General features: G+C 74.2%; 113 protein-coding genes and 1 pseudogene (1 of these 114 cut by a window edge). 56 read left to right on the top strand and 58 right to left on the bottom strand.

Annotation, left to right across the window (positions count from 1 at the left end):
* Nucleotides 1-9, bottom strand: partial view of an NUDIX hydrolase gene (locus tag IE219_RS15925; protein WP_189977723.1) — the start only. 1,029 nt of this gene lie to the left of the window's left edge; 9 of the gene's 1,038 nt are visible here — the first part of the coding sequence; it begins with the start codon at nt 7-9; its stop codon lies beyond the left edge, outside the window.
* Between the two features lie 236 nt (nt 10-245).
* Nucleotides 246-1,202 (bottom strand): ROK family protein, encoded by a 957-nt coding sequence (locus IE219_RS15920; RefSeq protein WP_189977721.1) that lies wholly within the window; start codon nt 1,200-1,202, stop codon nt 246-248.
* Between the two features lie 352 nt (nt 1,203-1,554).
* On the opposite strand from IE219_RS15920, the gene IE219_RS15915 reads away from it, so the two are divergent.
* Nucleotides 1,555-2,565: a LacI family DNA-binding transcriptional regulator gene (locus IE219_RS15915; RefSeq protein ID WP_189978020.1), complete on the top strand. Its 1,011-nt coding sequence runs from the start codon at nt 1,555-1,557 to the stop codon at nt 2,563-2,565.
* 17 nt (nt 2,566-2,582) lie between these two features.
* On the opposite strand, the gene IE219_RS15910 is transcribed toward IE219_RS15915, so the two are convergent.
* The 6 genes from IE219_RS15910 to IE219_RS15885 form a co-directional block, all read right to left on the bottom strand.
* Nucleotides 2,583-4,460 carry a serine/threonine-protein kinase gene (locus IE219_RS15910; protein WP_189977719.1) on the bottom strand — a complete coding sequence of 626 codons (1,878 nt, stop codon included), beginning with the start codon at nt 4,458-4,460 and terminating at the stop codon, nt 2,583-2,585.
* A 102-nt stretch (nt 4,461-4,562) separates the two neighbouring features.
* Nucleotides 4,563-5,855 carry a DUF6986 family protein gene (locus tag IE219_RS15905; protein WP_189977717.1) on the bottom strand — a complete coding sequence of 431 codons (1,293 nt, stop codon included), beginning with the start codon at nt 5,853-5,855 and terminating at the stop codon, nt 4,563-4,565.
* A 156-nt stretch (nt 5,856-6,011) separates the two neighbouring features.
* Nucleotides 6,012-6,974 (bottom strand): electron transfer flavoprotein subunit alpha/FixB family protein, encoded by a 963-nt coding sequence (locus tag IE219_RS15900; protein ID WP_189977715.1) that lies wholly within the window; start codon nt 6,972-6,974, stop codon nt 6,012-6,014.
* Between the two features lie 56 nt (nt 6,975-7,030).
* Nucleotides 7,031-7,816, bottom strand: a complete 786-nt coding sequence (locus IE219_RS15895; RefSeq protein ID WP_189977713.1) for an electron transfer flavoprotein subunit beta/FixA family protein — start codon at nt 7,814-7,816, stop codon at nt 7,031-7,033.
* Between the two features lie 198 nt (nt 7,817-8,014).
* A complete protein-coding gene (locus IE219_RS15890) occupies nt 8,015-8,539 on the bottom strand; it encodes a flavin reductase family protein (RefSeq protein WP_189977711.1) in 525 nt (174 codons plus the stop codon).
* Nucleotides 8,540-8,765: 226 nt separating this feature from the next.
* Nucleotides 8,766-9,104 carry a TlpA family protein disulfide reductase gene (locus IE219_RS15885; protein ID WP_189977709.1) on the bottom strand — a complete coding sequence of 113 codons (339 nt, stop codon included), beginning with the start codon at nt 9,102-9,104 and terminating at the stop codon, nt 8,766-8,768.
* 269 nt (nt 9,105-9,373) lie between these two features.
* Between IE219_RS15885 and IE219_RS15880 the strand changes: the two genes are divergently transcribed.
* On the top strand, nt 9,374-10,102 hold the full coding sequence (locus tag IE219_RS15880) for a lysophospholipid acyltransferase family protein (protein ID WP_189977707.1): 729 nt from the start codon (nt 9,374-9,376) through the stop codon (nt 10,100-10,102).
* Nucleotides 10,103-10,108: 6 nt separating this feature from the next.
* Here the strand turns inward: IE219_RS15880 and IE219_RS15875 are convergent, their stop codons facing one another.
* The 6 genes from IE219_RS15875 to IE219_RS15850 all read right to left on the bottom strand — a co-directional run bounded on the left by IE219_RS15875 (nt 10,109) and on the right by IE219_RS15850 (nt 15,544).
* The gene (locus IE219_RS15875) at nt 10,109-10,801 is read right to left on the bottom strand and encodes a B3/B4 domain-containing protein (protein ID WP_189977705.1); all 693 of its coding nucleotides are present in this window, start codon (nt 10,799-10,801) and stop codon (nt 10,109-10,111) included.
* A 25-nt stretch (nt 10,802-10,826) separates the two neighbouring features.
* Nucleotides 10,827-11,429, bottom strand: a complete 603-nt coding sequence (locus IE219_RS15870) for a transglutaminase domain-containing protein (protein ID WP_189977703.1) — start codon at nt 11,427-11,429, stop codon at nt 10,827-10,829.
* Between the two features lie 68 nt (nt 11,430-11,497).
* Entirely contained in the window at nt 11,498-12,580 is a 1,083-nt protein-coding gene (locus tag IE219_RS15865) for a threonine aldolase family protein (protein WP_189978018.1), read from the bottom strand.
* Nucleotides 12,577-13,338 carry an SDR family NAD(P)-dependent oxidoreductase gene (locus IE219_RS15860; RefSeq protein WP_189977690.1) on the bottom strand — a complete coding sequence of 254 codons (762 nt, stop codon included), beginning with the start codon at nt 13,336-13,338 and terminating at the stop codon, nt 12,577-12,579. Before IE219_RS15860 ends, IE219_RS15865 begins: the two co-directional genes overlap by 4 nt.
* Before the next feature lie 35 nt (nt 13,339-13,373).
* The gene (locus IE219_RS15855) at nt 13,374-14,780 is read right to left on the bottom strand and encodes a DUF6421 family protein (RefSeq protein WP_189977688.1); all 1,407 of its coding nucleotides are present in this window, start codon (nt 14,778-14,780) and stop codon (nt 13,374-13,376) included.
* A 191-nt stretch (nt 14,781-14,971) separates the two neighbouring features.
* Complete coding sequence (locus tag IE219_RS15850; protein ID WP_189977686.1) at nt 14,972-15,544, bottom strand: GNAT family N-acetyltransferase; 573 nt, start codon at nt 15,542-15,544, stop codon at nt 14,972-14,974.
* A gap of 170 nt (nt 15,545-15,714) precedes the next feature.
* Between IE219_RS15850 and IE219_RS15845 the strand changes: the two genes are divergently transcribed.
* The 4 genes from IE219_RS15845 to IE219_RS15830 all read left to right on the top strand — a co-directional run bounded on the left by IE219_RS15845 (nt 15,715) and on the right by IE219_RS15830 (nt 18,924).
* On the top strand, nt 15,715-16,335 hold the full coding sequence (locus IE219_RS15845) for a DUF5134 domain-containing protein (RefSeq protein ID WP_189977685.1): 621 nt from the start codon (nt 15,715-15,717) through the stop codon (nt 16,333-16,335).
* A gap of 110 nt (nt 16,336-16,445) precedes the next feature.
* Entirely contained in the window at nt 16,446-17,387 is a 942-nt protein-coding gene (locus IE219_RS15840) for a M56 family metallopeptidase (RefSeq protein WP_189977683.1), read from the top strand.
* A 94-nt stretch (nt 17,388-17,481) separates the two neighbouring features.
* On the top strand, nt 17,482-18,174 hold the full coding sequence (locus tag IE219_RS15835; protein ID WP_189977680.1) for a phosphatase PAP2 family protein: 693 nt from the start codon (nt 17,482-17,484) through the stop codon (nt 18,172-18,174).
* Nucleotides 18,175-18,306: 132 nt separating this feature from the next.
* Nucleotides 18,307-18,924, top strand: a complete 618-nt coding sequence (locus IE219_RS15830) for a TetR/AcrR family transcriptional regulator (protein ID WP_189977678.1) — start codon at nt 18,307-18,309, stop codon at nt 18,922-18,924.
* 12 nt (nt 18,925-18,936) lie between these two features.
* On the opposite strand, the gene IE219_RS15825 is transcribed toward IE219_RS15830, so the two are convergent.
* Nucleotides 18,937-20,454, bottom strand: a complete 1,518-nt coding sequence (locus tag IE219_RS15825) for an LVIVD repeat-containing protein (RefSeq protein WP_189977676.1) — start codon at nt 20,452-20,454, stop codon at nt 18,937-18,939.
* A 175-nt stretch (nt 20,455-20,629) separates the two neighbouring features.
* Between IE219_RS15825 and IE219_RS15820 the strand changes: the two genes are divergently transcribed.
* The gene (locus IE219_RS15820) at nt 20,630-21,280 is read left to right on the top strand and encodes a DUF305 domain-containing protein (RefSeq protein ID WP_189977674.1); all 651 of its coding nucleotides are present in this window, start codon (nt 20,630-20,632) and stop codon (nt 21,278-21,280) included.
* On the opposite strand, the gene IE219_RS15815 is transcribed toward IE219_RS15820, so the two are convergent.
* Nucleotides 21,258-21,650, bottom strand: a complete 393-nt coding sequence (locus IE219_RS15815) for an ArsR/SmtB family transcription factor (RefSeq protein ID WP_189977672.1) — start codon at nt 21,648-21,650, stop codon at nt 21,258-21,260. The two genes, IE219_RS15820 and IE219_RS15815, sit on opposite strands and share 23 nt — an antisense overlap.
* Before the next feature lie 161 nt (nt 21,651-21,811).
* Here IE219_RS15815 and IE219_RS15810 point away from each other — a divergent pair, with 161 nt between their 5' ends.
* Both IE219_RS15810 and IE219_RS15805 read left to right on the top strand, forming a co-directional pair.
* Nucleotides 21,812-22,891 carry an NADH:flavin oxidoreductase/NADH oxidase gene (locus IE219_RS15810; RefSeq protein ID WP_189977670.1) on the top strand — a complete coding sequence of 360 codons (1,080 nt, stop codon included), beginning with the start codon at nt 21,812-21,814 and terminating at the stop codon, nt 22,889-22,891.
* A 136-nt stretch (nt 22,892-23,027) separates the two neighbouring features.
* Complete coding sequence (locus IE219_RS15805; RefSeq protein WP_189977668.1) at nt 23,028-24,110, top strand: WD40/YVTN/BNR-like repeat-containing protein; 1,083 nt, start codon at nt 23,028-23,030, stop codon at nt 24,108-24,110.
* 58 nt (nt 24,111-24,168) lie between these two features.
* Here the strand turns inward: IE219_RS15805 and IE219_RS15800 are convergent, their stop codons facing one another.
* The gene (locus IE219_RS15800; RefSeq protein ID WP_189977666.1) at nt 24,169-24,846 is read right to left on the bottom strand and encodes a uracil-DNA glycosylase; all 678 of its coding nucleotides are present in this window, start codon (nt 24,844-24,846) and stop codon (nt 24,169-24,171) included.
* Between the two features lie 118 nt (nt 24,847-24,964).
* Between IE219_RS15800 and IE219_RS15795 the strand changes: the two genes are divergently transcribed.
* A complete protein-coding gene (locus IE219_RS15795; protein WP_189978016.1) occupies nt 24,965-25,963 on the top strand; it encodes a BadF/BadG/BcrA/BcrD ATPase family protein in 999 nt (332 codons plus the stop codon).
* A 151-nt stretch (nt 25,964-26,114) separates the two neighbouring features.
* Complete coding sequence (locus IE219_RS15790; RefSeq protein WP_189977664.1) at nt 26,115-27,032, top strand: sirohydrochlorin chelatase; 918 nt, start codon at nt 26,115-26,117, stop codon at nt 27,030-27,032.
* Between the two features lie 131 nt (nt 27,033-27,163).
* Here IE219_RS15790 and IE219_RS15785 read toward each other — a convergent pair whose 3' ends face one another.
* From IE219_RS15785 to IE219_RS15770, 4 genes are all read right to left on the bottom strand, one after another.
* Nucleotides 27,164-28,180 (bottom strand): lactonase family protein, encoded by a 1,017-nt coding sequence (locus IE219_RS15785; protein ID WP_229849782.1) that lies wholly within the window; start codon nt 28,178-28,180, stop codon nt 27,164-27,166.
* A gap of 154 nt (nt 28,181-28,334) precedes the next feature.
* The gene (locus IE219_RS15780; RefSeq protein WP_189978014.1) at nt 28,335-29,831 is read right to left on the bottom strand and encodes an FUSC family protein; all 1,497 of its coding nucleotides are present in this window, start codon (nt 29,829-29,831) and stop codon (nt 28,335-28,337) included.
* A gap of 267 nt (nt 29,832-30,098) precedes the next feature.
* Nucleotides 30,099-30,734 (bottom strand): ankyrin repeat domain-containing protein, encoded by a 636-nt coding sequence (locus IE219_RS15775; RefSeq protein WP_189977660.1) that lies wholly within the window; start codon nt 30,732-30,734, stop codon nt 30,099-30,101.
* Nucleotides 30,735-30,908: 174 nt separating this feature from the next.
* Nucleotides 30,909-31,451 (bottom strand): GlcG/HbpS family heme-binding protein, encoded by a 543-nt coding sequence (locus IE219_RS15770; protein WP_189977658.1) that lies wholly within the window; start codon nt 31,449-31,451, stop codon nt 30,909-30,911.
* Between the two features lie 375 nt (nt 31,452-31,826).
* Here IE219_RS15770 and IE219_RS15765 point away from each other — a divergent pair, with 375 nt between their 5' ends.
* A complete protein-coding gene (locus IE219_RS15765) occupies nt 31,827-32,330 on the top strand; it encodes an Lrp/AsnC family transcriptional regulator (RefSeq protein ID WP_189977656.1) in 504 nt (167 codons plus the stop codon).
* A gap of 161 nt (nt 32,331-32,491) precedes the next feature.
* Nucleotides 32,492-33,121 carry a DinB family protein gene (locus IE219_RS15760; protein WP_189977654.1) on the top strand — a complete coding sequence of 210 codons (630 nt, stop codon included), beginning with the start codon at nt 32,492-32,494 and terminating at the stop codon, nt 33,119-33,121.
* 22 nt (nt 33,122-33,143) lie between these two features.
* On the opposite strand, the gene IE219_RS15755 is transcribed toward IE219_RS15760, so the two are convergent.
* Both IE219_RS15755 and IE219_RS15750 read right to left on the bottom strand, forming a co-directional pair.
* Complete coding sequence (locus IE219_RS15755) at nt 33,144-35,231, bottom strand: SpoIIE family protein phosphatase (RefSeq protein WP_189977652.1); 2,088 nt, start codon at nt 35,229-35,231, stop codon at nt 33,144-33,146.
* A 131-nt stretch (nt 35,232-35,362) separates the two neighbouring features.
* Nucleotides 35,363-35,860, bottom strand: coding sequence for an SSI family serine proteinase inhibitor (locus IE219_RS15750; protein ID WP_229849781.1), 498 nt, complete (start codon nt 35,858-35,860; stop codon nt 35,363-35,365).
* A gap of 298 nt (nt 35,861-36,158) precedes the next feature.
* On the opposite strand from IE219_RS15750, the gene IE219_RS15745 reads away from it, so the two are divergent.
* Nucleotides 36,159-36,701, top strand: a complete 543-nt coding sequence (locus IE219_RS15745; protein WP_189977650.1) for a carboxymuconolactone decarboxylase family protein — start codon at nt 36,159-36,161, stop codon at nt 36,699-36,701.
* Here the strand turns inward: IE219_RS15745 and IE219_RS15740 are convergent.
* The 7 genes from IE219_RS15740 to IE219_RS15710 form a co-directional block, all read right to left on the bottom strand.
* Complete coding sequence (locus IE219_RS15740; RefSeq protein WP_189977648.1) at nt 36,698-37,216, bottom strand: GNAT family N-acetyltransferase; 519 nt, start codon at nt 37,214-37,216, stop codon at nt 36,698-36,700. The genes IE219_RS15745 and IE219_RS15740 overlap by 4 nt on opposite strands.
* Nucleotides 37,213-37,815: an isochorismatase family protein gene (locus IE219_RS15735; RefSeq protein WP_189977646.1), complete on the bottom strand. Its 603-nt coding sequence runs from the start codon at nt 37,813-37,815 to the stop codon at nt 37,213-37,215. Before IE219_RS15735 ends, IE219_RS15740 begins: the two co-directional genes overlap by 4 nt.
* A 77-nt stretch (nt 37,816-37,892) precedes the next feature.
* On the bottom strand, nt 37,893-38,285 hold the full coding sequence (locus IE219_RS15730) for an STAS domain-containing protein (protein WP_189977644.1): 393 nt from the start codon (nt 38,283-38,285) through the stop codon (nt 37,893-37,895).
* 208 nt (nt 38,286-38,493) lie between these two features.
* Entirely contained in the window at nt 38,494-39,939 is a 1,446-nt protein-coding gene (gene rox, locus IE219_RS15725; protein WP_189977642.1) for a rifampin monooxygenase, read from the bottom strand.
* Between the two features lie 121 nt (nt 39,940-40,060).
* Entirely contained in the window at nt 40,061-40,267 is a 207-nt protein-coding gene (locus tag IE219_RS15720; RefSeq protein ID WP_189977640.1) for a cold-shock protein, read from the bottom strand.
* 105 nt (nt 40,268-40,372) lie between these two features.
* Complete coding sequence (locus IE219_RS15715; RefSeq protein ID WP_189977638.1) at nt 40,373-41,290, bottom strand: glutaminase; 918 nt, start codon at nt 41,288-41,290, stop codon at nt 40,373-40,375.
* A gap of 101 nt (nt 41,291-41,391) precedes the next feature.
* On the bottom strand, nt 41,392-42,804 hold the full coding sequence (locus tag IE219_RS15710; protein WP_189977636.1) for an aminopeptidase P family protein: 1,413 nt from the start codon (nt 42,802-42,804) through the stop codon (nt 41,392-41,394).
* Nucleotides 42,805-42,959: 155 nt separating this feature from the next.
* On the opposite strand from IE219_RS15710, the gene IE219_RS15705 reads away from it, so the two are divergent.
* The gene (locus IE219_RS15705) at nt 42,960-43,943 is read left to right on the top strand and encodes a helix-turn-helix domain-containing protein (RefSeq protein ID WP_189977634.1); all 984 of its coding nucleotides are present in this window, start codon (nt 42,960-42,962) and stop codon (nt 43,941-43,943) included.
* An 8-nt stretch (nt 43,944-43,951) separates the two neighbouring features.
* Here the strand turns inward: IE219_RS15705 and IE219_RS15700 are convergent, their stop codons facing one another.
* The 4 genes from IE219_RS15700 to IE219_RS15685 all read right to left on the bottom strand — a co-directional run bounded on the left by IE219_RS15700 (nt 43,952) and on the right by IE219_RS15685 (nt 50,157).
* Nucleotides 43,952-45,976: a prolyl oligopeptidase family serine peptidase gene (locus tag IE219_RS15700; RefSeq protein ID WP_229849780.1), complete on the bottom strand. Its 2,025-nt coding sequence runs from the start codon at nt 45,974-45,976 to the stop codon at nt 43,952-43,954.
* A 61-nt stretch (nt 45,977-46,037) separates the two neighbouring features.
* A complete protein-coding gene (locus IE219_RS15695) occupies nt 46,038-47,771 on the bottom strand; it encodes a serine/threonine-protein kinase (RefSeq protein ID WP_189977629.1) in 1,734 nt (577 codons plus the stop codon).
* Between the two features lie 69 nt (nt 47,772-47,840).
* Complete coding sequence (locus IE219_RS15690; protein ID WP_189977627.1) at nt 47,841-49,562, bottom strand: acyl-CoA dehydrogenase family protein; 1,722 nt, start codon at nt 49,560-49,562, stop codon at nt 47,841-47,843.
* A gap of 46 nt (nt 49,563-49,608) precedes the next feature.
* Complete coding sequence (locus IE219_RS15685) at nt 49,609-50,157, bottom strand: PadR family transcriptional regulator (RefSeq protein WP_189977625.1); 549 nt, start codon at nt 50,155-50,157, stop codon at nt 49,609-49,611.
* Between the two features lie 216 nt (nt 50,158-50,373).
* Here IE219_RS15685 and IE219_RS15680 point away from each other — a divergent pair, with 216 nt between their 5' ends.
* Entirely contained in the window at nt 50,374-50,556 is a 183-nt protein-coding gene (locus IE219_RS15680; RefSeq protein WP_189978046.1) for a hypothetical protein, read from the top strand.
* A 32-nt stretch (nt 50,557-50,588) separates the two neighbouring features.
* Here IE219_RS15680 and IE219_RS15675 read toward each other — a convergent pair whose 3' ends face one another.
* Complete coding sequence (locus tag IE219_RS15675; RefSeq protein WP_189977623.1) at nt 50,589-51,380, bottom strand: class I SAM-dependent methyltransferase; 792 nt, start codon at nt 51,378-51,380, stop codon at nt 50,589-50,591.
* A gap of 342 nt (nt 51,381-51,722) precedes the next feature.
* On the opposite strand from IE219_RS15675, the gene ectA reads away from it, so the two are divergent.
* The 8 genes from ectA (at nt 51,723) to ehuA (ending at nt 58,268) form a co-directional block, all read left to right on the top strand.
* Nucleotides 51,723-52,268, top strand: a complete 546-nt coding sequence (gene ectA / locus IE219_RS15670; RefSeq protein ID WP_189977621.1) for a diaminobutyrate acetyltransferase — start codon at nt 51,723-51,725, stop codon at nt 52,266-52,268.
* Between the two features lie 90 nt (nt 52,269-52,358).
* Complete coding sequence (gene ectB, locus IE219_RS15665; RefSeq protein WP_373298845.1) at nt 52,359-53,621, top strand: diaminobutyrate--2-oxoglutarate transaminase; 1,263 nt, start codon at nt 52,359-52,361, stop codon at nt 53,619-53,621.
* 42 nt (nt 53,622-53,663) lie between these two features.
* Nucleotides 53,664-54,098 (top strand): ectoine synthase, encoded by a 435-nt coding sequence (locus tag IE219_RS15660; protein WP_189977617.1) that lies wholly within the window; start codon nt 53,664-53,666, stop codon nt 54,096-54,098.
* 48 nt (nt 54,099-54,146) lie between these two features.
* Complete coding sequence (thpD, locus tag IE219_RS15655) at nt 54,147-55,046, top strand: ectoine hydroxylase (protein WP_189977615.1); 900 nt, start codon at nt 54,147-54,149, stop codon at nt 55,044-55,046.
* A gap of 56 nt (nt 55,047-55,102) precedes the next feature.
* Nucleotides 55,103-56,008: an ectoine/hydroxyectoine ABC transporter substrate-binding protein EhuB gene (gene ehuB / locus IE219_RS15650; protein ID WP_189977613.1), complete on the top strand. Its 906-nt coding sequence runs from the start codon at nt 55,103-55,105 to the stop codon at nt 56,006-56,008.
* Between the two features lie 13 nt (nt 56,009-56,021).
* Complete coding sequence (gene ehuC / locus IE219_RS15645; protein WP_189977611.1) at nt 56,022-56,789, top strand: ectoine/hydroxyectoine ABC transporter permease subunit EhuC; 768 nt, start codon at nt 56,022-56,024, stop codon at nt 56,787-56,789.
* Complete coding sequence (gene ehuD / locus IE219_RS15640; RefSeq protein ID WP_189977609.1) at nt 56,789-57,424, top strand: ectoine/hydroxyectoine ABC transporter permease subunit EhuD; 636 nt, start codon at nt 56,789-56,791, stop codon at nt 57,422-57,424. Before ehuC ends, ehuD begins: the two co-directional genes overlap by 1 nt.
* Nucleotides 57,414-58,268, top strand: coding sequence for an ectoine/hydroxyectoine ABC transporter ATP-binding protein EhuA (ehuA, locus tag IE219_RS15635; protein WP_189977607.1), 855 nt, complete (start codon nt 57,414-57,416; stop codon nt 58,266-58,268). The genes ehuD and ehuA overlap by 11 nt, the downstream gene beginning before the upstream one ends.
* Before the next feature lie 4 nt (nt 58,269-58,272).
* Here the strand turns inward: ehuA and IE219_RS15630 are convergent, their stop codons facing one another.
* Complete coding sequence (locus IE219_RS15630; RefSeq protein ID WP_189977605.1) at nt 58,273-58,758, bottom strand: hypothetical protein; 486 nt, start codon at nt 58,756-58,758, stop codon at nt 58,273-58,275.
* Nucleotides 58,759-58,904: 146 nt separating this feature from the next.
* Between IE219_RS15630 and IE219_RS15625 the strand changes: the two genes are divergently transcribed.
* The 3 genes from IE219_RS15625 (at nt 58,905) to IE219_RS15615 (ending at nt 61,714) form a co-directional block, all read left to right on the top strand.
* Complete coding sequence (locus IE219_RS15625) at nt 58,905-59,717, top strand: thioesterase family protein (RefSeq protein ID WP_189977604.1); 813 nt, start codon at nt 58,905-58,907, stop codon at nt 59,715-59,717.
* Between the two features lie 117 nt (nt 59,718-59,834).
* Nucleotides 59,835-61,061 carry a metallophosphoesterase gene (locus tag IE219_RS15620; protein ID WP_189977602.1) on the top strand — a complete coding sequence of 409 codons (1,227 nt, stop codon included), beginning with the start codon at nt 59,835-59,837 and terminating at the stop codon, nt 61,059-61,061.
* 122 nt (nt 61,062-61,183) lie between these two features.
* Nucleotides 61,184-61,714 (top strand): hypothetical protein, encoded by a 531-nt coding sequence (locus IE219_RS15615; RefSeq protein WP_189978010.1) that lies wholly within the window; start codon nt 61,184-61,186, stop codon nt 61,712-61,714.
* Between the two features lie 79 nt (nt 61,715-61,793).
* On the opposite strand, the gene IE219_RS15610 is transcribed toward IE219_RS15615, so the two are convergent.
* A complete protein-coding gene (locus IE219_RS15610; protein ID WP_189977600.1) occupies nt 61,794-62,216 on the bottom strand; it encodes a YjbQ family protein in 423 nt (140 codons plus the stop codon).
* A gap of 301 nt (nt 62,217-62,517) precedes the next feature.
* Here IE219_RS15610 and IE219_RS15605 point away from each other — a divergent pair, with 301 nt between their 5' ends.
* From IE219_RS15605 to IE219_RS15595, 3 genes and pseudogenes are all read left to right on the top strand, one after another.
* Entirely contained in the window at nt 62,518-63,135 is a 618-nt protein-coding gene (locus IE219_RS15605) for an ATP-binding cassette domain-containing protein (protein ID WP_189977598.1), read from the top strand.
* Nucleotides 63,136-63,138: 3 nt separating this feature from the next.
* A complete protein-coding gene (locus IE219_RS15600) occupies nt 63,139-64,269 on the top strand; it encodes an LLM class flavin-dependent oxidoreductase (RefSeq protein WP_189977596.1) in 1,131 nt (376 codons plus the stop codon).
* Between the two features lie 161 nt (nt 64,270-64,430).
* Nucleotides 64,431-65,486 (top strand): annotated as a pseudogene (locus IE219_RS15595) (NAD(P)-binding domain-containing protein); the annotation flags it as partial.
* Nucleotides 65,487-65,694: 208 nt separating this feature from the next.
* Here IE219_RS15595 and IE219_RS15590 read toward each other — a convergent pair.
* The 3 genes from IE219_RS15590 to IE219_RS15585 all read right to left on the bottom strand — a co-directional run bounded on the left by IE219_RS15590 (nt 65,695) and on the right by IE219_RS15585 (nt 68,148).
* On the bottom strand, nt 65,695-65,997 hold the full coding sequence (locus IE219_RS15590; protein ID WP_189977594.1) for a hypothetical protein: 303 nt from the start codon (nt 65,995-65,997) through the stop codon (nt 65,695-65,697).
* A gap of 137 nt (nt 65,998-66,134) precedes the next feature.
* Nucleotides 66,135-66,263 carry a hypothetical protein gene (locus IE219_RS32275; RefSeq protein WP_268256848.1) on the bottom strand — a complete coding sequence of 43 codons (129 nt, stop codon included), beginning with the start codon at nt 66,261-66,263 and terminating at the stop codon, nt 66,135-66,137.
* Between the two features lie 49 nt (nt 66,264-66,312).
* Nucleotides 66,313-68,148 carry an ABC transporter ATP-binding protein gene (locus IE219_RS15585; RefSeq protein ID WP_189977592.1) on the bottom strand — a complete coding sequence of 612 codons (1,836 nt, stop codon included), beginning with the start codon at nt 68,146-68,148 and terminating at the stop codon, nt 66,313-66,315.
* Nucleotides 68,149-68,327: 179 nt separating this feature from the next.
* On the opposite strand from IE219_RS15585, the gene IE219_RS15580 reads away from it, so the two are divergent.
* Together IE219_RS15580 and IE219_RS15575 are read left to right on the top strand one after the other, a co-directional pair.
* Nucleotides 68,328-68,831: a MarR family winged helix-turn-helix transcriptional regulator gene (locus IE219_RS15580; protein ID WP_229849779.1), complete on the top strand. Its 504-nt coding sequence runs from the start codon at nt 68,328-68,330 to the stop codon at nt 68,829-68,831.
* A gap of 33 nt (nt 68,832-68,864) precedes the next feature.
* Nucleotides 68,865-71,798, top strand: coding sequence for an FAD-binding and (Fe-S)-binding domain-containing protein (locus IE219_RS15575; protein WP_189977590.1), 2,934 nt, complete (start codon nt 68,865-68,867; stop codon nt 71,796-71,798).
* Nucleotides 71,799-71,879: 81 nt separating this feature from the next.
* Here IE219_RS15575 and IE219_RS15570 read toward each other — a convergent pair whose 3' ends face one another.
* Entirely contained in the window at nt 71,880-72,605 is a 726-nt protein-coding gene (locus IE219_RS15570) for a S1 family peptidase (RefSeq protein ID WP_189977588.1), read from the bottom strand.
* Between the two features lie 195 nt (nt 72,606-72,800).
* A complete protein-coding gene (locus IE219_RS15565) occupies nt 72,801-73,592 on the bottom strand; it encodes a metal-dependent hydrolase (protein WP_189977586.1) in 792 nt (263 codons plus the stop codon).
* A gap of 132 nt (nt 73,593-73,724) precedes the next feature.
* Here IE219_RS15565 and IE219_RS15560 point away from each other — a divergent pair, with 132 nt between their 5' ends.
* On the top strand, nt 73,725-76,238 hold the full coding sequence (locus IE219_RS15560) for a DEAD/DEAH box helicase (RefSeq protein ID WP_189977584.1): 2,514 nt from the start codon (nt 73,725-73,727) through the stop codon (nt 76,236-76,238).
* A 15-nt stretch (nt 76,239-76,253) separates the two neighbouring features.
* Nucleotides 76,254-77,120: an acyl-CoA thioesterase gene (locus IE219_RS15555; protein WP_189977582.1), complete on the top strand. Its 867-nt coding sequence runs from the start codon at nt 76,254-76,256 to the stop codon at nt 77,118-77,120.
* 15 nt (nt 77,121-77,135) lie between these two features.
* On the opposite strand, the gene IE219_RS15550 is transcribed toward IE219_RS15555, so the two are convergent.
* Complete coding sequence (locus tag IE219_RS15550; protein WP_189977580.1) at nt 77,136-78,206, bottom strand: RNA ligase (ATP); 1,071 nt, start codon at nt 78,204-78,206, stop codon at nt 77,136-77,138.
* Between the two features lie 112 nt (nt 78,207-78,318).
* Entirely contained in the window at nt 78,319-78,534 is a 216-nt protein-coding gene (locus IE219_RS15545) for a DUF6011 domain-containing protein (protein WP_189977577.1), read from the bottom strand.
* Nucleotides 78,535-78,571: 37 nt separating this feature from the next.
* Here IE219_RS15545 and IE219_RS15540 point away from each other — a divergent pair, with 37 nt between their 5' ends.
* Nucleotides 78,572-79,054 (top strand): glutathione peroxidase, encoded by a 483-nt coding sequence (locus tag IE219_RS15540; RefSeq protein WP_189977576.1) that lies wholly within the window; start codon nt 78,572-78,574, stop codon nt 79,052-79,054.
* Nucleotides 79,047-79,823: a putative protein N(5)-glutamine methyltransferase gene (locus IE219_RS15535; protein WP_189977574.1), complete on the top strand. Its 777-nt coding sequence runs from the start codon at nt 79,047-79,049 to the stop codon at nt 79,821-79,823. Before IE219_RS15540 ends, IE219_RS15535 begins: the two co-directional genes overlap by 8 nt.
* A gap of 140 nt (nt 79,824-79,963) precedes the next feature.
* Here IE219_RS15535 and IE219_RS15530 read toward each other — a convergent pair whose 3' ends face one another.
* Nucleotides 79,964-81,337 (bottom strand): cytochrome P450, encoded by a 1,374-nt coding sequence (locus IE219_RS15530; RefSeq protein WP_189977572.1) that lies wholly within the window; start codon nt 81,335-81,337, stop codon nt 79,964-79,966.
* 145 nt (nt 81,338-81,482) lie between these two features.
* Between IE219_RS15530 and IE219_RS15525 the strand changes: the two genes are divergently transcribed.
* Together IE219_RS15525 and IE219_RS15520 are read left to right on the top strand one after the other, a co-directional pair.
* Entirely contained in the window at nt 81,483-81,968 is a 486-nt protein-coding gene (locus tag IE219_RS15525; protein WP_229849778.1) for a VOC family protein, read from the top strand.
* 215 nt (nt 81,969-82,183) lie between these two features.
* Nucleotides 82,184-82,363 (top strand): hypothetical protein, encoded by a 180-nt coding sequence (locus IE219_RS15520; RefSeq protein ID WP_189977570.1) that lies wholly within the window; start codon nt 82,184-82,186, stop codon nt 82,361-82,363.
* A gap of 88 nt (nt 82,364-82,451) precedes the next feature.
* Here the strand turns inward: IE219_RS15520 and IE219_RS15515 are convergent, their stop codons facing one another.
* Nucleotides 82,452-83,666 (bottom strand): acyl-CoA dehydrogenase family protein, encoded by a 1,215-nt coding sequence (locus tag IE219_RS15515; protein WP_189977568.1) that lies wholly within the window; start codon nt 83,664-83,666, stop codon nt 82,452-82,454.
* 176 nt (nt 83,667-83,842) lie between these two features.
* Here IE219_RS15515 and IE219_RS15510 point away from each other — a divergent pair, with 176 nt between their 5' ends.
* Complete coding sequence (locus IE219_RS15510; protein ID WP_189977566.1) at nt 83,843-84,490, top strand: TetR/AcrR family transcriptional regulator; 648 nt, start codon at nt 83,843-83,845, stop codon at nt 84,488-84,490.
* Between the two features lie 120 nt (nt 84,491-84,610).
* On the opposite strand, the gene def is transcribed toward IE219_RS15510, so the two are convergent.
* Nucleotides 84,611-85,171 (bottom strand): peptide deformylase, encoded by a 561-nt coding sequence (gene def, locus IE219_RS15505; RefSeq protein WP_189977564.1) that lies wholly within the window; start codon nt 85,169-85,171, stop codon nt 84,611-84,613.
* A 124-nt stretch (nt 85,172-85,295) separates the two neighbouring features.
* Between def and IE219_RS15500 the strand changes: the two genes are divergently transcribed.
* The 5 genes from IE219_RS15500 to IE219_RS15480 all read left to right on the top strand — a co-directional run bounded on the left by IE219_RS15500 (nt 85,296) and on the right by IE219_RS15480 (nt 90,036).
* Complete coding sequence (locus tag IE219_RS15500) at nt 85,296-86,543, top strand: Mur ligase family protein (RefSeq protein ID WP_189977562.1); 1,248 nt, start codon at nt 85,296-85,298, stop codon at nt 86,541-86,543.
* 31 nt (nt 86,544-86,574) lie between these two features.
* Entirely contained in the window at nt 86,575-87,303 is a 729-nt protein-coding gene (locus tag IE219_RS15495) for a type 1 glutamine amidotransferase (RefSeq protein ID WP_189977560.1), read from the top strand.
* A gap of 176 nt (nt 87,304-87,479) precedes the next feature.
* Entirely contained in the window at nt 87,480-88,508 is a 1,029-nt protein-coding gene (locus tag IE219_RS15490; RefSeq protein WP_189977558.1) for a 6-phosphofructokinase, read from the top strand.
* Between the two features lie 117 nt (nt 88,509-88,625).
* Nucleotides 88,626-89,576 (top strand): cytochrome c oxidase assembly protein, encoded by a 951-nt coding sequence (locus IE219_RS15485; protein ID WP_189977556.1) that lies wholly within the window; start codon nt 88,626-88,628, stop codon nt 89,574-89,576.
* 226 nt (nt 89,577-89,802) lie between these two features.
* A complete protein-coding gene (locus tag IE219_RS15480) occupies nt 89,803-90,036 on the top strand; it encodes a hypothetical protein (RefSeq protein ID WP_189978044.1) in 234 nt (77 codons plus the stop codon).
* Nucleotides 90,037-90,141: 105 nt separating this feature from the next.
* Here the strand turns inward: IE219_RS15480 and IE219_RS15475 are convergent, their stop codons facing one another.
* The gene (locus IE219_RS15475) at nt 90,142-91,140 is read right to left on the bottom strand and encodes a DUF3048 domain-containing protein (RefSeq protein ID WP_189977554.1); all 999 of its coding nucleotides are present in this window, start codon (nt 91,138-91,140) and stop codon (nt 90,142-90,144) included.
* 96 nt (nt 91,141-91,236) lie between these two features.
* Between IE219_RS15475 and IE219_RS15470 the strand changes: the two genes are divergently transcribed.
* Nucleotides 91,237-91,914: a lysophospholipid acyltransferase family protein gene (locus IE219_RS15470; RefSeq protein WP_189978002.1), complete on the top strand. Its 678-nt coding sequence runs from the start codon at nt 91,237-91,239 to the stop codon at nt 91,912-91,914.
* 108 nt (nt 91,915-92,022) lie between these two features.
* Here the strand turns inward: IE219_RS15470 and IE219_RS15465 are convergent, their stop codons facing one another.
* The 8 genes from IE219_RS15465 to IE219_RS15430 form a co-directional block, all read right to left on the bottom strand.
* Complete coding sequence (locus tag IE219_RS15465; RefSeq protein ID WP_189977552.1) at nt 92,023-93,609, bottom strand: alpha/beta hydrolase; 1,587 nt, start codon at nt 93,607-93,609, stop codon at nt 92,023-92,025.
* Nucleotides 93,610-93,781: 172 nt separating this feature from the next.
* Nucleotides 93,782-94,564: an urease accessory protein UreD gene (locus IE219_RS15460; protein WP_189978000.1), complete on the bottom strand. Its 783-nt coding sequence runs from the start codon at nt 94,562-94,564 to the stop codon at nt 93,782-93,784.
* Nucleotides 94,561-95,262 (bottom strand): urease accessory protein UreG, encoded by a 702-nt coding sequence (gene ureG, locus IE219_RS15455; RefSeq protein ID WP_189977550.1) that lies wholly within the window; start codon nt 95,260-95,262, stop codon nt 94,561-94,563. Before ureG ends, IE219_RS15460 begins: the two co-directional genes overlap by 4 nt.
* Nucleotides 95,263-95,277: 15 nt before the next feature.
* On the bottom strand, nt 95,278-95,940 hold the full coding sequence (locus tag IE219_RS15450) for an urease accessory protein UreF (RefSeq protein ID WP_189977548.1): 663 nt from the start codon (nt 95,938-95,940) through the stop codon (nt 95,278-95,280).
* A gap of 16 nt (nt 95,941-95,956) precedes the next feature.
* Nucleotides 95,957-97,678 (bottom strand): urease subunit alpha, encoded by a 1,722-nt coding sequence (locus IE219_RS15445; protein WP_189977546.1) that lies wholly within the window; start codon nt 97,676-97,678, stop codon nt 95,957-95,959.
* Nucleotides 97,671-98,015, bottom strand: a complete 345-nt coding sequence (locus IE219_RS15440) for an urease subunit beta (protein ID WP_189977998.1) — start codon at nt 98,013-98,015, stop codon at nt 97,671-97,673. The genes IE219_RS15445 and IE219_RS15440 overlap by 8 nt, the downstream gene beginning before the upstream one ends.
* Nucleotides 98,016-98,030: 15 nt before the next feature.
* The gene (locus IE219_RS15435) at nt 98,031-98,333 is read right to left on the bottom strand and encodes an urease subunit gamma (protein ID WP_189977544.1); all 303 of its coding nucleotides are present in this window, start codon (nt 98,331-98,333) and stop codon (nt 98,031-98,033) included.
* A 378-nt stretch (nt 98,334-98,711) separates the two neighbouring features.
* Nucleotides 98,712-99,011: a type II toxin-antitoxin system Phd/YefM family antitoxin gene (locus tag IE219_RS15430; RefSeq protein WP_189977543.1), complete on the bottom strand. Its 300-nt coding sequence runs from the start codon at nt 99,009-99,011 to the stop codon at nt 98,712-98,714.
* Between the two features lie 58 nt (nt 99,012-99,069).
* Between IE219_RS15430 and IE219_RS15425 the strand changes: the two genes are divergently transcribed.
* The 4 genes from IE219_RS15425 to IE219_RS15410 all read left to right on the top strand — a co-directional run bounded on the left by IE219_RS15425 (nt 99,070) and on the right by IE219_RS15410 (nt 101,620).
* A complete protein-coding gene (locus IE219_RS15425) occupies nt 99,070-99,693 on the top strand; it encodes an ATP-dependent Clp protease proteolytic subunit (protein WP_229849777.1) in 624 nt (207 codons plus the stop codon).
* A 7-nt stretch (nt 99,694-99,700) separates the two neighbouring features.
* Nucleotides 99,701-100,006, top strand: a complete 306-nt coding sequence (locus IE219_RS15420; protein ID WP_189977539.1) for a hypothetical protein — start codon at nt 99,701-99,703, stop codon at nt 100,004-100,006.
* A 522-nt stretch (nt 100,007-100,528) separates the two neighbouring features.
* Nucleotides 100,529-101,005 (top strand): C40 family peptidase, encoded by a 477-nt coding sequence (locus IE219_RS15415; protein WP_189977533.1) that lies wholly within the window; start codon nt 100,529-100,531, stop codon nt 101,003-101,005.
* 306 nt (nt 101,006-101,311) lie between these two features.
* Complete coding sequence (locus IE219_RS15410) at nt 101,312-101,620, top strand: cytidine/deoxycytidylate deaminase family protein (protein ID WP_229849776.1); 309 nt, start codon at nt 101,312-101,314, stop codon at nt 101,618-101,620.
* A 13-nt stretch (nt 101,621-101,633) separates the two neighbouring features.
* Here IE219_RS15410 and IE219_RS15405 read toward each other — a convergent pair whose 3' ends face one another.
* Nucleotides 101,634-102,065 (bottom strand): ATP-binding protein, encoded by a 432-nt coding sequence (locus IE219_RS15405; RefSeq protein WP_189977531.1) that lies wholly within the window; start codon nt 102,063-102,065, stop codon nt 101,634-101,636.
* Nucleotides 102,066-102,326: 261 nt separating this feature from the next.
* Entirely contained in the window at nt 102,327-103,550 is a 1,224-nt protein-coding gene (locus IE219_RS15400; protein ID WP_189977529.1) for an 8-amino-7-oxononanoate synthase, read from the bottom strand.
* A gap of 143 nt (nt 103,551-103,693) precedes the next feature.
* Between IE219_RS15400 and bioB the strand changes: the two genes are divergently transcribed.
* The 7 genes from bioB (at nt 103,694) to IE219_RS15365 (ending at nt 110,611) form a co-directional block, all read left to right on the top strand.
* A complete protein-coding gene (gene bioB / locus IE219_RS15395) occupies nt 103,694-104,953 on the top strand; it encodes a biotin synthase BioB (protein ID WP_189977527.1) in 1,260 nt (419 codons plus the stop codon).
* 9 nt (nt 104,954-104,962) lie between these two features.
* The gene (locus tag IE219_RS15390) at nt 104,963-106,243 is read left to right on the top strand and encodes an adenosylmethionine--8-amino-7-oxononanoate transaminase (protein WP_189977996.1); all 1,281 of its coding nucleotides are present in this window, start codon (nt 104,963-104,965) and stop codon (nt 106,241-106,243) included.
* Between the two features lie 110 nt (nt 106,244-106,353).
* Nucleotides 106,354-107,076, top strand: a complete 723-nt coding sequence (bioD, locus tag IE219_RS15385; RefSeq protein ID WP_189977525.1) for a dethiobiotin synthase — start codon at nt 106,354-106,356, stop codon at nt 107,074-107,076.
* Between the two features lie 39 nt (nt 107,077-107,115).
* Nucleotides 107,116-107,460, top strand: a complete 345-nt coding sequence (locus IE219_RS15380; RefSeq protein WP_189977523.1) for a VOC family protein — start codon at nt 107,116-107,118, stop codon at nt 107,458-107,460.
* A 143-nt stretch (nt 107,461-107,603) separates the two neighbouring features.
* Nucleotides 107,604-108,029 (top strand): GNAT family N-acetyltransferase, encoded by a 426-nt coding sequence (locus IE219_RS15375; RefSeq protein WP_189977521.1) that lies wholly within the window; start codon nt 107,604-107,606, stop codon nt 108,027-108,029.
* 219 nt (nt 108,030-108,248) lie between these two features.
* Nucleotides 108,249-109,595 (top strand): hemolysin family protein, encoded by a 1,347-nt coding sequence (locus IE219_RS15370; RefSeq protein ID WP_189977520.1) that lies wholly within the window; start codon nt 108,249-108,251, stop codon nt 109,593-109,595.
* The gene (locus IE219_RS15365) at nt 109,592-110,611 is read left to right on the top strand and encodes a hemolysin family protein (RefSeq protein WP_189977518.1); all 1,020 of its coding nucleotides are present in this window, start codon (nt 109,592-109,594) and stop codon (nt 110,609-110,611) included. Before IE219_RS15370 ends, IE219_RS15365 begins: the two co-directional genes overlap by 4 nt.
* Nucleotides 110,612-110,731 lie beyond the last annotated feature (120 nt).

Genomic DNA, 110,731 nt, shown 5'->3' with positions numbered 1-110,731 from the left:
GACGATCACGATTCCCCCCTCATCGGTAGCCCCCTGTGGCTTGCCCGCAACACCCTGCCACGAAAACCACGAACGCACGTCCGGGCCGGTGTTCCCGCACGGGAGCGTGCGGGCCTCCCGAAGCACGCCCGAAGCACGCCGAACGGGCGTCCGGGGCGGACCGGCCGGGCGTACGGGACGGGCCGGGCGTACGGGACGGGGCGGGCAGGCGTACGGGACGGGGCGGGCGTACGGGACGGGGTGGGTCAGGCGCGGGCCGCCGCGGCGGCGCCGAGCAGGCCCGCGTCCGTGCCGGTGGCGGCCGGGACGACCGTCAGGCCGCGGGCGAAGGAGAGCGTGGCGTAGTCGGCGAGGGCGCGGCGGAGCGGGGCGAAGAGGACCTCCCCGGCGCCCGCGACTCCCCCGCCGACCACGGCGACGTCGATCTCGACCAGGTGCGCGGTGGCGGCGATCCCGGCCGCGAGGGCGCGGGCGGCCCGCTCGAAGGCGGCGAGCGCCGCCGGGTGGCCGGCCCCGGCGGCGCGGGCCACGGCGGCGGCCGAGGCGTCGCCGTCGGGGCCGGGGCGCCAGCCGCCGTCGAGGGCGTGGCGGGCGAGGTGCGGGCCGGCGGCGAGCCGTTCGACGCAGCCCCGGCCGCCGCAGGCGCAGGGGTCCCCGGCGAGGTCCACGCTGAGGTGGCCGATGTGACCGGCGTTGCCGGTGGGGCCCGGATGGAGGCGGCCGCCGAGGACGAGGCCGCCGCCGACCCCGGTCGAGACGACCAGGCAGAGGGCGTTGTCGTGGCCCCGGGCGGCGCCGAGCCAGTGTTCGGCGGCGGTCATGGCGACGCCGTCGCCGACGAGGCTGACCGGACGGCCGCCGGTGAGCCGCCGCACCCGCTCGACCAGCGGGAAGTCGCGCCAGCCCGGCACGTTGACCGGACTGACCGTGCCCCTGACCGCGTCGACCGGCCCCGCGCTGCCGATGCCCACGGCCCCGGCGGCGGACCAGAGCGGGGAGGCGGCCAGGTCGGCGAGGACGGCCTCGACCGCCCCCAGTACCGTCTCCGCGTCCTCCCGGGCCGGGGTGGGCCGCCGGGACCGGGCCAGGATGCCGCCCGCCGCGTCGACCAGCGCTCCGGCGATCTTGGTGCCGCCGATGTCGAGCGCGACGACCGGGCCGGGGGTGGTGACGGAAGGTACGGGTCCGGGTGCGGTGAGCATGCACGTAGGTTCTCACGGGGCGGCGCGGCCCCTCCGGCCGTATCCCCGCCCCGTCTTCCTTCCCCCTCCGGCCGTGTCCCCGCCCCGGCTTCCTCCCCCTCCTCCGGTCCGGCCCCTCCCCCAGCCACGCCTTTACCACCTCCCCGGGTGCGCGCGCCCGTCCTTCGGCCATGTCCCCGGCCGTTCTCTCCACCTCGGCTGGACAACGTTGTCCAGGCCCTATGCTCGGACCCGCTACACACGTTCGAATCGCGGTGGGGTGCCCGCCCCCGACCGCCCAGGACCGACGGAGGAACCCCGCACCGTGGCCGAGCCCCTCACCTCCGAACCCCGATACGGCAACCGGCCCACGATGAAGGACGTCGCCGCCCGGGCGGGCGTCGGCCTCAAGACGGTCTCCCGGGTCGTCAACGGCGAGCCGGGGGTGACCTCCGGCACCGAGCGGCGGGTCCGCGAGGCCATCGACGCCCTCGGCTTCCGCCGCAACGACAGCGCGCGGGTGCTCCGCAAGGGCCGGACGGCGACTATCGGTCTTGTCCTGGAGGACCTGGCCGACCCGTTCTACGGGCAGATAGGCCGGGCCGTGGAGGAGGTCGCCCGCGCGCACGGCACGCTGCTGATCAACGGCTCCAGCGCCCGGGACCCGGAGCGCGAGCAGGAACTGGCGCTGGCGCTCTGCGCGCGCCGGGTCGACGGGCTCGTCGTCATCCCCGCCGGGGACGACCACCGCTACCTGGAGCCGGAGATGCGGGCGGGCGTGGCCACCGTCTTCGCCGACCGGCCGGCCGGTCTGATCGACGCGGACACCGTGCTGTCGGACAGCTTCGGCGGGGCCCGGGACGGGGTGGCGCACCTCATCGCCCACGGGCACCGGCGGATCGGCTTCGTCGGCGACCGGCCCGCCGTCCACACGGCGGCGGAGCGGCTGCGCGGCTACCGGGCAGCGATGGAGGACGCGGGGCTGCCGGTCGACGAGCGGTGGGTGGCGCCGGGGTCCACGGACCCGGAGCGGGTGACGGCGGCGGTCACCGCGATGCTCTCCGGGCCGGAGCCGGTGACGGCGCTGTTCACCGGCAACAACCGGGTCACCGTCACCGCCGTCCGGGTGCTCGCCGCGCGGACCGCCTCCGGCGGCGGCAGGGCCCCGGTCGCCCCCGTCGCGCTGGTCGGCTTCGACGACGTCGAGCTCGGCGACGTCCTGGGCCTCACCGTGATCGCCCAGGACCCGGCGGCGCTCGGCCGGACCGCGGCCGAGCACCTCTTCCGGCGGCTGGCCGGAACGGCGGAGCCGCCCCGGCACGTGGTCATCGGGACCCGGCTCCTCGCCCGCGGCTCGGGCGAGACCCCGCCCCCGTCCCCCTGACGGCCCGCTTCCCTCCCTCAGCAGACCCGCAGGCCGTCGACCGGTCCGCCGGACGCCCCGCCGCGCAGGTGGAGCACGCTCAGGTAGACGTTGGTGTTGCCGCTGTCGTCGTCGGTGCGGGCGAACCAGCGGCTGCTGACGCCGCCGTACGACTCGCCGTGGTCGAGGTCCACCTGGCAGAAGAAGGTGTGCGGCCCGGCGCCGACGGTGCCCATCTCGCCGCCGTCGTGGCGGACCGTCGTGGCGGAGCGCACCACCTGGCAGGAGGCCCCCGAACCGGCCGGCGAGCAGCCGCCGGGCGGGGGCGGGGCCTGGGTGGCCGGCGCGGGCGCTTCGGTGGTGGCGCCCCCGGCGGGCGCGGTCGCGCCGCTCCCGGTGCCGCCGGAGCCCGTCCCCGAACCGCCCGGGGCGGCCGTGCCGGCGCCCGGCCGGGTGCCGCCCCCGGCAGCGCCGCCGGACGCCGTCGCGGTGCCGGACGGGCCGCCCGCCGTACGGGCTCCGCCGTCGCCGGGGCCCCCGGCCGCGCCCGCGTCCTTCCCGGCGCCGGTCGGGGCGGCCGAACCGTCCGGGCCGGTGGCGGAGGGCGCGGCACCGGGCGGCGCGGAGCCCGTACCCGTACCGGCACCGCTACCGGGGTCGAGGACCTGCCCGGGGTCCGCCGCCGTGCCGCCCGTGCCACCGCCGGTCCGCTCCCCGGCGGCCCGCGCGGTGTCGGCCCGGTCCATGAGGGCGTACGTGATCCCGCCGCCGGCCAGCAGGACGGCGGCGGCCGAGGCGGCGACGAGCGCCCGCGTCCGCCGTCCCCGCGCCGCCGGTCCGCCCCGGCGGCCGGCCCGCCGCCCGGCCGGGGCCGTGACCGCCGCTTCAGGCCCCGGCACCTCCAGCGGCGGCCCGAACCCGGCCCCCGGCTCCCCGCCCGGAGCACCGGCCCGCACCCCCGCCGGAGCCCCCGCCGGAGCCCCGAAGGCTCCGCCGGGAAGACGCGGATCGGGTACGGGTACGGGGGCGGGCTCCGGGACCGGCGCCGGAACGGCGGCCCGCGGTACGGGTGCCGGATCGTTTCCCTCCGCGACCTCCGCCAGGAGCCGGGCCGCCGCGCGGGCGTCCGGGCGGGCGGCGGGGTCCTTGTCGAGGAGGCGGAGCAGGACCGGGGCGAGCGGGCCCGCCCGGCGCGGCTCCGGCAGCGGGTCGGTGACGATGGCCGCGAGGGTGGACCAGGTCGAGGTGCGGCGGAAGGGCGAGGAGCCCTCGACCGCCGCGTACAGGGTGGCGCCCACCGCCCAGACGTCCGCCGCCGGGGCCGGGTCGCCGCCCCGGGCCCGCTCGGGGGCGAGGAAGTCGAGCGAGCCGATGATCTCGCCGCTGCGGGTGAGGCGGGTGGCCGAACCGTCGCCCGGGTCCTCCATGGCCGCGATGCCGAAGTCGGTGAGGACGGTGCGGCCCGAGCGGTCGAGGAGGATGTTGCCGGGCTTGACGTCCCGGTGCAGCACCCCGGCGTCGTGGGCGGCGGCCAGCGCTTCCAGCACCCCGGCGCCGATCCGGGCGGCCTCCCGGGGCTCCAGGGCGCCGCGTTCCTTGAGGACGTCGTCGAGCGAGGGGCCGTCGACGAGCTCCATGACGATGACCGGGCGGCCCTCGTGCTCGGTGACGTCGTGGACGGCGACCACCCCGGGGTGGCGGACCCGGGCAGCGGCCCGCGCCTCGCGGGTCATCCGCAGCCGCAGGTCGGCGAGTTCGTCCGCGGCGGTGTCCGTGTAGGTGCGGAGTTCCTTGACGGCCACCTCGCGGCCGAGGACCTCGTCGACGGCGTGCCAGACCACGCCCATGCCGCCGCGCCCGAGTGCGCGCACGACTCTGTAGCGGCCCGCGAGCCGCTCGTTCTCCCCCGAAGACACCGCTGCCCCGTTCCCCTGTCGATCATGTGAACTCGACAAGAGTACGGGGCAGTTGGCGGAAAAGTGACCGTTTGCCGATCAGTCGCGGCGGCTCCGGTGAGGTCAGCGCTCGGCGGTGGCCGTGAGGTCGCCGCGGCGCGGGGCCGCGAAGCGCTCCAGGGCCGCGCGGGTCATGCCGGTGAGGGCGTCGACCTCGGCGGTGTCGAGGGCGCCGCACTGGAGGCCGCGCAGCAGGTAGGAGGAGAGCGCCTTGGCGGTGGCGGGCTCGTCCATGACGTCGCCGCCGGCGTGGTTGGCGTAGGCGGAGAGGCGCTTGGCGGCGGCCTCGAAGCCCTCGCGGTAGAAGGCGAACACGGCGGCGTACCGGGTGGGGATGTGGCCCGGGTGCATGTCCCAGCCCTGGTAGTAGGCGCGGGACAGGGCGCGGCGGGTCAGGCCGTAGTGCAGCTTCCACGCCTCGTGGACGTGGGCGGTGGAGCCGACCGGGAGGACGTTGGTGGAGCCGTCGGAGACCCGGACGCCGGTGCCGGCGGCGGCCACCTGCATGATCGCCTTGGCGTGGTCGGCGGCGGGGTGGTCGCTGGCCTGGTAGGCGGCGGAGACGCCGAGGCAGGCGCTGTAGTCGAAGGTGCCGTAGTGGAGGCCGGTGGCGCGGCCCTCGGCGGCGTCGATCATGCGGGCGACGGTGGCGGTGCCGTCGGCGCCGAGGATGGACTGGCTGGTCTCGATCTGGATCTCGAAGCCGAGCCGGCCGGCGTCGAGGCCGTGGGCCTTCTCGAAGGCTTCGAGGAGCCGGACGAAGGCGGTGACCTGCTCGGGGTAGGTGACCTTGGGGAGGGTGAGGACGAGGCCGTCGGGCAGGCCGCCGCTCTCCAGGAGGCCGGTGAGGAAGACGTCGGTGGTGCGGATGCCGCGGTCGCGGACGGCGGCCTCCATGCACTTCATCCGGATGCCCGTGTAGGGGGCGGCGGTGCCCGCGGCGTACGCCTCGTTGATCAGGCGGGCGGCGCGGGCGGCGTCCTGGTCCTCGTCGGCGCCGGCGTAGCCGTCCTCGAAGTCGACGCGCAGGTCCTCGATCGGCTCGCGCTCCAGCTTGGCGCGGACGCGGCCGTACACGTCCTCGGCGAGGTCGTCGGAGAGGCCGAGGACGGCGGCGAAGGAGGCCGCGTCGGGGGCGTGCTCGTCGAGGGCGGCGAGCGCCCGGTCGCCCCAGGAGCGGACGGTGTCCGCGTCGAAGAGGTTGCCCGGCACGTAGACGGTGTGGACGGGCTGGCGGGTGCCGGGGTCGCCCGGGTAGCGGCGGTCGAGCTCGGCGTCCACCGCGGCGAGGGAGGAGCTGATGCCCTCGCTGACCGCGCCGGCGAGGCTCGTCGACACCTTCTCCTGCTGACCCATTCCCTGTTCCCTCCTATTTTCCGCTTCACGGAATCAACAATCCGCATAGCGAAGTTAATAGGCTCCCGGGCCCGCGTCAATGGTTGACCGAAACGGCCGGGGGCCGCACGGCGAAACTCGCCGTGCGGCCCCCGGACCTGCAAAAGCGCCGGATCGTCAGCCCTTGCGGGCCTGGACCTCCTGGGTGAGGGCCGGGACGACGTCGAAGAGGTCGCCCACCACGCCGTAGTCGACGAGGTCGAAGATCGGGGCCTCGGCGTCCTTGTTGACGGCGACGATGGTCTTCGAGGTCTGCATGCCGGCGCGGTGCTGGATCGCGCCGGAGATGCCCGCCGCGATGTACAGCTGCGGGGAGACCGACTTGCCGGTCTGGCCGACCTGGTTGGAGTGCGGGTACCAGCCGGCGTCCACCGCGGCGCGGGAGGCGCCGACGGCCGCGCCGAGCGAGTCGGCGAGGGCCTCGATGATCCCGAAGTTCTCGGCGCCGTTGACGCCGCGGCCGCCGGAGACCACGATCGCGGCCTCGGTCAGCTCCGGGCGGCCGGTGGACTCGCGGGCGGTGCGGCCGGTCACCTTGGTGCCGGTGGCCAGCGCGCCGAAGGAGACCGCGAGGGCCTCGACGGCACCGGCGGCCGGGGCGGCCTCGACCGGGGCGGAGTTCGGCTTGACGGTGATGACCGGGGTGCCCTTGGAGACGCGGGACCTGGTCGTGTACGAGGCGGCGAACGCGGCCTGCGTGGCGACCGGGCCCTCGTCACCGGCCTCCAGGTCCACGGCGTCGGTGATGATGCCGGAGCCGATGCGGACCGCGAGGCGGGCCGCGATCTCCTTGTTCTCGGCGGAGGAGGGGACGAGCACGGCGGCCGGGGAGACGGCCTCGTAGGCGGCCTGGAGGGCGTCGACCTTCGGGACGACCAGGTAGTCGCCGAACTCGGCGGCCTCGGCCGTCAGGACGCGGACGGCACCGTGCTCGCCGAGGACGGCGGCGGTGTCGGCGGCGCCGTTGCCGAGGGCGACGGCGACCGGCTCGCCCAGGCGGCGGGCGAGGGTGAGCAGCTCCAGGGTGGGCTTGCGGACGGCTCCGTCGACGTGGTCGACGTAGACGAGAATCTCAGCCATGGGACTTCAATCTCCTGCGAACGAAAAGGGGGCGGTCGGTACGGCTCGCGCGAGCCCTAGATGAACTTCTGGCTCGCGAGGTACTCGGCCAGCTGCTTGCCGCCCTCGCCCTCGTCCTTGACGATCGTGCCCGCGGTGCGCGCCGGACGCTCGTCGGCGGAGTCGACGGCGGTCCAGGAGCCCTCCAGGCCGACCTCGTCCTCGTCGAGGTCCAGGTCGTCGAGCTCCAGCTCCTCGACCGGCTTCTTCTTGGCCGCCATGATGCCCTTGAAGGACGGGTAGCGCGCCTCGCCCGACTGGTCGGTCACGGAGACCACGGCCGGGAGGGACGCCTCCAGCTGCTCGGAGGCGGTGTCGCCGTCGCGGCGGCCGGTGACCTTGCCGCCCTCGACCTTGACCTCGGAGAGCAGGGTGACCTGCGGGACGCCCAGGCGCTCGGCCAGGATCGCCGGGAGGACGCCCATGGTGCCGTCGGTGGAGGCCATACCGGCGATGACCAGGTCGTAACCGGTCTTCTCGATCGCCTTGGCGAGCACCAGGGAGGTGGCCATGACGTCGGAGCCGTGGATGGACTCGTCGTCGACGTGGACGGCCTTGTCGGCGCCCATGGAGAGCGCCTTGCGCAGGGCGTCGCGGGCGTCCTCGGGGCCGACGGTGAGGACGGTGACCTCGGCGTCGTCGGCCTCCTCGGCGATCTGGAGCGCCTGCTCGACCGCGTACTCGTCGAGCTCCGACAGGAGACCGTCGACGTCCTCGCGGTCGACCGTCAGGTCGTCGGCGAACTTCCGGTCGCCCGTGGCGTCCGGCACGTACTTCACACAGACAACGATCCTCAAGCTCACGCCGGCTCTCCTACTGCATCGTCATAACTGGGCTGCCTTGTTGCTCGCAGCATAGGCGCCTGAAGGGCGGGTTTCCGGTCGGGGCGCTGGACGCCCCGACCGTATATTACTCACCAGTACACCCAGTTCGTGACCATGGAGCAAGCGCACGGGCGTGTGACCTTGCCAACGCGCCCGGCGGGGCCGCGGCGGGAACTCTCAGTCGCGCAGCGCGTTGAAGCGCCCGTGGTGGTAGAGCAGGGGGCGGCCCGCGCCGTCGGGGTCGCCGGCGACGGCCTGGGCGATCACGATGCGGTGGTCCCCGGCGGGCACCCGGGCCACCACCCGGCAGACCAGCCAGGCGAGGACGCCGTCCAGCACCGGCACGCCCTCGGGGCCCCGGCGCCAGCGGGTGGGCTCGGCGAAGCGGTCGGCGCCGCTGCGCGCGAAGGTGGCGGCGAGCTGTTCCTGGTGCTCGCCGAGTATGTGCACGCCTATGTGCTCCGCCTCGGCCACCACGGGCCAGCTGGAGGAGCCGGTGCCGACACCGAAGGAGATCAGCGGCGGGTCGGCGGCGACGGAGTTGAGCGAGGTGGCGGTGAAGCCGACGGGGCGCTCGCCGTGGGCGGTGATCACGGCGACCCCGGCGGCGTGCCGGCGGAAGACGGAGCGGAGCAGGTCGGGCGAGGCGGGCCGGGAGGCGCCGATCGTGGGCACGGCGCGGAGCTCGGGCGAGACCGTCATGGAATTGTCCTTCGGGCGGGGCGGCATGGGAGGGGGGTCCGGGGGCGTCAGAGGCCCGGACAGCGCGCGCTCGCGTGGCGGCCCAGATCCACATGGACCCTGCCGTAGAGAAGGAGTTCACCGCTCACTCCGTCAGGGTGACGACGGGTGACCGTCCGGGTCAAGTGCGTACCGGAATGTGGGAGATGTGTCACCGCGTCAGGCCCCGGCGCTCCGGCCCCTTCCCTCACAGGGCGCGGCCGAGGGCCGCGATGACGTCGGCGCGGCGCGGCTGTCCGGCGGCCCGGCGCACGATCCGCCCCTCGGCGTCGAGGACGAGGACGGTGGGGGTGCGGGCGATCCCGAGCTCCCGGACGAGGGCGAGGTGCTCCTCGGCGTCGATCTCGACGTGGCCGACGCCGGGGACCATCGCGGCGACCTCGGCGAGGGTGCGGCGGGTGGCCCGGCAGGGCTGGCAGAAGGCGCTGGAGAACTGGACGAGGGTGGCGCGCTCCCCGAGCGGGGCGCCTCCGAGCCGCTCGGGCCCCAGCCTCGGCGCGCCGGCCGGCGCGGTCCCCTCACCCATGTCCCGTCTCCCTGTCTCCGCTTCCACGGCCCGGTCCTTCCCGGCGTTTCCCCCGGCACTCCCGGCTCCCGTCAGGTGCAGCGTCGCACGGGGCTCGAACAATTCCGGCCACGACCACCGGGAGTGACGAGAATCTCCCCGTACGAAGCCGCCTGGACTGGTCACGACGCCCCACATGCGGCACGATCTGCCCAAAGCCGAAAACCTACGGCCGCGTAACTTCGCCGGGAGAGCCCTCCCACAGGCAGAGAAGAAAGGGTTTCTCCCCCATGGCAGAACTCGTGTACCGACCGGTGATCGGCGCCGCGCTCACCATGTTCAAGGCGCTCGACCTCAAGATCGACACACAGGGTTCGGAGAACATCCCGAGGACCGGCGGAGCCGTCCTGGTCAGCAACCACATCAGCTACCTGGACTTCATCTTCAACGGCCTGGCGGCGCTGCCGCAGAAGCGGCTGGTGCGCTTCATGGCGAAGGAGTCGGTCTTCCGGCACAAGGTCTCGGGTCCGCTGATGCGGGCGATGAAGCACATCCCGGTGGACCGGGCGCAGGGCGAGCACGCCTACCAGCACGCGCTGGACGCGCTGCGGGCGGGCGAGATCGTCGGGGTCTTCCCGGAGGCGACCATCTCGCAGTCCTTCACGCTGAAGGGCTTCAAGTCGGGCGCGGCCCGGCTCGCCCAGGAGGCCGGGGTGCCGCTGGTGCCGATGGCCCTGTGGGGGACGCAGCGGATCTGGACGAAGGGCCGGCCGCGGAACTTCAAGCGCGCGCACATCCCGGTCACCATCCGGGTCGGGGAGCCGGTGGAGGCGCCCGCCGACCAGTACGCGGGGGCGATCACGCGGCGGCTGCGCGACCGGGTCCAGGAGCTCCTGGAGGCCGCGCAGCGCGCCTATCCGGTGCGCCCGAAGGACGCCGCGGACACCTGGTGGATCCCGGCGCACCTGGGCGGTACGGCTCCGACGCCGGAGCAGCTCAAGGCCGCCGGGAACCAGTAGCCGCCGTCACTCCGGGTCACGGACGGTGATCCGGGCGCCGGGGCTGACCCGCTCCAGCGCCCGCGCGAGTTCGTCGCCCGCCGCGAGCAGTTCCCCGCGGGTCATGGGGGCGAGGGACTCCAGGAGGAAGAGGGCGTCGGTGGTGCCGTCGTCGATGCGGGTGCGGGGGCCCTGGCGCCAGTTCCAGCGGCGGCAGGTGACGCCGCGCGCGTCGCACCAGACGATCTCGCCGGGCTCGGGGTGCTCGACGGTCTCCTCGCCGCCGGCGACGGTGGTGAACTCCTCCTCGCCGGTGGCCCGGACGAGCCTCATGGCGCCCTCGATCCGGTCGAGGTCCTCGCCGCCGACCGGGATGAGGTGGGCGACGCTGATCGCGTTGTAGGCGTCGACCAGCCGGTTGATCCGGGGCAGGCCGCCGTCCGCGAGGGCGCGCCGGGCGAGCGCCTCGGCGGAGTTGCGGGTGCGGGAGGGCTTGGCGCCGAAGGCGGTGTACGCGGCGCGCCAGGCGGCGACGTGCGGGTCCTGGTCGGGGGTGCGGCCGTCGAGCCGCTCGGCGAGCCGGCGGGCGGCCTCGTCGAGGAGGGCCGAACTGGCTTCGTCGCTGGGGCCGTTGACGAGGCCGCGGGCCTCGATCGCGAGGTGGGTGAAGCCGGGGACGAGGGCGCGCACCTCGTCGGAGACGGTGAGCGTGAGGGTCATGTTCCGCCGTTCGGTTCTTCGGAAGTCACAGTTCCGTGGGGAGCGTCCGCCAGAGGTGCGGTCGGTCGGGCGCGTCGTGCAGGCTCCGGAGCACCGCCGGATGCGGTTCATCATAGAGGACTGGATAGTCCACTTCATTGAACTCGGGCCGGACGGTCCAGGCCAGCCGCTCCTCCCCCGTCGAGAACTGGGCGTCCACGCCCGGCGGCACATTGCCGCGCACGTCCTGCCGGGCCCATCGCTCCGCGCCCGGCAGCCGGAGCGCCACCAGGCCGTGCACCATCGGGTCGGCGCCGTCGTCGTCGGTGAGGCGCTGGTAGCAGAGGGCGGCCGGGATGCCCCGGGCCCGCAGGAGGGCGGCGTACGCGGCGGACTTGGCGTGACAGATGCCGGTGCCCAGCTCCAGGACGTCGGAGGCGCGCCAGGTGACCCGGGGGTCGCCGGAGTCCTGGGAGTGCGGGATCGTGTCGCGGACGAACAGATAGGCCGCTTCGGCGTATGAGTATGCGTCGGGATGGTCGGCGGCGATCCGGTCCGCGAGGGCGCGGACCAGCGGGTGGTCGTGGTCGATGGCCTCACTGGCCGCCAGGTACGCACGAATGTCGGGGTTCCGCTGGATGAGTTCCATGCGCGGCAAGCATAGGAATGCGGCCGAGCGGAATCAATCTTTTTCCACTCGACCGCATAGTCATTCAACTACTGGCGGGCCAGTTCCTCTTTCAGGGCCTGGAGGAAGGCGTCGACGTCGTCCTCCGTGGTGTCGAAGGAGCACATCCAGCGCACGTCGCCGGCCGTCTCGTCCCAGAAGTAGAAGCGGAAGCGCTTCTGGAGCCGTCGGCTGACCTCGTGCGGGAGGCACGCGAAGACCGCGTTGGCCTGCACCGGGTAGAGGATCTCCACCCCGTCCAGGGCGCGGACGCCGTCCGCGAGGCGCCGGGCCATCGCGTTGGCGTGCCGGGCGTTGCGCAGCCACAGGTCCTTGGCGAGCAGCGCCTCCAGCTGGACCGACAGGAAGCGCATCTTCGACGCGAGCTGCATGGACAGCTTGCGCAGGTGCTTCATGTGGCTGACCGCGTCCGGGTTCAGGACCACCACGGCCTCGCCGAACAGCATGCCGTTCTTGGTGCCGCCGTACGAGATGACGTCCACGCCCGCCGCGTTGGTGAAGGCGCGCATCGGCACGTCGAGGGAGGCGGCGGCGTTGGCTATCCGGGCGCCGTCGAGGTGCACCTTCATGCCCTTGCCGTGCGCGTGCTCCACGATCGCGCGGATCTCGTCCACGGTGTAGACGGTGCCCAGCTCGGTGTTCTGGGTGATCGAGACGACCTGGGGCATCGCCCGGTGCTCGTCCTCCCAGCCCCACGCCTGCCGGTCGATCAGCTCGGGGGTGAGCTTGCCGTCCGGGGTGGGCACGGTGAGCAGCTTGAGGCCGCCCATCCGCTCCGGCGCGCCGCCCTCGTCCACGTTGATGTGCGCGGACTCGGCGCAGATCACGGCGCCCCAGCGGTCGGTGAGCGCCTGGAGCGCGGTCACGTTGGCCCCGGTGCCGTTGAAGACGGGGAACGCCTCCGCCAGCGGGCCGAAGTGGCTGTGCATGATCCGCTGGAGGTGGTCGGTGTACGCGTCCTCGCCGTAGGCGACCTGGTGGCCCTCGTTGGCGAGGGCGATCGCGGCGAGGACCTCCGGGTGGACGCCGGCGTAGTTGTCGCTGGCGAAGCCGCGGACCGCGGGGTCGTGGTGGCGGCGGGCGTCGGTCCGGTGTCCGAGGGCCGCGGTCACGGCGCGGGGGTCAGCCACAGGCGCTGTCCGTTCACTTCCCGGGCGGGCCGGTCCCACAGGCCGGCGATCTCGTCGGCCAGGTCCTTGACGTCGGTGAAGCCCGCGAACTTCGCGGTGGGGCGCTCGGCGCGCATGGCGTCGTGCACCAGTGCCTTGATCACCAGGATCGCGGCGGCGGCCTGCGGGCCGTCCTCGCCGCCCAGCTTGCGGAAGGAGTCGGCCATGGCGAGGGTCCACGCCTCGGCGGCGGCCTTGCCGGCGTTGTACGCGGCGTTGCCGGCCTGCGGCTTGTGCGCGCCGACCTGGCTGATCAGCGCGTAGCGGCCGCGGCCGCCGGAGCGCAGCAGCGCGTCGTGGAAGGCGAGCGAGGTGTGCTGGACCGTGCGGATCAGGAGCTTCTCCAGGAAGTCCCAGTCCTTGAGGTCGGTCTCGGTGAAGGAGGGGCTGCCGCGCCAGCCGCCCACGAGGTGGACGAGGCCGTCGACGCGCCCGAACTCCTTCTCCGTCTTGTCGGCCCAGGCGCGCGTGGCGCCCAGGTCGAGGAGGTCCACGGTGTCGCCGAGGACCGTGGCGCCGCCGTGGGCGTAGCGGGCGGCGTCGACCGCCTCCGCGAGGCGGGCCGGGTCGGCGTCGGCGGCGACCACGGTCGCGCCCGCCTCGGCGAGCCGGAGCAGGACCGCCCGGCCGGACGGGCCGGCCGCGCCGGCCACCGCGATGACGGCCCCGTCGAGGGATCCGCCGTGTGCTTCGGCATGCATGGACGCCGCCTCCTCCGTGTCCTCGCGGGGCCCGCTCACGCGGCGACCCGCCCGGTGCCCGCCATGTCGGCGGCCGTGATGCCCTTGGTGCTCGCGATGGTTCCCTTGAGCTTCTTGGCGAGGGCCTCGAAGAACATGCTGAGCGGAAACTCGTCGGGAAGCACGTCGTCGACGAGCTTGCGCGGCGGGAGGCTGAGGTCCAGGGCGTCGGGGCCCTTGGCCCACTTGGAGCCCGGGTGCGGGGCGAGGTAGCCGGCGACGAACTCGTACGCCTTGAACCAGTGGACCAGCTTCGGGCGGTCGATGCCGTCGCGGTAGAGGGTCTCGATGTCGGAGCAGAGGCGGTTGGTGACCTCGGGGGCGCGCTCCCAGTCGATGGTGAGGACGTTGTCCGTCCAGCGCACCACGTCGTTCTTGTGGAGGTACGCGAAGAGGAGCTGGCCGCCCAGGCCGTCGTAGTTGCGGACGCGGTCGCCGGTGAGCGGGAAGCGGAACATCCGGTCGAAGAGGACGGCGTACTGCACGTCGCGGCCGTGCTCGTTGCCCTCGGCCTCCAGCTTCACGGCCTCCTTGAAGGCGGTGAGGTCGCAGCGGAGCTCCTCCAGGCCGTACATCCAGAACGGCTGGCGCTGCTTGATCATGAAGGGGTCGAAGGGCAGGTCGCCGCGGCTGTGGGCGCGGTCGTGCACCAGGTCCCAGAGGACGAAGGCCTGCTCGCAGCGGGTCTGGTCGCCGAGCATGGCGGCGATGTCCGCGGGCAGCTCCAGGCCGAGGGTGTCGACGGCGGCCTCGGTGACCCTGCGGAAGCGGGCGGCCTCGCGGTCGCAGAAGATGCCGCCCCAGGTGAAGCGCTCGGGGACCTCGCGGACGGCGACGGTCTCCGGGAAGAGGACGGCCGAGTTGGTGTCGTACCCGGCGGTGAAGTCCTCGAAGGTGATGCCGCAGAAGCCCGGGTTGTCGTAGCGGGTGCCCTCCAGCTCGGAGAGCCACTCGGGCCAGACCATGCGCAGCACGACGGCCTCGAAGTTGCGGTCCGGGTTGCCGTTCTGCGTGTACATCGGGAACAGCACGAGGTGCTGGAGGCCGTCCGCGCGGCCGGTGGCCGGGTGGAAGACCATCAGCGAGTCGAGGAAGTCGGGGACGCCGAAGCCGCCCTCGGACCACGCGCGCAGGTCGGCGACGAGCGCGCGGTGGTACGCGGCGTCGTGCGGGACCAGCGGGGAGAGCTGCTCGACGGCGGCGACCACGCGGTCCACGGTCAGCTCGACGAGGGAGCGGGCGGGGGCGCCGTCGGCGCCGAGGTCGACGGAGCCGTCGGCGCTCTGCCAGGCGCGGAGCTCCTCCACGGCGTTCTTGAGCTCCGGCCAGGCGGGGTGGTCGATCACGCGGGCGTCGGCGGCTATCCCCTCGCCGGGCACGTCCTGCACAAGAATTTCCGACATTCCTCTTCCTCCACAGGAGAACCTTGCGTAAAGGAACCGTATCCGCGCAGGACGGATACCCGCAAGAGGATCAAGGGAAATTCTCCCGCAGGACACCCTGTCTACAGTAATTCTTCCTGTCGGGACGGGGGTGAGGGCGGCCTTCCGCCGGAAAGACCGGGGCGGTGGCCGGGTGGAAGCCGGAGCGGGGATCAGACCAGGGGCTTCACCAGGAGCTCGAAGCGGAGGTCGTCGCGCCGGGGCAGCCCGAAGCGCTCGTCGCCGTACGGGAAGGGGCTCGTCTCGCCGGTGCGCCGGTAGCCGCGCCGCTCGTACCAGGCGATCAGCTCCTCGCGAACGGTGATCACCGTCATGTGCATCTCGCGGACGTCCCACAGCTCGCGCACCCGCCGCTCGGCCTCGGCGATGATCAGCTTGCCGAGCCCGGCGCCCTGGAGTTCGGGACGGACCGCGAACATCCCGAAGTAGGCGGCCCCGCCCCGGTGCTCCAGCTGGCAGCAGGCGACCACGGCGCCGTCCCGCTCCACCAGCAGCAGCACGCTGCCCGGGGCGGTGATCACGGCGGCCACGCCCTCGGGGTCGGTGCGGCGGCCGTCCAGGATGTCCGCCTCGGTGGTCCAGCCGGCCCGGCTGGCGTCGCCCCGGTAGGCCGACTCGACGAGCGCCACCACGACGGGCACGTCGTCGAGGACCGCCGCCCGGTAGGCGACGGCCCCGGTCCCCGGGCTCGCGGCGGTCTCGGGAACGGGCGTGGCGGTGTCCATCGTGCGGGGCTCCCCTCGGGCGCGGGCGATCGGCGTGCGCGATCGCCCCGAGCCTAACGCGCGCCGCCGCACTCCCCCTCGTACGCCTGTGCGCTCCCGTACGCCCGCGTGCGCACGGCCGGCGGCGGGCAGCCCTCCCTGCGGGGACCGAGTCGAGGGGGAGGTGTGCCGTGCACGGACCGGCCCTGTCCGGATGGCTGCTCGTCGCGCTCTGCGCGGCGGTCGGCGCCTACTGCCTGCTGCGGATGCGGGCCTGCGCGGGCGAGGAGCGGCGGGCGGCGCGCGCGGAGGCCGTGATGGGCTTCGGGATGGCCGCGATGGCGCTGCCCGCGGCGGTCCTCGCCCCGCCGTCCTGGAGCTGGGCGGGGTACGCGGCGCTGTTCGGCGCGGTCGCGGCGGCGGACCTGGCCGCGGCCCGGCGCGACCCGCACCGGCTGCACCACGCCGTCGGCTCGCTCGCGATGGTCTACATGGCGCTGGCCATGGCCCCGGCGGCCGGGGCGCGGGGGGAGCACGCGGCGCACGCCGCCATGGCGGGCGCGGCCGGCGGGATCCCCGTGCTCACCGGCGGACTGCTGCTCTACCACGCGGTGTACGTGCTCCGCACCGGCGCCCGGCTCGTCCCGGTCGCCGGAGCGTCGCGCGCCGCCGTCGCGGTGGCGGGAGGCTCCGGCGCGGCGGTGGCGGCGGGGGGCGGGGGAAGACCCGGGTGGGCGACCCGGCCGGAACTGACCCTGGTCTGCCGGCTCTCGATGGGACTGGCGATGCTGGCGATGCTGAGCACTCTCTGAGTCCCTTTCACCGCACGGCCGTTCGGTACTTCCCGCGGTGAAACGTGGCGTGCGTCACTTGCCGGGTGAGGGCATACCCCCAGGGAGCACCCCGCTCATACGCTGACGGCATGTCGGTCTCCCTCGCACTGCTCCTGCTCGGCGTCCTGACCTCCCTCACCGCCCCCCGGCTGCTCGCCCGGGCCGACTGGGTGGAGCGAGAACCGGTCGTCGCGCTCTGGGTGTGGCAGTGCGTGGTGGCGGCCGTGCTGGTCAGCTTCGCGCTCTCGATGACCTTCAGCGCCGCCGCCGCGTGGCAGGCCGTCCGGGGCCAGGTCTTCGCCCCCGCGCCGCGCGCCGTGGTCGACGCGTACGCCCTCTCCACCGACGGCGGCCCCTGGTCGGCGGTGCTCGCGGTGGTCCTCGCCGCCGGTGGGCTCTGGTCCGGCGCGATGCTCGGCCGGGAGATCGGCCTGGCCCGGGCCCGCCGCCGGCAGCGCCGCGCGGACCTGCTGGTCCGGGCGCCGCGGCTGCCCGGCGAGGAGGCGGCCGGGGGGCGGCTCGTCGTCCTGGAGGGCGAGCGGCCCGACGCCTGGCTGCTGCCCGGCGCCACGCCCCGGCTGGTCGTCACCACGGCCGCCCTGCGGCGCCTCAAGGGCCGCCAGCTGGACGCCCTGCTCGCCCACGAGCAGGGCCACGCGCGGGCCCGGCACGACTGGCTGCGGCACTGCTCCGGCGCGCTGGCCGCCGGTTTCCCCGGCATCCCGGTCTTCGCCGCCTTCCGTGAGGAGATGCACCGGCTGGTGGAGCTGGCCGCCGACGACGTCGCCTCGCGCCGCTTCGGGCGGCTCACCATCGCGCTCGCCCTGGTGGAACTGAACGAGGAGCGCGGGGTGTTCGGCCCGGCGGGCGGCGGTCCGGCCGCCGGGCTCTCCCGGCGGGTGGACCGGCTGCTGACCGCCGCGCCCCGGCTGGCCCCCTCGCACCGGCTGCGGCTGACCGCGACGGCGGCCCTGGTCCCCGCCGTCCCGGTGGTCGTCGCCCTCTTCCCCGGCCTGACCGCGCTCGGCTAGCGCGGTGGCGCTCCGGAGTGCGGACCCGGCCGCCCCGGCCCGTGCCGGTGTTGCGCGCGGAGGTCCGGCGCGGTCCGTCCGGCAGGATCGTGGAATGCGTACTTCCGCCGTGGTGTCCGGGGGCCTGGCCCTGCTGCTGCTCGTCCTGGTGGAGGCCGGCTGGCCGCCGCTGCTCGACGCCGACCGCGCGATCGACGGGGCCCTGCACCGGCACGCCCTGGCCCACCCGGGCCTCACCCACCTCAACCGGGTGCTGACCGACTGGGTGTGGGACCCGTGGACGCTGCGCCTGCTGGCCCTCGTCGTCGCCGTGCTGCTCGTCCGCGCGGGGTGGCGGCGGCTCGCGCTCTGGCTGGGCGCGGCCTGCCTGCTGGCGGCCGGGGTGCAGCAGGGGCTGAAGGCCCTGGTGGACCGGCCCCGGCCGGTCTGGCGGGACCCGGTGGACTCGGCGTCGTACGCCGCCTTCCCGTCCGGGCACGCGATGACGGCGATGGTCGTCCTGGGGCTGCTGCTGTGGGTCTTCTCGCTCGTCGGGCGCGAGCCGTGGCGGGGCTGGGGCACGGCGGCCGGGGTGGCGGTGGTCTCGGTGCTCGGGGTCGGCTGGACCCGGCTCTACCTGGGCGTGCACTGGCCGTCGGACGTGCTGGCGGGGTGGCTGCTGGGCTGGTGCTGCGTGGTCGCCGCGATCGAGACGTACCGCTGGAGCCTGGTCCGCCGGCCGCTGCCGCCGCGTGCGCCGCTGCCCGGCCCCGGCAGGAGCCCGGCGGGGAAACCGGGCGGGGAATGACGACGCCGCCCTGCCTGGACGATCCCCCGTGTCGCCCAGGCACGACGGCCTCCTCGCCGTCGCACCTCGGGGGTGGTCCGGCGAGCCACGCTGAGTATATTGGCCGAGAGCCAGTCAACGCAGGAGCCCAGCATGACGCCGCGTAGCCCATCGGTCAACGAAGAGCTTCGCCGGCGTTCGCGCGAGCGGATCCTGGAGGCCACCGCGGAGCTCGTCGCGCGGGACGGCTACGAGGCCACCACCCTCGGCGACATCGCCGAGCGGGCCGGGGTGGCGCGCGGTCTGGTCTCGTACTACTTCCCCGGCAAGCGGCAGCTGCTCCAGGCGGCCGTGCACCGGATGATGCACCTGCGGCTGGCCGGGGCGCTGGAGCGCGAGCCGCGCACGGAGGACGGCGCGGAGCGGCTGGCGCGGGCGATCGACGCGATCCTGGGACTGGCGGTGGAGCGGCCGACGCTCATGCGCACCCACATGGCGGTGATCCTCCAGGACGACGGCTTCGTGCAGTGCGAGGAGCAGCGGCGGCTGGCGGAGCTGCTGCGGGACACCGTGGAGCGGTTCGGCTCTCCGGACGTGGGCCGGGACTATCCGCTGCTGCGGGCGCTGCTGATGGGCGCGGTGGTGGCGGTGCTGCTGCCGGGGGCGCCGATGCCGATGGCACGGCTGCGCGCGGAGCTGTTCCACCGGTACGGGCTGGCGTGGGAGAGCGGCGTGCCGCCGGACGGGGGTCCGCCCGACGGCATGCCGTGACGTTTCCTCAGATCATCGGCGCCGGTCGAAGTAGTCCGGCTGCGTCTGGACGTTCAGCTCGTCCATCCTGATCCGCTTGGCGGGGTCGGTGCGCTTGTCGGAGATCTTCAGGACGTCGAGGCCCTTGGCGATGTCGTTCGAGTAGATGTGGCCGTTGTAGTAGTAGGCGGACCAGGAGCCGCCGACCGAGAGGGTGGTGGCGGAGAGCGGGCCGCGCTCGAAGTAGCCGATCTCCTTCGGGCGGGAGGAGTCGGTGAAGTCCCAGACGGAGACGCCGCCCTGGTACCACGCCTGGACCATGAGGTCCTTGCCCTTGACCGGGATCAGCGAGCCGTTGTGGGCGACGCAGTTCTCGGTGTCGGCCTGGTGGCGCGGGATCTTGAAGTAGCTGCGGAAGACCAGCTTGCGCTTGTCGCCCTTGCCTCTGATGTCGTAGATGCCGTTGGCGCCCCGGTTCGGCCCGACGGTCGCGTTGCAGGTGGCGCCGCCACCGCCGCCGAGCTCGTCGGTGAAGACGACCTTCCTGGCCTTCTGGTTGAAGGTCGCGGAGTGCCAGAAGGCGAAGTTGACGTTGTCCTGGACCCGGTCGATCACCCGGGGGCGCTCGGGGTCGGAGACGTCGAAGAGGATGCCGTCGCCCATGCAGGCGCCGGCGGCGAGGTCCTGCTCGGGCAGGACGGTGATGTCGTGGCAGCCGGTGGTCTTGGAGACGCCCGGGTTGGTGGGCGCGCCGGGGTTGCCGCCGCCGTCGGGGCCCTCACCGGGGAAGAGGACGGGGAAGCCGACGACCTTCGCCCGCTGCGGCTCGGCGCGCGGCACCTTGATGACCGAGATGCCGTCGTGCGGCGGCAGGCAGTCGGGGAAGGCGGCGCTGGGCGAGTACGAGGAGACGTACACGTACACGTCGTCGCGCTTCGGCAGGAGCGTGTGGGTGTGGGAGCCGCAGGCGGTCTCGACGGAGGCGACGTACTTCGGGTTCGCGATGTCGCTGATGTCGAAGATCTTCATGCCCTCCCAGGACTCCTTGACCGAGGCGGGCTGCGTCGTGCTGGCGCACGAGTCGTCGCTGCGGGAGGAGTCGGTGGAGAGGAAGAGGAGGTTCCCGGAGACGGAGATGTCGTTCTGGGAGCCGGGGCAGAGCACCTGGACGACGCTCCTGGGGGCCTTCGGGTCGCTGATGTCGAAGATCCGGAAGCCGTCGTAGTTGCCGGCGAAGGCGTACCGGCCCTGGAAGGCGAGGTCCGTGTTGAGGCTCTTGAGGGCGTCGCTCGGGACGTTGGCGAGGTGCTCGATGTTGGAACTGCGGACGATCTCGTCGACGCCGGGTATCTCGCCGGCACGCATCTCGGAGCGGGTCTCGGCGGCTTGGGCGGCCGAGACGGGGGCCGGGGCCCGTTCGTCTCCGGGGTCGGGGGTGGCGACGGCCGTTCCGGTGGCGAGCAGGGCGGCCAGCAGGCCGGCCGCGGCGGTGGCCGCTCCCAGGCGTCTGATCCGGGACCGCGGGCTGAGCGGGGTATGCAACGAAGTCACTCCGTCCTCGGTGGTTTCCGTTCAATGCTGAACGGTGTGGGACCCCGGCAGTATGTTCCTTGGCATGCACATCCCAACAGATGGCAACACAGATGTCATGAACGAATCCGCTCGACTCCCCCGCAAGAAGTGCTAGGAACGGCCCCTGTGACCGCACATCCCCCTGGAGGTACCGTTGTTGACCACCCCTCGGCGCCCCGTCGCCGTCGCCGCCCTCGCCGCGCTGGCCGTCCTCGCCCTGGGCGCCTGCGAGTCGGAGGGCGGACGGGCCGCACCGGCCCCCTCGGCCTCCGGAGCGGCGTCGGTGGTGGTGCCGGGGAAGCCCGGCGAGCCGGCCCGGCGGGTCTCGCCGGAGGAGGCGAAGAGCCTGCTGCCCGACGAGCGGCCGAACGGCGCGGACTTCCGCTACGTGCAGATGATGATCGTCCACCACCGGCAGGCCCTGACGATGAGCGCGCTCGCCCCCGAGCGGGCCGCGTCGCCGAAGGTCAGGAAGGTGGCGGAGCGGATCGCGGCGGCGCAGCAGCCGGAGATCGGCGCCATGGAGGGCTGGCTCACGGCCAACGGCGGGCCGCGCGAGCAGGGCGGGCACGGGGAGCACGCAATGGCGGGCATGGCGACCGGGGAGCAGCTCGCGCGGCTGCGCGCGGCGAAGGGGGCGGCCTTCGACACGCTGTTCCTGGAGCTGATGGTGGCGCACCATCAGGGCGCGGTGACGATGGCGGCCGAGGTGCTGGGCGAGGGCAACAACGTCCAGGTGGAGGAGATGGCCACCGACGTGATCGCCCAGCAGACGGCCGAGATCAACCGGATGCGGTCGCTGTGAGCCCGGCGGCCGGGTCCCGCGCCGGGTCGCCGTGGCGGGCGGCCTGGGCCTCGGCCGCCGTCAGGACGGTGTCGAGGAGGCCGGGGAAGAGGGCGTCGAGGTCGGCCCGGCGGAGCGCGTTCAGCTTGGCGGTGCCGCGGTAGTCCTGCCGGATCACGCCGGCCTCGCGGAGCACCCGGAAGTGGTGGGTGGAGGTCGACTTGGTGACCGGGAGGACGAAGTGCGAGCAGCTCAGCCCGGTCTCGGCGGCGGCCATCTCGCGCACGATCCGGAGCCGTACGGCGTCCGAGAGCGCGTGCAGCACCGGCTCCAGGCGGATCTCCTCGCGCGCGGGGTGGGCGAGGCGGCGGGGGCGGGCGGGGGTCGTCATGGCGGCGGCTCCACTTCCTCGGGAGGGTCGGTCCCGGACGGGAGCCATTGTACGAGGATCCTCGTAGTTTGACAGATGCCGTACTACGATGGGTATCGTACGAGCATCCCGCCGGGCCCTGCCCTCCCGGCACCCGCCACCGCACCGAAACGGAGTCCGCGATGAGCGCCGCCCTGTTCGAGCCCTACACCCTCCGCTCGCTGACCGTCCCGAACCGCGTCTGGATGGCGCCGATGTGCCAGTACTCGGCGGAGGTCTTCGGGCCGAACGCCGGTGTCGCCGGCGACTGGCACCTCGCCCACTACGGCTCCCGCGCCACCGGCGGCGCCGGGCTCATCCTGGTCGAGGCCACCGCCGTCGCCCCCGAGGGCCGGATCAGCCCCGCCGACCTGGGCCTGTGGAACGACACCCAGACCGAGGGCCTGCGCCGGATCGCCTCCTTCGTCAAGGCGCAGGGCGCCGTCCCCGGCATCCAGATCGCCCATGCCGGGCGCAAAGCGGCCACCCAGCGCCCCTGGCTCGGCCGGGGGCCCGCCCCCGCCGAGGAGCGGTGGCAGCCGGTCGCCCCCAGCGCCGTCCCCTTCGACGAGCACCACCCGGTCCCCACCGAGCTGACCGAGGACGGCATCCGGGAGGTCGTCGGGCAGTTCGCCGACGCGGCCCGCCGCGCCCTGGCCGCCGGCTTCGAGGTCGTCGAGGTGCACGGCGCCCACGGCTACCTGATCGGCGAGTTCCTCTCCCCGCACAGCAACCGCCGCACCGACGCCTACGGCGGCTCCTTCGAGAACCGCACCCGGCTCGCGCTGGAGGTCGTCGACGCGGTCCGCGCCGTCTGGCCCGAGGAACTGCCCGTCTTCTTCCGTATCTCCGCCACCGACTGGCTGGAGGAGGCGGGCTGGACCGCCGACGAGACCGTCCGCTTCGCCGCGCTGCTGCGCGAGCACGGCGTGGACCTCCTCGACGTCTCCACCGGCGGCAACGGCGGCCCCGCCCGCATCCCCGTCGGCCCCGGCTACCAGGTGCCCTTCGCCGCCCGGGTCAAGGCCGAGACCGGCCTCCCGGTCGCCGCCGTCGGCCTCATCACCGAGAGCGCGCAGGCCGAGAAGATCCTCGCCAACGGCGAGGCCGACGCGGTCCTGCTCGGCCGCGAACTGCTCCGCGACGCCTCCTGGCCGCGCCGCGCCGCGCGCGAACTGGGCGCCGCCGTCTCCGCGCCGCCGCAGTACGCCTGGGCGATCTGACGGCGCCCCCGCGCCGGTACGGCCCCCGGGGACACTCCGCGACGGACCGGTCGCGGAGTGTCCCCGGGGGCCGTTGTCAGTGGCCGGGTGCAGACTGGCCCGTATCCGCGACAACGGCGTCCTGGAGGTGGGCACGATGCCCGACGTACTTCTCACCGTGGGCACCCGCAAGGGGCTCTTCATCGGCCGCGGGCGCGGCGGCCACTGGGAGTTCGACGCTCCGCACTTCCCCGCGCAGGCCGTCTACTCGGTGGCGATCGACACCCGGGGAGACGCGCCCCGGCTACTGGTCGGCGGCGACAGCTCCCACTGGGGCCCGTCCGTCTTCCACTCCGACGACCTGGGCCGGAGCTGGACCGAACCGCCCCGGCCCGCCGTCCGCTTCCCGGAGGACACCGGCGCCTCCCTGGAGCGGGTCTGGCAGCTGCACCCCGCCCCGGACCACTCCCCCGGCGTCGTCTACGCGGGCACCGAACCGGCCGCCCTGTTCCGCTCCGAGGACCGCGGGGAGAGCTTCTCGCTCGTCCGCCCGCTCTGGGAGCACCCCACCCGCTCCCGGTGGGTGCCGGGCGGGGGCGGCGAGGCCGTGCACACGGTCGTCACCGACCGCCGCGACGCCGACGCGGTCACCGTCGCCGTCTCCACCGCGGGCGTCTTCCGCAGCCGGGACGGCGGCGCCTCCTGGGACCCGTCCAACCACGGGGTCTCCGCCGTCTTCCTGCCCGACCCCGATCCCGAGTTCGGCCAGTGCGTGCACAAGATCGCGCAGGACGCGGGCGACCTGGACCGGCTGTACCTCCAGAACCACTGGGGCGTCTTCCGCAGCGACGACGCCGGGGCCGCCTGGACCGACATCGGGGCCGGACTCCCCTCCGACTTCGGCTTCGCCGTCGCCGCGCACCCGCACCGGCCCGACACCGCCTACGTCTTCCCCATCGCCGCCGACTCCGACCGCGTCCCGGCCGGCCGGCGCTGCCGCGTCTACCGCACCACCGACGCCGGGGCGAGCTGGGAGCCGCTCACCGAGGGCCTTCCCGAGGGCGACCACTACGGGACGGTGCTGCGCGACGCGCTGTGCACGGACGACGCCGACCCGGCGGGCGTCTACTTCGGCAACCGCAACGGCGAGGTGTACGCGAGCGCCGACGACGGCGACTCCTGGCGGCTGCTCGCCGAGCACCTGCCGGACGTGCTGTGCGTGCGGGCGGCGGTGGTCTGACGCCCCGTCGGCGGCGCGGGGGCTCCGGTCCTTCCGGCTCCCCCGCGCCGCCGCTTCGTCAGGGGAGGCGCCAGTCCACCGGCTCGGCGCCCTGGGCGGCCAGCATCTCGTTGGCCCGGCTGAAGGGGCGGGAGCCGAAGAAGCCCCGGTCGGCGGACATCGGCGAGGGGTGCGCGGACTCCACGGCCGGCAGGTTCCCGAGCAGCGGGCGGGCCCTGCGGGCGTCGGCGCCCCACAGGATCGACACCAGGGGCCTGCCCCGGGCGGCCAGCGCGCGGATCGCCTGCTCGGTCACCTCCTCCCAGCCCTTGCCCCGGTGCGCGCCCGCCTTGCGCGGGGCCGTGGTCAGCGCCCGGTTCAGAAGGAGGACGCCCTGCCGGGTCCACGGCGTCAGGTCGCCGTTCGACGGCCGGGGCAGGCCGAGGTCGGTGTGCATCTCCCGGAAGATGTTCTCCAGGCTCGGGGGCAGCGAACGCACCTCGGGCGCCACCGAGAAGCTGAGCCCCATCGGCATCCCCGGGGTGTGGTACGGGTCCTGACCCACGATCAGCACCCGTACGTCGTCGAAGGGCTGCTGGAAGGCGCGCAGCACGTTCGGCCCCGACGGGAGGTAGGTCCGGCCGGCGGCGATCTCCGCCCGGAGGAAGTCGCCCATCTGTGCCACCCGGCCCGCGACGGGCTCCAGGGCCTTGGCCCAGCCGGGCTCCACCAGTTCGCTCAACGGTCTCGCAGTCACGATCCGTCACTCTACCGGCCCACACCGACAACGCCCCTGCGCGCGGGGGTCCCCCGTCCCGGGCAGGACCTAGACTGCGGCCTCCACAGCCCCCTTCGGTGAGGACGGTCGCAGCGTGGTGTCCGGGAACAGGCACGTCGGCGAGGCGGCCGACGCGGTGGTCGTCGGGATCGACTCGGGCGGTTCGGGACTGCGGGTCGCCCTCGCGCGGGCCTCGGACGGGACGGTGCTCGGCCGGGCGGCCGCGCCCGGCCCCGTGCGGACCGGGCCGGACGGGATCGCCGCCGGTCACTTCCTGGAGTCGGCGCTGCCCGCCGTCGCCGCGCTGCGGGCACGGGTCGCGCCCGGACGGCCGGTGCGCGCCGTCGCCGTGGGCGCCGCCGGGATGGCCACCCTCGGCGCGGAGCTGCGGGCCGTGCTGCCCGGTGCCTTCGCCGACGCCTGGGGGGTGGCGGCGGGGCGGACCGCGCTCGCCGCCGACGCCGTCACCGCCTACGCGGGGGCGCTCGGCGCCCGGCCGGGCGTGGTCGTGGCGGGCGGCACCGGACTGATCGCCCTGGGCACCGACCTGGCCGGCTGGCGCCGTGCCGACGGCTGGGGCCACCTCCTCGGCGACTGCGGCGGCGGCGCGTGGATCGGCCGGGCCGGCCTGGAGGCGGCGCTGCGGGCGCACGACGGGCGGCGCGGGGGCTCGGCGGAGCTGCTGGCGCGGGCGGAGGCGCTGCACGGCCCGGCGGCCGGGCTGCCCGCCGCGCTCTACCCCCGGACGGACCGGCCGGCCGTGCTGGCGGCCTTCGCCCCCGAGGTCGCGGCCTGCGCGGGGCGGGACCCGGTGGCGGCCGGGATCCTGGGGCGGGCCGCCGAGGACATCGCCGACGCCGCCGCGGCGGCCTGCCCGCCGGGCCCGGACCGGGTGGTCGCGCTGACCGGGGGGCTGTTCCGGATGGGCGAGCCGCTGCTGGGTCCGGTGCGGGCCGCGCTCGCCGCGCGGCTGCCCGGGGTCCGTACCGCCGACGCCGCGGGCGACCCGCTGGACGGGGCGGTCGCGCTGGCCGCCGGGCTCGCCGGCGGCTCCGCCCGGTTCCCCGGGGATCCCGCGCTGCTGCGCGTCCTCTGAGGCCGCTCGGACGGCATCGTCGCTGGTGGGGGCGGTGATGGAGGGCCGGTCGGCGTTCCGGGCCGCCTCGGGGCGGACATAACGGGACGGAAGGCGCAGGGCCGTATCTCACCGAACGCTTCCATCCGCAAAGCCAGTAACATGCGGCGCCATGAGCTCCCCCACTGGGCCCGCCAACGGCCTGCCCGTACGAATGCCGCGACCCCGCCCGTCAGGGCGGCACCGCCGCCCCGACCCGGCGGCGGCGCCCGAGGGCGCTCCCGCGCTGGTGCTCGCCGTTCCCGGCGCGCCCTCCGACGCCATACGCGCGCTCGCCGACGAGCTGGTGAGCATCGCCCGGTCCGAGCTGCCCGGCCTGGAGGCCGCGGTCGGTTTCGTGGACGGCGACGGCGAGCGGTTCCCGACCCTCGCCGGTGTGCTGACCTCCGCCTCCGAGCTGCGCGAGGAGCGGTACCGGATCGCCGTCGCGGCCGGCCGCGAGGTCGGGGCCCCCGAGGGCCCGGCCGCGATCGTCGTGCCGCTGCTCGCCGGTCCGGACAGCGCCGTGATGCGCCAGGTCCGCCAGGCGATCATGGACAGCGGCAACACCGCCGAGCTGACCGACGTCCTCGGCCCGCACCCGCTGCTCGCCGAGGCGCTGCACGTGCGCCTGTCCGAGGCCGGGCTCGCCCGCGCCGACCGCGCCCGGCTGTTCACCGTCGCGACCGCCGCGGACGGCATCGTCCTGGCCACGGTCGGCGGCGAGGAGGCCGTGCAGGCCGCCGGCATCACGGGCATGCTGCTCGCCGCCCGGCTCGCCGTGCCGGTGATGGCCGCCGCGCTCGACCAGGAGGGTTCGATCGCCTCCGTCGCCGAGCAGCTGCGCGCCGCCGGTTCGGTGCAGCTGGCGCTGGCCCCGTACCTGATCGGCCCGGAGCTGGCCGAGGGCCTGCTCGACGAGGCGTCGAAGGAGGCCGGCTGCCCGGCGGCCGAGGCGCTGGGCGCCTACCCGGCCCTGGGCAAGCTGGTGGCCTCGCAGTACGCGGCCGTGCTCGGCCTCCCGCAGCAGCAGGGCGCCCCGGCGCACTGACCGCACGCGGCCTCGCACGGCCTCATGCGGCCTCATGCGGCCTCATGCGGCCTCATGCGGCCTCATGCGGCCTCATACGGAGGGGCCCGTACCGGAGATCCGGTACGGGCCCTTCGGCGTGTGCGGGCGGGTCAGCCGAAGACGACGCAGGTGACCGCCGGGACCGGGACGGAGCCGGCCCGGACCGGGCGGCCGGTCTCCCGGTCCACGTCGAACCAGGTGACGTCGCCGGAGCGCTCGTTGGCCGCGTACAGCCGCCGCCCGGAGGGGTCGAGGGCGAGGTCGCGGGGCCAGGCGCCGCCGCAGGGGACGGTGGCGGAGCGGATCGCCTCGTCGCCCTCCGGGGAGAGGACGAGGACGGCGATGGTGTCGGTGCCGCGCACGGCCACCCACAGGAAGCGCCCGTCGGGCGCGACGACGACGGCCGAGGGGTGGGCGGGGGTCGCGCTGCCGGTGCCGACGAGCGGGATCTCCGCCAGCGGGGTCAGCTCGCCCCGGCCGGCGTCCCAGCGGCAGACGGTGACGGCGGGCTCCAGCTCGCCCACGACGTAGGCGTGGCCGCCGTCCGGGTGGAAGGCCAGGTGGCGGGGGCCGTAGCCGGGCCGCAGGGCGATCTCCCGGTGGAGGCTCAGGGCGCCGGTGGCCGGGTCGAGGGCGCAGACGCGGACGGAGTCGGTGCCGAGGTCCACGCTGACCGCCCAGCGGCCGCTGGGGTCGGGGAGGACCTGGTGGGCGTGCGGCTCGGCCTGCCGGTCGGCGACCGGGCCGGAGCCCTCGTGCCGCAGGACCGCGGCGGCGGGGCCGGGGGTGCCGTCCTCGGCGAGCGGCAGCGCGGAGACGCTGCCGGAGGTGTAGTTGGCGGTGAGGAGGTGGCCGCCAGCGAGCGCCAGGTGGGTGGGGCCTGCGCCGTCCACCGGGACGGGCGCGCCGAGCGGCCGGGGCTCGGGGCCGGTGGCGAGGGCGGCGACGGCGCCCGGCGCGGTCTCGGAGACCGCGTACAGCACGCCGTCGGCCAGGGCCAGGTAGGAGGGGTCGGCGACGGCGTCGGTGCCGCCGGTGACGGTGAGGGCCCCGGTGGCCGGGTCGACGTCGGCGGCGAGCACGCCGCGGCCGCCCGCCGAGGTGAAGGATCCGAGGTAGGCGCGCACGCGTCCCGGCTCGTTCCCGCGCGTCTCGTCTGTCCCGCCCACGGCGCCTCCCGCCCCCGGGCCGGTCACCGCGACCGGCCTTCTCGGGGGCGACGTTAGCAGGCGGTCTAGACCAAGTTCGATCAGGTGGGGCGGGAGCGCGCCGCGGTGTCGGTCAGGGGCGGACCAGGAGGGAGCCGGGCGGGGTGCGGAGGGGTTCGTCGAGGGCCGCGAGGAGCCGTTCCAGGCCGCTGACGTGGCCGAGGGCCGCCGGGGCCGGGTGCGGCACGGCCTCGGGCGCGGCCGCCGGGACGGCCGGTTCGGGGGTACGGGAGGAGGTGAGGCGCTCGACGGCCGCCTCGACCCGCCAGCAGGCGGCGGCGAGCCGGGCGTCGTGGCTGGCGTCCGGGTCGGCGGCGACGGCCGCCAGGCCGCGCACCTCGGCGGCGCACTCGTCGAGCAGGGCGAGGACCCGGCGGGCCCGGTCCTTGCGGCCGCGGAAGGGGGCGAGGGGGTGGACCAGCGGGGCGAGGGAGAGCCGGACCCGGCCGAGGACCAGGTCGAGCTCGGCGACGTGCGGGCGCGGGTCGGCGGCCCCGTCGCCGGCCAGCCGCCGCTCGGAGGCGGCGGTGGCGGCGTGCAGCGCGCGCAGGGCGCGCTGGATCCAGGCGTCGTTCACGGCGTGGGTGGTGACCGGCAGGATCAGCAGCACGGCGAGGACGGCGGCGAGGGCGCCGACGGCGGTCTCCTCCAGGCGCAGCACGAGGAGCGCCGGGTCGAGGACGCCGAGGAGCCCGTACAGCAGCCCGGCCATCACGGTCACCGCGAGCATCATCCAGCTGTAGGAGAGGGGCGCGGTGTAGAAGATCCCGAAGACGCAGACGGCGACCAGGACGGCGGTGGGCAGCGGGGCGCCGTGCAGCGGGAGCGCGACGAGCATGCCGACGGCGATGCCGAGGAGGGTGCCGAGGAAGCGGCGGAAGCCGCGGACCAGGGTCTCGCCCCGGGAGACGGTGTTCACGAAGATCCACCAGGTGGTGCCGACGGCCCAGTACCAGCGGTCCTCGGAGAGGACCTGGCCGATGCCGAGCGCCAGCGCGCAGGCGGCGGTGGCCTGGACGGCCTGCCGGGTGGTGATGCGGGCGAGACCGGTGCCGGGCAGTGGGGCGGGCGCGGCGGGCGGCGGGGTGCGCCGCTCGATCGGCCACAGGGCGAAGCGCACGGTCCCGGCCGCCGCGAGGGCGATGCCGACGGCCGCGTACAGCTCGGGGAGCTGGCCGGGGACGGCGTGCAGGAACTGGGTGCTGAAGAAGTTCATGAAGGCGAAGATGCCGAGCGCGTGGCCGCGCGGGCCCCAGCGCCGGGCGTAGACGCCGCCGAGGACGACCAGCAGGAAGGCGGCGTCGCGGGCGAGCGGGTGGCCGTGCAGCAGGGTGGCCAGGGCCAGCACGGGGAAGCCGGCGAGCGGCAGCAGCAGGGTGGTGACGGCCTGTCCCCGGACGGTGGCGTCGGTGACGGTGAACAGGGCGAGCAGCGCCGCGAGTCCTCCGGTGATCGACGCGGTCAGGGAGAAGCCGGACAGTTCCGCGACCGCGACCGCGAGCGCGATGCCGAGCACCGCGCGCAGTCCGGTCCGCAGCCGGAGGAGCCCCGGGTCCGGAGCCACGAACATCCTCTTCACGGCGGTCGGCCGCCCCCTTGTCTCGCTGCTCGCCCGCCGTGCGCCCGCCCCGGGGGTGGTGGGGCGCGCACGGACACGACGAAGGCGCCGCGGTCCGGGGGGCCTCGTCGCCGTCCCGGCGCTGCGGCGCCGAAATCATCTGGATGCACACAGGAGAACACCGATCGGGCGCTTGGCTCAAATCGTGCGTGAAAGCCTGTGCCATTGGCCCGGTCCCGGCGGTTTCGACCGGCCCGTTCGCGGGCCGATGGACCACGGTCAGCCGACGGCGGTCCGGCGGGCCGGGAGCGCGGGGGCGCCGCGCAGCAGGGCGGCGAGCGCGGTGTGGCCGCGCCGTTCGGCGTGTTCCAGGGCGGTGGCGCCGTACGGGTCGCCCAGGCGGGGGTCGGCACCGGCGGCGAGCAGCAGCGCGACGACCTTCTGGTGGGCGGGGCCGCCGTCGCCGAGGATGACGGCCTCCAGGAGGGCGGTCCAGCCGAGGTCGTTGACGTGGTCGACGTCGACGGCGGTGTCCCGCAGCACGGCCCGCACGTAGGGGACGTGGCCGCGCTCGGCGGCGGGGATGAGGCTGGTGCCGCCGAAGCGGTTGGTGAGCGCCGGGTCGGGGCCGGGGTCGGCGGCGAGCAGGACGCGCGCCATGGCGACGCTGCCGGTGACGCCGGTGACCAGCCACGGGGTGTCGTGCCGGGCGTCGCAGGCGTTGACGTCGGCACCGGCGGCGACGAGCGCGCGGGCGGTCTCGACGTGGTCGCCGAGGACGGCGAGCAGCAGCGGGGAGCGCAGTTCCTCGTCACGGGCCTCGGTCCGGGCGCCGTCGGCGAGCGCCGCGCGCACCCCGTCGGCGTCGCCCCGGCGGGCGGCGGCGAGGAGCCGGTGGCGGGGTGCGGTGGTCACGGCGGTCTCCTCTGGGTCGGAGGCGGACGGAGGCGGGGAAGCGGGAGGGGCCCCGGGGAAGGGGGCCGTACCGGGGACGCGTCTGACGGGGGTGTACGCCCCCGGTACGGGTCCGGTGGTGTCCAGGCCGGGCGTGACCGGACACCACCGGGGTGGGGGTGCCGCTCGCCGGTGTTACTTGGCGAGGGAGGCGACGCCGGCCCGGGCGAACTTCTCGTCGAGGTCGCCGGAGGGGGCGCCCGCGACGCCGATGCCCGCGATCGGGGCGCCCTTGGCGGTGACCGGGGCGCCGCCGCCGAGGAAGAGGGTGCCGGGGATGTCCTTCAGGGTCGGAGCGTTCGTCAGGCGCTTGGCCAGCTCCGAGGTGGGGGCGTTCCAGGAGACGGCGGTGAACGCCTTCTTCTCGGCGGCCTCGTAGGACTGCGGGCCCGCGCCGTCGCCGCGCATCGTGAGGATGGTGTTGCCGTTGCGGTCCACGATCGCCACGGAGACGCGCTGGTTCTCCTTCTTCGCCGCGTCCAGCGTCGCCTGAGCGGCCTTCGTCGCCGCCTCGATCGTCAGGTGGGTGGAGTCGAAGGTGTTCTTGTTCTTCGCGTCGGCCTTCACCACCGCCGCCGGAGCGGCGGCCGGGGCGGAGGCGGAGGCGGAGACGGCGCCGAAGGTGCCGGCGGTCAGGACGGCCGCGACGGTGGCACCGAGGACGAGCTTCTTCTTCATGACGACTCCCGAGAGATCGAGGCGGACCCGTGCGGTCCGGCGGAGGGGGGCGGTTCCTTCGTTCTGCCTCCATCCTGGGCCCGGCTCCGGGGCCGCCCGGTCGGCCCGGCGGATGGACGTGCGGCCCCGCCCGGCGGACCGCGGGGTCAACCGATCGGACGACCCCCACCGGTCCGGGAGCGGGGTAGGCGCGCGGGGAGGACGGGGGTCGCGCTCCGTGGCGGCGGGCCGGTCCGCGCTGGTCAGCGCCGGGTACGGCGGGTGCGAAGGGGCCGTCCGCGCTGGGTACAGTCGGGACCGTTCCGGCGGATCGCCCTGCCGGGCGGACGAACAACGCCGGGCGCGCCCCGGCGGGCACGGAGAGGCCGGCACGCCATGGCGGTGGACGCACTCGACACCCGCATCCTGCGGCTCCTGATCGAGCAGCCGCGCACCAGTGTGCGGGAGTACGCGCGGATCCTGGGCGTGGCCAGGGGAACCGTACAGGCCCGCATCGACCGGCTCGAACGCGACGGGGTGATCACCGGCACCGGGCCGGTCCTCTCCCCCGCCGCGCTCGGGCACCCGGTGCTGGCCTTCGTGCACGTGGAGGTCACCCAGGGCCACCTCGACGAGGTCGGCGACGCGCTGGCCTCGGTGCCGGAGATCGTCGAGGCGTTCTCCATCACCGGCGGCGGCGACCTGCTGACCCGGGTGGTCGCCCGGGACGCGGGGCACCTGGAGGACGTCATCCAGCGGCTCATCCAGCTCCCGGGCGTGGTCCGCACCCGTACCGAGATCGCGCTGCGCGAGCGCGTCGCGCACCGGATGCTGCCGCTGGTGGAGTCGGTGGCGCGGGGCGAGGAGCGGCGGCCGGGGGCCGGGTCCGCGCACCGGTGAACCGGCGGGCGGGGTCCGTACGTTCCCCTGCTGTGACGGCGACTACGGCACCGGGAGCGGGGGTTCGCGGTGCGGACAGGTAACCCGGGTGCGGGGAAGGGGTGTTCATGGCAGGGTCGGACGGTCCGCCCACCCCTCCCCTTCCCGTACCGGAGCCGTTCATGACGCCGCCCGCCCGCCTCGCCCCGCTCCTCGCCCAGTTCGACTTCGCCCGGCAGCGGCTGTCGGAACGGCTGGCCGGACCGGTGGCGCACAGCGGCAACGGCACGGGCGTGCCGGTCGGCCCGCTGACCGACGACGAGTACCTGTGGGAGCCGGGGCCGGGCTGCTGGTCGGTGCGGCGGCGGGCCGACGGGCCGGGAGCGGCCGCGGAGCTGCTCACCGGGGCCGGGGCGTGGGGCCGGGACGCCGCCCCGTATCCGCACCCGGTGCCGCCGCCGTTCACCACCCTGGCCTGGCGGCTCTCCCACCTCACCGAGATGCTCGTGCTGCGCGCCGACCACACCACCGGCACCCGGAGCCTGACCCGGGACGACCACCGCACGCCGGGGGACGCGGCGACGGCCGTCGCCGACTTCGACGCGGCGGCGGAGGCGTGGCGCGCGGCGCTGCTGTCGGCCGACGACGCGGCCCTCGACACGGTCGGGCTGTGCTCCTATCCGCACGGCGGCGACCCGGAGGAGCCGTTCGTCGAGATCGTGTGGTGGATGAACCAGGAACTCCTGCACCACGGTGCCGAGATCGCCCTCCTGCGCGACCTGTACGGGCTCCGCCGCGCCCCGCGGCCCTGAGGGGCCGGGCGGCCCCCGCGCCTCAGGAGGTCGCGCGGGCGAGGACGAGGGCGACGTCGTCCTGCGCCGGGTCCACCAGGAGCCGGGCCAAGACCTCGTCGCAGACCTCCTCCAGCGGTCCGTCGGCCCGGCCGAGCGCGAGGCCGAGGCGGCGCATGCCCTCGTCGAGGTCGCGGCCCCGCGCCTCGATCAGGCCGTCCGTGTAGAGGACGAGCAACCCGCCCGGGCCGAGCGGGAGTTCCTCCGCGACGAAGTCGTGGGCGCCGGTGCCGAGCGGGGTGCCGGGCGATCCCTGGAGGAAGGAGACCGTCCCGTCGGGGGTGACGACGGCGGGCGGCGGGTGCCCGGCGCGGGCGAGGGTCCAGCTTCCGGCGGACGGGGAGCGGACGGCGTACAGACAGGTCGCCATGGTGTCCTCGCCGAGGTCGGAGACGACGGCGTCGAGGGAGCGCAGCATCTCGGCGGGCGGGATGTCGTGGCGGGCCAGGGTCCTCACGGCGGTGCGCAGCTGGCCCATGACGGCCGCCGCGTGGATGCCGTGGCCCATCACGTCGCCGATGACCAGCGCGGTGCGGTCGCCGGGCAGGGCGATGACGTCGAACCAGTCGCCGCCGACGTCGTGGGCGCTGGCGGGCAGGTAGCGGCCGGTGAGTTCGAGGCCGGTGACGGCGGGCAGTTCGCTGTTGGTGAGGCTGCGCTGGAGGGCGAGCGCGGCGGCCCGCTGGGTGGTGTAGAGCCGGGCGTTGTCGATGTTGAGGGCGGCGCGGGCGACGACCTCGTCGATGAGCACGGCGTCCTGGTCGTCGAGGGGTTCGCGGGTCTTGAGCCGGGTGACGGTGACGGCGCCGAGGACCTGGCCGCGGGCGACGAGCGGCACCGTCCGGGCCGAGCCGAAGCGGGTGGACAGGTAGGCGCGCAGGGAGGCGGCGGCCCGGCCGGGGAAGAGGAGCGGGATGTCCTCGTCGCCGAGGAAGGTGGGCCGGCCGTCGAGGACGATGCGCTCGTACGCGGAACCGGCGGGGAGCTGGAAGGTCTGGCCGGGCGCGAGCAGCGGGCTCGGCGGCTGGGGGTCGGGGAAGACGGCGGCGATGCGGCGCAGCAGTCCCTGGGAGGAGGCGGCGGGGTCGTCGGGTTCCAGGACGGATTCCAGCATCTGCACGTCGGCGGAGTCGCAGAGCTGCGGGACGAGGAAGCGGACCACCTCCTCGGCGGTCTGCCGCAGGTCGAGGGTGGTGCCGATGCGGGCGCCGGCCTCGGCGAGCAGGGCGAAGCGGTGCCGGGCCCGCTCGACCTCGATGTGCGCCTCCTGGCCCTCGGTGATGTCGACGAGGGAGGCGATGAGGCCGAGGGGGCGGTCGGCGGGACCGGGGGCGCCGGGGCGGGTGCCGCGGTCGATCAGGGGGGCGTAGGAGCAGGACCAGATGTGGTCGCGGCCGGGGTCGGCGGAGGTCCGGCCGACCCGGCGGGCGTCGACGACGGGCGTGCCGGAGTCGAGGACCTGCCGCATCAGGGACTCCAGGACGACGGCGTTGACGTCGGGGACGACCTCGGTGAGCCGGCGGCCGACGTGGGCGGCGGCGGAGACGCCGTTCATCCGGGCCAGGGCGTCGTTGACCCGCAGGAAGCGCAGGTCGGGGCCGAGCAGGGCGAGCCCTATGGGCGACTGGGTGAAGAGGCTCTCCATGGCGGCGAGGTTCTCGCGCATCCGCAGGACCTCGGAGGTCTCCACGGCGATGAGCATGGCGCCGGGCCGGCCGGCGGGGTCGGCGGCGGGCACGATCCACATCTCCATGGGGACGGTGTGGCCGTCGCGGTGGCGGACCGGGAGGGTGCCGACGATGGTCTCGCCGGCCTGGACGCGGCGGGTGAGGCCGTCGGCGAGCTCCCGGTTCCCCTCGGGGGCCAGGAGCGGGGTGGCGGGCAGGCCGAGGACGTGCTCGGGCCGGTGGCCGAGGAGGTCCTGGGCGGCGAGCGACCACTCGACGATCCGCCCCTCGGCGTCCTCGCGCCAGAGGGCGATGGGCAGGAGTTCGCGGAGCACGCTCGCGTCCCCGACGACCGCGCGGGGCGGCTGCGGGACCCTGCTCGGCGACGACTGCTGTGCGTCCACGGATGACCTACGCCTCGGCCAGGCCCCGGAAGGGGCATTACCTACCGAATCACCCTATCCGAGGAGCCGTCGGGGGGCTTGCGCGGTGCGTCCGATCGGCCGATCCGCCGGCCGGGCGCACCGCGGCGGGATCAGAAGGCGAAGACGGCCCCGGTGCGGGCGGCGAGCTCGCAGCCGTTCCCGTACGTACGGGAGAAGGAGACCGGCCGGCCGCGCCAGACGCCCTCGGCGCGGACCTCGACGGGGTCGTACAGGAGGACGCAGGCGGCGGTGGACTCGCGGTCGACCCGGCCGCCGGAGGCGTCCAGGTCGGCGCAGGCGTCCGCGGCGCGGGGGTGGTCTCCGGCGGGCGGGTCGCAGCGGAGGCTGACGGTCCGGCCCGCCGGGGCGGCGGGGGCAAGGCCGTCCGCCGGAAGGGCGGTGGTACGGGGGCCGGGGGCGGCGACCGTGAGCGTCAGCCGGGTGGCGGCGGGGCCGTCCGGGACCGGGAGGACGGGTCCGGCGGGAGCCGGGAGGACGGCGGCGATGACGTCCGGGAGGTCGGTGCCCCCGGCGTCGGCGGCGGCCGGGAGCGCGGGGGCGGCGAGCAGGAGGGCGGCCGCCAGGGCGGTCAGGGTACGTGTCTTCACGACCGGGCCAACGAGCCGGACGGACGGCGGTCACCGGACCGGGAGGCGACGGCGGGCGGCGGCGGCCGGCGGGCCGGGAGGGGCGGTGGCCACGGGGCCGGGAGCGGCGGGGCACCCCGGACCGGGCGGACGGCGGGCGGCGGGCCGGGAAACGCGAGGGCCACCGGACCGGGAGGGCGGCGGGCGGCGGGCGGCGAGGAGCGACGATCACCGTCCCGGAAGCGGGTGGTCGCGGGGCTGGGAACGATCTCCATCCCCTCCGCGTTATACCCCCTACGGGTATCCAGAGGAGGAACGCATGACCACGACCAGCACCCGCCGGCTGCCGGCGCTCACCCCCGACCTGGCCCAGGGCCGGGCCCGCGAACTGCTCGCGGACATCGTCGAACGGCACGGTTCGGCGGGCGAGATGGTCTCCACGATGGCCAACTCCCCCGCGATGATCGAGGGATACCTCAGCCTGTCCCGGGCGATGAAGCGGGTGAAGATCCCCCGCGCGCTCAGCGAGAAGCTGTCGCTCGCGGTCCAGGAGTGGATCGGCTGCGGCACCTGCCGCGAGGCGCACGAGGCGGCGGGGCGGGCGGCCGGGCTGACCGACTCCGACATCGCCCTGGCCCGCCAGGGCACCTCCACCGACCCCCGCGAGGCGGCCCTGATCGCCCTCGCCCTCAAGGTCCTCGCCGAACCGGGCGCGCTCGACGACTCCGACGTCGCCGGGGTCCGGGCGCACGGCTGGAGCGACCGGGTGATCGCCGAGGTCGTCGGCGTGGTCAGCCTCAACCTGCTGACCGGCGCCTTCAACCTGCTGGCGGGCATCCAGCCGGAGCCCTCCGGGGACTAACGGACGGCCAGGTCCTTCTCCAGGAGGGCGAAGGACTTCGGGGGGCCGCCGGGCTGGGGCTTGCCCGTCTTGTGGCCGACCAGGCGGTAGCCGGCCGTCTCGTAGTAGGCGGTGAGGCGCGGGTTGGCGGCCAGGCAGTCGAGGCGGACGCGGGTGCGGCCGGTCTCGGCGGTGCGGCGCTCGGCGGCGGCGAGGAGGAGGCGGCCGGTGCCGGGCGGGGCCGTGCGGTGGTCGGTCATCAGCCGGTGGACGTACCCGGCGACGGGCGGCCGGGCGCCCCACGCGGCCTCGTCCTCCCACCACAGCTCCCAGGCCCCGGCGGTGCGCCCGCCGGTCTCGGCGAGCCAGACCTCGCCGTGCGCCATGACCCGGCGGAAGTGGTCCTCGCCGAGTTCGCCGGGCCGCCACTGGCCCGTGACGCCCCGGTCGAGCATCCAGCGGGCGGCGTCGTCGCGGAGCCGGACGAGGGTGGCGAGGTCGGCCTCGGCGGCCGGGCGGAAGCGGAGCGTGGTCACCCGGCGGATCCTCGCACACCCGTGCGGGCGGGGGCGGTGAAGGTCACGGCGGCGGCCGGGACGGTGACCTCCGCGTCGGAGCCGAGCGAGTAGGCGGCGACGCGGGAGACCACCGCCGCCGGGACGGCGTCGCTGACGCCGGGGACCGCCGGGCAGTCCTGGGTGGCGTGGGCGTCGTGCGGCACCACGACCCGGTGGCCCCGGTCCAGGGCCGTACGGGCGGTGGCGCGGACGCACATCTCCGACATGACCCCGCAGACGGCGACGGCCCGGCTGCCGTGGCCGTCCAGGAGGGCGCCGAGACCGGTGTCCCGGAAGCCGTCGTCGTGCGGCTTGCGGACCACCGTCTCGGCCGGGCCGGGGACCACCGCGTGGTGCAGTTCCCAGCCGGGGGTGTGCGGCTCGTCCTCGGCTCCGGGCGGCCCGTCGTTCTGGAGGTGGACGACGAGCGCGCCGGCGGCGCGGGCGCGCGCGATCAGGTCGGCGGTGCGGTCGGCCAGCCGGTCCGCGCCGGGCACCGCGCCCGGTCCGGTGACGAAGGCCGACTGGACGTCGACGACGAGGAGGGTGTCCACGGGCGGGGGCGTCTGCGCGGTCATCCGCCCATCATCACGCGCCCGGCCCGGCCGGTCCACGCGTTTCCCGGGCCGCCCGGCCGCCCCGTGGCGCGGGGCCGTCAGAGGGGGTGGTCGGCCCCGGCGCGGGAGCAGGACGCCCAGGGGGCGGCGGGCAGGGCGCGCAGGGCGGGTTCGGGCCGCAGGAGGTCGCCGAGGTCGGTGAGCCGGACCAGGCGCAGGAACCAGGTCTGGTCGCCGACGAGTTGCCAGTGCGCGCCGCGCGCGCGGACGCCCCGGGCGCAGTGGGCGAGCAGGCCGAGGCCGGTGGCGTCGCAGAAGCCGAGGGGCCGGACGTCGAGGGCCAGGGCGGCGGATTCGCGGACGAGCGCGTCGAGTTCGGGCCTCAGGTGGCGGACCAGGACGAGGTCCAGCTCGCCGCGGAGCACGGCGACGGTCAGACCGCCGGCCGACCGGACGGCGAGATGGGGGTCATGACGGGGGATCAGCTGCATCGGACGCTCCCCAGGAACGGGACCAGTGTCAGGTCGAGCGTGGCCGCCGCCGCCACGGCAGGGACGTTTCGCCTCCGCCTCAGTCACCTGAATCGGTGAACCCATGGCCGAAGGTGCCCCGGACGCCCGTACGAGAAGCCCCGCCGCGCCCGAGTCCCCGTTCGGTCCCGGCCCTGGTGAGCCCCCTCCGCGCCCCGCCCGGTCCCGTTCACCCCCCGCTCGGCGCCCCGAACCACCGCTCCAGCCGGTCCCGCAGCTCCGCCGGGTCCTCGCCGACCCAGACGACGTGCCCGTCCGGCCGCAGCAGGGCCGCCGGCACGTCCGGCCCGGCCGCCCCGGCGACCGGCTCGACCCGGTCCTCCCAGCCCGCCGCCGAGAGCGTGCCGGTGCGGTCCAGGAGCAGTCCGCGCCCGGTGCGCGCCCGCTCGTACAGGCGGCCCTCCTTCACCGGGACGTCCCGCAGCCGCCGGCCGAGCAGCGGATGCCCCTCCCCGCAGTCGTACCGCACGCCGATCGCGGTGATCTTCTCGATGAGGTACGTGTTCACCTCCTCGAAGCCGACCAGCTCCGCCATGAGGCGGCGGACGGCCCGCGCGCCCGGTTCGAGGGAGAGCAGCTCCATCTGGGCGCGGGTGTTGTCGAGGACGGCCTCGGCGACCGGGCGCCGCTCGGAGCCGTACGTGTCGAGGAGCCCCTCCGGGGCGCGTCCCGCGACCTCGGCCGCCAGCTTCCAGCCCAGGTTGAAGGCGTCCTGGATGCCGAGGTTGAGGCCCTGGCCGCCGGTCGGCGGGTGGATGTGGGCGGCGTCCCCGGCGAGCAGCACCCGGCCCGCGCGGTACGTCTCCGCCAGCCGGGTCGCGTCGCCGAAGCGGGACAGCCAGCGCGGCGCGTGGACCCCGAAGTCGGTGCCCGCGACCGCCCGCAGCCGCTCGCGCAGCTCCTCCAGGGTGGGCGGCGTGCGGTCCCCCGCCACCCCGGCGGCGGGCACGATCACCCGGTGCAGGCCGTCCTCGCCCAGCGGCATCAGGCCGAAGCGGAGCTGGGTCCTGCGGACCTCGGCCATCACCGGCACGACCTCCTCCCACGGGACGCCGATCCGCGCCTCGGCGATCAGCGTCTCGTGGCGCGCGGGCTCGCCGGGGAAGCCGATCCCGGCCAGGGCGCGGACGGTGCTGCGGCCGCCGTCGCAGCCGACCAGCCAGCGGGCGCGCAGCCGGGTGCCGTCGGCGAGTTCCGCCGTCACGCCCTCCGCGTCCTGGACGAGGCCGGTCAGTCCGGTGCCGCGCCGGATCTCCGCGCCGGTCTCGCGGGCGTGCTCCTCCAGCAGTTCCTCGGTGACGTTCTGCGGGATGCCGAGGACGTACGAGTGGGCGGTGTCCAGGTCCTCGGGCCAGTGGGTGCCGAGTCCGGCGAAGAAGCCGCCGACCCGGTGCCGCTTCCCCCGGGCCAGGAAGCGGTCGAGGAGCCCGCGCTGGTCCATCACCTCGATGCTGCGCACGTGCAGGCCCAGCGCGCGGCTGTGCCCGCTCGGCGCGGCGTCCCGTTCCAGGACGAGCGGCCGGGCGCCCCCGAGGCGCAGTTCGGCCGCGAGCATGAGCCCCGTCGGGCCGCCGCCGACCACCAGGACGTCGGCGTCGATACCGGCATCGGACATGGGATCTCCCCCTTGGTTCTCGCTGTACGGCCGCCGATTGTGCGCCCGGTGGGGGGCCTTGCCGCAAGGCCCCCCACCGGAGGTACGTTTGAGGGGGGGAGAGGAGGGGGGCGCTCCCCGGTCAGGTGCGCAGTTCCCTCGCCTCGAACCGGCCTTCGCCGAGGACCAGGACGAAGGTGACCTGCTGGCCCTCGGAGAGGGAGCGGACGCCGCCCTCGATGTCCTCGGCCCGGAAGTGGACCGGTTCCTCGGAGCCCGCGGGCAGTACGAAGCCGTAGCCGGCGCGGCGGTTGAAGGACTGCACGAATCCGGTGGTGCGGTTGTCCATGGCGACCTCCCTCGCTCCGGGCGCGCGCGGCGCCCCCACCGGATCTGTACCCCGTACGGGGCCGTCCCGCCATCCGGGGCCGCCCGGACGGGGGACCCCGGGGACTCAGAAGACGGAGAGGCCGGTGAGGGTGGTGAAGCGGTCGAGGGCGGCGACGCCGGCGACCGAGTTGCCGCGCGCGTCGAGGCCGGGGCTCCACACGCACAGGGTGCAGGTGCCGGGTACGACGGCGACGATCCCGCCGCCGACGCCGCTCTTGCCGGGCAGGCCCACCCGGTGGGCGAACTCGCCCGCCGCGTCGTAGGTGCCGCAGGTGAGCATGACGGCGTTGACCTGCTTGGCCCGGCTGCGGCTGAGCAGCCGGCTGCCGTCGGCGCGCAGGCCGTGCCGGGCGAGGAAGCCGGTGGCGACGGCGAGGTCGGCGCAGGACGCCTCGATCGCGCACTGCCGGAAGTACTCGCGCAGGAGGACCGGGACGGGGGTGGTGATGTTGCCGTACGAGGCCATGAAGTGGGCCAGGGCCGCGTTGCGGTCGCCGTGCTCGGCCTCGGAGGCGGCGACGTCCCGGTCGCTGCCGAGGCGGTCGTCGCCGCTCTCCTCGCGCAGGAAGCGCAGCAGCCGGCCGGAGGCGTCGCCGGTCAGCCGGTGCAGGCGGTCGGTGACGACGAGGGCGCCCGCGTTGATGAAGGGATTGCGGGGGATGCCGTTCTCGTACTCCAGCTGGACGAGGGAGTTGAAGGGGTTGCCGGAGGGCTCGCGGCCGACGTGCTCCCACAGGGCGTCGCCCTCCTCGGCGAGGACCAGCGCGAGGGTGAAGACCTTGGTGAGGGACTGCGCGGAGAACGGGCGCCGCCACTCCCCCACCCCGTGGACGGTACCGTCGAGCTCCGCCACGGCCATGCCGAACGCCCCCGGGTCGACGGCGGCGAGGGCGGGGATGTAGTCGGCGGGGCGGCCCCGGTCGGCGAGCGCCCCGATCTCCTGCGCGATCCGTTCGAGGACGGGCTGGAAGGCGTGCGTCACGCCCCCATCATGGGCCCGGCGGCCCCGGGACCGCCGGGTGGAGGGGGCCGCGCGGGGGTGCCGGCCGCACAACCGGCACCCCCGCGCGGCCCCCGGAGGGGTCACCCGGCGACGCGGGCCATCCACTCCTCGACCTCGGCGGAGGTGCGGGGCAGTCCGGCGGAGAGGTTCTCGTGGCCGTCCTCGGTGACCAGCAGGTCGTCCTCGATGCGGACGCCGATGCCGCGCCACTCGGCGGGGACGGTCAGGTCGTCGGGCTGGAAGTAGAGGCCGGGCTCGACGGTGAGGACCATGCCCGGCTCCAGGACGCCGTCGACGTACTCCTCGTTGCGCGCGGAGGCGCAGTCGTGGACGTCGAGGCCGAGCATGTGGCCGGTGCCGGCCATGGTGAAGCGGCGCTGGAGGCCGAGCTCGTACGCGCGGTCGACCGGGCCCTCGATGAAGCCCCACTCCACCAGCTGGGCGGCCAGGTGGCGCTGGGCCGCCTCGTGGAAGGCGCGGTAGGGGGCGCCGGGCTTCACCGCGTCGAAGCCGGCCTGCTGGGCGGCGTACACGGCGTCGTACGCCGTGCGCTGGACGTCGGTGAAGGTGCCGCTGATGGGGAGGGTGCGGGTGACGTCGGCGGTGTAGAGGGAGTGGGTCTCCACGCCCGCGTCGAGGAGGAGCAGCTCGCCGGGGCGGACCGGGCCGTCGTTGGAGGTCCAGTGCATGATCGTGGCGTGGTCGCCGGCGGCGCAGATGGAGCCGTAGCCGACGGAGTTGCCCTCCAGGCGGGCGCGGCGGAAGAAGGTGCCCTCGATCCACCGCTCGGAGGTGGCGACGGCGGTCGACAGGTCGCCGACGGCGTCGGTGAAGCCGCGGACGGTGGAGTCGACGGCCTTGCGGAGTTCGCCGATCTCCCAGGCGTCCTTGACCAGGCGCAGCTCGCTGAGGGCGTCCTCCAGCTCGGTGTCGCGCTCCTCGTCGGTGGTGAGGACCGCCTCCAGGGCGGCGTCGACGCCGCGCAGGATCCGGGTGGGGACGCCGGCGCCGGCGGCCAGGTGGGCGGGGAGCTCGCGGACGTCGCGGCAGGCCAGGCCGAGGACGCGCTCGGCCTCGGCGAGGGAGAGCCGGCGGCCCATCCACAGTTCGGCGGTGTAGCCGATCCAGAAGGTGTCGTCGTCGCGGCCGTCGCGCGGCAGGACGTAGCCGTACGCGTCGTGGCCGCCGCCCTCGCGGGGCTCCAGGACGAGGGCGCAGTCGCGGGCCTGGTCGCCGGTCATGTGGACGTAGGCGGAGTGCGGCCGGAAGGGGTAGGTGTCGTCGTTCGAGCGGACCTTGAGGTTGCCGGACGGGATCACCAGGCGCTCGCCGGGGAAGCGCGCGGAGAGCGCCTCGCGGCGGGCGGCGGCGTACGGCGCCTGCTCGGAGGGGGTCAGGTCGTGCCGTTCGGTGTCGGCCCAGCCGGTGCGCATGAGCGCGGAGAGCTCCGGGGAGATCCCGTCGTACAGGCCGTTCTTGCGACCCTTCGCCACGTCGTGCTCCTTCGTCTGGTTCGTCGGGGGTGTCCCGTGCCGCCGGTCGTCGGCGGCCCACGGACCGTAGCCCGGCGCGGAACGCGGTGGGGCCGGGGAGTGCCAGTGGCACGGATCGGACACCGGGGTGGTCGCGGCGGGGTCAGAATGGGGGCATGGCGAACGCGAGACTGGGCGAGGCGCTGCGGCTCCTGGGGCTCGGCGGGGATGCGGCGGGGGTGTACCTGACGCTCCTGGAGCGGGCCCCGGCGCCGCTGCGGGAGGTCGGCGCGGCGGCCGGTCTGGACGGGCCCGCGCTGGCGGCGGCGTACGGGGAGCTGGTCGACGCGGGGCTGGCGAGTCCGGTGGTGGACGCGGGCGACACGGTGGCGCCGGTGCCGCCGGCGGCGGGCCTGGAGATCCTGGGGCGGCACCGGGCGGCGGAGCTGGACGAGTCGCGGATCACGGTGGGCGGCGCGTTCGAGTCGTTCCGGCGGCAGCGGCTGGCCGCGTACAACGACGACCTGGTGGAGGTGGTGACCGGGGAGGCGATCGGGCCCCGGATGCGGCAGGCGTGGGCGAGCGCCCGGCACCGGATCCGACAGCTGGACTCACCGCCGTACTTCCCGATCGACGGGTCGACCGACGACGCGCTGGCCACCCTGGCGCGGGGGGTCGTCCAGCGGGTGGTGTACTCGCGGGCCTCGCTGGAGCAGCCGGGGCACCTGGAGGAGTCGATCGAGCGGGTGGTGGCGGCCGGCGAGCAGGCGCGGGTGCTGCCGTCGGTGCCGGTGAAGCTGGTGATCATCGACGACGCGTACGCGCTGGTCTCGCTGTCGATCAGGGAGGCGGACGTGCACAACACGATGCTGGTGGTGCAGCCGTGCGGACTGCTGTCGGCGCTGGTGGCGCTCTTCGAGCAGTCGTGGCGGGAGGCGCTGCCCCTGCACGGCCGCACCGCGCTCCCGGGCGGCCTCGCGCCGGCCGACCGGCGGCTGCTGTGGCTGCTGGCCGGGGGCGCGGCGGACGAGGTGATCGCCCGGGAGATCGGGGTCAGCCGCCGCACCCTCTTCCGCCGGATCCAGGTCCTGATGGCCCGGCTGGGCGCGGGGAACCGGTTCCAGCTGGCGCTCCAGGCGCAGCGGCACGGCTGGCTCTGAGTCCTCCCTTACTTCCCGGTGAGGCGGGTGCGCAGGAAGGTGTAGACGAGGGCCTGGTTGCGGGCGGCCTGCGCGTTGTCGGTGGCGCCCGCGTGGCCGCCGCCGGTGTTCTCGTGGAAGAGGACGGGGTGGCCCAGCGCGCGCAGCCGGGCCGCCGCCTTGCGGGCGTGGCCGGGGTGGACCCGGTCGTCGCGGGTGGAGGTGGTGAGCAGGACGGGCGGGTAGGCCGCGGCGGGCTCGATGCGGTGGTACGGGGAGAGGTCGAGCAGGTGCGGCAGGTCGGCCTCGTCGTCGGGGTCGCCGTACTCGGCGATCCAGGAGGCCCCGGCGAGGAGCTTGTGGAAGCGGGTCATGTCGAGCAGCGGCACCTGGCAGACGATCGCGCCGAACAGCTCGGGGTAGCGGGTGAGCATGGCGCCCATGAGGAGGCCGCCGTTGCTGCCGCCGGAGGCGCCGAGCAGGCCGGGGGTGGTGATACCGCGGGCGACGAGGTCCCGGGCGACGGCGGCGAAGTCCTCGAAGGCGCGGTGCCGGTGGGCGCCGAGCGCGGCCTGGTGCCAGGCGGGGCCGTACTCGCCGCCGCCGCGGATGTTGGCGATGACGTACGTGCCGCCGGTCTCCAGCCAGCCGCGGCCGGTGAGCGCCGCGTAGCCCGGGGTGAGGGAGACCTCGAAGCCGCCGTAGCCGTAGAGGAGGGTGGGGCCGGGTTCCCGGGCGGCGCCGTCGGTCCGGTCGGGGCCGATGACGAAGTACGGGACGCGGGTGCCGTCCTCGGAGGTGGCGAAGGACTGCTCGACGGTGAGTCCTTCGGCGTCGAAGCGGGCGGGGGCCTGGCGCAGGACCTCGGTGTCGCCGCCGATGGTGCCCCGGGTGAGGGTGGAGGGCTGGAGGAAGCCGGAGACGTCGAGGAAGTACTCGTCGGAGGCGTCGGGTTCGGTGTCGGTGACGGTGACCGCCGACAGCGGGGGCACGTCGGCGAGCGGGGCCCGCGACCAGCCGCCCTCGGGGAGCGGGGTGAGGACCTCGATGCGGGTGCTGACGTCCCGCATGGTCTCCAGGACCAGGTGGTGGCGGGTCCAGGAGTGGCCGGCGAGCGCGGTCCGCTCGTCGGGGGTGAAGAGGGCCTCGGCGGTGCGGTCGCCGGCGAGGAAGGCGTCGAGGCCGAAGGCGAGGAGGGAGCCGGCGGGGTGGCCGAGCCAGGGCGACTTGGGGGTGACGAGGAGGTGCCGGCGGTGGGCGTGGACGTCGGCGTCCTCGGGGACCTCGATCCGGACGAGGGTGTCGTCGGCGGTGAGGAGGTGGGTCTCGCTGCGGTAGAAGTCGAGGGAGCGGCCGACGAAGGCGCGCTCGTGGCCGGGGGTGTCGTCGTACCAGCCCCAGGCGGAGACGTCGGCGGCCTCGCCCTCGAAGACGGTGACGGCCTCGGCGAGCGGGGTGCCGCGCCGCCAGCGGCGGACGGTGCGGGGGTAGCCGGAGTCGGTGAGGGAGCCGGGGCCGTGGTCGGTGCCGATGAAGACGGTGTCGTCGTCGATCCAGTCGATGCTGGTCTTCGCCTCGGGGACGGTGAAGCCGTCGGCGACGAAGGAGCGGGTGGGCAGGTCGAACTCGCGGACCACGACGGCGTCGCCGCCGTCGCGGGAGAGGGAGATCAGGGCCCGGTCGCGGGCGGGGCGCCGCACCTGGGCCCCGGCCCACACCCACTTCTCGTCCTCGGCCGCGGCGAGCGCGTCGAGGTCGAGGAGGACGTCCCACTCGGGGGCGTCCTTGCGGTACTGCTCCAGGGTGGTGCGCCGCCAGACGCCGCGCACGTGGTCGGCGTCCTGCCAGAAGTTGTAGAGGTGCGGGCCGCGGCGGGTGGTGTACGGGATGCGGTCGACGGCGTCGAGCACTTCGCGCAGGCGGTCGGCGAGGGCGTCGAAGCCGGGGGCGGTGGCGAGCTCCGCCTCGGTCTCGGCGTTCCGCTCGGCCACCCAGGCGAGGGCGTCCTCGCCGTCGACGTCTTCCAGCCACAGGTACGGGTCTTCTCGGTTCACGCGGGCCATTGTCCCCCGGTCCGGGCGGTTCCCGGAGGGCCGTCCGGACCGGGGCGGCGGGTCAGTCGGCGACCATCTTGTGGACGACCTTCCCGTCGGCGTCGACGGCGAGGTAGCCGGTGGCGGAGTACTCGTTGGTGCGGTAGACGAGGAGGGTGGGGCGGTTCTCGTTGAAGGTCCAGCGGTTGACGATCATGTACCGGTTGAAGGGCTCCTCGACCTTGAGCTCGCGGTCGGCGCGCTTCATCAGCGCGGGCAGGTCGTCCCAGGGCATCCGGGTGGGGTCGAAGGGCTGCTGGTCGGCCTGGGAGGAGCTGATGGTGCCGCCGACGCCCTGGCGGCTGACCTCGCCGTCCCGGTACTGGTAGCGGTCGTAGGTCTTGGCCCCCTGCCGGGTGGGGATCTCGGCGATGGCGTACTCGTCGTAGACGTACATCGCCTTGACGGTGGAGGTGCCGGTGGCCTCCTTGAAGGCGGCGATGGTGGTGCGCATGCCGGCCGGGGTGAGGAGGGAGCCGCCGGGGGTGGCGGGGGCCTTCGTGGTCCCGCCGGGGGTGGCGGCGGGGGTCCGGGTGCCGGTGGCGGGCGGGGCGGAGGCGCCGGTGCGGCCCTTCGCGTCGTTCCCTCCGTCGCCGCCGTCGCCGCCGTCGCCCAGGGGCAGGAACCGGCTGCCGAAGAACACGACGCAGGCGGCGAGCACGAGGCCCCCGGCGACGGCGGCGAGCCTGCGGCGCCCGGTCAGGGGGGCGCGACCGGCCGGGGTGGGGGCGGTGGCGGGGTGGGCGTACGGGTGGGGCGGGGCGGCCGGGTAGGGCACGGGGCCGGTGAGCGGCGGCCCGAAGCCCGCGGGGGCGGGGACGGCGTCGGCGGGGACGGCGGGCGGGATCGCGTCGGCGGGGGCGGTACGGGGGTCGGCGGGGGTCCTGGGGTCGGCGGCGGCCGGGGCGGTGCCGGTGGCGGCCTCGGCGAGGAGGCGGTCGAGGAGTTCGCCGTCGGGGCGCTGGGCGGGGTCGCGGACCAGGAGCCGGGTGAGGACGGGGCCGAGGGCGCCGGAGCGGACCGGCGGCGGGATCGGGTCGTCGAGGACGGCGACGACGGTGGCGAGGCTGGTGGCGCGGCGCAGCGGGTGGTGGCCCTCGGTCGCCACGTACAGGAGCATGCCGAGGGACCACAGGTCGGAGGCCGGGTTGCCCTCCTCGCCGCGGATCCGTTCGGGGGCGATGAACTCGGCGGAGCCGATGAGGTCGCCGGAGGCGGTGAGCCGGGAGGTGGCCTCTTCGAGGACGGCGATGCCGAAGTCGGTGAGGACGGCGCCGCCGCCGGCCCGCAGCAGCACGTTGGCGGGTTTGACGTCGCGGTGGTGGATGCCCGCGGCGTGGGCGGCGCGCAGGGCGCCGAGGACCTGCCGGCCGAGGACGATGGCCTCGGGGACGGGCAGCGGACCGGCGGCGAGCCGGTCGGCGACCGAGTTGCCCTCGACGAGCTCCATGACGATCCACGGGGCCGAGCCGTCGGCGGGCTCGACGATGTGGTGGACGGTCACCACGTGCGGGTGCGACAGCCGGGCGAGGGCGCGGGCCTCGCGGACCGCGCGGGTGCGCAGCTGGGCCGTCAGGCCGGGGTGGGCGTCCTCGTCGGCGGGGTCGGGCGGGCGGACCTCCTTGAGGGCGACGTCCCGGTCGAGGGCGATGTCGCGGGCCCGCCACACGGTGCCCATGCCGCCGCTGCCGAGACGGGATATCAGCCGGAACCGTCCGTCGACGAGGGGTCTGCCGTCGTCGTCACTCGTGCTCATGAGCGATCATCGTAGGGCTCCCCGGTGACAACCGGGGTCCGGGCGGGCGGGCCGCCCGGACCGGCGGGGTCAGGGCTTCATCTCGTACGCCCCCGCGAGGGCTTCGACGCGCTCCCAGACGCGGGCGGAGCGGGCCCCGTCGGTGACGGGGCGGCGGACCGCGCCGAGCGCCCACTCCTGCTGGGCGGGGGTGGCGGAGTCCTTGCCGTGGAGTTCGACGGCGTGGCCGGAGAAGTCGCGGACGAGGACGGCGAACAGCTCGTCGAGGACGTCGTCGTCGAGGCCGGTGAGGGCGGCCTGCTCCAGGACGAGCTGGGCGTGGACGACGAGGGCGAAGAGCTGGCCGACGGCGAGGAGCAGGTCGAGGTCGCGGCCCTGGTCCTCGCCGGGGGCGGCGGTGCGGACGAAGTCGCAGAGGGCGTCGGCCTGTTCGCGGAAGCGGGCGACGTTCGGGAGCCGGTCGTACGCGTCGAAGGCGGGGCGCCAGTCGTGGAAGCGGACGGAGCCGAGGCCGCGGGCGGGGCCCTGGCGGAAGAGGAAGGCGTCGTCGGCGGCGTCGAGGCGGGTGGGGACGGGCTCGTGGGCGACGGGGGCGAGGAGGTGGTTGCCCATGAACTTGAGGATGAGGGCGAGGTTGACGTGGACCGTGCCCTCCAGCTTGGGCAGGCCGCGGATCTCGACGGCCGCCTGGGCGAAGTAGGTGTCCTTCTCGAAGCCCTTGGCGGCGATGACGTCCCAGAGGAGGTCGATGACCTTCTCGCCCTCGGTGGTCACCTTCATCTTCGTCATGGGGTTGAAGAGGAGGTAGCGGCGGTCGTCGGGGCCGGCGGTGCGGAAGTAGTCGACGGCGCGGTCGCTGAAGAGCTTCATGCCGGCGAGCCGGACGTAGGCGTCGGTGAGTTCGCGGCGCACGTGCGGGAAGGCGGTGACGGGGCGGCCGTAGAGGACCCGGTGGTGGGCGTGGGTGACGGCCTCGTACATCGCGTGTTCGCAGATGCCGATGGAGGCGGTGCAGAGGTTGAACTTGCCGACGTTGACGGTGTTGAGGGCGGCGTCGAAGGCGGCGCGGCCGGTGTGCAGGACGTCGGCGGCGGCGACCGGGTGGTCCTCCAGGCGGAACTCGCTGACGAACTTCGAGGAGTCGACGACGTTCTTGACGAGGTGGTAGGAGGGGGCGCGGCTGTCGGCGGCGAAGAAGACGTAGCCGTCGGGGCCCTCGACGTCGGTGCGGCGGCCGAAGACGGAGACGAGTCCGGCGGCGTTGCCGTTGCCGATGTAGTACTTGGAGCCGGTGGCGCGGAAGCCGCCCTCGCCGTCGGGGGTGAGCAGCATGTCGGTGGAGTAGATGTCGGCGCCGTGGGTCTTCTCGGAGAGGCCGAAGGCGAACACCTCGCCCTGGTCGAGGAGGGCGGCGGCGCGGGCGCGGGCGGCGGCGTTGTCGCTCTGCCAGACGGGGCCGAGGCCGAGGACGGTGACCTGCCAGGCGTACCAGTAGTCGAGTCCGTAGAAGCCGAGGACCTCGTTGAGGGCGGCGATGCGGGCGGTGTCCCAGCGCTTGTCGGGGTGGCCGGCGGCCTCGGCGGCGGGGGTGAGGAAGGTGGCGAAGAGGTTCTCCCGCGCCGCGAAGGCGAGGAAGTCGCCGAGCCAGGCGCGGGTGCGGTAGTCCTCGATGATCCGGCGCTTGCCGCGCGCCTCGAACCAGTCGACGGTGGCGCGCAGCAGCCTGCGGGTCTCGGGGTCGAAGTGCGCGGGGTCGTAGGTGCGGGGGTTGAGGAGCGGCGCGTCGGCCATGGGGGTACCGCCTGAGGGGTGAGGGTGGGATGGGGGTGGGGCCGGTTCAGAACCGGCGGAGGGTGGCGAGGACGTCGTCGAGCCAGCCGATCATCATGCGCTCGTAGGCGATGCCGCCCCGCAGGACGGCGTGCTGGAGCTCGCGCTCGGCGTCGGGCGGCGTGCCGTCGGCGGGCCGCGGGGGGAAGTCCCGCTCCTCGCCGGAGAGGTAGTGGGCGAGCCGGTCGGTGTGGGCCCGCCGGTGGCGTTCGACCTCGCGGACGAGTCCGGCGGGGTCGTCGAAGGCGGCGCCCCGGATCTTCACGGCGAGGTCGTGCCGGACGCTCTCGGGTTCGATCGGCTCGTGCAGCCAGGAGGCGAGGGCCGCGCGCCCGAGGTCGGCGACGGAGTACTCCCTCTTGTCCGGCCGCCCCTGCTGGGCCACTTCCCGCGCGTCGACCCAGCCGTCGGTCTCCATGCGCTTGAGGACGCGGTAGATCTGCTGGTGGGTGGCGGTCCAGAAGTAGCCGATGGACCGCTCGAAGCGGCGCGCCAGCTCGTATCCGGAGCCGGGCTTCTCCAGCAGGGAGACGAGGATCGCGTGTTCGAGCGCCATGCCCCCGATCCTGCTATGCAACGGGTTGCATAGCAAGGCGGGCGGCGGTGAGACACGCCTCACGGCGCGTCGGCCGCCGGGCGCGCCATCGGGTCGGACGGTCCGGAAGGCCGGGGCGAACGCCCCGGCCCGAGGGCGGCGGGGGCGCGTCAGGACCGCGTGAAGACCGTCGTGGCGGCGGTGTGTCCGGGGGCGGGTCCGGCCTACAGTCGCGGCATGAGCCGACCCGACGGGCGGATGCCCGCCGACCAGCGCGTCCGGCGCCTCTCGACGGCGCTCGGCGCGGGCGCGCTCCTCGCGGGCACGTCCGGGGCGCTGACCGGCAGCATGTGGCTCCTCGGCGTGGGCGCGTGGCTGCTCATCGGAGCCGTACTCCTGGAACTCGTCTACCGGCCCTGAGGACGTGCGACGGTCCGCTCCGGGGTCGGGCGTCAGGCGGCGCGGGCGACGAGGAGCGGCTGGAAGAAGCCCGTCTCCTCGGGGAAGCGCCATCGCGCGCCGGTGAACCCGGCCCCGGCGGCGAGGGCGGCGAGCCGGTCGCGGCCGAGTGCCCAGTAGGTGGCGCGGCGGACCCGGACCCGCCACTCCTCCCCCGCGCCGTCCGCACCGCCCGTCCCGGGTTCCGGCAGGAGCTGGAAGTGCTCCAGGTCGTAGTGCTCGCCGTCGTCGTGCCAGTGCCACAGCTGGAAGCCGACGGTCCGGCCCCCTCCCCCGGCCTCCTGGTGGACCTGCGGCGGGGTGGAGGCGGGCCGGTCGCGGAGCAGTTCGTCGTAGGGGCGGGTGCTGACGAGGAGCAGGCCGCCGGGGCGCAGGACGCGGCGCATCTCGGCGAGGGCGGCGCGCACGTCCGCCTCCGTCAGGAGGTGGGGCAGCGAGTTGTCCGCGCAGACGACGGCGTCGAAGCCGCCGACGGGGAAGGGGAGGCGCCGCATGTCGGCGGCGGCCGTGCGCAGGACGGCACCCCGGCGCGCGGCCTCGCGGGCGGCGCGGGCGGCGGCGCGCGGGCTGAGGTCGGTCCCGACGACGCGGTGTCCGCGCAGGGCCAGGCCGACGGCCTGGGTGCCGATGCCGCACGAGCAGTCGAGCACCGTCGCGGGCTCCGGTCCGACGAGGGCGTCGAGGGCCGCGCCCTGGCGGCGCAGGCTCGCGTCCCAGTCGGCGTAGAGGCGGTGGTAGTCGTCGGCCAGGTCCTCGTAGAAGCGCGCCGCGGACGTCTCGGTCATGGGGCGAGCCTACGGGGCGGGGCGCGGGTGCCGAACACCCCGGGGAACGGCCGGTGCCGGAGTCCCAGCAGGACATCCCTTACCGGTGTCGGCGGCACCAAACACACACGAACCCCACGATGCAATAACGTTCGGCGAGCGGTTCGACACAGAGAGAGACTGTTACGTCGTCGTTATGGAGCGAGGGTCTGGACAGGTTTGCCCCTGTTCACACCCCTCGATCGGGGACCTGATCCACTTTCCGGGCCACCGGGGCGCCGCGTCGCATAACACGGGCACCCCGTCCTCCGTAACCCCTCAGGCCCAGGCAGTTCGTCTTTTCGCTGGGTAGCTTCGGCGCCCATGACCACCACAGCTCACACGACCCTCGCCCGGAGCGAAGCGGCGGATCTGCCCGAGGGGTGGACCCTCGGCCGCCCGGAGGTGGCGGACGGGGCGCAACTCTGGCGGCTGGCGCGGGAGTCCGAGGTCCTCGACGTCAACTCCTCGTACAGCTACCTGCTCTGGTGCCGGGACTTCGCCGACACCTCCGTCGTCGTCCGCGACGGGCGGGGCCGGGCGGTGGGCTTCGTGACGGGCTACCTGCGGCCCGACGCCCCCCGGACGCTGCTGGTGTGGCAGGTCGCGGTGGACGCCTCGCACCGGGGGCGCGGGATCGCCGGCACGCTGCTCGACGCGCTCTCCCGGCGGGTGGCCGGCGCGCACGGGATCGACGCCGTCGAGACGACGATCACGCCCGGCAACACCGCCTCCGAGCGCCTCTTCGACGCCTTCGCCCGGCGTCACGGCGCCCGCGTCGACCGCGCGGTCCTCTTCCCCGCCGCCGCCTTCCCGGGCGACTCCCACGACGCCGAGGTCCTGCACCGCATCGCGCCGCTGTCCTTCTGACGGCGCCCTTCCCCCCTGTCTTTCCTTCCCGCCTTTCTCCTTCCCCTTCTTCTTCCGCGTCCTCACGCACTGGAGACCCGTATGACGCTCATCGCCGAGACCCCGCCGTCCGTCTTCGAGACCGTCGAGTCCGAGGTCCGCAGCTACTGCCGGTCCTGGCCCACCGTCTTCGAGAAGGCCACCGGGAGCCGTCTGTACGACGAGCACGGGCGCCCCTTCCTCGACTTCTTCGCGGGCGCGGGCTCGCTCAACTACGGCCACAACAACCCCGCCCTCAAGCGGCCGCTCCTCGACTACCTGGGCGGCGACGGCATCACCCACGGCCTCGACATGTCGACGACCGCGAAACGCCGCTTCCTGGAGACCTTCCAGGAGACCGTCCTGGAGCCGCGCGGCCTGCCCTACAAGGTGATGTTCCCCGGCCCGACCGGCACCAACGCGGTCGAGGCGGCCCTCAAGCTGGCCCGGAAGGTCACCGGCCGCAAGACGGTCGTCTCCTTCACCAACGCCTTCCACGGCATGTCGCTGGGCTCCCTCGCCCTCACCGGGAACGCCGTCAAGCGGGCCGGCGCGGGCGTGCCGCTGACCCACACCACCCAGATGCCGTACGACCGCTACCTCGGCGGCCGGCTCCCGGACTTCCTGTGGTTCGAGCGGCTCCTGGAGGACTCCGGCTCCGGCCTCGACCACCCGGCCGCCGTGATCGTCGAGACGGTGCAGGGCGAGGGCGGCGTCAACGTGGCCCGCGCCGAGTGGCTGCGCGGCCTCGCCGACCTGTGCCGCCGCCGCGACATGCTGCTCATCGTCGACGACATCCAGATGGGCTGCGGCCGGACCGGCGACTTCTTCTCCTTCGAGGAGGCCGGCGTCACCCCCGACATCGTCACCCTCTCCAAGTCGATCAGCGGCTACGGACTGCCCATGTCCCTCTGCCTCTTCCGCGACGAGCTGGACCTGTGGGAGCCGGGCGAGCACAACGGCACCTTCCGCGGCAACAACCCGGCCTTCGTCACCGCGACCGCCGCCCTCGACACCTACTGGCGCGACGGCACGCTGCGCGAGCGGACCCTCCAGCGGGCCGGCCGCGTCGAGGCCGCCCTGCTCGACCTCACCAGCGGCAACGAGCGCGGGGAGATCTCCCACCGGGGGCGCGGCCTGGTCTGGGGCCTGGAGTTCGCCCGCGACGGGCGCGCCGAGGCCGTCTGCCGCCGCGCCTTCGAGCTGGGGCTCCTCGTCGAGACCTCCGGGCCGCGCGGCGAGGTCGTCAAGCTGCTGCCGCCGCTGACCGCCACCGACGACGAGCTCGACGAGGGCCTCGGCATCCTCGCCCGCGCCGTCCGCCACACCGCCTGACCCCACGCCCCCGCACCCCGTCCCTCCCCCGGAAAGGCACCCATGATCGTCCGCAGTTTCGCCGAGCTGGAGAACACCGACCGCCATGTGAAGGCCGCCTCCGGCACCTGGGAGAGCAAGCGGATCGTGCTCGCCCGCGAGCGCGTCGGCTTCTCCCTCCACGAGACCGTCCTCCACGCCGGCACCGAGACCACCATGTGGTACGCGCACCACGTCGAGGCCGTCGTCTGCACCGCCGGCGAGGCCGAACTCACCGACCACGAGACCGGGAAGACCCACACCATCGTCCCCGGGACCATGTACCTCCTCGACGGCCACGAGCGGCACACCCTCCGGGTCAAGGAGGAGTTCCGCTGCCTGTGCGTCTTCAACCCGCCGGTGACCGGCCGCGAGGACCACGACGAGAACGGCGTCTACCCGCTCCTGACCGAGCCCGAGCCGGACGCGGAGCCGGGCTCCGCCCCGGACCCCGCCTGAGGCCCCGAGGCCCGCACCCCCCTTCGTACGAGAGAGGCACGCACCGCGATGACCAGCGCCCCCGCCCGCCCTGTCGACCCGTATCCCACCCGAGGCGCCGAGGAGGCCCTCGTCTTCCGCAAGGAGCCGGTCGTCTGGTCCGATCCCGGCACCCCCGGCCCCTTCTGGCCGCGCGAGCTGGAGCGGTACGACCGCGACGGCTTCCTCGCCGTCGACGCCCTCGTCGGCCCGGAGGAGGTCGCCGAACTCCGCGCCGAACTCGACCGGCTGGTCGCCGACCCGGCCGTCCGCGCGGACGAGCGGGCCGTCGTCGAACCCCGCTCCCAGGAGATCCGCTCCGTCTTCGAGGTGCACCGGATCAGCGAGGTCTTCGCGAAGCTCGCCGCCGACCCGCGCCTGGTCGACCGCGCCCGCCAGATCCTCGGCTCCGACGTGTACGTCCACCAGTCCCGGATCAACGTCAAGCCCGGCTTCGGCGCCAGCGGCTTCTACTGGCACTCCGACTTCGAGACCTGGCACGCGGAAGACGGACTGCCGCTGATGCGGGCCGTGTCGGTGTCGCTCGCGCTCACCCCGAACTTCACCACCAACGGCAGCCTCATGATCATGCCGGGGTCGCACCGCACCTTCCTCGGCTGCGCCGGCGAGACGCCCGAGGACAACTACAAGAAGTCGCTGCGGATGCAGGACGCCGGCACCCCCTCGCAGAAGGCGCTCACCACCTTCGCCGAGGCGTGCGGCATCGAGCACTTCACCGGCGACGCGGGCTCGGCCGTCTGGTTCGACTGCAACGCCCTGCACGGCTCGGGCGACAACATCACCCCCTTCCCCCGCAGCAACGTCTTCCTCGTCTTCAACAGCGTGGAGAACGCGCCGGAACTGCCCTTCGCCGCGCCCGTCCGCCGCCCGTCGTTCATCGCCTCCCGGGACACCACCCCGATCGCCTGACCCCGCGCCCCCTCCGCCGCTCCCCTCCGCCGTTCCGCCGAAAGGACCGACCGCCCGTGTCCCTCTCCCGCAGACGTCTCCTCTCCCGCGCCGCCGTGCTCGGCGGACTGCTCACCGTCTCCACCCCGCTCGTCGCGTGCAGCCGTACGGAGGTGGGCACCGGCGCACCGGCCGGCGAGGGGGACCTCCTCGCAAAGCTGCGGAAACAGGGCCACGTCCGGGTCGGCTTCGCGGGCGAGGCACCGTACGGCTTCCAGGAGGACGGGCGGCTCGCGGGCGAGGCGCCGACCCTGCACCGGGAGATCTTCACCGCCCTCGGCATCGGCGAACTGCGGCCCACGCTCACCGAGTTCGGCGCGCTCATCCCCGGGCTGCTCGCCGGTCGCTTCGACGTGGTCAGCGCGGGCATGGCCATCACCCCCGAGCGGTGCGCCAAAGTCCTCTTCTCCGAGCCCGAGTTCGTCTCCCCGACCGCGCTCATGGTCCGCGAGGGCAACCCCAAGGGCCTGGGCGACCTGCGGTCCTGCGCGGCGGAGAAGGCCAGGGTCGGCGTCCTCACCGCCGCCGTGGAGGCCTCGTACGCCAAGGAGGCGGGCGTCCCGGACGGCTCCGTGGTGACGCTGGCCAAGCAGCAGGACGGGCTCGACGCCCTCCTCGCCGGCCGGATCGACGCCTTCGCCCTCACCGGCATCTCGCTGCGCTGGCTGGCCCGCGTCAACAAGGGCGCGGCGGTGCGGGTCCTGGACCCGTTCGTGCCGGTGGTCGGCGGGGTGGAGCAGTACAGCCCCGGCGGCGCGGTCTTCCGGCCGGGCGCCGAGTCGCTGCGCGACGCGTTCGACGCGGAACTGGCGAAGATCACCGGCGATCCGGCGCGGTACGTGGAGCTGATCGGGAAGTACGGCTTCACCGAGCGCGAGGTGCCGCCGCGCACCCTGCGCACGGCCGACCTGTGCGCGGGGTGAGGGGGCACCGCCCATGAACGACCTCCTGCCCGCCCTTCCCCTGTCCTCCGGTCCCCCGGCCTCCGGCTTCCTCTCTTCCGATCTGCTGTCCTCCGACTTCCTGTCCTCCGACTTCCTGTCCGAGACGGTCCGGGCGCTGCCCTCGATCGCCGGCGGGCTGCTCGTCACGCTGGAGGCGACGCTGCTCGGCGCGGCCCTCGCGCTCGTCGTCGCCTTCGCCCTGGGCCTGGCCGCGCTGTCCCGCCGGATGCTGGTGCGGGGCGCCTCCCGCGCCGTCGTCGAGTTCCTGCGCGGCACCTCGCTGTACGTCCAGCTGTTCTGGCTGTTCTTCGCCCTGCCCATGCTCGGCTTCCGGTTGGAGCCGCTGGCCTGCGGGGTGCTCGCCTTCGGCCTCAACTACGGGGCGTACGGCGCCGAGGTCGTCCGGGGCTCGATCGCGGCCGTGCCCGCCGCCCAGACCGAGGCGGCGATCGCCCTCGGGATGGGGCCGGGGCTGCGGCTGCGGCGGGTGGTGCTGCCGCAGGCGTACGCGCTGATGATCCCGCCGTTCAAGAACCTGCTCATCCAGCTCCTCAAGGCGACGCCGCTGCTCTCCCTGGTCACCGTCGCCGACCTCACCTTCCGCATCGACCAGTTGCGGTCGGCGACCGGCGGCACGGCCGCCGCCTATCTGCTGCTCCTGCTCCTCTACTTCGGCGTGGCCGTGCTGCTGAGCGCCGGGATGAACGCGCTGGAGCGCTCGGCGAAGGCCCGGCTCGGCCAGGAAGGCGGGGGTGCCTGATGTGGGACATGGAGGCGGCGCGCGCCGCCCTCCCGGTCGTCCTGTCCGGCTTCGGCGTGACGCTCCTCGCGACGGTGCTCGGCTTCGCGGTCGCGGTGGTCGCGGGCCTCGCCGTGGCGCTGGTCCAGCGGTCCGCGCCCCGGTGGATCGCGCTGCCGGTCCGGGGGCTCGCCGCGTTCGTCCGCTCGACCCCCGTCATGGTGCAGCTGTTCGCCGTCTGGATCCTGGTCCCGGGGCTGAACGCGCTGACGATCGGCGTCCTGGTCCTGGGCCTGCACTACGCCACGTACCTCTCCGAGGTGTACCGGGCGGGCATCGACGCCGTCCCGAAGGGCCAGTGGGAGGCGTGCGCGGCGCTGTCGCTGCCGCGCCGCCGGGTGTGGCGGGCGGTGATCCTGCCGCAGGCCGTACGGAACGTGCTGCCGTCGCTCGGGAACTACGCGGTCTCCCTCTTCAAGGAGACGCCCTTCCTGTCCGTCATCACCGTGAACGAGATGGTCCACGAGGCGAACTCCTTCGGCAGCACCCACTTCGCCTACCTGGAGAGCTTCACCCTGGCCGCCGTCGTCTTCCTGCTCGCGAGCTGGCCGACGTCCCTGCTCGTCCGCCGCCTGGAGGCACGCCTTGCCCACTGAACCGACCGCCCCCGCCGCACCCGACGCGCCCGGCCCGGTCCCCGACAAGGTCCGCTTCGACGGCGTGACGAAGCGCTTCGGCGACCATACGGTCCTCGACGGGCTCGACCTCGCGGTGGCCCCCGGGGAGCGGGTCACCCTGATCGGCCCGAGCGGCTCCGGCAAGACCACCATCCTCCGGCTCCTGATGACCCTGGAGCGGGTCACCGGCGGCGTCATCCACGTCGACGGCGAGCCCTTCTCCCACATGCCGTCCGGTCCGTCCGGTCGGGGCGGTCGGGGCGGTCGGGGCGGTCCGGGCGGTCCGGGCGGGAAGCTCGTCCCGGCCGACGAGCGCCACCTGGCGCGCCGCCGCCGGCACATCGGCATGGTGTTCCAGCAGTTCAACCTTTTCCCGCACATGAGCGTCCTGGCCAACCTGACGGAGGCGCCGGTCCACGTCCTCGGCCTCGGCAAGGAGGAGGCCGCCGAGCGCGCCCGCGAACTCCTCGCCCTCGCCGACAAGGCCGACGCCCACCCCACCCGGCTCTCCGGCGGCCAGCAGCAGCGCGTCGCCATCGCCCGCGCCCTCGCGATGCGGCCCGACGTGCTCCTCCTCGACGAAGTCACCTCGGCGCTCGACCCGGAACTCGTCGCCGAGGTCCTCGACGTCCTGCGGGACGTCGCCGCCACCACGGACCTGACGATGCTCTGCGTCACCCACGAGATGGGCTTCGCCCGCGACATCTCCGACCGGGTCCTGATGTTCGACGGCGGCCGGGTCCTCGAATCCGGCCCGCCCGGCGCGCTCCTCGACGACCCCGGCCACGAGCGGACCCGGAGCTTCCTCCGCTCCCTCCACTGAGGGCTCAGCCCCGCCAAGCCCCCGGCGGCGGTCCGGGGCGCGGCGCCGGGGGGTGCGGGACGAGGGCGGCGGAGGGGTCGTCGGCCGCCGTGAAGGACCCGGGCACGCGGTAGAAGACGTTCTCGTAGTCGAGGGCGGGGTCCACCACCAGCGCGGCCTCGTCCCCCTCGTCCTCCCGCGCCCACGGGTGCCGCCGCCGGGTGAGCGCGTACCGCGTCTCGAAGACGTCGTCCGCCGCCGTGACCCGCGCGTCCGCCGCGAACCGGCCGTCCCGTCCGGTGGCGCCGTCGACGTACCAGACGTTCCGGAGCCGCAGCAGCCCCTCGGCCGGGCAGGACCAGCGGAAGCGCGAGACGGACGTCGTGCCGCTCACGCTGTCCAGGAGGCTCCAGCCCCATCCGCCGGGGAGGAAGACGACGCTGGTCGACTCCATCACGTTCACGACGGCCCCGGACCAGCCGCCCACGAGCCTTTCGTTCAGAAAGATCATCCGGTCATCATTCCGCACATCTCGGCCGTCGCCCTGTGCGCGGGGTCACGGTGACCCTCCGGCGGCCCGCCCCTAGGATGCGTGCATACGACAACTGATCGGCCAGGGCCGCGATCCGGCCGGGGCCAGAAGTGGAGACGCGCCCCGTGAGCACGAGCGCCCCCGCCCGCGAGAGCTACTACGTGCGGACCGGCGAGCACCGCTTCAAGCCGACGGCGCACGCGGGCGGCGCGTGGGACCCGGCCGAGCAGCACTTCAGCCCGCTGGCCGGCCTCGTCGTCCACGCCCTCGACCGGCACCTCGCGGACCGTCCGGGCGGCGCGGACGGACTCGTCGTGGGACGCGTCGGCTACGAGATCCTCGGCCGCGTCGCGCTCGACGAGTGCGAGATCACCGTGGAGACCGTCCGCCCCGGCCGGACCATCGAACTCCTGGAGGCGACCGTCGTCATCGGCGGCCGGCCGGTGGTCCGTGCCCGCGCCTGGCTGCTGGCCCGGCTGGACACCTCCGCCGTCGCCGACAGCCCCACCGGGCCGCTGCCGGCCCCCGGCGACCTGCCGGTCTGGCCCATGGACGAGGCGTGGGACGGCGGCTACGTCTCCTCCATCGAGGTCCGTCGCGCGCCCACGGCCCGCCCCGGCCGCGCGACGGCCTGGATCTCCTCGCGGCTCGACCTCGTCGCGGGCGAGGAGAGCAGCGCCCTCGCCTCGTACGTCGCCCTGGTGGACACCGCGAACGGCATCGCCGTCCAACAGGACCCGACCGCCTGGATGTTCCCCAACCTGGACCTGACCATCCACCTCTACCGGCAGCCCCGGGGAGCCTGGACCGGCCTCGACACCACCGTCTCCTTCGGCCCCACCGGCCAGGGCCTCACCAGCACCGCCCTGCACGACGCCGACGGCCCCGTCGGCCGGGCCGAGCAGATCCTCACCGTCCGGCCCCAGCCGGGCTCCTGACGAACCCGGAGGGACACCGCGCGCGCCGGTGACGGACAATGGCCCCTCCCGCGCGCCCGCGACCGATCCGGTCCGCCCCGGGCGCGATCCGTCGGACAGACCCCCGGGAGGGGAAGCGTGACCGAGACCAGCGACACCCCGCCCGCCACCGGCCCGGCGAGCGGCGAACCGTCCGGCCGGCTGCGGCTCCTGATGCGGTACGTCCCCCTGGTCGCGCCGGTCCTGCTGTGGGCCGTGCCCTGCTGGCTCCTGCTCCACACCGGCCAGCACTGGCCGCTCCCCGTCACGGCGGCCGGCACCGCGCTGGCCGTCCTCGGCCTGGTCGGCATGCCGCTCGCGATGGTGCGCGGCCACGGCCGGCGCCAGCGGGACCGGGCGGCGATCGTCGGCGACACCCTGCTCGGCGGCGTCTGGATCCTGTTCACCTGGTCCGTCCTGCTCACCGCCCTGCTGCGGCCCGTCCTGGCCGTGGCCGGGGCGGGCGACGCCCAGGACCGGGCACGCGCCGCCGCCTGGGCCGTGCTCGGCGTGACCGCCGTCCTGCTCGTCCGGGGGTACGCCGAGGCCCGCCGCGTGCCGCGCGTGCGCCGGCTCGACGTGCCGCTGCCCCGGCTGGGCGCCGGACTCGACGGCACCCGGGTCGTCCTGATCACCGACACCCACTACGGCCCGCTCGACCGCGCCGACTGGTCGCGGCGGGTCTGCGAGACGGTGAACAGCCTGGAGGCCGACCTGGTCTGCCACACCGGCGACATCGCGGACGGCACGGCCGACCGCCGCCGCGCCCAGGCCGCCCCGCTCGGCACCGTGCGCGCGACCCGGGCCCGGGTCTACGTCACCGGGAACCACGAGTACTACAGCGAGGCCCAGGGCTGGGTCGACCTGATGGACGAACTGGGCTGGGAGCCGCTGCGCAACCGCCACCTGCTGCTCGAACGCGGCGGGGACACCCTCGTCGTCGCCGGTGTGGACGACGTCACCGCCGAGTCCTCCGGCCTCGCGGGCCACCGCGCCCACCTCGACGGGGCCCTCCGGGACGCCGACCCCGATCTCCCGGTCCTCCTCCTCGCCCACCAGCCGAAGTTCGTCGACCGCGCGGCGGCCCACGGCGTCGACCTCCAGCTCTCCGGCCACACCCACGGCGGCCAGATCTGGCCCTTCCACCACCTGGTCCGCCTCGACCAGCCGACCGTCGCCGGCCTCAGCCGCCACGGCGCCCGCACCCTCCTCTACACCAGCCGGGGCACCGGCTTCTGGGGCCCTCCCTTCCGCGTCTTCGCCCCCAGCGAGATCACCCTCCTCGTGCTGCGCTCCCCCGGGGCCGACCGCCTCCCCCCGTCGTGAGGACGGACCCCGCACCGGACGGGCGCACCGGACCCGTGGCCGAAAAGGGGACCGGCCCCGCCGACCGGGCCGAGAATGACGGACCGCGAACACCAGAACGACGAGGGGAGAAGGGCGTGCCGATGGAGGCGTACGCGTACGAGCCCGCCACCGACCGGCTCTTCGGGGAGATCCGCATCGCGCTCGACCACGAGGCCGGGATCCTGACGGTCGACGGCGACGGGGTGCCGTGCGCCGAGATCCGGCGGAGCGGCGACGCCCCGCCGGAGAGCCACGTGCCGATCGGCACGCGCGACCCGGAGCGGCTCGCCCTGAGCGTGGACGGCGCGGAGGAGGTCCTGCGCCCCGCGAAGGGCTTCCTGACCCGGCGTTCGTACCGGGTCGAGGCCGGACCGGCGGACCGGGGCCCCGCCTACCTGCTGGTCCCCGACTCCCTGGGCACCAGCCGCCTGCTCCGCGACGGCCGCCTCCTCGGCGTCTTCACCTCGACCGGGGACGGAACCGTCGACGTCACCTGGGCACCGGCGTCCGACGACGCTCCGCCGGAACCCCGTGACGCCGCCGTCGGCTACGCCCTCGCCGCCGCCTTCGGAACGGGCGCCGAACCGATGTGGAAACTGACCCTGGACGCCCTCCTGGAACTGTGGCCCTGACCGGGGCCGTCCCATCGGGCCGCACGCCGGGAAAGGCCGCCGTCGCCCTGCCCGGTGTCCCGCCCCGCCGTACGACCGGTCAGCCCAGGAAGCTCAGCCGCACCTGTCGTTCCGGGTTGTCGACGTTCGTGTCGACCAGGCAGACCGACTGCCAGGTGCCCAGGGCGAGGCGGCCGGCGACGATCGGGAGGGTGGCGTGGGGCGGGAGGAAGGCGGGGAGGACGTGGTCGCGGCCGTGGCCGGGGGTGCCGTGGCGGTGCTGCCAGCGGTCGTCGGCCGGGAGGAGGTGGTGGAGGGTGGCCAGGAGGTCGGTGTCGCTGCCCGCGCCGGTCTCCAGGACCGCGAGGCCGGCGGTGGCGTGGGGGACGAAGAGGTTGAGGAGGCCGTCGCGGCCGGTGGCCGTCTCGGCGAGGAAGGTCTCGCAGACGCGTGTGAGGTCGGTGACGGTCTCGCGGGCGCCGGTGGTGAGGCTGATGACACGGGTGGTGAAGGAGTGCGGCATGGGGTCATCCTGCCGTCCGGTCGCCGGGAAGGCGCGTCCACGCACCGAGACACCGTTGACCGGTCCGGCGGCGGTCGCTAGTTTCCGCACCATGTCGCGTACAGCCCTGCTCACCACGCGTGGTCACATCGACCTGCTGCGGGTGGCCTCCGCCGCGTGTCCCCGCGGCTGCTGACGCCCTTCCGGCACCTCTCGCGCTCCTCCTGATCGTCGCCGTCGTGCGCGCGTGTCCGCTCCGCGCCGCCCGGCGGTGACGCGTCCCCGTTCTCCCGCGCTCTTCCTTCCTCCTCGGAGTCCTGCCATGGCATCCGACCCTCGCCGGACGGTGACCGTCCGGGGGCTGACCCGTTCCTTCGGCGACCGGACAGTCCTCGACGGCCTCGATCTCACCCTGGAACCGGGGCGGTTCACCGCGCTCCTCGGGCCGCCGGGCTGCGGCAGGTCGACCCTGCTGCGGATCCTCGCCGGGCTCGACCCGGAGATCGGCGGCACCGTGCTCGTCCCCCGGCGGCGCGCCGCCGTCCTCTCCCCGACCCGGCCGGGACGGTGGCGGCGCGGCGGGCTCCGGCGGGCGCCGGTCCAGGACCCGGACCTGGTGCTGCTCGACGCGCCGGCCGCCGCGCCGGACCGGGCCGAGGCCCGGCGGCGCGGGCGCACCGTGCTGATGGCCGCCCGCGACGTGGACGAGGCGCTGTCGCACGCGGACCGCGTCGTGGTGCTGCGCGGCGGCGTCATCGCGTACGACGCTCCGGTCGTCCCGGGCGGCGGCCCGGCCCTCGCCCGGCTGCGCGCCCGGCTCCACGCCGAACTCGGCCTCCCCGCACCGGTGTCCGCGCCCGCCACCGCCCCCGTGCTCGTCGCCGCGTTCGCCTCGTCGGCGGGGCCGCGGATGGCGCGCCCCCTCGGAAAGGACGACTGACCCGTGACGGTCCACCTGCACTGGTTCCTGCCGACCGGCGGCGACGGACGCACCCTCGTCGACCGGCACGCGTACGCCGACGGCGGCATCACCCGCGGCGCGGGCGGGACCGCCGGGGTCCGCGCCCCCGACATCGACTACCTGGCGCAGATCGCGAAGGCGGCCGAACGGCTGGGCTTCGAGGCCGTCCTGACGCCCACCGGCACCTGGTGCGAGGACGCCTGGCTGACGACGGTCGCGCTGGCGCAGCACACCGAGCGGCTGAAGTTCCTGGTGGCGTTCCGGCCCGGGGTCCTCTCCCCCGTCCTCGCCGCGCAGATGGCGGCGACGTACCAGCGGATCACCCGGGGCCGGCTGCTGCTCAACGTGGTGACCGGCGGCGACGCCGCCGAACAGCGGCGGTTCGGCGACCACCTCGACCACGACCGGCGGTACGCGCGCACCGCCGAGTTCCTGTCGGTCGTACGGGGAGTGTGGAGCGGACGCCCGTACGACTTCCGGGGCGCGTACTACGACGTGGCGGGCGGGCTCACGGCGCTGCCGCCCGACCCGCTGCCGGAGGTCTTCTTCGGCGGCTCGTCGGCGGCGGCCGGTCCGGTCGCCGCCGAGCACGCGGACGTCTACCTGACCTGGGGCGAACCGCCGTGGCAGGTGAAGGAGAAGATCGACTGGATCCGGCGGCTCGCGGCGGAGCGCGGCCGGACGGTCCGCTTCGGCGTCCGGCTGCACACCCTCTCGCGGGACACCGCGCGCGAGGCGTGGGCGACGGCGGAGCGGCTGCTGGACGACCTCGACGCCGGGACGGTCGCGGCGGCGCAGGAGGCGCTGGCCCGCACCGAGTCGGTGGGCCAGCGGCGGATGCTCGCCCTGCACGGGGGCGGGGCGCTGGACCGGGACCGGCTGGAGATCGCGCCGAACCTGTGGGCGGGCGTCGGGCTGGTCCGGGGCGGGGCGGGCACGGCCCTGGTGGGCAGCCACGCGGACGTCGCCGACCGCATCGAGGAGTACCACGACCTGGGCGTGGAGCACTTCGTGCTCTCCGGCTACCCGCACCTGGAGGAGGCGTACTGGTTCGGGGAGGGCGTGACACCCCTGCTCACCGGGCGCGGCCTGCTGGCGAGCGGAACCCGGTAGGGGGGTGCCGGCCCCGGTGAGAGCGGGTACGGACGCGAGGGCGGGGAAGGTCCCGTGGGACCGGTGCCGCGCGGCCGCCCCGCGACGGCGCGGGCGCGGGGAAGATCCCGGGGGCCGGCCCGGTTGGTAGAAGCGTGAACGATTCTGTGGGTGCGGCAGCGGTGCGGGCGGTGGACGTCGTGGTGATCGGCGCCGGGCAGGCGGGGCTGTCCGCCGCGTTCCACCTGCGACGCGCCGGCCTGGAGCCGGACCGGGACTTCGTCGTGCTCGACCACGCGCCGCGTCCGGGCGGGGCCTGGCAGTTCCGCTGGCCCTCGCTGACCTACGGCAAGGTGCACGGGATGCACGCGCTGCCGGGCATGGAGCTGACCGGGGCCGACCCGGCCCGGCCCTCCTCCGAGGTGATCGGCGGCTACTTCGACGGCTACGAGCGGACGTTCGACCTGCGGGTGCACCGGCCGGTGGACGTGACCGCCGTGCGCGAGGGCGAGGGCGGCCGGCTGCGGGTCGAGACCTCGGAGGGCGTGTACGCGCCCCGGGCGCTGGTCAACGCCACCGGGACCTGGGACCGGCCCTTCTGGCCGCACTACCCCGGCCAGGAGACCTTCCGGGGACGGCAGCTGCACACGGCCGGGTATCCGGGGCCCGAGGCCTTCGCCGGACTGCGGGTGATCGTGGTGGGCGGCGGGGCGTCGGCCACCCAGCACCTCCTGGAGATCGCGGAGCACGCCGCCGCGACGACCTGGGTGACCCGGCGCGAGCCGGTCTACCGGGAGGGTTCCTTCGGCGAGGCCGAGGGGCGCGCGGCGGTCGCGCTGGTGGAGGAGCGGGTGCGGCAGGGGCTGCCGCCGCGCAGCGTGGTCTCGGTGACGGGGCTGCCGCTCAACGACGCGATCCGCGCGGGACTGGCGAACGGCGTCCTCGACCGGCAGCCGATGTTCGAACGGATCACGCCGACCGGGGCGGTCTGGGCGGACGGCCGGACGGTCGACGCGGACGTGATCCTGTGGGCGACCGGCTTCCGGGCCGCGATCGACCACCTGGCCCCGCTGCGTCTGCGGGGGCCGGGCGGCGGCATCCAGGTGGAGGGGACCCGCGCCGTCCTGGACGAGCGCGTCCACCTGGTGGGTTACGGCCCCTCGGCCTCCACGATCGGCGCCAACCGGGCCGGCCGCGCCGCCGTCCGCGAGATCCGCCGCCTCCTCACCCACGGGCCGAGCGGGACGGACGAGACGGGCGGTACGGGCACAGGCACGGGCACGACAGGCACGGCGGACGGGGCCGGCACGGTGGACGGGGCCGGCGGGACGGCCGGAGCAGGTGCGGCCGGCGGCGCGGGCGCGGCGATCGCGGCGGGCGGGACCGGGGCGGCCGGTGAGTCCGGCGGCCCGTCTCCCGAGCCGGTGCCCGCGCGGTCGTCCGCCGTCACGGCCTGAGCGATCCGTCGCGCGGGCGCCATCCTCCCTCCGGGGCGCGCAGCCCGGTCTCGTACCGCCTCGGCACCTCCGGGTACCTCGGGGCGTCCTCCGGCCAGCCCGTGTCGCGGGCGAAGAGGACCTGGGTGAGGACGTCGTGGGCGAGGGCGAAATGTCGCTCGTCCGGATGGGTGGTGAGCCGGATCTCGACCCACGCGTCGTCGAATTCCGCGCCGGTCACCCGGGCGAGTCGCCTGGCCTGCCAGGAGGTGATGGGAGACCAGATCCAGCGACGTCGTCTGAGGTGCTTCATGCGCTGCCCAACGAGCCGGAGCCCTTCGCGATATCGACCAAATCGGTCGATATCGGAACATCTGCCACCCGCGCACACGACGGCGCCGCCGACCCCCTGGGACGGGGGACCGACGGCGCCGGGAACCGCTGCTCGGATCAGATGAGCCAGCCCAGGAAGTGGAAGACGCCGGCGAGCAGATCGGTGATGACGTTCATGGTGGTGCTCCTCGTACAGGTGTTTCGTGGGACGGTGCGGTCGCGGTCTGCAGCCCGTCGCTCGCACAACGTAATCATCCGACCCCGTACGGGAGTTGAGCCATGAATCCCGGAACGATCACACGTTCGTGGGAACAACCGCTCCCACGTTCGCCTGTTCGTCCCGGCGGACCAGGGCGGCGTACTTCCCGTCCCGGAGCATCAGCTCCTCGTGGGTGCCGCTCTCCGCGATCCGGCCGTCCTCCAGGACGACGATCCGGTCGGCGTCGCGGACGGTGGAGAGCCGGTGGGCGATGGTGATCGTGGTGCGGCCCGCCGAGAGGGAGTCGATGGCCTGCTGGACCGCGTGCTCGGTGCGGGTGTCGAGGGCACTGGTGGCCTCGTCGAGGATGAGCACCGGCGGGTCGCGCAGGATCGTGCGGGCGATGGCCAGCCGCTGCTTCTCGCCGCCGGAGAAGCGGTAGCCGCGCTCGCCGACCAGGGTGTCGTAGCCGTCGGGCAGCGAGGAGATGTGGTCGTGGATCTGGGCGGCCCGCGCGGCGGCCTCGATCTCCGCGCCGGTGGCGTCGGGCTTGGCGAAGCGGAGGTTGTCGGCGACGGAGGCGTGGAAGAGGTACGTCTCCTGGGAGACCACGCCGATCGCGTCGGCGAGGGTGGCGAAGTCGAGGTCGCGGACGTCGGCGCCGTCGAGGGTGACCCGGCCCTCGGTCACGTCGTAGAGGCGGGGCACCAGGTAGCTGAGCGTGGACTTGCCGGAGCCGGTCGGGCCGACCACGGCCAGGCTGCCGCCGGCGGGGACGGTGAGGTCGATGCCGTCGAGGGTGGGCCGGCCGCCGCCCTCGGGGTCGTACCGGAAGCGGACCTTCTCGAAGCCGATCTCGCCGCGGACGGGGCCGAGGCGGACGGGCTCCGCGGGCTCGGTGATGTCCACCGGCAGGTCGAGGTACTCGAAGATGCGCTGGAAGAGGGCGAGCGAGGTCTGCATCTGGACGCCGGTGGAGAGCAGGCTCACGGTGGGGCGGAAGAGCCCCTGCTGGAGCGAGACGAAGGCGACCAGGGTGCCGAGCGAGATCGCCGCGCCGTCGATCCCCGTGGCGAGGCCGGCGGCCCAGTAGAGCAGGGCGGGCATGGCGGCCATGACGATGCCGATGACGGACATCCGCCACCGCCCGGCCATGGAGGAGCGCACTTCGAGGTCGACGAGCCGCTCGGACTCCCGGGCGAAGGACTCGGTCAGCGAGTCGGCGCGGCCCATGGTGCGGCCGAGCAGGATGCCGCTGACGGAGAGCGACTCGGTGACGGTCGCGGCCATCGCGGCCATCTGCTTCTGCCGCTGGGTGGTGATCCGCTTGCGCTCCCGGCCGACCCGGCGGCTGATCCAGACGAAGACGGGGAGCAGCAGCAGCGAGACCAGGGTGAGCCGCCAGTCGAGGGCGAGCATGGCGACCACGCTGGCGACGACGGCGGTGAGGTTGGAGACGAGGGAGGTGGCCGTGGAGGTGACGGTCGCCTGCATGCCGCCGATGTCGTTGGCTATCCGGGACTGGACCTCGCCGGTCCGCGTCCGGGTGAAGAAGGCGAGCGGCATCCGCTGGAGCCGGCCGTAGACGGCGGTGCGCAGGTCGTGCATGACGCGCTGGCCGACCGTGGTGGAGATCAGGGTCTGGAGCACGCCGAAGACGCCGGTCAGCACGGCGGTGGCGATCATGCCGAGGGCGAGCAGGCTGAGGAGCCCGGTGCGGCCCTGGGGGATCGCGGTGTCGAGGATCTCCTTGAGGAGGAACGGCGAGGCGACCGAGACCAGCGAGGCGGCGGCGACCAGGAGGCCGACGAGCGCGAGGCGGCCGCGGTAGGGGCGGAAGAGGCCGAGGATGCGCCGCAGCTGGGCGGGCTCCTTCGGCTGCGCGGGGTCGCGCGGCGGTGGGGTCCAGGTGGACTGGTCGTGGGGGTGCATGGGCTCCTTCGAGAGGGTGCGGGCTCGTGGGCTTACGGACTCGTGAGGTGCGCGAGCGGGCGCACGGGCGGGCACGCGGAACAGACGGACGCGCCGGAACACACGAACGCATTCGAAAAGAGACTGTAGCTCACTCTTACCTATGTTCACAATGAACCAGGTCCTGATATTGTTCCCCCATGAGCGATCCCGGCCTGACCGCCCCCGGTACGAGCGAGCCTCCGGGCGCCCCCGTCGCGGGCGCCGCCGACCCCGACGGGCTCCTCGCCGAGCAGCTGCTCCGGCTGACCCGCCGGCTCCACCGCATCCAGAAGCGCCACCTGGAGCCGGTCGGCATCACCCCCGCCCAGTCCCGGCTGCTGCGCCTGGTCGCGCACTTCGGGGACGCCCCGCCCCGGATGGCCGACCTCGCCGCCCGCCTGGAGGTCGTCCCGCGCGCCGTGACCAGCCTCGTCGACGGCCTGGAGGGGGCCGGCCGGGTCCGCCGGGTGCCCGACCCGACCAACCGCCGGGTGGTGCGGATCGAGCTGACCGACGAGGGGCGCGCCACGCTGCGGGAGCTGCGCAGCGCGCGCCGGGCCGCCGCAGAGGACATCCTGGCTCCATTGACCGCCGAACAGCGCGAGGAGCTCGGAGGACTGCTGACCGCCCTGGCCGGTCCCACCCCGGAGGGCGGCTGCTGAGACCGCCGGGTCCGCGCCGAGGGGAGCCGTGCCATGCCGCTGCTGGAACCGAACCCGCGGGCCCTCGGCCCGGGCCGGAGGCGGACCCCTGCGCCCGACCGGGTCCCCGACCTCCAGGCCCGGGGCACGCCGCGCCGGCTGCGGGAGGAGCTGGCGGCGCTGATCGGGCCGGAGAAGGTCCTCTCCGGCGTCTCCGACCTGGTGCGGTACGCCTCCGACGCCAGCCCCTACCGGTTCCTGCCCCAGGTCGTCGTGGTCGCCGAGGACGTCGACGACGTCTCCGCCGTGCTGTCGTACGCGCGCGGCAAGGGCCGCGAGGTGGTCTTCCGGGCCGCCGGGACCAGTCTCAACGGGCAGGCCCAGGGCGAGGACATCCTCGTCGACGTGCGCCGCCACTGGGCCGGGGTGGAGGTCCTCGACGGCGGTGCCCGCGCCCGGATCCGCCCCGGGACCACCGTCGTCCGGGCCAACGCCGCGCTCGCCCCGTACGGGCGCGTGCTCGGCCCCGACCCGGCCAGCGCCGTCGCCTGCACCATCGGCGGAGTCGTCGCCAACAACGCCTCCGGCATGACCGCGGGCACCACCCGGAACTCGTACCGGACCGTCTCCTCGCTCACTGTCGTGCTCCCCGGCGGGACCGTCGTGGACACCGCCGACCCGGCCGCCGACGAGGAGCTGGCCCGCGCCGAGCCCCGGCTCTGCGCGGGGCTGCTCGCCCTCAAGGCGGAGATCGAGGCCGACGTGGAGCTGACCGCCCGGATCCGCGCCAAGTACCAGATCAAGAACACCAACGGCTACCGGCTCGACGCCTTCCTCGACGGCGCCACCCCGGTGGAGATCCTGCGCGGCCTCATGGTCGGCTCCGAGGGCACCTTCGGCTTCCTCTCCGAGGTCGTCCTCGACACCCTCCCGCTGGACCGGCTGGTCTCCACCGCCCTGCTGTTCTTCCCCTCGCTGCCCGCCGCCGCGGCGGCCGTGCCGCGCTTCAACGAGGCGGGCGCGCTCGCCGTCGAGCTCATGGACGGCAACACCCTGCGGGCCTCGGTCAGCGTGCCCGGCGTCCCCGCCGACTGGGCCGGGCTGCCCAAGGAGACCACCGCGCTGCTCGTCGAGTTCCGGGCCCCCGACGAGACGGCCCTGGCCGCGTACGAACGGGCCGCCGGGGCGGTCCTGGACGGGCTCGACCTGGTCGCCCCGGTACCCTCCGCCGTCAACGCCTTCACCCGCGACGCGGGCACGATCGGCGGCTACTGGAAGGCCCGCAAGGCCTTCGTGACCGCCGTCGGCGGCTCCCGCCCGTCCGGGACGACCCTGATCACCGAGGACTTCGCGGTGCCCCCGGCGCGGCTCGCCGAGGCGTGCGCGGAGCTGCTGGAGCTCCAGGCCCGGCACGGCTTCGACGCCGCCGTCGCCGGCCACGCCGCCCACGGCAACCTCCACTTCCTGCTCGCCTTCGACGCCGCCGACCCCGCCGACGTCGGGCGGTACGCCGCCTTCATGGACGAGTTCTGCGCGCTGACCGTCGAACGGTTCGACGGCTCCCTCAAGGCCGAGCACGCCACCGGCCGCAACATCGCCCCCTTCCTGGAGCTGGAATGGGGCCCGAAGGCCACCGCGCTGATGTGGCGCACCAAGGAGCTCATCGACCCCGACGGGGTCCTCGCGCCCCGGATCGTCCTCGACCGCGACCCGCAGGCCCACCTGCGCGGCCTCAAGACGATCCCGTCCGTGGAGCCGATCGCCGACCCGTGCATCGAGTGCGGCTTCTGCGAACCGACCTGCCCCAGCCACGACCTGACGACCACTCCGCGCCAGCGGATCGTGCTGCGCCGCGAGATGCTGCGGCAGGCCGACGGCTCCCCCGTCGAGAACCGGCTCCTGGAGGCGTACGGCTACGACGCCGTCGACACCTGCGCCGGCGACTCCACCTGCAAGCTGGCCTGCCCGGTCGGCATCGACACCGGCGCCCTGATGAAGGAGTTCCGGCACGAGCGGCACTCCCCGCGCGAGGAGCGGATCGCCGCCCTCGCCGCGAAGAACTTCCGGGCCGTGGAGGCCGCCGCGCGGCTCGCGGTGGCCGCCGCCGACCGGCTCGACGACCGGCTCCTGGAGCGGGTGACCGGCCTCGCCCGCAAGGCCGTCCGGCCCGACCTCGTCCCCGAGTGGCTGCCCGAGATCCCCGGCGCCGCGCCCCGGCGGCTGCCCCGCACCCACCGCCCGGCGGCCGTCGCCGTCTACTACCCGGCCTGCGTCAACCGCATCTTCGGCAATCCCCCCGACGCCTCCGCCGCACCCGGCCCCTCCCTGCCGGAGGCCGTGGTCGCCGTCTCGGCCCGCGCCGGGCGGCCCGTCTGGATCCCCGACGACGCGGCCGGCACCTGCTGCGCCACCATCTGGCACTCCAAGGGGTACGTCCGGGGCAACGAGGTGATGGCCAACCGCATCGTGGAGGCCGCCTGGGGCTGGACCGCCGGCGGCCGGCTCCCGCTGGTGGTGGACGCCTCCTCGTGCACCCTCGGCATCGCGCGGGAGGTCGTCCCGTACCTCACCGAGGACAACCGCGCGCTGCACGCCGAACTGACCGTCGTGGACTCCCTGGTGTGGGCCGCCGACGAGCTCCTCCCCCGGCTGGAGGCCCGCCGCCGGGTGGGCTCCGCCGTGGTCCACCCCACCTGCTCGATGCACCACCTGGGCGACGCCGGGGAGCTGGCGGCCGTCGCCGGGTTCTGCGCGGAGGAGGTCGTCGTCCCGGTCGACGCGGGCTGCTGCGCCTTCGCCGGGGACCGGGGCATGCTCCATCCGGAGCTGACGGCCTCGGCGACCGCCCGCGAGGCGGCCGAGGTCACCGCCCGGCCCTTCGACGCGCACCTGTCGGCCAACCGGATGTGCGAGATCGGCATGGACCGGGCCACCGGCCGCCGCTACGCCTCCGCCCTCCTCGCCCTGGAGCGCGCGACCCGGCCGTGACGGCGGGGAGGCGGGAGCCGGCCGGAAAGCGGGGGTGACCCGTGCCCGGCGGGGGCACGGGTCACCGGTGCCGTGCGGCGGTCAGACGCCGGCGATCGACTGGATCCAGGAGCGGTAGGCCGTCACGTTGGTGTACGCGGTGGTGGTCTGGCGGTCGCTGGTGGAGGCGACCCCGACCTGGACGCCGCCGGCCATCATCGGACCGCCGGAGTCCCCGCCGGCGGTGATGCCGTCACCGCGCCGGGCGCAGATCGCGGAGCCGTTGTAGGCGTCGCGGCAGCCGCTGGTCACCGTCACGTTGGCGACCTTGAGGTAGCGGGACTGGCAGTTGGCCTCGGAGCCGCACTGCGAGGTGGCGCCCCAGCCGTAGACCTGGACGTTCTGTCCGACGGTCACCGAGCCGGGCTGGCCGAGCCGGGCGTAGGTGGTGCTCACGGAGCGGTCCAGGCGGACCAGCGCGAGGTCGGCGCTGTGGGTGTAGGTCTGGACGCCGTTGGCGGTGGTGCCGCCGCTGTACTGGTCCAGGCTGCCGATCCGGAAGGACAGGCCGCCGCCGGTGACGCAGTGCTTGGCCGTCAGGATCCAGGTGGGCGCGATGATGGTCGCGGAACAGGTCTCGCGGCCGTTCGAGAGCAGGCGGGCGGCCCAGGGGCCGCTCTGGGCGTAGCCGCCCCCGATGATCGGCCGGACGGTCGTGGCCCCGGCGCGGGCGGGCGCCGGGTCCGCCGCGGTGGCGGCGGGCGCGAAGAGGGCGAGCACGGAGAGCGCCGCGGCGACGGCGGCCGCCCATAAACGGTGCGTACGCAAGGTTCCTCGTCTCCGGCGGCCCCCGGAGGCGCCGCCTCCTGTGGGGGGTGGGTGGAACCAGAGTGGGCACGCGCCGCGCCCGGGGGTAATCCCGTTCGCCTATAACACCGTGTTATTCCCGGGAGGACGGAGGAGGACCGGGAGGAAAAGGGGAGGCCGCCGGGGCCTGTCCGGCGGTTCTTCGCCGGACAGGCCCTAGATGAGGTTGAGGGCGGCCGCCCCGCCTATCCCGCCGAGGATCATGAAGACGGGGGTGAGGACCTTCAGTTCGACCCAGCTGCCGGCCCGGAAGCGCATGCCCTTGGGCGGGCCGAGCGGGTACCAGCGCTTGCGGCCGATGGGGAGGGGCCACAGGATCGGGCAGCCGGAGACGGTGAGCGCGTCGCCGATGTCGTGGACGAGGGCGCCGAGGACGATCGGCAGGCCCAGCCACAGGTATTCCTGACCGGGGCCGGTGAAGAGCCAGTTCGCGCCGTTGCCCGGCTGGTCGAGGACGTCGGCGAGGAGCCAGGCGCTGGTGGCGCCGAGGAGCCAGACGAGGACGTCGCTGGACATCCGGGCGGCCCGCCAGAGCAGGCCCTCGACGGCGAGGACGAGGTGGACGAAGAGGATCGCGAGGACGGCCCAGCGGCCCCCGGTGACGGCGGCGGCCGCCGCGCCGCCGCCGATGAGCACGGCCCACAGCCAGGTGTGGGTGAGGGTGCGGTGGCCGCCGGAGCGGCGCGGGTCGTGGGAGCTGCGGGTCGCCTTGTAGACGGCGTACGAGAGTTTGTCGACGATCTCGCAGAGGGTGCGGGAGACGGGGCCGAAGGCCCGCGAGATGGTGGCCGACTTGTGGTCGAGGTCGGGGGCGAGGGCGGCGCCCGCGCAGATGAGCGCGCCAACCAGGAGCACCGGCCACGGCATGGGTCGGTCGAGGGCGGCCGCGGCGGCTCCCACGCCCAGCCAGGCCGCCGCTCCGGACAGCGAGTGCGCCGGTCCCATCATGTTCGGTTCCGCCCCGTTTCTCCCCTGCCGGTGCCGCGTCGGCGACCGGTCGACTGATCAGCCTATCGTTCGTGATCTTCACGTTCGACGGCCGGTTCCCTCATCGGAGCGGAATGCAGGCAAGATGGTGACGTGACCCTTATCGATCAGCTGCCGCCGACCGCCGACCCCGACGCCCTCTTCGAGGCCTTCTCCACCTGGGCCGAGGGCCGGGGCATCTCGCTCTACCCGGCGCAGGAGGAGGCGCTGATCGAGGTGGTGTCGGGGGCGAACGTGATCCTGTCGACGCCGACGGGGTCCGGGAAGTCGCTGGTGGCGGCGGGGGCGCACTTCACGGCGCTCGCCAACGACCAGGTCACCTTCTACACGGCGCCGATCAAGGCGCTGGTGTCGGAGAAGTTCTTCGACCTGTGCAAGATCTTCGGCACCGAGAACGTCGGCATGCTGACCGGCGACGCGTCGGTGAACGCGGACGCGCCGGTGATCTGCTGCACGGCGGAGGTGCTGGCGTCGATCGCGCTGCGGGACGGCAAGGACGCCGACATCGGCCAGGTCGTGATGGACGAGTTCCACTTCTACGCGGAGCAGGACCGGGGCTGGGCCTGGCAGATCCCGCTCCTGGAGCTGCCGCAGGCGCAGTTCGTGCTGATGTCGGCGACGCTCGGCGACGTGTCGATGTTCGAGAAGGACCTGACGCGGCGGACGGGCCGGCCGACGGCGGTGGTCCGGTCGGCGACGCGGCCGGTGCCGCTGTCGTACGAGTACCGGCTGACGCCGATCACGGACACCATCACCGAGCTCCTGGAGACGCGGCAGGCGCCGGTGTACATCGTGCACTTCACGCAGGCGCAGGCGGTGGAGCGGGCGCAGTCGCTGATGAGCATCAACATGTGCACGCGGGAGGAGAAGGACCGGATCGCCGAGATGATCGGCAACTTCCGGTTCACCACCTCCTTCGGCCGCAACCTCTCGCGCTACGTGCGGCACGGCATCGGCGTGCACCACGCGGGCATGCTGCCGAAGTACCGGCGGCTGGTGGAGAAGCTGGCGCAGGCGGGCCTGCTGAAGGTGATCTGCGGGACGGACACGCTGGGCGTCGGCGTCAACGTGCCGATCCGGACGGTGCTGTTCACGGCGCTGACGAAGTACGATGGCAACCGGGTGCGGACGCTGCGGGCCCGGGAGTTCCACCAGATCGCGGGCCGGGCGGGCCGGGCCGGGTTCGACACGGCCGGGTTCGTGGTGGCGCAGGCGCCCGAGCACGTCATCGAGAACGAGAAGGCGCTGGCGAAGGCGGGCGACGACCCGAAGAAGCGGCGCAAGGTGGTGCGCAAGAAGGCGCCGGAGGGCTTCGTCGCCTGGTCGGACACGACCTTCGAGAAGCTGATCGGCTCCGAGCCGGAGCCGCTGACCTCGCGCTTCCGGGTCACCCACACGATGCTGCTGTCGGTGATCGCGCGGCCGGGCAACGCCTTCGACGCGATGCGCAAGCTCCTGGAGGACAACCACGAGCCGCGCCGCAACCAGCTCAGGCACATCCGCCGGGCCATCGCGATCTACCGTTCGCTGCTCGACGGCGGCGTGGTGGAGCAGCTGGAGACGCCGGACGCGGAGGGCCGCACGATCCGTCTGACGGTCGACCTCCAGCAGGACTTCGCGCTGAACCAGCCGCTGTCGACGTTCGCGCTGGCCGCCTTCGACCTGCTGGACCCGGAGTCGCCCTCGTACGCCCTGGACATGGTGTCGGTGGTGGAGTCGACGCTGGACGACCCGCGCCAGATCCTCGCCGCGATGCAGAACAAGGCGCGCGGGGAGGCCGTCGGGCAGATGAAGGCCGACGGGGTGGAGTACGAGGAGCGGATGGAGCGGCTCCAGGAGATCTCGTACCCGAAGCCGCTGGAGGAGCTGCTCTGGCACGCGTACGACGTGTACCGGAAGTCGCATCCGTGGGTCGGCGACCACCCGGTGTCGCCGAAGTCGGTCATCCGCGACATGTACGAGCGGGCGATGACCTTCACCGAGTTCACCTCGCACTACGAGCTGGCGCGGACCGAGGGCATCGTGCTGCGCTATCTGGCGAGCGCGTACAAGGCGCTGGACCACACGATCCCGGACGACCTGAAGACGGAGGACCTGGAGGACCTGATCGCCTGGCTGGGCGAGCTGGTGCGGCAGGTGGACTCCTCGCTGCTCGACGAGTGGGAGCAGCTGGCCAATCCGGAGGTCCAGACGGCCGAGGAGGCCCAGGAGAAGGCCGACCAGGTCAAGCCGGTCACGGCGAACGCGCGGGCGTTCCGGGTGCTGGTGCGCAACGCGATGTTCCGCCGGGTGGAGCTGGCGGCGCTGGACGACGTGGCGGCGCTGGGCGCGCTGGACGGCGACTCCGGCTGGGACGCGGACGCGTGGGGCGAGGCGATGGACGCGTACTGGGACGAGTACGACGACCTCGGCACGGGCCCGGACGCGCGCGGTCCGAAGCTGCTCTCCATCGAGGAGGACGCGGCGCACGGCCTGTGGCGGGTCCGGCAGACCTTCGCCGACCCGAACGACGACCACGACTGGGGCATCGGCGCGGAGGTGGACCTGGCCGCCTCCGACGAGGAGGGGCGCGCGGTCGTCCGCGTGACGTCCGTCGGACAGCTGTAACGGAGGAGCGCAGTGGTGACGAATCCCGCCGACCGGTTGGTGGACCTGCTCGACCTCGAACGGATCGAGGTGAACATCTTCCGCGGCCGCAGTCCGCAGGAGTCGCTCCAGCGGGTCTTCGGCGGGCAGGTCGCCGGGCAGGCCCTAGTGGCGGCCGGGCGGACCGTGGACGAGGACCGTCCGGTGCACTCGCTGCACGCGTACTTCCTGCGGCCGGGCCGGCCCGGCGTGCCGATCGTCTACCAGGTGGAGCGGGTGCGGGACGGCCGGTCGTTCACGACCCGGCGGGTGACGGCCGTGCAGGAGGGCCGGACGATCTTCAATCTGACGGCCTCCTTCCACAAGCCGGAGGAGGCGGCCTTCGAGCACCAGCTGCCGCCCCGGCACCTGGTGGACCCGGAGACGCTGCCGACGCTTCCGGACGAGGTCCGCGACCATCTCGGGGGGCTGCCGGAGGCGCTGGAGCGGATGGCGCGGCGGATGCCGTTCGACATCCGGTACGTCGACCGGCTGCGCTGGACGAAGGACGAGGTGAAGGGCGCGGACCCGCGCAGCGCGGTGTGGATGCGGGCGGTGGGTCCGCTGGGCGACGACCCGCTGGTGCACACCTGCGCGGTGACGTACGCCTCCGACATGACGCTGCTGGACGCGGTGCGGCTGCCCGTCGAGCCGCTGTGGGGGCCGCGCTCCTTCGACCTGGCGTCGCTGGACCACGCGATGTGGTTCCACCGACCGTTCCGGGCGGACGAGTGGTTCCTGTACGAGCAGGAGTCCCCGGTCGCGACCGGCGGCCGGGGACTGGCCCGGGGCCGGATCTACGACCGGGAGGGCCGGATGCTCGTCTCGGTGGTCCAGGAGGGCCTGTTCCGCTCCCTGGGCTGAGGGCGCGGGCCCGGGTCACTCGTACTCGGTGCCGTCCTTGCGGGTGAGGTAGGCCGGGCTGACGGCCTTGGCGACGGCCCGGCCGCCGGTGACGGGGCTGTGCCGCTCGGTGACGGGCCGGACGACGACGCCCTCCCGCAGGTGGGCGGAGCGCCCGGAGACGGTCTCGGTGCCGGTCGCGTGGGCGAGGACGACGTCGGGGTCGTAGGGCCCCTCGTACAGACGCGGTACGAGGGGGACCTCGCCCGGCTCCAGGACGGCGGCCGGGTCCAGCCAGCGGACGTGGCCGTCGATCTCGGCGGCCACGTCGAAGAGGGCGTAGCCGAGGCGCTCGCTCCGGGCGTCGGCGCCGTAGCCGAGGTCCTGGACGCCGGAGCCGTACACCTCGCCGAAGAGGCCGATCCGGGTGGCGCCGAGGCGGTCGGCGAGCCGGGCGGCGACGGCGGGCAGGCCGTGGCCGCGGACGGCCCGCCAGTAGAGGTTGCGCGGGTCCTCCCGGAGCGCGAGCCCCTTGGCGCCGAAGCCCTTGGAGGAGACCTGGACGCGGCCGGTGGCGGCGGTGTGGGTGAGCAGGCAGGCGGTGCCGTGGATCTTCTCGGTGAGGACGACGGGCTCGCCGGGGGCGAAGAGGCCGGGGTAGCGGTGGAGGTTCTCGATGTCGGTCCAGGGCAGCAGGTCGGGCGCGGGCTCGGCCTCGCCGCTCATGGTCGGCGGTATCGGGGGCACCCACTTGGTGACGCCGAGCCGCTCGGCGAAGTCGGTGCCGTCGGCGGCGGCGCGGGCGAGGTCGGTGTCCGCGAGGGCGGCGGGCCGGCAGACGATCCCCTGGGAGAGCTCCCCGCGCAGCCGGACCGCCTTGATCCGGTCGGAGGCGCGGCCGGCGAGCCGTCCGGTGAGGCCGAGTTCGGCGACGAGGGCGGCGGGCAGCACGGCCTGCTCGGGGAGGTAGACGGCGGCCTCGCCGGTCCGGTAGGCGCCCTTGGCGACGACGGCGCGGTAGAGCCCGACCTGGGCGAGTTCGAGGGCGTCGGCGTTCGGATGCGGATGGACGGTGAGGATCTCGGCGGTGACGCGCAGGGTGGACACGGTTCGGTGCTCCGCTCGGGATGGTCGGCTTCGTCTCTCGTCGCCGGTCACTGTGGCGGACCGTGAAATCCCTGGCCCAATGTTTTTCCCGCTGGTACCGGGCGGCGGCCGGTCAGTCCTCCAGGCCCGGCAGGGTGTCCTGGGCGACCTCGTGGCGGCGGGTGCGGATCTCCGGGGCGGGCGGGTGGAGCTTGGCGTCGCAGGTGGGGCCGAGTCCGGCACGGCGGGAGCCGGCGCCGGTGAGGGGGCGCCCGCAGAGCCGGCAGCGGACGGGCCGCGGGCCGGCGGGGGCGGAATCGATGGCGATTGCCAGTGGTTCGTCACTCATGCTGTGATCACACCCTAGTCCCGACGAGGAGTCCCCCATGAGTCTGTACGACATCCCGCTGACGTCGCCGGCCGGTGAGCCGGTCACCCTGGCCGACTTCCGGGACCGCGCGGTCCTGGTCGTGAACGTGGCCTCGAAGTGCGGTCTGACCCCGCAGTACGAGGGCCTGGAGCGGCTTCAGAAGACGTACGGCGGGCGCGGTCTGACCGTGGTCGGCGTGCCCTGCAACCAGTTCCTCGGGCAGGAGCCCGGCACGGCCGAGGAGATCGCGGAGTTCTGCTCGGCGACGTACGGCGTGACCTTCCCGCTGCTGGCGAAGACCGAGGTCAACGGCGACGGCCGGCACCCGCTGTACGCGGAGCTGACGAAGGTCGCGGACGCCTCCGGCGAGGCCGGTGACGTGCAGTGGAACTTCGAGAAGTTCCTGATCTCCGCCGACGGCGGGGTGACCCGGTTCCGGCCGCGCACCGAGCCGGAGGCGCCCGAGGTCGTGGCGGCGATCGAGGCCCTGCTTGTCTGACGTGGCGGACGCGACGGTGGTCGGGCGGCTGCGGGCGGCCGGCTGCGTCTTCGCCGAGGAGGAGGCGGAGCTGCTGTACGGCGCCGCCTCCGGCCCCGGCGAGCTCGACGCGCTGGTCCGGCGGCGGGCGGCCGGGGAGCCCCTGGAGCACGTGGTGGGGTGGGCCGCCTTCGCCGGGCTGCGGATCGAGGTGGGTCCCGGGGTGTTCGTGCCGCGCCGGCGCACCGAGTTCCTGGTGGAGCGGGCGGTGGCGCTGGCCCGGCCGGGCGCCGTCTGCGTCGACCTGTGCTGCGGTTCGGGCGCGGCGGCGGCGGTTCTCCTCGACCGGGTCGCGGGCGCCGTCGTGCACGCCGCCGACATCGAGCCGGCGGCGGTCGCCTGCGCGCGGCGGAACGTGGAGCCGCGCGGCGGGCGGGTGTACGGCGGCGATCTCTTCGCCCCGCTGCCCGGGGAGCTGCGCGGCCGGGTCGAGGTCCTCGTCGCCAATGTGCCGTACGTGCCGAGCGGCGAGGTGGGGCTGCTGCCCGCCGAGGCCCGCGAGCACGAGCCACTGGTCGCCCTGGACGGCGGCGCGGACGGGCTGGACGTGCTGCGGCGGGTGGCCGCCGGGGCGCCGGAGTGGCTGGCGCCGGGCGGCCGCCTGCTGTTCGAGACGAGCGGGCGGCAGGCGGAGGCGGCGGTCCGCGCGGTCGGGGCCCACGGGCTGCGCGCCGGGGTGGTGGCCGACGAGGAGTGGGGGGCGACGGTGGTCGTCGCGACCCTCTCGTAGGTCCGGGCTCTGGATCCAAGATCCGGGACCCAGGATCCGGGATCCGGCCTCTGGATCCAGAATCCAACATCCGGGATCTTGGATCCAAGATCCCGGATGTTGGATTCTGGATTCGGGATCCTGGATCCCGGCGCGGCCGGTCAGCCCTCCCGGGGAACCAGTCGGCAGCGGGCCGGGCCGGCGACCTGGAGGGTGATCGCGGAGGAGACGGGCACCTCGGTGTCGACGGCCTCGAAGCCGTGGCGCTGGAGGACCATCGCGAGCGCGATGACCGACTCCAGCATCGAGAAGTGCTGTCCGATGCAGGCCCGGGGCCCGCCGCCGAAGGGGAACCAGGCGTAGCGGGGCCGGGCCGCCTCCGCCTCGGGGGTGAAGCGGTCGGGGTCGAAGCGCTCGGGGTCCTCCCAGTAGGCGGGGTGCCGGTGGGTGACCCAGGGGGCGACGACGACATCGGCGCCGGCCGGGATGGCGACGCCGCCGACCTCGGTGGCGGCGACGGCCCGGCGGCCGATGACGGGCGCGGCCGGGAAGAGGCGCATCGTCTCCTTGAGGACCCGGGTGACGTAGGGCAGGGCGTCGAGGTCGGCGGCGCCGGGGGTGCGGCCGCCGAGGACCCGGTCGACCTCCTCGTGGGCACGGCGCTGGACGTCGGGGTGGCGGGCCAGGAGGTGGAGCGCGAAGCCGAGCGAGGTGGCGGTGGTCTCGTGGCCGGCGAGGAGGAAGACGAGGACCTGTTCGCGCAGTTCGGTGGCGTCGAAGGAGCTGTCCTCGGCGCTCTCGGCCTCGGCGAGGAGGGTGAGCAGGTCGTCGCCGTCGCCGGGGCCGCGTCCGGCGGCCTTCCGGTCGGCGATGATCCGGTCGCAGACCTCGTAGAGGGCCTGGTGGAGGGCGGCGGCCCGGCGGTTGCCGGGGGTGGGCCAGTCGCGGGGCACCTTGAGCGGGGAGTAGCCGCGGCGGAGCACGTAGGCACCGACGCCGGGGAAGCAGCGCTCGACGACGTCGACGGCGGTGTCGACGTCGGTGCCGAAGAGGATGCGGGCGACGGCGCGCAGCGCGAGCCGGGTGGATTCCTGGAGGACGTCGACGGAGTCGGCGCCGGCCTGGTCCCATTCGGCGGTGAGGGTGCGGACCTCGGCGGCCACGGCGGCGGCGTAGCCGTCGACGCGGCGCTTGGTGAAGAGGGGCTGGACGAGCCGGCGCTGGCGCAGGTAGTCCTCGTCCTGGCTGGTGAGCAGGCCGTTGCCGAAGGACTCGCGGATCTCCTGGTAGAAGGCGTTGTCCTTGCGGAAGTTGGCGGATTCCCCGGCGAGGACCTGCTGGGCGCCCTCGGCGGAGAAGACGCCGTAGACGACGGCGCGGGCGCCGGGCGGGCCCGCGGAGATGCGGACGACGTCGCCGTGGTCGCGGCGGGCGCGCAGGAAGGTGGCGAGCGAGTCGTTCTTCAGGTCGAGCAGGGAGCCGAGGACGGGCAGTCCGGTGAGCCGGGGTGCCTCGGTTCGGGTGGTGATGGCCATGTGCGTCTCCCCCATTGGTCGTTCACGGCGGGGTGATTGTCCCCCATTCAAATGACTCGCCGGTAGCTTCCGTGGGACACCCGGCCGGATCTGGCCGGTCACGGGGTTCTCCGTGGTTGTCGGTGGCGTCTGGGAGGCTCGGGGCATGGACGAGGCAGAGATGGACGAACGCCCGGGGATGACGTTCCAGTTGACGGTCGACTGCGTCGATCCGGTGCGGCTGGTGGCGTTCTGGGGAGCGGCGCTGCGGTACGTGCCGGAGCCGCCGCCGGAGGGGTACGCGAGCTGGCGGGCGTACTGGGAGGCGAGCGGCGTCCCGGCGGAGGAGCTGCCCGAGGGCACCGGGGACCTGGCGGAGTCGCTCGTGGACCCGGCGGGCGCCGGGCCCCGGGTGTGGTTCCAGGCCGTGCCCGAGGCCAAGACGGTGAAGAACCGCCTGCACCTGGACCTGAAGGTGGGCGGCGGGCGGGGGGTGCCGCTCGCGGTGCGGCGGGGCCGGGTGGACGGCGAGGTGGCCCGGCTGACCGCGCTCGGCGCCTCGGTGCTGCGTGTGACGGACGCGCCGGGCGGCATGGACCACTACGCGGTGCTCCTCCAGGACCCCGAGGGGAACGAGTTCTGCGTGGTCTGAGTCCTCCTTCCGGCGGGGGCGGCTCCGCCATGAGGCTGACCTCACGTGTGCGATCGGTCACTCCCCGGCGACGCGAGGTCACCTCGGGCGGCCCGGGCCGAAGGGTCTTCCCGCAGGTTGGAGCGGTTTCTCCGACTTTTCTCGGGCTCCGGTGGTTTGGCCGACGCGTCGCGCGGGGATCATCGGCTGTCAGTCCCGGCTCATAAACTTGCCCCATGTCCGAACAGCTCGACACCCCGACCACGATCCCGCTCACCGCCTCCGACGTCATCAACTGCCGCATCCGCGCCCTCTGGGCCACGGGCGTGCTGTCGCCGGCGGGCCGCGAGGAGTACGGCCGGCTGCTCGTGGAGTGGGAGTGCGCGATGCGGGCCGAGCAGGAGCTCGCCGCCTGAAGCGCACGGCACTGAGAACCCTCCGGGCCCGCACCGTCACGGTGCGGGCCCGGTGTGCGTCCGGGCGCGGGGGCCCGGGGCGGTGCGGCTACCTGGCGAGGGCGCGGCTGATGACCATGCGCTGGATCTCGCTGGTGCCTTCAAAGATGGTGTAGATGGCGGCGTCGCGGTGCATCCGCTCCACCGGGTACTCGCGGGTGTAGCCGTTGCCGCCGAGGATCTGGATGGCCTGGGCGGTGACGGACTTGGCGACCTCGCTCGCGTACAGCTTCGACATGGAGCCCTCGGCGTTCGTGAAGGGCTTGCCCGCGGTGGCCATCCAGGAGGCGCGCCAGACCAGCAGGCGGGCGGCGTCGATCCGGGTGGCCATGTCGGCGAGCTGGAAGGCGACGCCCTGGTTCTCGATGATCGGGCGGCCGAACTGCACGCGGGTCTTCGCGTAGTCGAGGGCGACCTCGTACGCGGCGCGGGCGGTGCCGACGGCCATGGCGCCGACCGCGGGGCGGGACGCCTCGAAGGTGGCCATGGCGGCGTTCTTCACGCGCTCGCCGCCGGTCCTGGCCTTCTCGCGGGCGCGGGCGAGGCGCTCGTCCAGCTTGTCCTTGCCGCCGAGCAGGCAGGAGCCGGGGACGCGGACGTCCTCCAGGACGACCTCGGCGGTGTGCGAGGCGCGGATGCCGTGCTTCTGGAACTTCTGGCCCTGGGAGAGGCCGGGGGTGTTCGGCGGCACGATGAAGGAGGCGTGGCCCTTGGAGCCGAGCTCCGCGTCGACGACGGCGACGACGACGTGGACGTTGGCGATGCCGCCGTTGGTCGCCCAGGTCTTGGTGCCGTTGAGGACCCACTCGTCCTTGGCCTCGTCGTAGACGGCGCGGGTGCGCATGGAGGCGACGTCGGAGCCGGCGTCGGGCTCGGAGGAGCAGAAGGCGGCGACCTTGACGTCGGTGGCGTCGCCGTACATCTGCGGCACCCAGGTGCCGATCTGCTCCTCGGTGCCGTTGGCGAGGACGCCGACGGCGGCGAGGCCGGTGCCGACGATGGAGAGCGCGATGCCCGCGTCGCCCCAGAACAGCTCCTCCATGGCCATCGGGATGCCGAGGCCGGTGGGGTCGAAGAACTGCTGCGCGTAGAAGTCGAGGCTGTAGATTCCGAGCTTGGCCGCCTCCTGGATGATGGGCCAGGGGGTCTCCTCACGCTCGTCCCACTCGGCGGCGGCCGGACGTATGACGTCCGCGGCGAAGCCGTGGAGCCAGTCGCGGACCTGCTTCTGGTCCTCGTTGAGATCGAGCGTGAACTCGCCCATGCGTTCCCTCCCAGCAGTACGTTACTTGCGGTAACAGCAGTCTGTTACCGGCGGGTACGCCTGTCAACCTGCGGTTCCTCGGGGAAGGAGGCGGATCGGGCCGTTCGGCACAGCATGCCGCGCGGGTGTTACGTTGCGACAGCCTCAGGTCATCGCACGGGCGGGGAGACACGCTTATGGACATCGCACACCGGACCACCGACCAGCAGAAGCCCGCCGAGCAGCGGCGGCGCGAACTGCTGGAGGCGGCGGACCGGGTGGTGCTCCGCGACGGCCCCAAGGCATCCATGAACGCGATCGCGGCCGAGGCGGGCATCACCAAGCCGATCCTCTACCGCCACTTCGGCGACAAGGGCGGCCTCTACCGCGCCCTCGCCACCCGCCACACCGACGCCCTGCTCGCCTCGCTGCGCGACGCCCTCGACGCCCCCGCCGACCGCCGCCGCCGGGTCGAGGCCACCCTCGACACCTACCTCTCCTCCATCGAGGCGATGCCGCAGGTCTACCGCTTCCTGATGCACCCGGCCGAGGAGTCCCAGCAGGCCGAGCAGGGCTTCGACGTCGGCCGCCACTCCGCCCCGCTGCTGCGCCGCATGGGCGAGGAGCTGGGCCGGGTCATCGCCGAGCGCGTCGACCTCGGCCCGGCCGCCGAGGCCCAGGCCCGGATCTGGGGCCACGGCATCGTCGGCATGATGCACGCGGCGGGCGACTGGTGGCTGGGCGAGCGCCCCTGCTCCCGCGCCGACCTGGTCCACGCCCTCGCGGACCTGCTCTGGGGCCGGCTCGCCGAGGCCGACGACCGCCCCGGCGGCCCGGGGTTCTGACCCGCCCGGCCCGTCCCCTCCCCCGCCCCGCCCGGAGGCGGGCGGGGCCCGCAAAGGACGCGCCCGGCGCGCGCGGGCCCGGGGGCTCGGAGCCGTACGACAAGGGGGGCGGGGCGGGGGTTACGACTCCAGGACGGCGGCGCCGGCGCCCCAGGGGCGCTTGCGGACGGCCTTCAGGAGGCGTGATCTCCGCCACCCCGTGACGCGCTCCGCGTAGACCCGGCCCTCCAGGTGGTCCATCTCGTGCTGGAGGCAGCGGGCGAAGAAGCCCGTGCCCTCGATCCGCACCGGGGTGCCGTCCGCGCGGACGCCCTCCACCACCGCGCGGTCGTACCGCGCCACCGGCGCCTCCAGACCCGGCAGCGACAGGCAGCCCTCCGGGCCGCGGAACTCGTCGCCGTCGGCCTCGACCAGGCGCGGGTTCACCACGTGCCCCAGGTGCCGCACGTCCTCGTCGTCCGGGCAGTCGTAGACGAAGACCCGCAGCCCCACGCCCACCTGGTTCGCGGCGAGTCCCACCCCGTGCGCGGCGTACATGGTGGCGAACATCGACTCCACCAGCCCGTCCAGCACGGGGCCGAACTCGGTGACGGGAGCGCAGGGCGCGTGCAGCACGGGGTCGCCGAGCAGGGTCATGGTCCGGACGACTCCGGAGCTGCCGGGGATGGGGCGGTTTCGCATGGCCGTAAGGGTACGGTCCACCGTGACCTCCTCATTTCATACGGTCGGCCCGGTGCCGCGGTTCGGGCTCCTGGCCGGTTCTCGATAGGCTGAGCCCCGACCGACGCAAGGAGGATCAAGGACGATGTCAGGACACCCCGGTAATCCAGAGCCGCTGTCGCCGCGTGCCAAGTTGGCCGTGACCGCTGGCAAGGCGGCCGCCGCGGTGTCGCGGGCGGCCGGCCGCGGCAGCGGATCGGTGATCGGCGGCAGGGTCGCGCTCAAGCTCGACCCCGACCTGCTGGGACGGCTCGCGCAGCACCTGGACGTCGTCCTCGTGTCCGCCACCAACGGCAAGACCACGACGACCCGGCTCATCGCCGAGGCGCTGCGCGCGAGCGGCCCCGTGGTCTCCAACGCCCTCGGCGCCAACATGCCCGCGGGCATCACCTCGGCCCTGGCCGGCGGCACCGACTCCCGGTACGGCGTGATCGAGGTCGACGAGAAGTACCTCGCCGGCGTCGCCCGCGACACCACCCCCAAGGCCATCGCGCTGCTCAACCTCTCCCGCGACCAGCTCGACCGCGCCGCCGAGACGCGGATGCTCGCCGAGAAGTGGCGCGAGGGGCTGAACGGCTCCAAGGCCGTCGTCATCGCCAACGCCGACGACCCGCTCATCGTGTGGGCCGCCTCCTCCTCCCCCAACGTGGTGTGGGTGGCGGTCGGCCAGGAGTGGAAGGACGACGCCTGGTCGTGCCCCTCCTGCGGCGGTGTGCTCCAGCGTCCCGGCGACGACTGGTTCTGCGGCGAGTGCGGCTTCCGCCGGCCCGCCCCGAGCTGGGCGCTCAGCGGCGACCACGTGCTCGACCCGCACGGCTCGGCCTGGCCGATCCGGCTCCAGCTCCCCGGCCGCGCCAACAAGGCGAACGCCGCCACCTCGGCGGCCGTCGCCGCCGTCTTCGGCGTGCCGCCGCAGGTCGCCCTGGAGCGCATGTACCAGGTGCAGGCCGTGGCCGGCCGCTACGACGTGGTCTCCTTCCAGAACCGGCAGCTGCGGCTGCTGCTCGCGAAGAACCCGGCGGGCTGGCTGGAGACCTTCTCCCTGATCGACCCGCCGCCGACCCCGGTGATCCTCTCGGTCAACGCGCGCGGCGCCGACGGCACCGACACCTCCTGGCTGTGGGACGTCGACTACGGGCGGCTCGCCGGCCACCCGATCATGGTGATCGGCGACCGGCGGCTCGACCTGGCGGTCCGCCTGGAGGTCGCGGGCGTGGACTTCCGCGTCTGCGACACCCTCGACGAGGCCGTCTCGATGGCCCCGCCCGGGCAGATCGAGCTGATCGCCAACTACACGGCGTTCCAGGACGTCCGCCGCCGTGTGGGCAACTGACCCCACCCCGACTCGCAGAAGGACTTGCAGCATGAGTGAGAGCAGCCTGCGCGTGGTCTGGGTCTACCCGGACCTGCTCAGCACCTACGGCGACCAGGGCAACGTGCTCGTGGTCGAGCGCCGCGCCCGGCAGCGCCGCCTGAACGTCGAGCGCGTCGACGTCCGCAGCGACCAGCCCGTCCCCACCTCCGGCGACATCTACCTGGTCGGCGGCGGCGAGGACCGGCCGCAGCGGCTCGCCGCCGAGCGGCTGCGCCGGGACGGCGGCCTGTCCCGGGCCGCCTCCAACGGCGCGATCATCTTCTCGGTCTGCGCCGGCTACCAGATCCTGGGCCACGAGTTCGTCAACGACCTCGGGGCGCGCGAGCCCGGCCTCGGCCTGCTCGACGTGACCACGGTCCGCGGCGAGGGCGCCCGCTGCGTCGGCGACGTGCTCGCCGACATCGACCCGCAGCTGGGCCTCCCCCAGCTGACCGGCTTCGAGAACCACCAGGGCGTCACCCACCTCGGCCCGACGGCCCGGCCCTTCGCGCGGACCCTCTTCGGCAACGGCAACGGGACCGGCGACGGCACCGAGGGCGCGTACAACGACACCGTCTTCGGCACCTACATGCACGGCCCCGTGATGGCCCGCAACCCGCAGATCGCGGACCTGCTGCTGAAGCTGGCGCTCGACGTGAACGCGCTGCCGCCGACCGACGACCGGTGGTACGAGGCGCTGCGCGCCGAGCGCATCGCGGCCGCCACGCAGCCCGCCTGACGGCCCCTCATCGCGCACGTCTGAGCGGCATACCGCACATTGGATTCGAAAGTAAATCGAGTGTCCAATCTGCGGACATCCGGTTCGGCCCCGCCACCCGGCAACGATAGGGTGGCGGGGATCCAGCCGGACGACGTGGTCCGGGAGTCGGCCCACGTTGCAAAGGTTTTTGGGCTATGCGCATTGGTGTGCTCACCTCCGGCGGAGACTGCCCCGGTCTGAACGCCGTCATCCGGTCCGTCGTGCACCGCGCCGTCGTGGACCACGGGGACGAGGTCATCGGCTTCCACGACGGGTGGAAGGGCCTCCTGGAGTGCGACTACCGCAAGCTCGACCTGGACGCGGTCGGCGGCATCCTCGCCCTCGGCGGCACCATCCTCGGCTCCTCCCGCGTGCAGCCCGCGCACCTCGTCGGCGGCGTCGAGCGCGCCAAGGGCCACGTCGCGGACCTGGGTCTCGACGCGATCATCCCGATCGGCGGCGAGGGCACCCTCAAGGCCGCGAACCTGCTCTCCGAGGCGGGCCTGCCGATCGTCGGCGTCCCGAAGACCATCGACAACGACATCGCCTCGACCGACGTCACCTTCGGCTTCGACACCGCCGTCACCGTGGCGACCGAGGCCCTCGACCGGCTGAAGACCACCGCCGAGTCCCACCAGCGCGTCCTGGTCGTCGAGGTCATGGGCCGTCACACCGGCTGGATAGCCCTGCACTCCGGCATGGCCGCCGGCGCCCACGCCGTCGTCGTCCCGGAGCGCCCCTTCGACATCGACGAGCTGACCGCCCGCGTCGGCGCCCGCTTCGAGGACGGCAAGCGCTTCGCGATCGTCGTCGTCGCCGAGGGCGCCAAGCCCCTCGAAGGCTCCTCCATGGACTTCAAGACCGCCGGCACCGACATCTACGGCCACGAGCGGTTCACCGGCGTCGCCAACCAGCTCTCGGTGGAGCTGGAGCGCCGGCTCGGCAAGGAGGCCCGCCCGGTCATCCTCGGCCACGTCCAGCGCGGCGGCACCCCGACCGCGTACGACCGCGTCCTCGCCACCCGCTTCGGCTGGCACGCCGTGGAGGCCGTGCACCGCGGCGAGTTCGGCATGCTGACCGCGCTGCGCGGCACGGACATCGTGATGGTGCCGCTCGCCGAGGCCGTGGAGACCCTCAAGACGGTCCCCGAGGAGCGTTACGCGGAGGCGCAGAGCGTGCTCTGAGCCCCGGCTCGCCCGACAACCGCCCCCGGTCGAGGACCCGACCGGGGGCGGTTCTAGTCTGGTGCGGACAACAAGCGCGAAACGGGCTCAGCGCGCAATGGGCTCCGGGAGTAAGCGATGGATCACAGCGGGCACGGCATGACCATGGATCTGCCGCCGTTCACGCTGGGACGGGGCCTGGAGTTCTCCCCCGACCTGTTCTTCCTCATCGGGTGCCTCGCGGCCCTCGGACTGTACGGCTGGGGCGTCACCCGGCTGCGGCGGCGCGGGGACGCCTGGCCGGTCGCCCGGACCGTGCTGTTCGCCCTCGGCGTGCTCTCCGTCGCCGTGGTGATGTGCACCAAGCTGAACGACTACGGCATGGTCATGTTCAGCGTGCACATGGTGCAGCACATGGTGATCTCCATGGTGGCGCCGATCCTGCTGCTGCTCGGCGCGCCGGTGACGCTGGCGCTGCGGGCGCTGCCGGTGGCCCGGCGCGGCTCGCTCGGGCCGCGCGAGCTGCTCCTGAAGCTGCTGCACAGCCGGTACATGCGGATCATCACGCACCCCGCGTTCACCATCGGCATGTTCATCGCGAGCCTCTACGGCCTCTACTTCACCCCGCTGTTCGACTTCCTGATGGGGTCGAAGGCCGGACACATCGGCATGATGATCCACTTCCTCGCGGTGGGTCTGGTCTTCTTCTGGCCGATCATGGGCGTGGACCCGGGGCCGCACCGGCCCGGGTACGTGATGCGGATGCTGGAACTCTTCGCGGGCATGCCGTTCCACGCCTTCTTCGGCATCGCGATGATGATGGCGACGCAGCCGATGGTGAACGTCTACAAGAACCCGCCGGCCTCGCTCGGGATCGACGCGCTCGCCGACCAGTCGGCGGCGGGCGGCATCGCCTGGGCCTTCAGCGAGATCCCGTCGGTGCTGGTGCTGATCGCGCTGGTGTACCAGTGGTACCACTCCGAGCAGCGGCAGGCGGCCCGCTCGGACCGGCAGGCGGACCGGGACGGCGACAAGGAGCTGAGGGAGTACAACGCGTACCTGGCGTCGCTCCAGGCGCGGGGGCGCTGAGCCCTCGCGCGGTGCGCGGCGCGTGCTGTGGAGAGCCCCGGGGTCTTCGGATCCTGGGGCTCTCCTGTTTCTCCGGGTTTCCGGAGGGGTTCTTCCGGGGTTTGGCAGGGGGCGGGGCGGTTCCGGCGTGCGCCGGTGTGTCCGGGGAGTAGCGCGCGCCCCCCGTACGGGGTCACGATGGCAGGGAGGCTTCCTCGGCCCCGGTCGGGAGGAGGGCGGACGGATCATGTCCGGTTCCACGAAGGCGATGGCGATCGTCACCTGCGCCGCGCTCGTGCTGACCACCGCGTACACGGTGGCGCTCGGCAGCAGCGGCTGGCTCTGGTTCGGCTGGATCGTGCTGGGGGTGGCGACGGCCGGCATGGCGGCGGCGGACAGTGCGGAGGCGACCAGCGATCCGTACGGCCCGCGCGGACCGCTCGGCCCCCGCGCGGGCGGGGCGGGGCCCTCGCCGCGCTGAGGGGGCGGTCTCGGGGTGCCGCGCCGGGGGGGCGGTTTTCGCTCTTCGGGGTCGGTTCGCACTGTTCGGCGTCAGTTCACTCTGTTCGGGATCGGTTTCCGCCGTTCAAGGCCGGTTTCCGCCGTTCGGGGCCAGGACGATCCAGACCTGGCCGGGGGCGAAGGCGAGCGGGCGGCCGTCGGGGGTGGTGAAGGCGGTGCCGCCGGCCGGGTCGGGGCGGGACCAGCGGGCCTCGTGGGCGCGGCCGTCGCGCAGGACGAGGGCGGTGCCGGAGCCGGTGGTCTCGGTGTACGGGGAGACCGCGCCGTTGACGTCGTGGAAGGCGGAGGCGCGGACGGTCACCCGCTGCACGACGACGGTGGCGGGGACGGGCCGGGCACCGTCGGCGCTGGTGACGGGGCGCCCGTCGAGGGCGATCCGCCAGCCCCGGTCGGCGGCGGACCAGGTGAAGGCGTAGCGGGCGGCCGGGAAGCGGACGGTCTCGGTGGTCCGCGCGGTGCCGCCGGCGGGCGCGGCGCCGAAGACGAGGCCGACGGGACGGACGTCGGTGGCGTCCGGGGCGGCGGCGAGGGCCGCGCGCGGGCGCAGGTAGAGGTTGTGCGGGGCGGGCCGGTCGGGCGAGCGGCGGAACGCGGCCGGGGCGCTCTCCTCGGTGACCAGGTCGAGGGAGGCCGCCCGCAGCAGCGGGTCCAGGGCGGTCTGGGCGCCGGAGTAGGCGAGGGCGGGCCGTCCGAAGGGGCGGAGCAGGGAGATGTCGGACTCGCGGGCGCTGCGGACGGGGCCGACGCGCTCGGGGAGGCGGGAGGAGTAGACGGCGAGCAGCCGGGTGACGCCGCCCTCGACCTGCTCGACGTAGACGAGGTCGGCGGCGCCGAGGCCGGTCTGGGGGCGGGCCGCCGCCACGTTGTCGATCTTGACGGCGAGGACCGGGCCGGGAGCGGCGGGCAGTCCGGTGAGCGGCGAGACGCCGGCGGGGACGGCCGGGGTGCGGGACGCGTCCGGCGGGACCGTGCCGGTGCAGCCGTAGAGGGCGGTCGCGGCCACCGCGCACAGCAGGGCGGTGAGCGTGCGACCGGGACGCCGGGGTCCGCGCGCGCCTGGCATGGTTCGGCCTTCCCGTGAGCCGGTCCTCTCCGACCAGTGGACCACGGCGGCCGGGAGGGTTACAACGGCCTGGACGGACGACGAACGGGGGTCACGGTGTTCTACCGGCTGCTGAAGCACGTGCTGCTCGGACCGCTGCTGAAACTGCTGTTCCGGCCGAGGGTGGAGGGGATCGGGAACATCCCGGAGGAGGGCGCGGCGATCGTCGCGGGCAACCACCTCTCCTTCTCCGACCACTTCCTCATGCCGGTGGTGCTCGACCGGCGGATCACCTTCCTGGCGAAGCAGGAGTACTTCACCGGGCCGGGGCTGAAGGGGCGGCTGACGGCGGCCTTCTTCCGGGCGGCCGGGCAGATCCCGGTGGACCGGTCGGGCAAGGAGGCGGGGCAGGCGGCGATCCGGGAGGGGCTCGGCGTGCTGGGCCGGGGCGAGCTGCTCGGGATCTATCCGGAGGGCACCCGCTCGCACGACGGCCGGCTGTACAAGGGCAAGGCGGGGGTGGCGGTGATGGCGCTGCGGGCCGGAGTGAAGGTGGTGCCGTGCGCGATGGTCGGCACCTTCGAGATCCAGCCGCCGGGGCGGGTGGTGCCGAGGATCCGCCGGGTGACGATCCGGTTCGGGGAGCCGCTGGACTTCTCGCGCTTCGCGGGCTCGGCGGACGAGCGCGCGGTAGTGCGGGCCGTCACCGACGAGATCATGTACGCGATCATGCGCTTGTCGGGCCAGGAGTACGTGGACGAGTACGCGTCGGTCGTGAAGGCGTCCGGGGCCTGATCCGCGCGGCGGGGTCGGCCGCCGTGATCCGCACGTAGGGGCGGCCGCCGTGTGGCGACCGCCCCCGCGCGTGCGTGCGAGGTCAATCCGTCAGGGTCGTGTCACCCTTCACGGCTGCGGGGTGGCGTGCGGGGCGCACGTCACGTCGCGGCCGTCCAGCTTCCCGGTGAGGAGGTACGCCTCGACGCGGGTGTTCAGGCACGGGTTGACCAGGTTGGTGATGCCGTGCGAGCCGGCGTCCCTCTCCGTGATCAGACGCGAACCCTGGAAGCGCTTGTGCAGTTCCACAGCGCCCTCGTACGGGGTGGCGGCGTCGCGCTCGGACTGGGTGATGAGCACGGGCGGCAGGCCCTTGCCCGTCCTGACCTGGACCGGCTTCTGGCTCGGGGCCTTCCAGGTGGCGCAGGGCAGGTTCATCCAGGCGTTGGCCCAGGTCATGAACGGGTACTTCTCGTGGAGGCGGGAGTTGTCCCGGTCCCACTTCTTCCAGCTGGTCGGCCACTGTGCATCCGCACATTCGACCGCGGTGTAGACGGCGTTGCCGTTCTCCGAGGAGATGTTGCCGGCGGTGTCGGTGAGGTCCGCGGCGGCGTTGTCGATCAGCGGCTGCGGGTCGCCGGCGGCGTACGCGCTCCACGCCTCGGCGACGGGCGCCCACATGGAGTCGTAGTACGGGGCGTTCTGGAAGAAGCCGATGAGCTCGGCCGGGCCGACCTTGCCGCCGAGCGGCGCCTTCTTGGCGGCGGCGCGCAGGGTCTGCCACTGCTGCCGGACCTCGGCGAGGGTGTCGCCGAGGTGGTAGGAGGCGTCGTTCTTCGCGACCCAGTTCATCCAGTCGGTGAGCCGGCCCTCGAAGGCGATGTCCTGGCCGAGGTTGGCCTCGTACCAGATGTTGCGGGTCGAGGGGTTCACCACGCTGTCCAGGACCATGCGGCGGACGTGCGTCGGGAAGAGGGTGCCGTAGACGGCGCCCAGGTAGGTGCCGTACGAGACGCCGACGAAGTTGAGCTTCTTCTCGCCGAGCGCGGCGCGGATGACGTCGAGGTCGCGCGCGGTGTTGGGCGTCGTCATGTACGGGAGCATGTCGCCGCTCTTCTCGGCGCAGCCCGCGGCGTACTCGGCGGCGAGCTTGCGCTGCGCGCGCTTGTCGGCCTCGCTGTCCGGCACCGGGTCGGCCTTGGGGCCCTTGACGAACTCGGTGGGGTCGACGCAGGAGATCGGGGCGGACTTGCCCACGCCGCGCGGGTCGAAGCCGACGAAGTCGTACGCCTTGGCGGCGTTGGCCCATATCGCGCTCTTGGTCGTGACGCGGCGCGGGAAGCGCAGGCCGGAACCGCCGGGGCCGCCGGGGTTGTAGAGGAGCGCGCCCTGCCGCTCGGCCGGGGTGCCGGTGGCGGCGATCCGGTCGACGGCGAGCTTGATCTTCTTCCCGTACGGCTTGGCGTAGTCGACGGGCACGCTGACCCAGCCGCACTGGATGGGCTTCTCCAGGCCCCAGTCGGCGGGGCAGGGCTGCCAGTCGATGCCGGCGCGGGCCGCCTGGGCCGCGGCGACGGCGACACCGGTGGCCTCGGCGTCGCGTCCGTGGCGCGCACTGCTGTCGGCGCTGGCGGCCGGGGCCGCGAGCGCGCCCGCGACGAGAGTGCCGACGATGAGCGTGCCGGCCGAGCCGAGCGCTGCGGTGCGTCGTCTCACAGGTCCTCCCCCTGATAGGTGAGTTGTGGATGATCTTGGATGGTCCTCTTCGCGGCGATCCTTTCGTCAGGGAGGCCCGGCCGTAAGTCCGTACACCTGTTTCTTTGCCGAACCAATAACCGGAGAGCGCACTCCGCTGAGCGGTACGTCACCTTGTCGACATGGGGACCCCTTACGGGGCCGTGAAGGGCGCGAGGTCCGCGAGCGCCGCGTCGAGGATCCGGCGCAGGGCCAGCGCGTCCGGCGCGACCGCGGTGACGAGCGCCGCCGGTCCGGCGAGCGGGGTGACGACCGCGTGGTCGCCGAGGAGCCGCACCGGCGCCGGGGCCGTGTCGAACCGGGGATCGACGACCAGGAGCTGCCCGGTGGTCCGGTGGCCGCCGAGGACCGCGCCGCCGTCCCAGCCGCCGGGCGCGCCGGGACCGCAGGCCAGCTCCTGGTCGAGGAGGGGCCGTCCGGCGCGGCGGACGGTGAGCCGCGAGAAGAGGGTGCCGGGCGGTTCGCCGTGCCGGCCGAGGACCTGCTCCTCGCGGAGCACCAGCCGCGCCGCCGGATCGAGTTCGACGGTGGTGCGCGCCCGCAGCACGGAGCCGTGAACGGAGACGAGCTGCTCGGGCAGCCAGCGCAGGACGGCGTCCGCGCCGACCCGGAGCCGGAGGGCGTACGCGGCCGGGTCGGCGGTGCGGCCGGGCAGGGCGAGGGTCGCGGCGGCGGCGTCGACCAGGAGCCGCGCCCCGTCCCGTACCTCCGTCTCGATCGCGAGCCGGTCCCCGCCGAGCGGCGCGCTCATCGCCCCGACGACCGTCACCCGCGTCCAGCCGGGGACGGCGCAGCGGGTACGGCGCAGGGCGAACGGCCCGTCGCTCTCCAGCACCGGCAGCGAGCCGTCGGCCCCGGCCGTGATCCGGGCGGTCGCGGTGACCCCGGTACCGGCGGCGGGGGCGGCGGAGCTCATCCGGCCGGGGCGGGCGCGGGGACCGCCGTCCACTCGGCGAGCCGGGCGCGGACCCAGTCGGCGACCGGGCCGACACCCGCCGCGGAGCGCAGCGAGGTGAAGGCGACGGGCAGGTCGCCGCGTTGCGCCGCCGCGTCGCGGGCCATCCGGTCGAGGTCGGAGCCGACGTGGGGGGCGAGGTCCGTCTTGTTGACGACGAGGAGGTCGGCGGTGGTGACGCCGGGGCCGCCCTTGCGCGGGATGTCGTCGCCGCCGGCGACGTCGATGACGAAGACCTGCGCGTCGACGAGGCCCCGGGAGAAGGTGGCGGTCAGATTGTCGCCGCCGGACTCCACGAGGATCAGGTCGAGCGGGCCGACGGCGTCCTCCAGTTCCTCGACGGCTTCGAGGTTGGCGGAGATGTCGTCGCGGATGGCGGTGTGCGGGCAGGCGCCGGTCTCGACGGCGCGGATGCGCTCGGGCGGCAGGACGGCTTCGCGGAGCAGGAACTCGGCGTCCTCGCGGGTGTAGATGTCGTTGGTGACGACGGCGAGTGAGAGCGTGTCGCGGAGTTGACGGCAGAGCGCGGCGACGGTGGCGGTCTTGCCGGAGCCGACGGGGCCGCCGAGGCCGATGCGCAGGGCCCGGCGGGTGCCGTCGGGGCGGTGGGCGTCGGCGGAGACGGCGCCGTGGTGGCTGTGGTCGTGGTCGAGGTGCATGGGGCTGCTCCGGGGTTACGAGGCGAAGAGTCGGACGGGCCAGGCCGCGTGCTGCTCGGCGGTGATGTCGAGCAGCGGCGCGGACGCGGCGGGCAGGGCGTCGACGCCCTGCCGGGCGGCGGTCGCGGCGCGTGCGGCGACCTCGTCCATCTCGGGGGCGAGCCGGGCCAGGACGGCGGTGGCCTGGTAGGGGTCGAGGCCGAGGAGGCGTACGACGGCGGTGGCGGGACCGCCGACCGTCTCGTACGCGACGCAGTGCGCGGTGTCCTCGGGGCCCAGTCCGGCGGCGCGGGCCGCCGTGCCGAGGACGACGGGCTGGTGCGCGCCGCGCGGGAAGGCGGCGGCCAGCGCGTCGAGCCCCGGGTCGGGCCAGGCGGCGCGGGCGGCGCGCATCAGCTGCCGCCCGAGCCGGCGCGACGCGGCGCGCAGCGCGGGCGACGGGTTCTGGGCATCCGCAACGGCGTCGAGCTCGTGCGGATCGAGCCCGGCGGCCGCACCTGCGGCGAGGCCCGCCGCGGTGAGGCCGACGGTGTGCAACCGCCCACGGCAGAAGGCTTCGAGACCGGCGGCGTCGGTGAGGCGGCCGGCCTTGACGGCGGCTTCGGCGCCGCCGGAGTGGGCGTGCCCGCCGGCGGGGAACCGCCCGTCGGCGAGCACGAGGAGCGCGGAGCGTGACATGGACTTCCCCGGCGGGTCAGAAGAGGAAGTACCGCTGGGCCATGGGCAGCTCCGCGGCGGGGGCGGGTTCGACCGCTTCGCCGTCGATGGTGACGGTGAAGGTGTCGGCGTCGACCTCGACGCGCGGCGTGGCGTCGTTCTCCCGCATGTCCGCCTTGGTGACGCGGCGGGTGGAGCGGATCGGGGCGAACTCCTTGGCGACGCCGAGCCGCCGGGGCAGGCCGTCCTCGATCGCCGCCTCGGCGGTGAAGTTGACGGAGCCCGCGGCGGCGGCCCGGCCGAGGGAGCCGAACATCGGCCGGGGCAGGACGGGCTGCGGGGTCGGGATGGAGGCGTTGGCGTCGCCCATCTGCGCGTACGCGATCTGCCCGCCCTTGAGGACCACGAGCGGCTTGACCCCGAAGAAGGCGGGCTCCCACAGCACCAGGTCGGCGAGCTTGCCGGGCTCGACCGAGCCGATCAGGTGGTCCATGCCCTGGGCGACGGCCGGGTTGATCGTGTACTTGGCGACGTACCGCCGCACCCGGTGGTTGTCGGCGCGCCCGTCGCCGGGCAGCGCGCCTCGCCGCTTCTTCATGACGTGCGCGGTCTGCCAGGTCCGCAGGACGACCTCGCCGATCCGGCCCATGGCCTGGGCGTCGGAGGAGATGATCGAGAGGGCGCCGAGGTCGTGGAGCACGTCCTCGGCCGCGATGGTGGAGGGCCGGATCCGCGATTCGGCGAAGGCGAGGTCCTCCGGGACGGCCGGGTTGAGGTGGTGGCAGACCATCAGCATGTCGAGGTGCTCGTCGATCGTGTTGACGGTGTGCGGCCGGGTCGGGTTGGTCGAGCTGGGCAGCACATACGGCTCGGAGACCACGGTGATGATGTCGGGCGCGTGCCCGCCGCCCGCGCCCTCGGTGTGGTACGCGTGGATGGTGCGGCCCGCGATGGCGGCGAGGGTGTCGCCGACGAAGCCCGCCTCGTTGAGGGTGTCGGTGTGGATGGCGAGCTGGGCGCCGGTCTCCTCGCAGACCCGGAGGCAGGCGTCGATGACGGCGGGGGTGGCCCCCCAGTCCTCGTGGATCTTGAAGCCGAGGGCTCCGCCGCGCAGCTGGGAGTGCATCGCCTCGCGGGACATGGTGTTGCCCTTGCCGAGGAGGCCGATGTTGACGGGGTAGGTGTCGAGCGCCTCGAACATCCGGGCCATGTGCCAGGGGCCGGGGGTGACGGTGGTCGCCTTGGTGCCCTCGGCGGGTCCGGTGCCACCGCCGACGAGGGTGGTGATGCCGGTGGCGAGCGCCTGCTCGACGACGGTCGGCGAGATGAAGTGGACGTGGGTGTCGACGCCGCCGGCGGTGACGATCCGGCCGTTGCCGACGACGATCTCGGTCTCGGGTCCGATGACCAGGTCGGGGTGGACCCCGTCCATGGTGTCGGGGTTGCCGGCCTTGCCGAGGGCGGTGATACGGCCGTCGCGGATGCCGATGTCGGCCTTGACGATCCCCCAGTGGTCGATGACCACCGCGCCGGTGATCACCGTGTCGGGGGCGCCCTCGGCGCGGGTCGTCCGGGCCTGGCCCATGGACTCGCGGATGACCTTGCCGCCGCCGAAGACGGCCTCCTCGCCGGCCCGGCCGGGGCCGCCGGAGCGGTCCTCCTCGATCTCGACGAGCAGGTCGGTGTCGGCGAGCCGGATGCGGTCGCCGGTGGTCGGGCCGAACAGGTCGGCGTAGACGGCGCGGTGGAGGTCAGGCACGGGCGTCTCCGTTCGGGGACCCGGTCGCCGGGTCGAGCGGCCCGGCGGTCTCGCCGCGCAGACCGGGGATGATCCGGTGGCCGGCGAGGGGCACGAGCTCGACCTCGACGGGGATGCCGGGCTCGAAGCGGACGGCGGTCCCGGCAGCGATGTTGAGGCGCTTGCCGCGGGCGGCGGCCCGGTCGAGCGCGAGGCCGGGGTTGACCTCGGCGAAGTGGTAGTGGGAGCCGACCTGGACGGGCCGGTCGGCCGCGTTGAGGACGGTGAGGCGGGTGACGGGGCGGCCCTCGTTGAGGGTGACGGGACCGTCCCCGTACAGGATCTCTCCGGGGATCATCACTGTTCGGCCCCGTCAGACGATCGGATCGTGGACGGTGACGAGCTTGGTGCCGTCCGGGAAGGTGGCCTCGACCTGGACGTCGTGGATCATCTCGGGGATGCCGTCCATGACGTCCGCGCGGGAGAGCACCCGCCGACCGGAGGCCATGAGCTCGGCGACGGTGCGGCCGTCGCGGGCCCCCTCCAGGACGTGCGCGGTGATGAGGGCCACGGCCTCCGGATGGTTCAGCCGCACCCCCCGGGCCCTGCGCTTCTCGGCCACGTCGGCGGCCACATGGATGAGCAGGCGTTCCTGCTCGTGCGGGCTCAGTTGCACTCTTCCACCTCACAGTCGTCCCCCGGACCGTGCCCGGACAGCTGCGGACCCTACCGAGCGTCAACAGTTTGTTGAATGCCGAAAGGGCCCTGCACGGCCGGACATTGCACGTTAGGGCGGAAGTTTTTCCGGCCGGTTAACTCGCACTTTGCGATCTCATGATCATCGGACGGCCGGCGCCATGAAATGGATCAAGAGCTTCCGAGAAAGGGGAGCCAGAGGGGCGCGAGGAGGGGCCGGAGGGGTACGCGGGATCGCCGACAGGCGCGCGAGAACGACGGTCGGCGCGCGGGGTCCGGCCGACATGCGAGGTCCGGCCGACGCGCGGGGCCGCGCGCCGGGAGGGGCCGCCCGCCGGGAGGGGGCGAATCCGGACCGTCAGTCCGCGCCGGGCTCGCGGTGGTGGGCAGCGATGCCGAAGCGGTGCTGTTCACCCGCGGCGGAACCGAGGCCGCCGGAGAGGCGCGTGCCGGAGAGGGAGCGGATCACCAGTTCGTCGGCGACCTCCGCGGCCGCGGCCTCCATCTTCTCCAGTCGCTCCAGGTCAGCGGCGGAGACGAGGGCCACGAGCGGCTTCCCGTGCCGGGTCACGACCACGCGCTCATCGCCGTACACGACGCGGTTGATGAGGTCGGCGAGTTCCGCCCGTGCTTGCGTCACCGGGATCTCGTAGGTCATGCTCACCATCTTACGGTCTGTACGTCCTGTACATTTTTTACAGAAGGGGGCGCCCCTCGTGGACGCACGTCATGTACTGCCGGAGTTCTCGGAGCGGACCTCGTACGGCACCCGGACGCTCGATCCGTACGCGAAGCTGCTGGAGAACCGGATCGTCCTCCTGGGCACCCCGCTCGACGACACCGCCGCGAGCGACGTGATCGCGCAGCTCCTGTACCTGGACCACGCGGATCCCGGCCGGGACATCGCGCTCTACCTCAACTCCCCCGGCGGCTCGATCACCGCGGCGACCGCGATCCACGACACGATGCGCAGCCTGGCGAGCGATGTGGAGACGACCTGTCTCGGCCAGGCCGGTTCCACGGCGGCGGTCCTGCTCGCGGCGGGGACGCCGGGGAAGCGCATGATGCTGCCCGGCGCGCGGGTCGTCCTGCGCGAGCCCGCCCTGGACGAGCCCCTCCACGGACAGCCCTCCGACCTGGACCTGCACGCGCGCGAACTGCTGCGGCTGCGCGCGCTGCTGACGGACCTGCTTGCCTCCTGCACCGGCCAGGACGGGGAGCGGATCGCCGCCGACACCGCGCGCGTCACCGTGCTCGACGCACCGGCCGCCCTCGCGTACGGCCTGGTCGACCACGTGGTCGGCAGCCGCCGGGCCGCCGCCGGCACGGCCGCGCGGTGAGGCCGCGATGGTGCCCGAACTCCCGCCACTGCCCGCGCTGACCCGCGCCGAGGGGCAGTTCATCGACGCGTACCTCGACATCGTCGACCTCCTGGGGAAGGCCAACCCGTCCCGGACCTCGCACACCTACGGCGCCCTTCGCGCCGCACAGGCCCTGGTCGGGCGGGTGGAGGCACTGCGCGAGGCGTTGACGCTCATGCACATGCGGGGCGAGAACGAGGTGCACGCCGAGACCCTCGCGTGCGCGCTGCGGGTGCTGGACGGCGAGCGGCGCGCGGCGCGCGTCACCCTCCCCGAAGCACCGGCGGGTTGACATTCCGACGTGTCGTGTCGAACCCCGGACGGCCGACACCGGACGCAGAAACCCTCCCCCGTTCGGCGTAGTCGCACGAGCGGCGATCGAGGGGGACGAGTTGCGCAACAGGTGTACGCATTTGGCGGAATAGAACATTCCGACGCAGGTGCGGGGCTCGTAGGCCAAACCTACGACGATCACTAAACCCTCTTGTCCACCCGTATGGATCAGTCGTGAGGAGCCTCACATAACGCCGTTTCCACTCGGTTTTCGCCCGAACCGTGGGTCAAGATCCCTGACGACGACAAGCCCCCGCCATCCAGGCGGGGCGGTCCGGGCGGACGCCGAGTCCTGCCGCCGTCCCGGACGTCTGGTCGACAGGAGTGGATCGGCAGGAGTGGAGGACCCGAGCAGTACGGGTCGACCGCGCTGGACCCCAGCACGGTCGCCCTTGGGGTGAAGCCGCAGCCGCGGCCGGGCATCTTCGCCTGCCCGAACCCGACAGGTCATCCTTCACAGGCGGCTGACGAAGGGTTGCGCATGACCGCGCAGACGCATGTCCCGTCCCTGCTGACCCGGGCCGGAGCCGTCTCGGCTCTCACCCTCGCCGCCGTCGGCGGCACGCTCCTCGCACCGGGAGCCGCACCCGAGGCCCAGGCAGTCACCTCCCACGCGACGAAGGCACTGAGCATCGCCGCGTCCAAGAAGGGCGCGCCCTACCGGTACGGCTCGGCGGGACCCACCCGCTTCGACTGCTCCGGACTCACGCTCTACGCGTACAAGAAGGCGGGCAAGTCGCTGCCCCGCACCGCGCAGCAGCAGTACAACCAGAGCCGGCACATCACCGCCTCCAGCCGCCAGAAGGGCGACCTGGTCTTCTTCCACTCGGGCGGCCGGGTCTACCACGTGGGGATCTACGCCGGTGACGGCAGGATCTGGCATTCGCCCAAGACCGGCTCCTGGGTGAAACTCGACCGCATCTGGTCCTCGAAGGTCTACTACGGCCGCGTGCGCTGACCCACGGACCCCAGGCACCAGGGAGCGGAAGCGGTACGCCGCTCCCCGGTGCCCGGGACCTCGCACCCGCCCGGAGGCCACCGCCCCGGGGCCGTCCGCCCGCGCCCGCGCCCGCCCGGACGGACGCCGTCAATTCCCCGCGCGCCCGTCACCCCCTTCCTAGACTGCGGCGATGACACTCGACCAAGCGCTCGTCGACGCCGCCATCGACCAGGCGCGCCGCCGCTGGCCCTCCGACGAGCCCGGCGGGGCCGCCGCCGTCCGCCTCGACGACGGCCGGATCCTCACCAGCGTCGGCCTCGACACATGCACGGGAGCGTCACCCTGTGCCAGGAGACCGGCGCCTACTGCCAGGCGTACACCCTCGACCGGCGGGTGACCGCCTCCGTCTGCGTCTTCCGCGATCCCGAGGACGGTCGGTACGTCATCCTGCCGCCGTGCGGCATATGCCAGGAGCGCCTCGCGCTGTGGGGTCCCGAGGTCGAGGTCGGCGTGCCCGACCCCGAGGACCCGACCCGCTGGCTGGCCCGCACCCTCGCGCAGGTGAACCCGTACTACTGGGCGCGCCACTTCGCCGACGGCGCCTGGCCCTCCCACCGGACGCACTCGTCCTGAACGAAACGGTTCCTCAGGCAGGAACGGCGGCCACCCACGGCAGGGTGACCCACACCGTCTTGCCGCCCGCCTCGGTCGGGGTGACGGAGAGCCGCCCGCCGGCCTCCGCCGCCAGGACCCGGATGATCGCCAGGCCACGCCCGTTGTCCTGCTGGACCGCGGCGGGAAGCCGGCGGGGGAAGCGCGGATGGCTGTCGGTGACGCCGATCCGCAGCACCTCGTCGCGGTCGAGGCACAGTTCCACCGTGAAGTTGGGCGATTGCCCAAAAGTGTGCTGCACCGCGTTGGTCGCCAGCTCCGAGACCATCAGCCGGATCGCGTCCGCCGCGTCCCCGTCGCCGTCGAGGCCCCAGCCGCCGAGCACCTCCGCCACGAACCTCCGCGCCGCGGACACCTCGGCGGGGAGGCTCGGCAGGGTGACGGATGCTTCCTGGTGATCTGCCATGACGAGGCCGTCCCTTCCCGCCGGGGCGGGCCGCCGCCCCGGATCGCACTTCGCGTCAGACTGCCACCGATCATGGTGCGAAGTGCGCCGTTCTCCTGAGATATGCCCCTTATACGCCCGGTTCTGTCGCCCGAAGCGGTGAACTCTCGCCCCACGAAACGACTTTGGCGTACTCACACACCCGTCGCGTACGCCCCCGCCCCACACGTCCCGAGCGCCCCGCGCGTCCCGCCCGGCCGGTCGCCCCGCCGTCCCGTCGGCTCAGCGGGCTCCGGGCGGGGCCGTCCGGACGATCGTCGCGACCGCGCGATCGATCTCCGCGTCGGACAGGTTCGCGCGGGCGGTCAGCCGCAGCCGGGAGACGCCGTCGGGGACGGACGGCGGCCGGAAGCAGCCCACGGACAGGCCCTGCTCACGGCAGTCCGCCGCCCAGCGCAGCGCCTCCTCGGGCCCCGGCGCGCGAACCGACACCACGGCCGCGTCCGGGCGGGCCGAGGTGAACCCGGCCCCGGTGAGCAGGCCGTGCAGCGCGGCCGCGACCGTGCGCGCCCGCGCGGCGAGGTTCGGTTCGGCGGCGATCAGGCGCAGGCTCGCGAGCGCCCCGCCCGCGGCGGCCGGCGCGAGTCCCGTGTCGAAGATGAAGGTGCGCGCGGTGTTGACGAGGTGTTCGATCACCCGCGCCGGGCCGAGGACCGCCCCGCCCTGGCTACCGAGCGACTTGGAGAGGGTGAGCGTGGCCACCACGTCCTCGTCACCCGCGAGTCCGGCGCCGCGTGGGGCGCCCCGGCCGCCCACGCCGAGCACGCCGAACCCGTGCGCGTCGTCGAGGACGATGCCCGCGCCGTGCTCCCGGCAGGCGGCGGCGAGCTCCTCCAGCGGGGCCCGGTCGCCGTCGACGGAGAAGACAGAGTCGCTCACGGCGAGCGCCCGCCGCCCGGAGTGCGCCTCCAGGGTCTTGCGTACGGCCTCGGGGTCGGCGTGCGGCACCACCGCCGTCTCGGCCCGGGCGAGCCGGCAGCCGTCCACGATCGAGGCGTGGTTGGCCGCGTCGGAGACGATCAGGGCGTCCGGACCGCCGAGCGCGGTGAGCACGGCGAGGTTGGCCGCGTAACCGGAGGAGAAGACGAGGGCGGCCTCGAAGCCGCAGAAATCGGCGAGTTCGCGTTCGAGCCGGGTGTGCAGCCGGGTCGTGCCGGTGACCAGGCGGGAGCCGGTCGCGCCGGCGCCCCAGCGGCGGGCCGCCTCGGCGGCGGCTTCGGTGACCTCGGCGCGCCGGGTGAGGCCCAGGTAGTCGTTGCTCGCCAGGTCGAGGAGGTCCGATTCGGCCGGGCGGGGCCTCAGCCGCCGTACGAGTCCGGCCTCGGCCCTGCGGTGCGCCTCGGTCTCGGTCCAGGCGAAGGCGGTACGGCGCCCGGTCGCGGCGGCCGGCGGCCGTTCCGGGCTCCGCCCGGGGGTCGGGCTCGGGGTCGGACGGGCCTCGGGCATGCGGCGATCCTTTTGTAGGCAGCGCACAGACCCTAACGGCAGAAGGCCGTGGTCGTGATGTGGTCATACACACACCTCTATCCGGGCCGTTTGTTCAGTTCCTCCTTGGCCCAGGGCCGTGCGGTAGGCCAGGATCAGCCCTTATGGACCTGCTGAACACGCTGGTGGAGAAGGGGCTGCGGCGCGAGTCGCCGACCCGTGAAGAGGCGCTCGCCGTACTGGCGACCTCCGACGACGAACTGCTCGATGTGGTGGCGGCCGCCGGCAAGGTGCGCCGGCAGTGGTTCGGGCGGCGGGTGAAGCTGAACTACCTCGTCAACCTGAAGTCCGGGCTGTGCCCCGAGGACTGCTCGTACTGTTCGCAGCGGCTCGGTTCCAAGGCCGACATCCTCAAGTACACGTGGCTGAAGCCCGGCGAGGCGTCCGAGGCCGCGGCGGCGGGCATCGCGGGCGGCGCGAAGCGGGTCTGCCTGGTGGCGAGCGGCCGGGGGCCGACCGACCGCGACGTGGAGCGCGTCGGCAGGACCATCGAGACCATCAAGGAGCAGAACGAGGGCGTCGAGGTGTGCGCCTGCCTCGGGCTGCTCTCCGACGGCCAGGCCGAGCGGCTGAAGTCGGCGGGCGCCGACGCGTACAACCACAACCTCAACACCTCCGAGGCGACGTACGGCGGGATCACCAAGACCCACACGTACGCGGACCGGGTGGACACCGTGCAGAAGGCGCACGCGGCGGGCCTGTCGGCCTGCTCGGGCCTGATCGCGGGCATGGGCGAGGCCGACGAGGACCTGGTCGACGTGGTGTTCGCGCTGCGCGAGCTGGACTCGGACTCGGTGCCGGTCAACTTCCTGATCCCGTTCGAGGGCACGCCGCTGGCGAAGGAGTGGAACCTCACCCCCCAGCGCTGCCTGCGAATCCTCGCCATGGTCCGCTTCGTCTGCCCCGACGTGGAGGTGCGGATCGCGGGCGGCCGCGAGGTGCACCTGCGGTCGATGCAGCCGCTGGCGCTGCACATCGCCAACTCGATCTTCCTGGGCGACTACCTGACCAGTGAGGGCCAGGCGGGCCGGGCCGACCTGGACATGATCGCGGACGCCGGCTTCGAGGTGGAGGGCGCGGGCACGACCACGCTGCCCGCGCACCGCGCCGACGCGCTCGCGGCGGCGGGCGGTGGCTGCGGCTCGCACGCCCCGGCGGGTGGCGGCTGCGGTTCCGAGGCGTCGGCCGGCTGCGGCGGGCACACGGACGCGGCGGCCGGTGGCGGCTGTGGTCCATGCGGCGGCCACGCGGAGGCCCCGGCCGCCGCTCCCGCCGCCGCCTCTGCTTCTGCCTCGGAGGCGCGAACCGACCTGGTGGCGGTGCGCCGCCGCGGCGCCGGCACGGACCTCGCCCCGAACGCGTAACGGGTGACGATGCGCAACGACGAACTCCTCGCCCTGGACCGGGCGCACGTGTGGCATCCGTACGGCCCCATGCCGGGCCGTACGGAGCCACTGGTGGTCGCGTCCGCGTCCGGTGTGCGTCTGCACCTCGCCGAGCCGGTGGAAGGACGGTCCGACCTGGTCGACGGCATGTCCTCGTGGTGGTCGGCTGTGCACGGCTACAACCACCCTGTGCTCAACGAGGCGGCGCGCGGGCAGCTCGACCGGATGAGCCACGTCATGTTCGGCGGGCTCACCCACGAGCCGGCCGTGCGGCTCGCGGCCCGTCTCGTCGAGATCACGCCCGAACCGCTGCGGCACGTCTTCCTCAGCGACTCCGGCTCCGTGTCGGTCGAGGTCGCGGCCAAGATGTGCCTGCAGTACTGGCGTTCGCTCGGACGGCCCGCGAAGCGGCGGCTGCTCACCTGGCGCGGCGGGTACCACGGCGACACCTGGCAGCCGATGTCGGTGTGCGACCCCGAGGGCGGGATGCACCAGCTGTGGTCGGGCGTGCTCCAGCAGCAGGTGTTCGTGGACGCCCCGCCGACCGCGTACGAGGAGTCGTACGCGCAACTGCTCCGCGACGCGATCGCCCGGCACGCGGACGAGCTCGCCGCGGTGATCGTGGAGCCGGTCGTCCAGGGCGCGGGCGGGATGCGCTTCCACGATCCGGCCTACCTGCGGGTGCTGCGCGAGGCGTGCGACGCGCACGGCGTGCTCCTCGTCTTCGACGAGATCGCGACCGGCTTCGGCCGGACGGGCACGCTGTTCGCCGCCGACCAGGCCGGGGTGTCACCCGATGTGATGTGTCTGGGCAAGGCGTTGACGGGCGGTTACCTTTCGATGGCGGCGACGCTCTGCACGAGCGAGGTCGCCGACGGCATCTCGAAGGGTGACGTGCCCGTGCTCGCGCACGGTCCGACCTTCATGGGCAACCCGCTGGCCTCGGCGATCGCCTGCGCCTCGATCGACCTCCTTCTCTCCCAGGACTGGGAGCGGGAGGTCAAGCGGATCGAGAGCGGACTACGCGAAGGGCTCGCGGGCACGGAGGACGTGCCCGGCGTCCGTGACGTGCGGGTGCTCGGCGCGATCGGGGTCGTCCAGCTCGACCACGACGTCGACATGGCGGCGGCGACCCGGGCGGCGGTCCGGGAGGGCGTGTGGCTGCGCCCCTTCCGGGACCTCGTCTACACGATGCCGCCGTACGTGACGGGTGACGACGACCTGGCCCGGATCTGCGCGGCGGTGCGCGCCGCCGCGACCGCGGGCTGACCGGCGCTCCGGCGCCGGGGCACCGGCGCGCCGGCCCACCGGTCGGCGCGTCGGGTTATCAGCACGTCAGGTGGTCGGCACGTTCGTACGAGACGAGAAGGACACAGAGCATGGGCATCATCGTCGTCAGCGGGACGGGGACGGAGATCGGGAAGACGGTCGTCACGGCGGCCGTCGCCGCCGCGGCCGTCGCCGCCGGCCGGTCCGTCGCGGTCCTCAAGCCCGCGCAGACCGGGCTGACCGCGCGGGAGCACGGCGACGCGGACGAGGTCGTACGGCTCTCGGGCGCGAAGACCTCGGCGGAGCTGGCGCGCTACCCCGAGCCCCTCGCCCCGGACACCGCCGCCCGGCGGGCGGGCATGGCCCCGGTCGGCCCCGCGCGGACCGCCGAGGCGGCGCGGGTACTGGCGGAGGAGCACGACCTGGTGCTCGTCGAGGGCGCGGGCGGCCTGCTCGTGCGCTTCGACGAGGACGGCGGCACGCTCGCCGACGTGGCGGGCCTGCTCGGCGCGCCCGTGCTCGTCGTCGCCCCGGCCGGCCTCGGGACGCTCAACTCGACCGCGCTGACGGCCGAGGCCCTGCGGTCGCGCGGGATCGAGCAGCTGGGCGTGGTGGTCGGGAGCTGGCCGGCGGCCCCGGACCTCGCGGCATTGTGCAATCTCACAGATCTGCCCCGGGTGGCGGGCGCTCCGCTGCTCGGCGCGATCCCGGAGGGTGTGGGCCGCCTGGAGCCCGCGGCGTTCCGCGCGGCGGCGGCCGACTGGCTGGCGCCGGCGTTGGGCGGCGAGTGGGACGCGGGCGCCTTCACGCGCGCGTTGGGCATCCGCCCCTGAACGCGTGCCCCGTGCCTCTTCGCTCCCTAGGGTGAGGGGATGCGCGCACAGGTACAGGAACTCGTCCTCGACTGCGGCGACCCGGCCGCGCTGGTCCGCTTCTGGGCGGGGCTCCTCGGCGGGGACCCCGTCGACCGGAGCCCCGACTGGTCGTACGTCGAGCCGCCGGGCTTCGTACGGATCGCGTTCCAGCGGGTGCCCGAGGGGAAGTCCGCGAAGAACCGGCTGCACCTGGACCTGGAGGTGCCCGATCCGGAGGCGGCGGCCGACGAGGTGCTGCCGCGCGGCGCGGTCCGGGTCGGCGGGCTCGTCACCGACGCGCAGGGTTCCTTCCAGGTGATGCGCGACCCGGAGGGCAACGAGTTCTGCTTCGTCGCCGGGTGAGGCCCGCACACGGGGTTGACGCCGACGCCGAACGGACGGACACCGCACGAACCGCGAAAGGGTCCATCGCACGCGTGCGTGGCCCCCGGTCCACGGAACGGAATGTGCTGGCGACCGCCATGACCGCATGGTGGTATCTGGCAATGATCGACATACGTCTCCGTGCGGCCGAGCCCGCCGATGCCGCGTCCGTGCTCGCCTTCTGGCGGGAGTCCGCCGAGGGCACCTCCATCTCCGACGACCTCGGTGGGGTGACCCGTCTGCTCGAACGCGATCCGGAGGCCCTGATCCTCGCCGTCGACGGGGACCGGATCGTCGGCTCCGTGATCGCCGGCTGGGACGGTTGGCGCGCTTCGCTCTACCGGCTCGCGGTGCTCCCCTCGTACCGCAGGCGCGGTCTGTCGAAGGCCCTCCTGAAGGCGGCGGAGGAACGATTCGCCGCGCTGGGCGGGCGCCGCTGCGACGCGATGGTCCTGGAGGCGAACGAGCGGGCGCAGCACGCATGGGCCTCGGCGGGGTACGAACGGCAGGAGCAGTGGCGTCGCTGGGTGAAACCTTTTCCGGCGTGATCATGCACACCTGGAACGATCTACCCGCTACTTTGCCCATCCTTTACCATAGAATCTCCTTCCCGCAGATCTGACGACCGAAAGGTGTGAACGTCCGCCCATGGGCGAGCCCCCCAGTAGTGCCGATACCTCCGTCCGACAGAGCACCGGTCCCGATTCCGGCGGCCGACATCGCGCGTTCCCCCTCCCCCTGCCCGATCATGGGACGGAGGTGAACCGATGACCGAAGTGCTTCTGCTCCTGGTGGCGCTGCTCCTCTCCGTCACGTGCGGCGCGTTCGTGGCGGCGGAGTTCTCACTGACCACCGTCGAACGGAGCGAGCTGGAGAAAGCCGTCGAGCGCGGCGAACGCGGCGCGGCCGGCGCGCTCAAGGCCGTCAAGTCGCTCACGTTCCAGCTCTCCGGAGCCCAGCTGGGCATCACCGTGACCAACCTGGTCGTCGGCATGCTGTCCGAGCCCTCCATCTCCAAGCTGATCCGCGGCCCGGTCGAGGCCCTCGGCCTCTCCCCCGCCGTGGCCTCCTCCATCGCCCTGGTGCTCGGCACCGCCCTGTCCACCGTGGTCCTCATGGTGGTCGGCGAGCTGGTCCCCAAGAACTGGGCGATCTCCTCTCCGCTCGCGGTCGCCAAGGTCGTGGCCACGCCCCAGCGCGTGTTCACCGCCGCCTTCAAACCGCTGATCAGCCACCTCAACAACACCGCCAACCGGATCCTGCGCCGTCTCGGCATGGAGCCGGCCGAGGAGCTGGCGTCCGCGCGCTCCCCGCAGGAGCTGGTGGCGCTCGCACGCCACTCCGCGAAGGAGGGCGCGCTGGAGGCGGACACCGCCGAGCTGTTCGTGCGCACCCTGAACCTGGCCGAGCTGACCGCCGAGAACGTGATGACCCCGCGCGTCCAGGTGACCGCGCTGGAGGTGCAGGCCACCGCGGAGGACGTCGCCAACGCGACCCGCGCCACCGGTCTGTCCCGCTTCCCCGTCTACCGCGGCAACCTCGACACCGTCGTGGGCATCGCCCACATCAAGGACGTCCTGGCCATACCGGCCGAGGAGCGCAGGCGGCGCCGCGTCGGCGACATCGCGCGCGAGCCGCTGCTCGTGCCCGAGACGCTGACTGTGGACAAGCTGCTCGACCGGCTCTCCGGCAAGCAGACGATGGCCGTCGTCATCGACGAGTACGGCGGCACGGCCGGGGTCGCGACCCTGGAGGACATCGTCGAGGAGGTCGTCGGCGAGGTGCGCGACGAGCACGACCCGCACGAGACGCCGGACCTGGCGCGGGCGGGCGCGGACGAGAACGGCCGCGCGCTGTGGTCGGCCGACGGAGCCGCTCGTACCGACCAGTTGGAACGCATCGGACTGAAGGTCCCTGACGGGCCGTACGAGACCCTCGCGGGCGTGCTCGCCACCGACCTGGGCCGGATCCCGGCCGTTGGCGACAGCGTGGAACTGGGCGGCTGGCGCCTCGACGTCGTCGACGCCGCCGGACGCCGCGCGGCGCGCGTACTGCTGCACGCGCCGCTGCCTCAGGAGACGGACGGGGACGAGACCGGGGAGGCCCGCCGATGATCGCGATCCAGTTGATGATCGGCCTGCTCACGCTGGTCGTGAACGCGTTCTTCGTCGGCGCCGAGTTCGCCCTGATCTCGGTCCGGCGCAGCCAGATCGAGCCGCTGGCCGAGGCCGGCGACCGGCGGGCCCGCAGCGTCGTGTGGGGTCTGGAGCATGTCTCCGCCCTGCTCGCGGCGGCCCAGCTCGGCATCACCCTCTGCACCCTGGTGCTCGGCATCGTGGCGGAGCCCGCCATCGCGAGCCTGCTGGAGCCCGTCTTCGACGCCGTCGGCGTGCCGCACGGCCTGGTCCACCCGATCTCCTTCGTGATCGCGCTGACCGTCGCCACCTACCTGCACATGCTGCTCGGCGAGATGGTGCCGAAGAACATCGCACTGGCCGAACCGGCCAAGAGCGCGCTGATCCTCGGCCCGCCGCTGGTGGCCCTGGCGCGCGCCCTGCGACCGGTGATCTTCACGATCAACGCCTTCGCGAACGCGCTGCTCAAGCTGCTGCGGGTGGAGACGAAGGACGAGGTGTCCGCGACGTTCTCGGACGACGAACTGGCCCGCATGGTCACCGACGCGAGCGACGCCGGCCTCCTCGACGACCGCGCGACCGAGCGGCTGCACGACGCCCTGGAGCTGGGCCGCCGTCCGGTCCGGGACGTGGTCATGCCGGTGGAGAAGGTGATGTACGCGCAGGTGGGGACCACTCCGGAGGAGCTGGAGTCGCTGTCGGCGGAATCGGGCTTCTCCCGTTTCCCCGTCGTCGACTCCGGGCGTCGCATCCTGGGTTACCTGCACGTCAAGGACGCGCTGGACATCACCCCTCGTGACCTTCCGTTCCCGGTGTCGGCGCTGCGTCCGATCGCCCGCGTCCGGGCGGCCACGCCGCTGGACGACGTGCTGACCGCGATGCGCCGCAGCCGTACCCACCTGGCCGCCGTGCTCGGCGAGGACGGCAAGCTGACCGGCCTGGTCACGATGGAGGACGTGCTCCGCGAGCTGGTGGGACGCCCGGCGGCACCGTAACGCCGCCCGCACCGCCCCTGCGGAAAGCGAACGGCCCCGGGATCTCGGATCCCGGGGCCGTTCCCCGTGCGCGCGACGCGTGCGCGACCACGGCCGTACGCACCCGGCCGCGAATCCGCG

The organism is Streptomyces termitum (genome assembly GCF_014650175.1).
GTDB lineage: Bacteria > Actinomycetota > Actinomycetes > Streptomycetales > Streptomycetaceae > Streptomyces > Streptomyces termitum.
The sequence above is the reverse complement of the archived record's forward strand: the minus strand, read 5'-3'. Positions and strand labels throughout refer to the sequence as shown.

Bases quoted from the DNA above. Each gene is read 5' to 3' on its own strand.
- IE219_RS15920 (WP_189977721.1), bottom strand. From the start codon at position 1,202: ATGCTCACCGCACCCGGACCCGTACCTTCCGTCACCACCCCCGGCCCG.
- IE219_RS15915 (WP_189978020.1), top strand. From the start codon at position 1,555: ATGAAGGACGTCGCCGCCCGGGCGGGCGTCGGCCTCAAGACGGTCTCC.
- IE219_RS15905 (WP_189977717.1), bottom strand. From the start codon at position 5,855: ATGGGTCAGCAGGAGAAGGTGTCGACGAGCCTCGCCGGCGCGGTCAGC.
- IE219_RS15900 (WP_189977715.1), bottom strand. From the start codon at position 6,974: ATGGCTGAGATTCTCGTCTACGTCGACCACGTCGACGGAGCCGTCCGC.
- IE219_RS15890 (WP_189977711.1), bottom strand. From the start codon at position 8,539: ATGACGGTCTCGCCCGAGCTCCGCGCCGTGCCCACGATCGGCGCCTCC.
- IE219_RS15885 (WP_189977709.1), bottom strand. From the start codon at position 9,104: ATGGGTGAGGGGACCGCGCCGGCCGGCGCGCCGAGGCTGGGGCCCGAG.
- IE219_RS15880 (WP_189977707.1), top strand. From the start codon at position 9,374: ATGGCAGAACTCGTGTACCGACCGGTGATCGGCGCCGCGCTCACCATG.
- IE219_RS15875 (WP_189977705.1), bottom strand. From the start codon at position 10,801: ATGACCCTCACGCTCACCGTCTCCGACGAGGTGCGCGCCCTCGTCCCC.
- IE219_RS15870 (WP_189977703.1), bottom strand. From the start codon at position 11,429: ATGGAACTCATCCAGCGGAACCCCGACATTCGTGCGTACCTGGCGGCC.
- IE219_RS15860 (WP_189977690.1), bottom strand. From the start codon at position 13,338: ATGCATGCCGAAGCACACGGCGGATCCCTCGACGGGGCCGTCATCGCG.
- IE219_RS15855 (WP_189977688.1), bottom strand. From the start codon at position 14,780: ATGTCGGAAATTCTTGTGCAGGACGTGCCCGGCGAGGGGATAGCCGCC.
- IE219_RS15850 (WP_189977686.1), bottom strand. From the start codon at position 15,544: ATGGACACCGCCACGCCCGTTCCCGAGACCGCCGCGAGCCCGGGGACC.
- IE219_RS15840 (WP_189977683.1), top strand. From the start codon at position 16,446: ATGTCGGTCTCCCTCGCACTGCTCCTGCTCGGCGTCCTGACCTCCCTC.
- IE219_RS15835 (WP_189977680.1), top strand. From the start codon at position 17,482: ATGCGTACTTCCGCCGTGGTGTCCGGGGGCCTGGCCCTGCTGCTGCTC.
- IE219_RS15830 (WP_189977678.1), top strand. From the start codon at position 18,307: ATGACGCCGCGTAGCCCATCGGTCAACGAAGAGCTTCGCCGGCGTTCG.
- IE219_RS15815 (WP_189977672.1), bottom strand. From the start codon at position 21,650: ATGACGACCCCCGCCCGCCCCCGCCGCCTCGCCCACCCCGCGCGCGAG.
- IE219_RS15810 (WP_189977670.1), top strand. From the start codon at position 21,812: ATGAGCGCCGCCCTGTTCGAGCCCTACACCCTCCGCTCGCTGACCGTC.
- IE219_RS15805 (WP_189977668.1), top strand. From the start codon at position 23,028: ATGCCCGACGTACTTCTCACCGTGGGCACCCGCAAGGGGCTCTTCATC.
- IE219_RS15790 (WP_189977664.1), top strand. From the start codon at position 26,115: ATGAGCTCCCCCACTGGGCCCGCCAACGGCCTGCCCGTACGAATGCCG.
- IE219_RS15780 (WP_189978014.1), bottom strand. From the start codon at position 29,831: ATGTTCGTGGCTCCGGACCCGGGGCTCCTCCGGCTGCGGACCGGACTG.
- IE219_RS15770 (WP_189977658.1), bottom strand. From the start codon at position 31,451: ATGAAGAAGAAGCTCGTCCTCGGTGCCACCGTCGCGGCCGTCCTGACC.
- IE219_RS15765 (WP_189977656.1), top strand. From the start codon at position 31,827: ATGGCGGTGGACGCACTCGACACCCGCATCCTGCGGCTCCTGATCGAG.
- IE219_RS15760 (WP_189977654.1), top strand. From the start codon at position 32,492: ATGACGCCGCCCGCCCGCCTCGCCCCGCTCCTCGCCCAGTTCGACTTC.
- IE219_RS15745 (WP_189977650.1), top strand. From the start codon at position 36,159: ATGACCACGACCAGCACCCGCCGGCTGCCGGCGCTCACCCCCGACCTG.
- IE219_RS15735 (WP_189977646.1), bottom strand. From the start codon at position 37,815: ATGACCGCGCAGACGCCCCCGCCCGTGGACACCCTCCTCGTCGTCGAC.
- IE219_RS15730 (WP_189977644.1), bottom strand. From the start codon at position 38,285: ATGCAGCTGATCCCCCGTCATGACCCCCATCTCGCCGTCCGGTCGGCC.
- rox (WP_189977642.1), bottom strand. From the start codon at position 39,939: ATGTCCGATGCCGGTATCGACGCCGACGTCCTGGTGGTCGGCGGCGGC.
- IE219_RS15720 (WP_189977640.1), bottom strand. From the start codon at position 40,267: ATGGACAACCGCACCACCGGATTCGTGCAGTCCTTCAACCGCCGCGCC.
- IE219_RS15705 (WP_189977634.1), top strand. From the start codon at position 42,960: ATGGCGAACGCGAGACTGGGCGAGGCGCTGCGGCTCCTGGGGCTCGGC.
- IE219_RS15695 (WP_189977629.1), bottom strand. From the start codon at position 47,771: ATGAGCACGAGTGACGACGACGGCAGACCCCTCGTCGACGGACGGTTC.
- IE219_RS15690 (WP_189977627.1), bottom strand. From the start codon at position 49,562: ATGGCCGACGCGCCGCTCCTCAACCCCCGCACCTACGACCCCGCGCAC.
- IE219_RS15685 (WP_189977625.1), bottom strand. From the start codon at position 50,157: ATGGCGCTCGAACACGCGATCCTCGTCTCCCTGCTGGAGAAGCCCGGC.
- IE219_RS15680 (WP_189978046.1), top strand. From the start codon at position 50,374: ATGAGCCGACCCGACGGGCGGATGCCCGCCGACCAGCGCGTCCGGCGC.
- IE219_RS15675 (WP_189977623.1), bottom strand. From the start codon at position 51,380: ATGACCGAGACGTCCGCGGCGCGCTTCTACGAGGACCTGGCCGACGAC.
- ectA (WP_189977621.1), top strand. From the start codon at position 51,723: ATGACCACCACAGCTCACACGACCCTCGCCCGGAGCGAAGCGGCGGAT.
- IE219_RS15660 (WP_189977617.1), top strand. From the start codon at position 53,664: ATGATCGTCCGCAGTTTCGCCGAGCTGGAGAACACCGACCGCCATGTG.
- thpD (WP_189977615.1), top strand. From the start codon at position 54,147: ATGACCAGCGCCCCCGCCCGCCCTGTCGACCCGTATCCCACCCGAGGC.
- ehuC (WP_189977611.1), top strand. From the start codon at position 56,022: ATGAACGACCTCCTGCCCGCCCTTCCCCTGTCCTCCGGTCCCCCGGCC.
- ehuD (WP_189977609.1), top strand. From the start codon at position 56,789: ATGTGGGACATGGAGGCGGCGCGCGCCGCCCTCCCGGTCGTCCTGTCC.
- IE219_RS15630 (WP_189977605.1), bottom strand. From the start codon at position 58,758: ATGATCTTTCTGAACGAAAGGCTCGTGGGCGGCTGGTCCGGGGCCGTC.
- IE219_RS15615 (WP_189978010.1), top strand. From the start codon at position 61,184: ATGGAGGCGTACGCGTACGAGCCCGCCACCGACCGGCTCTTCGGGGAG.
- IE219_RS15610 (WP_189977600.1), bottom strand. From the start codon at position 62,216: ATGCCGCACTCCTTCACCACCCGTGTCATCAGCCTCACCACCGGCGCC.
- IE219_RS15605 (WP_189977598.1), top strand. From the start codon at position 62,518: ATGGCATCCGACCCTCGCCGGACGGTGACCGTCCGGGGGCTGACCCGT.
- IE219_RS15590 (WP_189977594.1), bottom strand. From the start codon at position 65,997: ATGAAGCACCTCAGACGACGTCGCTGGATCTGGTCTCCCATCACCTCC.
- IE219_RS15585 (WP_189977592.1), bottom strand. From the start codon at position 68,148: ATGCACCCCCACGACCAGTCCACCTGGACCCCACCGCCGCGCGACCCC.
- IE219_RS15580 (WP_229849779.1), top strand. From the start codon at position 68,328: ATGAGCGATCCCGGCCTGACCGCCCCCGGTACGAGCGAGCCTCCGGGC.
- IE219_RS15575 (WP_189977590.1), top strand. From the start codon at position 68,865: ATGCCGCTGCTGGAACCGAACCCGCGGGCCCTCGGCCCGGGCCGGAGG.
- IE219_RS15565 (WP_189977586.1), bottom strand. From the start codon at position 73,592: ATGATGGGACCGGCGCACTCGCTGTCCGGAGCGGCGGCCTGGCTGGGC.
- IE219_RS15545 (WP_189977577.1), bottom strand. From the start codon at position 78,534: ATGAGTGACGAACCACTGGCAATCGCCATCGATTCCGCCCCCGCCGGC.
- IE219_RS15540 (WP_189977576.1), top strand. From the start codon at position 78,572: ATGAGTCTGTACGACATCCCGCTGACGTCGCCGGCCGGTGAGCCGGTC.
- IE219_RS15530 (WP_189977572.1), bottom strand. From the start codon at position 81,337: ATGGCCATCACCACCCGAACCGAGGCACCCCGGCTCACCGGACTGCCC.
- IE219_RS15525 (WP_229849778.1), top strand. From the start codon at position 81,483: ATGGACGAGGCAGAGATGGACGAACGCCCGGGGATGACGTTCCAGTTG.
- IE219_RS15520 (WP_189977570.1), top strand. From the start codon at position 82,184: ATGTCCGAACAGCTCGACACCCCGACCACGATCCCGCTCACCGCCTCC.
- IE219_RS15515 (WP_189977568.1), bottom strand. From the start codon at position 83,666: ATGGGCGAGTTCACGCTCGATCTCAACGAGGACCAGAAGCAGGTCCGC.
- IE219_RS15510 (WP_189977566.1), top strand. From the start codon at position 83,843: ATGGACATCGCACACCGGACCACCGACCAGCAGAAGCCCGCCGAGCAG.
- def (WP_189977564.1), bottom strand. From the start codon at position 85,171: ATGCGAAACCGCCCCATCCCCGGCAGCTCCGGAGTCGTCCGGACCATG.
- IE219_RS15500 (WP_189977562.1), top strand. From the start codon at position 85,296: ATGTCAGGACACCCCGGTAATCCAGAGCCGCTGTCGCCGCGTGCCAAG.
- IE219_RS15495 (WP_189977560.1), top strand. From the start codon at position 86,575: ATGAGTGAGAGCAGCCTGCGCGTGGTCTGGGTCTACCCGGACCTGCTC.
- IE219_RS15490 (WP_189977558.1), top strand. From the start codon at position 87,480: ATGCGCATTGGTGTGCTCACCTCCGGCGGAGACTGCCCCGGTCTGAAC.
- IE219_RS15485 (WP_189977556.1), top strand. From the start codon at position 88,626: ATGGATCACAGCGGGCACGGCATGACCATGGATCTGCCGCCGTTCACG.
- IE219_RS15480 (WP_189978044.1), top strand. From the start codon at position 89,803: ATGTCCGGTTCCACGAAGGCGATGGCGATCGTCACCTGCGCCGCGCTC.
- IE219_RS15475 (WP_189977554.1), bottom strand. From the start codon at position 91,140: ATGCCAGGCGCGCGCGGACCCCGGCGTCCCGGTCGCACGCTCACCGCC.
- IE219_RS15460 (WP_189978000.1), bottom strand. From the start codon at position 94,564: ATGAGCTCCGCCGCCCCCGCCGCCGGTACCGGGGTCACCGCGACCGCC.
- ureG (WP_189977550.1), bottom strand. From the start codon at position 95,262: ATGCACCTCGACCACGACCACAGCCACCACGGCGCCGTCTCCGCCGAC.
- IE219_RS15450 (WP_189977548.1), bottom strand. From the start codon at position 95,940: ATGTCACGCTCCGCGCTCCTCGTGCTCGCCGACGGGCGGTTCCCCGCC.
- IE219_RS15440 (WP_189977998.1), bottom strand. From the start codon at position 98,015: ATGATCCCCGGAGAGATCCTGTACGGGGACGGTCCCGTCACCCTCAAC.
- IE219_RS15430 (WP_189977543.1), bottom strand. From the start codon at position 99,011: ATGACCTACGAGATCCCGGTGACGCAAGCACGGGCGGAACTCGCCGAC.
- IE219_RS15420 (WP_189977539.1), top strand. From the start codon at position 99,701: ATGGTGCCCGAACTCCCGCCACTGCCCGCGCTGACCCGCGCCGAGGGG.
- IE219_RS15415 (WP_189977533.1), top strand. From the start codon at position 100,529: ATGACCGCGCAGACGCATGTCCCGTCCCTGCTGACCCGGGCCGGAGCC.
- IE219_RS15410 (WP_229849776.1), top strand. From the start codon at position 101,312: ATGCACGGGAGCGTCACCCTGTGCCAGGAGACCGGCGCCTACTGCCAG.
- IE219_RS15405 (WP_189977531.1), bottom strand. From the start codon at position 102,065: ATGGCAGATCACCAGGAAGCATCCGTCACCCTGCCGAGCCTCCCCGCC.
- IE219_RS15400 (WP_189977529.1), bottom strand. From the start codon at position 103,550: ATGCCCGAGGCCCGTCCGACCCCGAGCCCGACCCCCGGGCGGAGCCCG.
- bioB (WP_189977527.1), top strand. From the start codon at position 103,694: ATGGACCTGCTGAACACGCTGGTGGAGAAGGGGCTGCGGCGCGAGTCG.
- IE219_RS15390 (WP_189977996.1), top strand. From the start codon at position 104,963: ATGCGCAACGACGAACTCCTCGCCCTGGACCGGGCGCACGTGTGGCAT.
- bioD (WP_189977525.1), top strand. From the start codon at position 106,354: ATGGGCATCATCGTCGTCAGCGGGACGGGGACGGAGATCGGGAAGACG.
- IE219_RS15380 (WP_189977523.1), top strand. From the start codon at position 107,116: ATGCGCGCACAGGTACAGGAACTCGTCCTCGACTGCGGCGACCCGGCC.
- IE219_RS15375 (WP_189977521.1), top strand. From the start codon at position 107,604: ATGATCGACATACGTCTCCGTGCGGCCGAGCCCGCCGATGCCGCGTCC.
- IE219_RS15370 (WP_189977520.1), top strand. From the start codon at position 108,249: ATGACCGAAGTGCTTCTGCTCCTGGTGGCGCTGCTCCTCTCCGTCACG.
- IE219_RS15365 (WP_189977518.1), top strand. From the start codon at position 109,592: ATGATCGCGATCCAGTTGATGATCGGCCTGCTCACGCTGGTCGTGAAC.